The sequence below is a fragment of the Actinoplanes sp. NPDC048967 genome, assembly GCF_040649415.1.
Taxonomy (GTDB): Bacteria; Actinomycetota; Actinomycetes; order Mycobacteriales; family Micromonosporaceae; genus Actinoplanes.
This window is the reverse complement of the sequence record NZ_JBEZFL010000001.1, coordinates 284,456-399,167: the sequence shown is the minus strand read 5'-3', so window position 1 is coordinate 399,167 and position 114,712 is coordinate 284,456. Positions and strand designations below refer to the sequence as shown.

General features: G+C 72.0%; 98 protein-coding genes (1 of these 98 only partly in view). 62 read left to right on the top strand and 36 right to left on the bottom strand.

Translation table 11 applies throughout. The annotated features are described in order from the left end of the window. Nucleotides 1-273, bottom strand: the start of a protein-coding gene (locus AB0C12_RS01890; protein WP_360543098.1) for a DMT family transporter. Its footprint begins 639 nt before the window's first position; 273 of the gene's 912 nt are visible here — the first part of the coding sequence; it begins with the start codon at nt 271-273; its stop codon lies off the left edge, out of view. An 83-nt stretch (nt 274-356) separates the two neighbouring features. Between AB0C12_RS01890 and AB0C12_RS01885 the strand changes: the two genes are divergently transcribed. From AB0C12_RS01885 to AB0C12_RS01870, 4 genes are all read left to right on the top strand, one after another. Next, a complete protein-coding gene (locus AB0C12_RS01885) occupies nt 357-1,253 on the top strand; it encodes a LysR family transcriptional regulator (protein ID WP_360543096.1) in 897 nt (298 codons plus the stop codon). A 104-nt stretch (nt 1,254-1,357) separates the two neighbouring features. Then, the gene (locus AB0C12_RS01880) at nt 1,358-2,344 is read left to right on the top strand and encodes an arabinan endo-1,5-alpha-L-arabinosidase (protein WP_360543094.1); all 987 of its coding nucleotides are present in this window, start codon (nt 1,358-1,360) and stop codon (nt 2,342-2,344) included. Between the two features lie 245 nt (nt 2,345-2,589). Beyond that, nucleotides 2,590-3,594 (top strand): right-handed parallel beta-helix repeat-containing protein, encoded by a 1,005-nt coding sequence (locus AB0C12_RS01875; protein ID WP_360543093.1) that lies wholly within the window; start codon nt 2,590-2,592, stop codon nt 3,592-3,594. A 71-nt stretch (nt 3,595-3,665) separates the two neighbouring features. After that, a complete protein-coding gene (locus AB0C12_RS01870) occupies nt 3,666-4,676 on the top strand; it encodes a pectinesterase family protein (protein ID WP_360543091.1) in 1,011 nt (336 codons plus the stop codon). Nucleotides 4,677-4,966: 290 nt separating this feature from the next. Here the strand turns inward: AB0C12_RS01870 and AB0C12_RS01865 are convergent, their stop codons facing one another. Continuing rightward, nucleotides 4,967-6,046 carry a lytic polysaccharide monooxygenase gene (locus AB0C12_RS01865; RefSeq protein ID WP_360543089.1) on the bottom strand — a complete coding sequence of 360 codons (1,080 nt, stop codon included), beginning with the start codon at nt 6,044-6,046 and terminating at the stop codon, nt 4,967-4,969. A gap of 259 nt (nt 6,047-6,305) precedes the next feature. Here AB0C12_RS01865 and AB0C12_RS01860 point away from each other — a divergent pair, with 259 nt between their 5' ends. From AB0C12_RS01860 to AB0C12_RS01850, 3 genes are read left to right on the top strand one after another with little or no spacing between them, the layout of a single operon-like run. Continuing rightward, nucleotides 6,306-6,989, top strand: a complete 684-nt coding sequence (locus AB0C12_RS01860) for a DUF2064 domain-containing protein (RefSeq protein ID WP_360543087.1) — start codon at nt 6,306-6,308, stop codon at nt 6,987-6,989. Nucleotides 6,990-7,019: 30 nt separating this feature from the next. Then, nucleotides 7,020-7,901: an LLM class F420-dependent oxidoreductase gene (locus tag AB0C12_RS01855; RefSeq protein ID WP_360543085.1), complete on the top strand. Its 882-nt coding sequence runs from the start codon at nt 7,020-7,022 to the stop codon at nt 7,899-7,901. A 49-nt stretch (nt 7,902-7,950) separates the two neighbouring features. Then, entirely contained in the window at nt 7,951-8,220 is a 270-nt protein-coding gene (locus AB0C12_RS01850) for a hypothetical protein (RefSeq protein ID WP_360543083.1), read from the top strand. 12 nt (nt 8,221-8,232) lie between these two features. Here AB0C12_RS01850 and AB0C12_RS01845 read toward each other — a convergent pair whose 3' ends face one another. Then, nucleotides 8,233-9,018, bottom strand: a complete 786-nt coding sequence (locus AB0C12_RS01845; RefSeq protein WP_360543082.1) for an NAD(P)-binding oxidoreductase — start codon at nt 9,016-9,018, stop codon at nt 8,233-8,235. An 83-nt stretch (nt 9,019-9,101) separates the two neighbouring features. On the opposite strand from AB0C12_RS01845, the gene AB0C12_RS01840 reads away from it, so the two are divergent. Then, nucleotides 9,102-10,007: a sigma-70 family RNA polymerase sigma factor gene (locus AB0C12_RS01840; protein ID WP_360543080.1), complete on the top strand. Its 906-nt coding sequence runs from the start codon at nt 9,102-9,104 to the stop codon at nt 10,005-10,007. Next, on the top strand, nt 10,004-10,510 hold the full coding sequence (locus tag AB0C12_RS01835) for a GNAT family N-acetyltransferase (RefSeq protein WP_360543078.1): 507 nt from the start codon (nt 10,004-10,006) through the stop codon (nt 10,508-10,510). The genes AB0C12_RS01840 and AB0C12_RS01835 overlap by 4 nt, the downstream gene beginning before the upstream one ends. Here AB0C12_RS01835 and AB0C12_RS01830 read toward each other — a convergent pair. After that, nucleotides 10,492-11,403 carry an AraC family transcriptional regulator gene (locus AB0C12_RS01830; RefSeq protein ID WP_360543076.1) on the bottom strand — a complete coding sequence of 304 codons (912 nt, stop codon included), beginning with the start codon at nt 11,401-11,403 and terminating at the stop codon, nt 10,492-10,494. The genes AB0C12_RS01835 and AB0C12_RS01830 overlap by 19 nt on opposite strands. 84 nt (nt 11,404-11,487) lie before the next feature. Between AB0C12_RS01830 and AB0C12_RS01825 the strand changes: the two genes are divergently transcribed. After that, on the top strand, nt 11,488-11,997 hold the full coding sequence (locus AB0C12_RS01825; RefSeq protein WP_360543074.1) for a VOC family protein: 510 nt from the start codon (nt 11,488-11,490) through the stop codon (nt 11,995-11,997). A gap of 25 nt (nt 11,998-12,022) precedes the next feature. On the opposite strand, the gene AB0C12_RS01820 is transcribed toward AB0C12_RS01825, so the two are convergent. Continuing rightward, a complete protein-coding gene (locus tag AB0C12_RS01820) occupies nt 12,023-14,419 on the bottom strand; it encodes a glycoside hydrolase family 3 N-terminal domain-containing protein (RefSeq protein WP_360543072.1) in 2,397 nt (798 codons plus the stop codon). Nucleotides 14,420-14,741: 322 nt separating this feature from the next. Between AB0C12_RS01820 and AB0C12_RS01815 the strand changes: the two genes are divergently transcribed. The 3 genes from AB0C12_RS01815 (at nt 14,742) to AB0C12_RS01805 (ending at nt 17,898) form a co-directional block, all read left to right on the top strand. Beyond that, nucleotides 14,742-16,079 carry an extracellular solute-binding protein gene (locus AB0C12_RS01815; RefSeq protein WP_360543070.1) on the top strand — a complete coding sequence of 446 codons (1,338 nt, stop codon included), beginning with the start codon at nt 14,742-14,744 and terminating at the stop codon, nt 16,077-16,079. 71 nt (nt 16,080-16,150) lie between these two features. Next, the gene (locus tag AB0C12_RS01810; RefSeq protein ID WP_360543068.1) at nt 16,151-16,996 is read left to right on the top strand and encodes a sugar ABC transporter permease; all 846 of its coding nucleotides are present in this window, start codon (nt 16,151-16,153) and stop codon (nt 16,994-16,996) included. Beyond that, the gene (locus AB0C12_RS01805; RefSeq protein WP_360543066.1) at nt 16,996-17,898 is read left to right on the top strand and encodes a carbohydrate ABC transporter permease; all 903 of its coding nucleotides are present in this window, start codon (nt 16,996-16,998) and stop codon (nt 17,896-17,898) included. Before AB0C12_RS01810 ends, AB0C12_RS01805 begins: the two co-directional genes overlap by 1 nt. Here the strand turns inward: AB0C12_RS01805 and AB0C12_RS01800 are convergent. Together AB0C12_RS01800 and AB0C12_RS01795 are read right to left on the bottom strand one after the other, a co-directional pair. Further along, on the bottom strand, nt 17,867-18,904 hold the full coding sequence (locus AB0C12_RS01800; protein WP_360543064.1) for a LacI family DNA-binding transcriptional regulator: 1,038 nt from the start codon (nt 18,902-18,904) through the stop codon (nt 17,867-17,869). The two genes, AB0C12_RS01805 and AB0C12_RS01800, sit on opposite strands and share 32 nt — an antisense overlap. Nucleotides 18,905-18,980: 76 nt before the next feature. Then, the gene (locus AB0C12_RS01795; RefSeq protein WP_360543062.1) at nt 18,981-20,042 is read right to left on the bottom strand and encodes an endo-1,4-beta-xylanase; all 1,062 of its coding nucleotides are present in this window, start codon (nt 20,040-20,042) and stop codon (nt 18,981-18,983) included. Nucleotides 20,043-20,312: 270 nt separating this feature from the next. Between AB0C12_RS01795 and AB0C12_RS01790 the strand changes: the two genes are divergently transcribed. The 7 genes from AB0C12_RS01790 (at nt 20,313) to AB0C12_RS01760 (ending at nt 29,971) form a co-directional block, all read left to right on the top strand. Then, the gene (locus AB0C12_RS01790) at nt 20,313-21,011 is read left to right on the top strand and encodes a polysaccharide deacetylase family protein (RefSeq protein ID WP_360543060.1); all 699 of its coding nucleotides are present in this window, start codon (nt 20,313-20,315) and stop codon (nt 21,009-21,011) included. Nucleotides 21,012-21,024: 13 nt separating this feature from the next. After that, on the top strand, nt 21,025-22,299 hold the full coding sequence (locus AB0C12_RS01785; RefSeq protein ID WP_360543058.1) for a GDSL-type esterase/lipase family protein: 1,275 nt from the start codon (nt 21,025-21,027) through the stop codon (nt 22,297-22,299). A 13-nt stretch (nt 22,300-22,312) separates the two neighbouring features. Further along, nucleotides 22,313-25,285, top strand: coding sequence for a glycosyl hydrolase 115 family protein (locus AB0C12_RS01780; protein WP_360543056.1), 2,973 nt, complete (start codon nt 22,313-22,315; stop codon nt 25,283-25,285). Continuing rightward, on the top strand, nt 25,282-26,532 hold the full coding sequence (locus AB0C12_RS01775) for an SGNH/GDSL hydrolase family protein (RefSeq protein WP_360543054.1): 1,251 nt from the start codon (nt 25,282-25,284) through the stop codon (nt 26,530-26,532). Before AB0C12_RS01780 ends, AB0C12_RS01775 begins: the two co-directional genes overlap by 4 nt. Next, on the top strand, nt 26,529-27,056 hold the full coding sequence (locus tag AB0C12_RS01770) for a hypothetical protein (RefSeq protein ID WP_360543052.1): 528 nt from the start codon (nt 26,529-26,531) through the stop codon (nt 27,054-27,056). The genes AB0C12_RS01775 and AB0C12_RS01770 overlap by 4 nt, the downstream gene beginning before the upstream one ends. 142 nt (nt 27,057-27,198) lie before the next feature. After that, nucleotides 27,199-28,569, top strand: coding sequence for an endo-1,4-beta-xylanase (locus tag AB0C12_RS01765; protein ID WP_360544902.1), 1,371 nt, complete (start codon nt 27,199-27,201; stop codon nt 28,567-28,569). Between the two features lie 70 nt (nt 28,570-28,639). Next, nucleotides 28,640-29,971, top strand: a complete 1,332-nt coding sequence (locus AB0C12_RS01760) for a PHB depolymerase family esterase (protein WP_360543050.1) — start codon at nt 28,640-28,642, stop codon at nt 29,969-29,971. A 52-nt stretch (nt 29,972-30,023) separates the two neighbouring features. Here the strand turns inward: AB0C12_RS01760 and AB0C12_RS01755 are convergent, their stop codons facing one another. Continuing rightward, nucleotides 30,024-30,878 carry a DUF4184 family protein gene (locus AB0C12_RS01755; protein WP_360543048.1) on the bottom strand — a complete coding sequence of 285 codons (855 nt, stop codon included), beginning with the start codon at nt 30,876-30,878 and terminating at the stop codon, nt 30,024-30,026. A 74-nt stretch (nt 30,879-30,952) separates the two neighbouring features. Further along, nucleotides 30,953-32,686, bottom strand: coding sequence for a VWA domain-containing protein (locus AB0C12_RS01750; RefSeq protein ID WP_360543046.1), 1,734 nt, complete (start codon nt 32,684-32,686; stop codon nt 30,953-30,955). A 226-nt stretch (nt 32,687-32,912) separates the two neighbouring features. Between AB0C12_RS01750 and ligA the strand changes: the two genes are divergently transcribed. After that, on the top strand, nt 32,913-35,198 hold the full coding sequence (gene ligA / locus AB0C12_RS01745; protein ID WP_360543045.1) for an NAD-dependent DNA ligase LigA: 2,286 nt from the start codon (nt 32,913-32,915) through the stop codon (nt 35,196-35,198). A gap of 22 nt (nt 35,199-35,220) precedes the next feature. Here the strand turns inward: ligA and AB0C12_RS01740 are convergent, their stop codons facing one another. Beyond that, nucleotides 35,221-35,787, bottom strand: coding sequence for a GrpB family protein (locus AB0C12_RS01740; protein WP_360543043.1), 567 nt, complete (start codon nt 35,785-35,787; stop codon nt 35,221-35,223). Nucleotides 35,788-36,935: 1,148 nt separating this feature from the next. Between AB0C12_RS01740 and AB0C12_RS01735 the strand changes: the two genes are divergently transcribed. The 6 genes from AB0C12_RS01735 (at nt 36,936) to AB0C12_RS01710 (ending at nt 42,428) form a co-directional block, all read left to right on the top strand. Then, a complete protein-coding gene (locus AB0C12_RS01735; protein ID WP_360543041.1) occupies nt 36,936-37,352 on the top strand; it encodes a YciI family protein in 417 nt (138 codons plus the stop codon). Nucleotides 37,353-37,383: 31 nt separating this feature from the next. Further along, nucleotides 37,384-38,592, top strand: a complete 1,209-nt coding sequence (locus AB0C12_RS01730; protein WP_360543039.1) for a DUF6596 domain-containing protein — start codon at nt 37,384-37,386, stop codon at nt 38,590-38,592. Between the two features lie 51 nt (nt 38,593-38,643). After that, the gene (locus AB0C12_RS01725; RefSeq protein ID WP_360543037.1) at nt 38,644-39,465 is read left to right on the top strand and encodes a hypothetical protein; all 822 of its coding nucleotides are present in this window, start codon (nt 38,644-38,646) and stop codon (nt 39,463-39,465) included. After that, nucleotides 39,417-39,938: a hypothetical protein gene (locus AB0C12_RS01720; protein ID WP_360543035.1), complete on the top strand. Its 522-nt coding sequence runs from the start codon at nt 39,417-39,419 to the stop codon at nt 39,936-39,938. The genes AB0C12_RS01725 and AB0C12_RS01720 overlap by 49 nt, the downstream gene beginning before the upstream one ends. A gap of 122 nt (nt 39,939-40,060) precedes the next feature. Next, nucleotides 40,061-41,137 (top strand): phosphate ABC transporter substrate-binding protein PstS, encoded by a 1,077-nt coding sequence (gene pstS / locus AB0C12_RS01715; protein WP_360543033.1) that lies wholly within the window; start codon nt 40,061-40,063, stop codon nt 41,135-41,137. A 235-nt stretch (nt 41,138-41,372) separates the two neighbouring features. Continuing rightward, complete coding sequence (locus AB0C12_RS01710; protein WP_360543031.1) at nt 41,373-42,428, top strand: aldo/keto reductase; 1,056 nt, start codon at nt 41,373-41,375, stop codon at nt 42,426-42,428. Between the two features lie 4 nt (nt 42,429-42,432). Here the strand turns inward: AB0C12_RS01710 and AB0C12_RS01705 are convergent, their stop codons facing one another. The 3 genes from AB0C12_RS01705 to AB0C12_RS01695 form a co-directional block, all read right to left on the bottom strand. Continuing rightward, the gene (locus tag AB0C12_RS01705) at nt 42,433-43,347 is read right to left on the bottom strand and encodes a hypothetical protein (RefSeq protein WP_360543029.1); all 915 of its coding nucleotides are present in this window, start codon (nt 43,345-43,347) and stop codon (nt 42,433-42,435) included. Between the two features lie 250 nt (nt 43,348-43,597). Continuing rightward, entirely contained in the window at nt 43,598-45,127 is a 1,530-nt protein-coding gene (locus AB0C12_RS01700; protein WP_360543027.1) for a glycosyl hydrolase 53 family protein, read from the bottom strand. 26 nt (nt 45,128-45,153) lie between these two features. Continuing rightward, a complete protein-coding gene (locus AB0C12_RS01695; RefSeq protein ID WP_360543025.1) occupies nt 45,154-47,148 on the bottom strand; it encodes a beta-galactosidase in 1,995 nt (664 codons plus the stop codon). A gap of 151 nt (nt 47,149-47,299) precedes the next feature. Here AB0C12_RS01695 and AB0C12_RS01690 point away from each other — a divergent pair, with 151 nt between their 5' ends. The 4 genes from AB0C12_RS01690 to AB0C12_RS01675 all read left to right on the top strand — a co-directional run bounded on the left by AB0C12_RS01690 (nt 47,300) and on the right by AB0C12_RS01675 (nt 51,567). Continuing rightward, nucleotides 47,300-48,607 carry an extracellular solute-binding protein gene (locus tag AB0C12_RS01690; RefSeq protein WP_360543023.1) on the top strand — a complete coding sequence of 436 codons (1,308 nt, stop codon included), beginning with the start codon at nt 47,300-47,302 and terminating at the stop codon, nt 48,605-48,607. 11 nt (nt 48,608-48,618) lie between these two features. After that, entirely contained in the window at nt 48,619-49,554 is a 936-nt protein-coding gene (locus AB0C12_RS01685) for a sugar ABC transporter permease (RefSeq protein ID WP_360543021.1), read from the top strand. Next, nucleotides 49,551-50,444 (top strand): carbohydrate ABC transporter permease, encoded by an 894-nt coding sequence (locus AB0C12_RS01680; protein WP_360543019.1) that lies wholly within the window; start codon nt 49,551-49,553, stop codon nt 50,442-50,444. The genes AB0C12_RS01685 and AB0C12_RS01680 overlap by 4 nt, the downstream gene beginning before the upstream one ends. Nucleotides 50,445-50,553: 109 nt before the next feature. Continuing rightward, a complete protein-coding gene (locus AB0C12_RS01675; protein WP_360543017.1) occupies nt 50,554-51,567 on the top strand; it encodes a LacI family DNA-binding transcriptional regulator in 1,014 nt (337 codons plus the stop codon). On the opposite strand, the gene AB0C12_RS01670 is transcribed toward AB0C12_RS01675, so the two are convergent. The 3 genes from AB0C12_RS01670 to AB0C12_RS01660 all read right to left on the bottom strand — a co-directional run bounded on the left by AB0C12_RS01670 (nt 51,548) and on the right by AB0C12_RS01660 (nt 54,022). Continuing rightward, the gene (locus AB0C12_RS01670) at nt 51,548-52,156 is read right to left on the bottom strand and encodes a hypothetical protein (RefSeq protein WP_360543015.1); all 609 of its coding nucleotides are present in this window, start codon (nt 52,154-52,156) and stop codon (nt 51,548-51,550) included. The genes AB0C12_RS01675 and AB0C12_RS01670 overlap by 20 nt on opposite strands. A 127-nt stretch (nt 52,157-52,283) precedes the next feature. Then, entirely contained in the window at nt 52,284-53,516 is a 1,233-nt protein-coding gene (locus AB0C12_RS01665) for a hypothetical protein (protein ID WP_360543013.1), read from the bottom strand. Then, nucleotides 53,513-54,022: a SigE family RNA polymerase sigma factor gene (locus AB0C12_RS01660; RefSeq protein WP_360543011.1), complete on the bottom strand. Its 510-nt coding sequence runs from the start codon at nt 54,020-54,022 to the stop codon at nt 53,513-53,515. The genes AB0C12_RS01665 and AB0C12_RS01660 overlap by 4 nt, the downstream gene beginning before the upstream one ends. A gap of 59 nt (nt 54,023-54,081) precedes the next feature. Between AB0C12_RS01660 and AB0C12_RS01655 the strand changes: the two genes are divergently transcribed. Further along, on the top strand, nt 54,082-54,231 hold the full coding sequence (locus tag AB0C12_RS01655; RefSeq protein WP_360543009.1) for a hypothetical protein: 150 nt from the start codon (nt 54,082-54,084) through the stop codon (nt 54,229-54,231). Here the strand turns inward: AB0C12_RS01655 and AB0C12_RS01650 are convergent. Next, nucleotides 54,203-55,846 carry a protein kinase gene (locus AB0C12_RS01650; RefSeq protein ID WP_360543007.1) on the bottom strand — a complete coding sequence of 548 codons (1,644 nt, stop codon included), beginning with the start codon at nt 55,844-55,846 and terminating at the stop codon, nt 54,203-54,205. The two genes, AB0C12_RS01655 and AB0C12_RS01650, sit on opposite strands and share 29 nt — an antisense overlap. A gap of 179 nt (nt 55,847-56,025) precedes the next feature. Here AB0C12_RS01650 and AB0C12_RS01645 point away from each other — a divergent pair, with 179 nt between their 5' ends. The 7 genes from AB0C12_RS01645 (at nt 56,026) to AB0C12_RS01615 (ending at nt 66,563) form a co-directional block, all read left to right on the top strand. Beyond that, the gene (locus tag AB0C12_RS01645) at nt 56,026-58,251 is read left to right on the top strand and encodes an EAL domain-containing protein (protein ID WP_360543005.1); all 2,226 of its coding nucleotides are present in this window, start codon (nt 56,026-56,028) and stop codon (nt 58,249-58,251) included. 75 nt (nt 58,252-58,326) lie between these two features. Next, the gene (locus AB0C12_RS01640; protein ID WP_360543003.1) at nt 58,327-59,220 is read left to right on the top strand and encodes an alpha/beta hydrolase; all 894 of its coding nucleotides are present in this window, start codon (nt 58,327-58,329) and stop codon (nt 59,218-59,220) included. Between the two features lie 708 nt (nt 59,221-59,928). Then, nucleotides 59,929-61,185: a glycosyltransferase gene (locus AB0C12_RS01635; RefSeq protein WP_360543001.1), complete on the top strand. Its 1,257-nt coding sequence runs from the start codon at nt 59,929-59,931 to the stop codon at nt 61,183-61,185. Then, nucleotides 61,182-62,753, top strand: a complete 1,572-nt coding sequence (locus tag AB0C12_RS01630; RefSeq protein WP_360542999.1) for a phospholipid carrier-dependent glycosyltransferase — start codon at nt 61,182-61,184, stop codon at nt 62,751-62,753. The genes AB0C12_RS01635 and AB0C12_RS01630 overlap by 4 nt, the downstream gene beginning before the upstream one ends. Continuing rightward, nucleotides 62,750-63,940 carry a glycosyltransferase family 2 protein gene (locus tag AB0C12_RS01625; protein WP_360542997.1) on the top strand — a complete coding sequence of 397 codons (1,191 nt, stop codon included), beginning with the start codon at nt 62,750-62,752 and terminating at the stop codon, nt 63,938-63,940. Before AB0C12_RS01630 ends, AB0C12_RS01625 begins: the two co-directional genes overlap by 4 nt. Continuing rightward, the gene (locus AB0C12_RS01620) at nt 63,937-66,030 is read left to right on the top strand and encodes a galactose oxidase early set domain-containing protein (RefSeq protein WP_360542995.1); all 2,094 of its coding nucleotides are present in this window, start codon (nt 63,937-63,939) and stop codon (nt 66,028-66,030) included. Before AB0C12_RS01625 ends, AB0C12_RS01620 begins: the two co-directional genes overlap by 4 nt. Next, nucleotides 66,027-66,563 (top strand): hypothetical protein, encoded by a 537-nt coding sequence (locus AB0C12_RS01615; RefSeq protein ID WP_360542993.1) that lies wholly within the window; start codon nt 66,027-66,029, stop codon nt 66,561-66,563. Before AB0C12_RS01620 ends, AB0C12_RS01615 begins: the two co-directional genes overlap by 4 nt. Nucleotides 66,564-66,709: 146 nt before the next feature. Here the strand turns inward: AB0C12_RS01615 and AB0C12_RS01610 are convergent, their stop codons facing one another. Continuing rightward, nucleotides 66,710-67,465: a hypothetical protein gene (locus AB0C12_RS01610; protein WP_360542991.1), complete on the bottom strand. Its 756-nt coding sequence runs from the start codon at nt 67,463-67,465 to the stop codon at nt 66,710-66,712. A 269-nt stretch (nt 67,466-67,734) separates the two neighbouring features. Here AB0C12_RS01610 and AB0C12_RS01605 point away from each other — a divergent pair, with 269 nt between their 5' ends. Together AB0C12_RS01605 and AB0C12_RS01600 are read left to right on the top strand one after the other, a co-directional pair. Then, the gene (locus AB0C12_RS01605; RefSeq protein WP_360542990.1) at nt 67,735-69,576 is read left to right on the top strand and encodes a Xaa-Pro dipeptidyl-peptidase; all 1,842 of its coding nucleotides are present in this window, start codon (nt 67,735-67,737) and stop codon (nt 69,574-69,576) included. 126 nt (nt 69,577-69,702) lie between these two features. After that, nucleotides 69,703-70,893, top strand: a complete 1,191-nt coding sequence (locus tag AB0C12_RS01600; protein ID WP_360542988.1) for a serine hydrolase — start codon at nt 69,703-69,705, stop codon at nt 70,891-70,893. Here the strand turns inward: AB0C12_RS01600 and AB0C12_RS01595 are convergent. Then, a complete protein-coding gene (locus AB0C12_RS01595; protein WP_360542986.1) occupies nt 70,873-71,904 on the bottom strand; it encodes a DUF6461 domain-containing protein in 1,032 nt (343 codons plus the stop codon). The genes AB0C12_RS01600 and AB0C12_RS01595 overlap by 21 nt on opposite strands. Nucleotides 71,905-71,947: 43 nt before the next feature. Between AB0C12_RS01595 and AB0C12_RS01590 the strand changes: the two genes are divergently transcribed. After that, complete coding sequence (locus tag AB0C12_RS01590; RefSeq protein ID WP_360542984.1) at nt 71,948-72,283, top strand: TraR/DksA C4-type zinc finger protein; 336 nt, start codon at nt 71,948-71,950, stop codon at nt 72,281-72,283. Here the strand turns inward: AB0C12_RS01590 and AB0C12_RS01585 are convergent. From AB0C12_RS01585 to AB0C12_RS01560, 6 genes are all read right to left on the bottom strand, one after another. Then, nucleotides 72,277-73,899: a methyl-accepting chemotaxis protein gene (locus tag AB0C12_RS01585; protein WP_360542982.1), complete on the bottom strand. Its 1,623-nt coding sequence runs from the start codon at nt 73,897-73,899 to the stop codon at nt 72,277-72,279. The two genes, AB0C12_RS01590 and AB0C12_RS01585, sit on opposite strands and share 7 nt — an antisense overlap. 125 nt (nt 73,900-74,024) lie before the next feature. Then, nucleotides 74,025-76,121, bottom strand: a complete 2,097-nt coding sequence (locus tag AB0C12_RS01580; protein ID WP_360542980.1) for a M1 family metallopeptidase — start codon at nt 76,119-76,121, stop codon at nt 74,025-74,027. 92 nt (nt 76,122-76,213) lie between these two features. Continuing rightward, on the bottom strand, nt 76,214-77,470 hold the full coding sequence (locus AB0C12_RS01575) for a saccharopine dehydrogenase NADP-binding domain-containing protein (RefSeq protein ID WP_360542978.1): 1,257 nt from the start codon (nt 77,468-77,470) through the stop codon (nt 76,214-76,216). Between the two features lie 51 nt (nt 77,471-77,521). After that, nucleotides 77,522-78,295, bottom strand: coding sequence for an SDR family NAD(P)-dependent oxidoreductase (locus AB0C12_RS01570; RefSeq protein WP_360542976.1), 774 nt, complete (start codon nt 78,293-78,295; stop codon nt 77,522-77,524). A 35-nt stretch (nt 78,296-78,330) separates the two neighbouring features. Further along, nucleotides 78,331-79,203 (bottom strand): hypothetical protein, encoded by an 873-nt coding sequence (locus tag AB0C12_RS01565; protein ID WP_360542974.1) that lies wholly within the window; start codon nt 79,201-79,203, stop codon nt 78,331-78,333. Further along, complete coding sequence (locus AB0C12_RS01560) at nt 79,200-80,393, bottom strand: acyltransferase family protein (RefSeq protein ID WP_360542972.1); 1,194 nt, start codon at nt 80,391-80,393, stop codon at nt 79,200-79,202. Before AB0C12_RS01560 ends, AB0C12_RS01565 begins: the two co-directional genes overlap by 4 nt. Before the next feature lie 3 nt (nt 80,394-80,396). Here AB0C12_RS01560 and AB0C12_RS01555 point away from each other — a divergent pair, with 3 nt between their 5' ends. Continuing rightward, a complete protein-coding gene (locus tag AB0C12_RS01555; RefSeq protein ID WP_360542970.1) occupies nt 80,397-80,630 on the top strand; it encodes a zinc ribbon domain-containing protein in 234 nt (77 codons plus the stop codon). On the opposite strand, the gene AB0C12_RS01550 is transcribed toward AB0C12_RS01555, so the two are convergent. After that, nucleotides 80,627-81,649, bottom strand: a complete 1,023-nt coding sequence (locus tag AB0C12_RS01550) for a LacI family DNA-binding transcriptional regulator (protein ID WP_360542968.1) — start codon at nt 81,647-81,649, stop codon at nt 80,627-80,629. The genes AB0C12_RS01555 and AB0C12_RS01550 overlap by 4 nt on opposite strands. Nucleotides 81,650-81,751: 102 nt before the next feature. Between AB0C12_RS01550 and AB0C12_RS01545 the strand changes: the two genes are divergently transcribed. The 5 genes from AB0C12_RS01545 (at nt 81,752) to AB0C12_RS01525 (ending at nt 86,722) form a co-directional block, all read left to right on the top strand. Then, the gene (locus AB0C12_RS01545) at nt 81,752-82,906 is read left to right on the top strand and encodes a Gfo/Idh/MocA family oxidoreductase (RefSeq protein WP_360542966.1); all 1,155 of its coding nucleotides are present in this window, start codon (nt 81,752-81,754) and stop codon (nt 82,904-82,906) included. A 29-nt stretch (nt 82,907-82,935) separates the two neighbouring features. Continuing rightward, entirely contained in the window at nt 82,936-84,057 is a 1,122-nt protein-coding gene (locus tag AB0C12_RS01540; RefSeq protein WP_360544900.1) for a dihydrodipicolinate synthase family protein, read from the top strand. Next, on the top strand, nt 84,054-84,857 hold the full coding sequence (locus AB0C12_RS01535) for a sugar phosphate isomerase/epimerase family protein (RefSeq protein WP_360542964.1): 804 nt from the start codon (nt 84,054-84,056) through the stop codon (nt 84,855-84,857). Before AB0C12_RS01540 ends, AB0C12_RS01535 begins: the two co-directional genes overlap by 4 nt. A gap of 95 nt (nt 84,858-84,952) precedes the next feature. Then, on the top strand, nt 84,953-85,354 hold the full coding sequence (locus tag AB0C12_RS01530) for a VOC family protein (protein ID WP_360542962.1): 402 nt from the start codon (nt 84,953-84,955) through the stop codon (nt 85,352-85,354). Nucleotides 85,355-85,420: 66 nt separating this feature from the next. Further along, on the top strand, nt 85,421-86,722 hold the full coding sequence (locus tag AB0C12_RS01525) for a hypothetical protein (RefSeq protein ID WP_360542960.1): 1,302 nt from the start codon (nt 85,421-85,423) through the stop codon (nt 86,720-86,722). Here the strand turns inward: AB0C12_RS01525 and AB0C12_RS01520 are convergent. Beyond that, the gene (locus AB0C12_RS01520; protein ID WP_360542958.1) at nt 86,709-87,215 is read right to left on the bottom strand and encodes a DUF3253 domain-containing protein; all 507 of its coding nucleotides are present in this window, start codon (nt 87,213-87,215) and stop codon (nt 86,709-86,711) included. The two genes, AB0C12_RS01525 and AB0C12_RS01520, sit on opposite strands and share 14 nt — an antisense overlap. 119 nt (nt 87,216-87,334) lie before the next feature. Here AB0C12_RS01520 and AB0C12_RS01515 point away from each other — a divergent pair, with 119 nt between their 5' ends. Further along, nucleotides 87,335-88,309 carry a hypothetical protein gene (locus AB0C12_RS01515; protein ID WP_360542956.1) on the top strand — a complete coding sequence of 325 codons (975 nt, stop codon included), beginning with the start codon at nt 87,335-87,337 and terminating at the stop codon, nt 88,307-88,309. A 25-nt stretch (nt 88,310-88,334) separates the two neighbouring features. Here AB0C12_RS01515 and AB0C12_RS01510 read toward each other — a convergent pair whose 3' ends face one another. Further along, the gene (locus AB0C12_RS01510) at nt 88,335-89,369 is read right to left on the bottom strand and encodes a LacI family DNA-binding transcriptional regulator (RefSeq protein WP_360542954.1); all 1,035 of its coding nucleotides are present in this window, start codon (nt 89,367-89,369) and stop codon (nt 88,335-88,337) included. Nucleotides 89,370-89,519: 150 nt separating this feature from the next. Here AB0C12_RS01510 and AB0C12_RS01505 point away from each other — a divergent pair, with 150 nt between their 5' ends. From AB0C12_RS01505 to AB0C12_RS01470, 8 genes are all read left to right on the top strand, one after another. Next, nucleotides 89,520-90,746: an amino acid ABC transporter substrate-binding protein gene (locus tag AB0C12_RS01505; RefSeq protein WP_360542952.1), complete on the top strand. Its 1,227-nt coding sequence runs from the start codon at nt 89,520-89,522 to the stop codon at nt 90,744-90,746. A 7-nt stretch (nt 90,747-90,753) separates the two neighbouring features. Beyond that, a complete protein-coding gene (locus tag AB0C12_RS01500) occupies nt 90,754-91,641 on the top strand; it encodes a branched-chain amino acid ABC transporter permease (RefSeq protein ID WP_360542950.1) in 888 nt (295 codons plus the stop codon). Beyond that, nucleotides 91,625-92,650, top strand: a complete 1,026-nt coding sequence (locus AB0C12_RS01495; protein WP_360542948.1) for a branched-chain amino acid ABC transporter permease — start codon at nt 91,625-91,627, stop codon at nt 92,648-92,650. Before AB0C12_RS01500 ends, AB0C12_RS01495 begins: the two co-directional genes overlap by 17 nt. Beyond that, nucleotides 92,647-93,375, top strand: coding sequence for an ABC transporter ATP-binding protein (locus AB0C12_RS01490; protein ID WP_360542946.1), 729 nt, complete (start codon nt 92,647-92,649; stop codon nt 93,373-93,375). Before AB0C12_RS01495 ends, AB0C12_RS01490 begins: the two co-directional genes overlap by 4 nt. Continuing rightward, complete coding sequence (locus AB0C12_RS01485) at nt 93,368-94,114, top strand: ABC transporter ATP-binding protein (protein WP_360542944.1); 747 nt, start codon at nt 93,368-93,370, stop codon at nt 94,112-94,114. The genes AB0C12_RS01490 and AB0C12_RS01485 overlap by 8 nt, the downstream gene beginning before the upstream one ends. A gap of 11 nt (nt 94,115-94,125) precedes the next feature. Then, nucleotides 94,126-95,034, top strand: coding sequence for a LamG-like jellyroll fold domain-containing protein (locus tag AB0C12_RS01480; protein WP_360542942.1), 909 nt, complete (start codon nt 94,126-94,128; stop codon nt 95,032-95,034). A gap of 2 nt (nt 95,035-95,036) precedes the next feature. Further along, nucleotides 95,037-97,103 carry a PQQ-dependent sugar dehydrogenase gene (locus AB0C12_RS01475; RefSeq protein WP_360542940.1) on the top strand — a complete coding sequence of 689 codons (2,067 nt, stop codon included), beginning with the start codon at nt 95,037-95,039 and terminating at the stop codon, nt 97,101-97,103. 96 nt (nt 97,104-97,199) lie between these two features. Next, complete coding sequence (locus AB0C12_RS01470; protein ID WP_360542938.1) at nt 97,200-98,141, top strand: S41 family peptidase; 942 nt, start codon at nt 97,200-97,202, stop codon at nt 98,139-98,141. Nucleotides 98,142-98,159: 18 nt separating this feature from the next. Here the strand turns inward: AB0C12_RS01470 and AB0C12_RS01465 are convergent, their stop codons facing one another. From AB0C12_RS01465 to AB0C12_RS01445, 5 genes are read right to left on the bottom strand one after another with little or no spacing between them, the layout of a single operon-like run. Then, nucleotides 98,160-98,621 carry a DUF5709 domain-containing protein gene (locus AB0C12_RS01465; protein WP_360542936.1) on the bottom strand — a complete coding sequence of 154 codons (462 nt, stop codon included), beginning with the start codon at nt 98,619-98,621 and terminating at the stop codon, nt 98,160-98,162. A gap of 41 nt (nt 98,622-98,662) precedes the next feature. Next, the gene (locus AB0C12_RS01460; protein WP_360542934.1) at nt 98,663-100,813 is read right to left on the bottom strand and encodes an alpha-galactosidase; all 2,151 of its coding nucleotides are present in this window, start codon (nt 100,811-100,813) and stop codon (nt 98,663-98,665) included. Between the two features lie 21 nt (nt 100,814-100,834). After that, a complete protein-coding gene (locus AB0C12_RS01455; RefSeq protein WP_360542932.1) occupies nt 100,835-101,956 on the bottom strand; it encodes an aromatic ring-hydroxylating dioxygenase subunit alpha in 1,122 nt (373 codons plus the stop codon). Beyond that, entirely contained in the window at nt 101,953-103,104 is a 1,152-nt protein-coding gene (gene solA / locus AB0C12_RS01450) for an N-methyl-L-tryptophan oxidase (protein WP_360542930.1), read from the bottom strand. The genes AB0C12_RS01455 and solA overlap by 4 nt, the downstream gene beginning before the upstream one ends. A gap of 8 nt (nt 103,105-103,112) precedes the next feature. Next, a complete protein-coding gene (locus tag AB0C12_RS01445) occupies nt 103,113-105,464 on the bottom strand; it encodes an FAD-dependent oxidoreductase (protein WP_360542928.1) in 2,352 nt (783 codons plus the stop codon). 230 nt (nt 105,465-105,694) lie between these two features. Between AB0C12_RS01445 and AB0C12_RS01440 the strand changes: the two genes are divergently transcribed. After that, entirely contained in the window at nt 105,695-106,351 is a 657-nt protein-coding gene (locus AB0C12_RS01440; RefSeq protein WP_360542926.1) for a DedA family protein, read from the top strand. On the opposite strand, the gene AB0C12_RS01435 is transcribed toward AB0C12_RS01440, so the two are convergent. Continuing rightward, entirely contained in the window at nt 106,336-106,980 is a 645-nt protein-coding gene (locus tag AB0C12_RS01435; RefSeq protein WP_360542924.1) for a response regulator transcription factor, read from the bottom strand. The two genes, AB0C12_RS01440 and AB0C12_RS01435, sit on opposite strands and share 16 nt — an antisense overlap. After that, entirely contained in the window at nt 106,971-108,083 is a 1,113-nt protein-coding gene (locus AB0C12_RS01430; protein WP_360542922.1) for a histidine kinase, read from the bottom strand. The genes AB0C12_RS01435 and AB0C12_RS01430 overlap by 10 nt, the downstream gene beginning before the upstream one ends. A gap of 151 nt (nt 108,084-108,234) precedes the next feature. Between AB0C12_RS01430 and AB0C12_RS01425 the strand changes: the two genes are divergently transcribed. From AB0C12_RS01425 to AB0C12_RS01410, 4 genes are read left to right on the top strand one after another with little or no spacing between them, the layout of a single operon-like run. After that, complete coding sequence (locus AB0C12_RS01425; RefSeq protein ID WP_360542920.1) at nt 108,235-109,827, top strand: MFS transporter; 1,593 nt, start codon at nt 108,235-108,237, stop codon at nt 109,825-109,827. 46 nt (nt 109,828-109,873) lie between these two features. After that, nucleotides 109,874-110,488 carry a TetR/AcrR family transcriptional regulator gene (locus AB0C12_RS01420; RefSeq protein WP_360542918.1) on the top strand — a complete coding sequence of 205 codons (615 nt, stop codon included), beginning with the start codon at nt 109,874-109,876 and terminating at the stop codon, nt 110,486-110,488. Next, nucleotides 110,485-111,456, top strand: coding sequence for a pyridoxal-phosphate dependent enzyme (locus AB0C12_RS01415; protein ID WP_360542916.1), 972 nt, complete (start codon nt 110,485-110,487; stop codon nt 111,454-111,456). Before AB0C12_RS01420 ends, AB0C12_RS01415 begins: the two co-directional genes overlap by 4 nt. 60 nt (nt 111,457-111,516) lie before the next feature. Continuing rightward, the gene (locus AB0C12_RS01410; protein ID WP_360542914.1) at nt 111,517-112,419 is read left to right on the top strand and encodes a DUF5995 family protein; all 903 of its coding nucleotides are present in this window, start codon (nt 111,517-111,519) and stop codon (nt 112,417-112,419) included. Here the strand turns inward: AB0C12_RS01410 and AB0C12_RS01405 are convergent. Beyond that, nucleotides 112,406-113,905, bottom strand: coding sequence for a diguanylate cyclase (locus tag AB0C12_RS01405; RefSeq protein ID WP_360542912.1), 1,500 nt, complete (start codon nt 113,903-113,905; stop codon nt 112,406-112,408). The two genes, AB0C12_RS01410 and AB0C12_RS01405, sit on opposite strands and share 14 nt — an antisense overlap. Between the last annotated feature and the right edge of the window lie 807 nt (nt 113,906-114,712).

The window sequence follows — 114,712 nt, the reverse complement described above, 5'->3', positions numbered from 1 at the left end:
GAGGTGGTGTTCCGCCGCGTTCAGCACCACCGCGTACAGGCCGAACCACAGCACGCCGTACCCGATGACCAGCAGCAGCGGACGGCCGTGGGGGAGGCGCCGGGGCCGCATCGCGGCGACCAGGCTCAGTGCCGCGGAGCCGGCGGCGAGCCGGCCCAGCGCCATCGCGCCCGGGGTGTAGTGACCGCCGACGGAACGGATGACGATGAAGGCCGAGGCCCACAGGATCATCGTGACGGCGGTGGCGAGCAGGGGCAGGCTGGGAGTGCGCATGACCCCAATCTGGCCGGGCCACCGGATTAAGCACAAGCAAGTGTTCCTACCGCACCGTTAAGCCCTGCTGTACGGTGACCCCCATGCTGGACCTGCACCGACTGCGCATCTTCCGGGCCGTGGTGGCGAGCGGCTCGGTCAACGCCGCCGCGGCCAATCTCGGCTACACCCCCTCGGCGGTGAGTCAGCACGTCACCGCCCTGCAGCGGGAGACCGGCCTGGTCCTGCTGGCCCGCAGCGGCCGGGGGATCGAGCCCACCTCGGTCGGGCTGGCGCTGGCCGAGCAGATCGACGGGGCGCTGAGCCGGCTCGGCGACGTCGAGGCCTTCGTGGCCGACCTGCGCGACGGGCGCACCGGTTCGCTGTCCATGGCCTACTTCCCGTCGGTCGGCGCCGCGTGGCTGCCCGCCGTGGCCCGTACGCTGCTGCGGCGCTTCCCGGACATCCGGCTCGATCTGGAACTGCGCGACGACTTCACCGCCGGTGCCGCCAAGCGCGTCGACATCCAGCTGCTGGTGGCCCCGCCGGACTTCGCGGGCAGCCGGGACACCCGCGTGCACCACCTGCTGGACGATCCGTACGTGGTGGTCGTGCCGCCCGGACACCCGCTGGCCGCCGCCGGCGCGGTGGAGCTGAGCCGGCTGGCGGGGGAGCGCTGGATCGACAACGACTTCGCCCGGGGCTGGTGCCGGGAGAACCTCGTCGACGCCTGCCGGTCGGCCGGGTTCACCCCGCCGTTCCGGGTGGAGGCGCACGACTATCCGACCGCCCTGGCCTTCGTCGCGGCCGGCATCGGCGTCACGGTGCTGCCGCGGCTCGGCGCCGCGAACCTGCCGGCCGGCCTGGTCGCGGTGCCGGTCACCGCCCCGGCGGTACGGCGCTCGATCCACGCCGTGGTGCAGACGTCGGTCGAGTCGACCCCGCCGGCCCAGTGTGTGCTCGAGGAGTTGCGCCGCTGCGCGCGTTCGGCGGCGGACTGACCTCATCTGCCGGAAACAACCGGGACACCTTGACGACGCGGTTTGTTACCGTTCACACTGCGGCACGACATCGATCGATGTCATTGTCCGATCAGGGAGGTCCCATGCCGGAGAACCGCATGCGCCGCACCGGGCGGCGCGGCCTGCTGGTGGGTGTGCTCACCGGTGCACTGCTGGCGCTGACCGGCGTCGCCACCGCGGAAGCGGCCGACTACCCGAACCCGGGTGTCGTGACCGGCGACATCGGGGCGCACGACCCGTCGATCGTCAAGACACCCGCGGGTGGCTATCTCGCCGCGTACACCGGGGACAACATCCAGCTCAAGACCTCTTCGGACCGGACCGCCTTCCGCAACGCGGGCGCCGTCTTCCCGAACGGGGCGAGCTGGACGACCGCGTACACCGGGGGCAGTCGCAACCTCTGGGCGCCCGACATCTCGTACCGCAACGGCCGGTACTACCTGTACTACTCGGCCTCCACCTTCGGCTCGAACCGTTCGGCGATCTTCCTGGCCACCAGCACCACCGGGGCGTCCGGGTCGTGGGCGAACCAGGGCCTGGTGATCGAGTCGAACAGCGGCAACGACTACAACGCGATCGACCCCAACCTCACTGTGGACACCCAGGGCCGGTGGTGGCTGAGCTTCGGCTCGTTCTGGTCCGGGATCAAGCAGGTCGCCCTGAACGCCTCGACGGGCAAGCGGTCGGACAGCACGATCCGGTCCCTCGCCGGTCGCGGTGGCGGCCCGATCGAGGCGCCGACCCTGGTGCGGCACGGCTCGTACTACTACCTCTGGGTGTCGTTCGACTACTGCTGCCGGGGAGCTTCCAGCACGTACCGGATCATGGTCGGCCGGTCCACCAGCGTCACCGGGCCCTTCGTGGACCGCAACGGCACCGCCATGACCGCCGGCGGCGGCACCCAGATGCTGGCCTCGCACGGCAGCATCCACGGGCCGGGCCACCAGGCCGTCTTCACCGACACCGACAGTGACGTGCTGGTCTATCACTACTACGCGGACAACGGCGCGTCCCGGCTCGGCATCAACCTGATCGGGTACGACTCGGCGGGCTGGCCGTACGTGTACTGAGCCGAATGTCTGCAAACAACCTGCAAACGCCGATGCCTTCACATTGACGTCCGTCTGTGTTGTTGTGGTATAGGTAAGCGCTTGCTTCAGGGCAAAGCGGGCGCGGGAGCCAGTAACAGCTGCAGCAGCGGGCCGCCCCGGCGATCCGGCCGGCGGCCGCTGGTGCCGTTCCGGACGGCACCTCATCCGTTCCTCACCCGCCGCGATCCATCGCGCGGCACCTCACCGAGCGTCAAGGAGAAACCATGCGCAGCAACGTGCGCCAGCTCGTGCTCGGCTCAACCGCCGGCGCAGCCGCTCTCGCCCTCGTCACCGCCGGGATCACCATGACCGGCGCCGCCTCCGCCGCGGAGACCACCGCGGCCGCCGCCCCGCCGAGCACCCTGGCCGCCGTCACCGACCTGGTCGGCTGGGCCACCCAGAACGGCGGGACCACCGGCGGCGGCAGCGCCGCGACCACCACGGTGACCAGCGCCTCGGCGCTGACCACGGCCGTCGGCTCCAGCTCGGCCGCGGTCATCCGCGTCTCCGGGACGATCTCCTGCTCCGGCATGCTGCGGGTGCGGTCCAACAAGACCATCATCGGCAATGCCGGCGCCACGATCGCGGGCTGCGGCCTGAACATCAACGGCGATCGCAACGTGATCATCCGCAACATCACGTTCCGGGACTGGAACGACGACGCGATCAACGTGCAGACCTCGGCCACCAACATCTGGGTCGACCACAACACCTTCACCAACGGCTACGACGGCGCGGTCGACATCAAGCGCGGCTCCGACTTCGTCACGGTGTCCTGGAACCGGGTCTACAACCACAACAAGTCGATGCTGCTGGGCCACAGTGACGACAACGCCTCGCAGGACACCGGCCACCTGCGGGTGACCTACCACCACAACTGGTTCGACGCGTCGACCCAGCGGCACCCGCGGGTGCGCTTCGGCAACCCGGTGCACGTCTACAACAACTACTACCGCAACAACAGCGGCTACGGCGTGGCCTCGACCGAGGGTGCCGGCGTGCTGGTCGAGAACAACTCGTTCGAGGGCGTCTCGGACCCGTTCCACCTGGGAGAGGGCGACTCCGGTCCGGGCACGCTGGTCGCCCGGGGCAACCTGCTCGTCTCCTCGGGCTCCGGCCAGACCGGCGGCAGCGTCAAGGCCATCCCGTACGGCTACACGGCCGACGCCGCCAGCAGTGTGAAGTCCATCGTGACCGGCAACGCCGGCGCGGGTCGCATCTCGCTCTGACCCGGTGCGGGCCCGGCCTCCCGCTCCCGGGGAGGCCGGGCACTCCGGCGTCCACCCCGACAGGAGCTTTCATGATCTCTCGCAAGCTGCTCGCGACCGGCCTGGCCGGGCTGGCCACCCTGACCGGCACCCTGGCCGGCGTCACGAGTGCGCAGGCCGCTCTCGCGATCACCGTGGCGGCCGACGGCTCCGGCACGGTGCGCACCGTGCAGGCCGCCGTCGACCTGGTCCCGGCCGGCAACTCGAGCACCGCCACGATCACCATCAAGAAGGGCACCTACGCCGGCCGGGTGGTGGTGCCGTCGAACAAGCCGAACATCGTCTTCACCGGGGCCACGGGTGTCGCCACCGACGTCGTCATCACGGCCAGCCGGCCGCAGAACACCGACGGGACCGAGGGCAGCGCCACGGTGCTGCTCGGGGCCAAGGACATCGAGATGCGCCACCTGACGGTCCGCAACGACTACAACGAGAGTGCCAACGGTGCCTCGCAGGCGCTCGCACTCTACGTCAAGGCCGACCGGGCGAAGTTCCGCAACCTGCGGCTGATCGGTGATCAGGACACCCTGCTGGTGCACGGCGCGGTACGCGCGTACTTCTACAAGACCTATGTCGAGGGTGACGTCGATTTCATCTACGGCAGCGGCACCTCGGTCCTCGACAACTGCGAGATCTTCTCGTCGACGCGCAATCAGTCGAACAACGGCTATGTGACCGCCTCGGCGACACCGGGTGCGCGTCCCTACGGCATATTGATCGTCAATTCCCGGCTGACGAGTGACGCGGCCGCCGGCACGGTGTATCTCGGCCGGCCCTGGCATCCCGGCGGGGACACCTCGGCCGATCCGCAGGTGCTGATCCGGAATTCGTCGCTGGGCGCGCACATCCGTACGGCCCAGCCGTGGACCGACATGAGCGGCTTCTCGTGGCGGGACGCGCGGCTGTCGGAATACCGCAACACGGGCGCCGGCGCGACGGTGAACAGCAACCGGCCGCAGCTCAGTGACGCGGCCGCGGCCAACTACACGGCCCAGAAGTACCTGGCCGGAAGCGACGGGTGGAACCCGGTGGTCACCGGCTGAGGACTGCGGCCGGACAAGCACGAAGGCCCGCGGCGGAAGGGACGCCGGCGCGGGCCTTCGTCGTGCCGTCAATCAGGAAATCATGGGGACAACGCGAAACGGGGGATGAGGAGGGCGCCTCATCCCCCGTCCAGTTTCGCTTTTCGGACGGTTCTGTTCGGTGCGGGAGCCGGGCCAGTGAATGGTCTTGCCGGGTCACCTCCAGGGGGACGGGAGGATGGGGTTGGGAGCGCTCCCATCGATAACTGTAACTGTCCTCCGGGTTGGGTGGAAGAGCCTTAAGGAATTGCTCAGACTGTGGCGCGACAGGTGGCCGACGGGACGGCACTGGACCCTGAGGCGATGAATCCGAAGGTCGTACTCGCACCGGCCGCCAATGCGCCGTTGTATCCGGCATTCGTGGCGGTCACCGTGCTGCCACTGGCCGAGACGGTGGCATTCCAGCCCTGCTGGATCGTCTGGGCCCCGGGGTACGCCAGCGTGACGGTCCAGCCCTTGACGGCCGCCGTACCGGCGGTCACCTTGACCTCGCCCTGGTAGCCGCCCTGCCACGAGGAGCTCACGGCGTACGTGGCCGAGCAGGCGCCGGTCGCCGGCGGGGCCGGGGTGGTGGGCGACGCTGTGGCCGACGGGGAGACGGGCGGGGTGCTGGCCGGCGGGGTGGTCGGCGGCGGCGTGCTGGTGCCACCGAAGGCCACGTCGCTGCAGAAGTAGTACGACTGGTCCGCGTGGCTCGCCTGCCAGATGGTGTAGACCATGGCCCGCCCGGTGCGCCCGGACAGTGCCACCGGCAGGTCGATCTGCACGCCGCCGGTGACCGCGTTCCACCGGGCCGCCGGAGTGTTGCCGATCTGGCTGACCAGCTCCAGGTCGGACCATTTCAGTGCGGTGGTGACCGGGTTGAAACCGGGCTTGGTGACGTACACCCGGATGTAGTCGGCGCCGTGGCTGGCCCCGTCGAACAGCCGTACGTTGAAATTGTTGCCGACCGAGGTGGGCGTCCAGTCACCGACGACGTCCAGCGAGTTGTAGCGGCCGCCCTGGGTGCGCCCGCCGCTGCACAGCTGACCGTCGGGGATGGCGGCCTGGTGGTTGCCGGCGACGCCCTCGCGGAAGAGGCCGTTCCAGTTCCACATGGTGTTCGGGTCGGCCTGCCAGGCCTGCCAGCACATCGGGTCGGCGGTGGCCATGGCCGGGTCCTGGAACTTGCTGCCCCAGCGTTCGTAGCAGCCGTAGTTGCGGGACGCCGGCCCGGTGACGTTGCCGTGCGCGGCGGCGGGCCCGGCCGGGAGGACGACCGCGGCCAGGGTGGCCACGACGATCCCGACGAGACCGCTGATCAGGATGCGGATTCGTAGCGAAGAGGACATGAGGGCTCAGCACTCCGTGTGAAAAGGGCCCGGGGAAAAGGGCATGGGTCTTGAGGGGTACGGCGGGAACTGCCCACGGCTCCCGCCCGCCACCGGCCCGGTGGGGTGCGGGCCCAGCCTCGCCGACCGATCGGGACGTGTCAATGCATCCGTTCGCTGAAGAAAGTTGGCCGAACGCGGCAACCTTCCCGGCCCGGTCCGCCACTGTGCAGATGGGCGCGGCGTCCGCTGCCGTCCGGGGCTGTCGAATGGATGGGTGATGACTCGACCTAGTGCGCCGTACGCCGGCCGGCCGTCCCGGCGGACCCGGGACACGTCGGTGGTCGGGCGGCGGCCCGTCGGCGGCCGGGTCCACCCGTGCCGGCCGCGCCGGCTCCCGGTGCTGCGGCAGTGCAGCGTGCAGGTGGTCTCCGATCTGTGCGGACCGGCGTCCCGGCTGGACCGGCCCTGGACCCCGGTGCAGGCCGCGATGATCGCCGCCGCGGCCACCGCCGACACGATGCGGGCCGTGCGCGCGATGCCGGGCTGGCCGATCGAGATCGGACCGCTCGCCTACGCCTTCGCGCCCCGGGCCGATCAGCCGGGCACCGGCGCGCTGCTCCTGGCGCCCCAGGTGCCCCAGCTCAGCGCCGCTCTGCTGGCCGACGCCGCCGAGCTGCTGAGCGAGTTCGACGCGGTGCTCGGTCCCACCACCGGGGCCGGCTGGTGGGCGTTCGGGCTGCGCGAGCCCGCCCACGGCGCCACCTTGCGGGCCATGCCCGGCGCCCTGAGCAGCGCGGGCGCTCTGACGGTGGCGGCCCTGCGCCTCGGCCTGCGCGTGGCGATGCTGCCCACCCTGCGCGAGCTGGGCACCGGCGCCGACGTGCCGGTGGTCGCCGGGCACTGCCCGGCCGGCAGCGAGTTCGCCGTGACGGTCGCCCACCTGAGCCGGGGACGCGGCTGAGCCGCCTCCAAGATCCGGTACGTTGCCGGTATGAGCGTGCGTTTCGGAGTGTTCGTCCCGCAGGGCTGGAAGATGGACCTGGTCGAGATCGCCGACCCGGTCGAGCAGTACGAGGCGATGACCGCGGTGGCCAGAGCGGCCGACGCCGGCCCGTGGGACTCGGTGTGGGTCTACGACCACTTCCACACCGTGCCGGAGCCGACCATCAACACGACGTTCGAGTGCTGGACGGTCACCTCGACGCTGGCCCGCGACACCAGCCGGATCAACATCGGCCAGATGGTCGGCTGCAACGGCTACCGCCAGCCCTCGCTCTACGCCAAGATCGCCTCCACCGTGGACGTCGCCAGCCACGGCCGGCTCTACGCCGGGCTCGGCGCCGGCTGGTACGAGCACGAGTGGAAGGCGTACGGCTACCAGTGGCGCGAGGTGCCGCAGCGGATGGGCGAGTTCCGTGAGGCCGTCGAGATCGTGCACAAGATGTGGACCGAGGAGCGGCCCGTCTTCACCGGCCGGCACTACTCGATCGACCAGCCGATCAACGAGCCCAAGGGCGTCCGCAAGCCGCACCCGTCGTTCTGGCTGGGCGGCGGTGGCGAGAAGGTCACCCTCAAGCTGGTCGCGCAGTACGCCGACGCCTGCAACGTGGGCGGCGGCGACCCGGAGCTCATCCGGCACAAGCTCGGCGTGCTGCGCCGGCACTGCGACGACCTGGGCCGCGACTACGACCGGATCATCAAGTCGACCGGCTTCGAGCTCAAGCTCGATGAGCCCGTCGCCGAGACGATCGGCCGCCTGGAACGGATCGCCGAGGCCGGCGCCGACTACGTGATCGTCTACGTACCCCGGGTGGCGTACGACCACGAGCCGATGCTGCGCTTCGCGAGCGAGGTCATCGGTCAGTTCAGCTGAGTACGCGTACGGATTTCCCGGGCGGCCGCACCCGGAAAGACTGACGGGCATGCGAAAGACACTGACGGTCCTGATCCTCGCCACCACCCTGTCGGCCGGCGGCTGCACGTTCGCGGACGCGATCTGCGGCTCCGGCGACTATCCCGTCAAGGCCGTGGGCACGACCACCGGCCAGGACTGTGTGCCCGAGGGTCAGGAGCCCCCGGCGGGCTACGTGCGCTACCCGGAGGGCAAGGTGCCCGAGCACGTCGGCGACAAGTGGGACGAGTACTGGAGCAACGTGGTGGTCGACGAGCGGGGCAACGTCGTGTCCAGCTGACGGCCCGCCCGCTCAGCGCACGGTGTCGGCCAGGAACTGCTCCCACGTACGCAGGCCCACGGCCCGGTCCGGCGCGAGGTTGGCACCGGCCCGGATCGCCCGGTACGCCCCACCGACCGCCGGCACCGCCACGATCCGCCGCCGCCGGCCGGTCGCCCGCAGGTAACCGCGGACCAGGTCGGCCATCGGGTGGATGTGCGGCCCGGCCAGGTCCGGCACCAGCCCGGCCGGCTCGCCCCGGGCCAGCTCGACGAGCCGGGCCGCCACCTCACCGGCGTCCACCGGCTGGAAGCGGACCCCGACCGGCACCGGGACCAGCGGCAGCCGGGCCAGTTGCCGGGCCGCCAGCAGGGTCAGATCGTGGAACTGGGTCGCCCGCAGCGTGGTCCAGGGCAGACCCGAGCCGGCCACGACCTGCTCGGCCGCCCGCTTGGCCGCGAAGTAGCCGAACATCGCCCGGTCGGCCGCGCTGACCACCGGCACCCGGTCGGCTCCGACGACCGAGATGAAGACGAGGTGCGGTGCGCCGGCCTGACGCGCCGCGCGTACCAGGGTCCGGGCCTTCTGCTCGTCGCCCTTGGCGCTGCCCGCGCAGTGCAGGATGGTGGAGACCCCGGCCACGGCGGCGTCGACGCCCGCGCCGGTGGCCAGATCGCCGACAAGGTATTCGGTGTTCTCGCCGGCTTCGCGCCGGTGGCGGCTCAGCACCCGCACGGAGTGGCCGGCCTTGTCCAGCAGCGGTAGGACGAGGCGGCCCAGCGTGCCGGTGCCGCCGGTGAGCAGAATGGGTGCGGACATGGTCTTCTCCCCGATAGTCGGTCACATCTGTCGGCCCTCGCGGGTCTGATGGGATGACACCCGGCGCGGAAGGAATGTGACACGTGGACCAGGGTGCAGCGACGGCCGAGCTGTTCGAGGCCCAGCGGGACAGGCTGCGCGCGGTGGCGTACCGGATGCTCGGGTCCCTCAGTGAGGCCGACGACGCGGTGCAGGACGCCTGGCTGCGCCTCGACCGGACCGGTGCCGAGGAGGTCGACAACCTCGGGGCCTGGCTGACCACCGTCGTCGCCCGGATCTGCCTGAACAAGCTGCGCACCCGGGCCCAGCAGCGCGAGGAACCGCTCGACGGGCACATCCACGTGAGTGACCCGGTCCTGAGCCGGGCCGACATCGCCGACCCCGAGCACCAGGCGCTGCTGGCGGACGCGGTCGGGCTGGCGTTGCAGGTGGTGCTCGACACGCTGGCCCCGGCCGAGCGGCTCGCGTACGTGCTGCACGACATGTTCGCCGTGCCGTTCGAGGACGTGGCCACGATCATCGACCGGTCCCCGGCGGCAACCCGGCAGCTCGCCAGCCGGGCCCGGCGCCGGTTGCGTGGTGAGGCCCCGGCACCGGATCCGGACCTGGCCCGGCAGCGCCGGGTGGTGGACGCGTTCTTCGCCGCCTCCCGGGCCGGCGACTTCGAGGCCCTCGTCGCGGTCCTCGATCCGGACGTGGTGCTGCGCTCCGACGCCGGTCCCACCCGTCCCCGGCTCAACGTGGTGCTGCGCGGCGCCTCGACCGTGGCCGGCCAGGCCTTCACGGCTCGCCGGCTCGCGCCGTTCGTGCGTCCGGCCCTGGTCAACGGCGCGGCCGGGGTGGTGGTCGTGGTGAACGGCCGGCTGTTCTCGGTCATGGCCTTCACCGTGGCGGCCGGCCGGGTGGTGGCGATCGACGTCCTGGGCGACCCCGACCGGCTCGCCAGGCTGGATGTGACCGCCCTCGACCTGCCACCGGAGCCGTCATGAAGCCACCGGACGCCACTGATCGCCTCGAGTTCCACCCGATGACTCCCGGCGACCTCGACGACGTGGCGGCGCTGCTGGGTGACCCGGTCGTCATGCGCTACTACCCGCGGACGCGCGACCGGGCCGGGGCGCGGGACTGGATCAGCTGGAACCAGCGCCTCTACGAGACCGGGGGTTTCGGCCTGTGGGTGGTCCGGCTCCGGGCCACCGGGGAGTTCGTCGGTGACTGCGGCCTGACGCCGCAGGAGATCGACGGCGTGACGGATGTCGAGGTCGGCTACCACGTGCGGGCGGAGCTGCAGGGCCACGGGTACGCGACCGAGGCGGCCGCCGCCTGCCACGCGTACGCCCGTGACGTGCTGGGGGCGCGGCGCCTGATCGCGATCATCCACCCCGACAACGGGCCGTCCCAGCGCGTGGCGGAGAAGATCGGCCTCGCCTTCGAGCGGGACACCCTCTCCCGTGACGGTGATCCGGTCCGGGTCTACGCGACGGCGTTCTGACCCCGGCGGTAGGCGCCCGGAGACATGCCGACCTCCCGTTTGAAGGCGGCGGCGAAAGCCACGTCCGAGCCGTAGCCGACCTGACCGGCGACCGCTGCCACGGTGGCCCGGTCGTCGCGCAGCAACGTGCGGGCCCGTTGCATCCGCAACGCCAGCAGATAGCGCATGGCGGGCCGGCCCACCCGCTCGGTGAACCGGGCCGCGAAGGCCGCGCGGGACAGCCCGGCCGTCGCGGCCAGTGCGGGCAGGGTCCACGGGTGCGCGGGGTCATTGTGGATGGCTTGCAGGGCAGCGGCGACGCACGGGTCCCGCAGCCCGGCCAGCCACCCCTGCTGACCGACGGTGCCGCTGTGGTGCCGCAGGGCCCGGACCAGCAGCGCGTCGGAGAGCCGGGCCATGACCAGCTCGCTGCCCGGACCGCCGTCGAAGGCCTCGGCCCGCAACGCCTCCACGAGCGCGGCGACCCACGCCGGCGGGCGGCCGTCGGTGCCCGGCAGCTGGATGACGGCGGGCAGGCCGCGCAGCGCGGGATGGTCCGGCTCGCCGATCACGAACGCCCCGCAGACCACGACGGTCCGCTCGCCCGTCCCGCCGAGCGTCAACCGTGGCTCGGGGGAGTGGACGGCCGCGTCGTAGCCCGGCACAGCCACGGTGGACGGCGCCGAGCGCAGCAGGTGGGAGTCACCGCGGGGCAGGATCACGACATCGCCGGCGGTCAGCCCCCGGACCGTGCCGTCCCGCAGCACCAGCTCGCACCGGCCCTCGGCGATGATGTGCACGCCGCGCAGGCCGGCCCGGTCGAAGTCCACGCTGAACGGGCTGCCGAGCTCCAGCCACCGGTACGCGGCGCTGGAGAACCGCAGCTCCCGCAGCACCGAACTGAGCAGATCCATCGGCCCGGCCCCTCCAGACGAACACTGTGGTCCGGCGGACTTCCACCCATGGATTGTCCGGCAAGCGGCTCCTAGCGTCGAGCCATGACCACCACCACCGAGCAAGAACCGGCCCTGCGGGGCATCACCGGACTCGACCGGATCACCCAGGTGAAACTGCCGGTCACCGACCTGGCCCGCAGCGTCGCCTGGTACTGCCGGCTGCTCGACCTGCGACTGTTCTCCGAGTTCGTGGAGGACGGCGTGCTGCGCGGCGCCGGGCTGATCGACCCGCGGGAGCGCTTCTGCGTAGCACTGCGGGACCGGACCGTCTGCGCGGGCACACCGAGTCTGGACGGCTTCGACGTGGTCGCGTTCACCCCGGCCTCGCGGTCGGTCCTCGACGAGATCATCGCCCGGTGCGAGCGGCACGGTATCCGCCACGCCGAGCCGTACGACACCCCGGCGGGCACCATCCTGGACGTACCCGACCCGGACGGCACGGTGCTGCGCTTCTACCACTTCACCGCCGGCACCACCGGTTTCACCGGTATCGAGTCCCGCGACGGGGCGATCGTCGGCTCCTACTCCCGGCCCCGCCTGCCGGCCGGCTGACAACCCCCGGCCGCCGTCTCGCCGCCTAGTTCGCGACCGTCAGTTCGGCCTCCTTGGTCGGCATCACGTCGACCGGGGTGACCAGCCGGCGGTCGGGGCCGACCACCCGCAGCGGGCCGGTCAGCCGGACCGTGCCCCGGCACGGCAGGTCCTCGGCGGACGTGCCGACCATGACCTCGATGTCGCCCGGCTCCACGATGCGCCGCAGGTCGCGGCCCGTGAAGGCGGTCCGGTCGGCGTGCACCTGGAAACGGACCAGGGCGTCGGTGTGCGGCTCCAGCGACACCCGGGCGAAGCCGGTGAGCTGCTTGACCGGCCGGGTCACCTGGGCCACCGGGTCGTGCAGGTACAGCTGGACGACCTCCTCGCCGGTGCGCTCGCCGGTGTTGCAGACCCGGACCGTCACGGTGAACTCCCCGTCGGTGGGCACCTCGCTCGCGCTGATCCGCAGAGCGTCCAACTCGAACGTGGTGTACGACGAGCCGTGGCCGAACGGGAACAGCGGCGTCGGGTCGAGGTTGCTGATGTTCGTCTTGTCGGCGCCCAGCGGCGGCTGCAGGTAGGTGCCGGGCTGGCCGCCCGGGTGCCGGGGGATCTGCACCGGCAGCTTGCCGCCGGGCTGGATCCGGCCGCTGAGGATGCCGGCGATGGCCCCGCCCGCCTCCTGGCCCGGCATGAACGCCTGCACCAGGCCGGCGGCGCGACCGTGCACGTCGCCCAGGGCGTACGGGCGGCCGGAGACCACGACCACGACGACCGGCGTACCGGTGTCCAGCAGCTCGGCCAGCAGGTCGGCCTGCACGCCCGGCAGGCGCAGGTCCTCGGCGTCGCAGCCCTCGCCCGACGAGCCGTTGCCGAACAGGCCGGCGAGGTCCCCGACGACGGCCACGCACAGGTCCGAGTCGCGGGCGGTGGCGACGGCGGCGGCGAAGCCGGAGCGGTCGGTGCCCTGCACCTGGCTGCCGCGCTCGTGGACGATCTCGGTGCCGGGCAGTTCGGCGCGCAGCGCGTCCACCACCGTCGGCACGTCGATGCCCAGGCCCAGCTCCGGGTGGCGGGGCAGGACGTGGTTGGGGAAGGCGTAGCACCCCATGAAGGTGCGCGGGTCGTCGGCGCAGGGCCCGACCACGGCGATCCGGGCCGGGGCCGCCCGGTTGCCGTCGAGCAGCGGCAGGGCGGTGCCGGCGTCCAGCAGCACGATCGAGCGCTCGGCCACCTCGCGGGCCAGCGCCCGGTTGGCCGGGGAGTCCAGGTCGGTGCCGGCCGCGCGGGCCACCGAGGCCTCGGGCGTCCAGGCCGGGTCGAGCAGGCCGAGCTCGACCTTGTGGGTCAGCAGGCGCCGAGCGGCCCGGTCCACCAGTTCCTCGGGCACCTCGCCGGCGCGCACCCGCTCGACCAGATCGGCGCCGAAACCGAGGGTGTCGGGCAGTTCGACGTCGATGCCGGCGGTGAGGGCCTGCGCGCCGGCCTCGCCGGTGTCGGCGGCGACTTTGTGCATGGTGGCGAGGAACGGTACGGCCCAGTAGTCGGACACCACCGTGCCGGTGAAGCCCCATTCGTCCCGCAACAGGTCGGTGAGCAGCCAGGAGTCCGCGGCGGCGGGGACGCCGTCGACGTCGGAGTACGAGTTCATCACCGAGCCGGCCCGGCCGACCCGGATGGCCGTCTCGAAGCTGGGCAGGATCACGTCCATCAGCTCGCGCCGGCCCATCGGCACCGGCCCGTGGTTGCGCGCGGCGCGCGCGGCCGAGTAACCGGCGAAGTGCTTGAGGGTGGCGATGATCCCGGCGCTCTGCAGGCCCCGCACGTACCCGGCGCCGAGCATCGAGACCAGGTACGGGTCCTCGCCCATGGTCTCCTCGACCCGGCCCCAGCGGTAGTCGCGGACGACGTCGAGCACCGGGGACAGCCCCTGGTGCACCCCGACCGCGGCCATGTCCCGGCCGATCGCCGCGGCCATCCGCTCCACCAGGTCCGGGTCGAAGGTCGCGCCCCAGGCGATCGCGGCGGGGTAGACCGTCGCGCCGTAGGTGGTGAAGCCGGTGAGGCACTCCTCGTGCACCAGCGCGGGGATGCCCAGGCGGCTGTCCTCGATCACGATGCGCTGCTGCCGGACGACCTCGGCCGCGCCCTCGGTCACGGTCAGCGGGATGCCGCCGTAGACCCGGGTGAGGTGTCCCAGGCCGTGCTTGCTGGCCTCCTGCAGGGAAACGGAGCCGGATGCGGCGAACACGTCCTGCATCGGGGCTACGTTGAGGTTGGTCTCGGTTTCGGCGGCCGGCTCCTCGTCGTGCTCCATGTCGTTGCTGACCCACCGGCTGCCCAGCTGCGCGACCTTCTCCTCGAGGGTCATGTGCGCCAGCAGCGAGGTGACCCGGTCAGCCTCGCTACGGCTCTGGTCGTGCCAGTCGGGTGTCGTCACGATGGTTCTCCTTACGAGCAGGACGGGGGTGCAGGCGTGCCGAAACTTTCGGACTGTCGACGAGACCTGACCGCGACCTTACCGTGACCTTCGACGGGGGGAGATCGGGCCTGACAGTGCTGCAGTGGGTCCACTCTCGCGCCTAAAGCACGAGTCTTTCAAGGGCCTTGACACGCCAATCATGAAATCCTACGTTAACGAAATCTCTCGGTAACTTGCGGTTGTCGATCGAAAGTTCCAGAACCTGGATCTCAGTTCGGCGGCCTCTCCCTCAGATGTTCGACTCGCCGCGAGCCTGCGGCTCACGAGTACGGAGACCAGCGTGGAACGCAGTCCGATATCCCGTCGCACCTTCCTCAGCCTGACCGCCGCTGCCGGCGCCGGCGCGGCCCTGGCCGCCTGCGGCAGTTCCGGTCCGGGCACCAGTGGTTCCGGGAAGAAGGCCGGCTCGGCCAGCTACTGGTTCCTCACCGGCCAGCCCGGCGAGGGCATCCGGCAGGCCGCCGCGGAGCGCTTCAACAAGGCCAACCCGGACACCCAAATCCAGTTCACCGCGTTCGAGAACGACGCCTACAAGCAGAAGATCAAGACGGCCATCGGTGCCGGCCAGGCGCCCACGCTGATCTGGGGCTGGGGCGGTGGCGGCCTGAAGAGCTACGTGGACGCCGGCCAGGTCGAGGACCTGACCCCGTGGTTCGAGCAGAACGCCGCGATCAAGGACAAGCTGTTCCCGTCCTCGTTCGGCCCGGCCACGGTCAACGGCAAGATCTACGCCATGCCCTGCGAGACCGTGGCGCCGATCATCCTGTTCTACAACAAGAAGGTCTTCAACGACGTCGGCGTGCAGCCGCCGAAGACCTGGGACGACGTCATGGCCCTGGTGCCGAAGTTCAACGAGAAGAAGATCGCGCCCTTCTCGCTGGCCGGCAAGTCCCGCTGGACCAACATGATGTGGCTGGAGTTCATGCTCGACCGCATCGGCGGCTCGCAGGTCTTCCAGAACGTCTTCGAGGGCAAGAAGGACGCCTGGTCCGACCCGGCCGTGCTGGACATGCTGACCAAGCTGGTGGACCTGGTCAAGGCCAACGGCTTCAACAAGGGCTTCTCCTCGGTCGACGCCGGCGCCAACGCCGACCAGGCCCTGCTCTACACCGGCAAGGCCGCCATGATGCTGCACGGCGCCTGGACCTACGGCAGCATGAAGAACGACGGCGGTGACTTCGTCTCCAAGGGCAACCTGGGCTGGATCCCCTTCCCGACCTTCACGGGCGGCAAGGGCGACCCGAGCGACACGGTCGGCAACCCGGGTCAGTACCTGGCCATCTCCAGCAAGGCCACCGCCGAGCAGAAGGACATCGCCAAGAAGTTCTTCACCAGCGGCGTGCTCGACGAGGCCGAGACCAAGGCGTGGATCAACGACGGCGGCTCGGTGCCGGTGGTCAAGGGCACGGAGGCCACCCTGGCCGCGTCCCCCGACGCCGAGTTCCTCAAGTACGTCTACGACACCTCGGTCAACGCCAAGGTCTTCGCCCAGTCCTGGGACCAGGCGCTGAGCCCGACCGCGGCCGAGGCCCTGCTGGACAACATCGCCAAGCTGTTCCAGGAGCAGGTCACCCCGCAGCAGTGGGTCACCAACATGAACGGGGTCATCGGTAAATGACCGCTCTTGCTCCGCCCCCGGTGGCGGTACCTTCCTCCAAGACCGGCGGGCGGAGCAGGTCCGTCTCCTGGATGGTGTGGCCGGCGCTGCTGATGTTCACGGCGTTCGGCGTGGTGCCGCTGCTGGGCGTGCTCGCCCTCAGCTTCACCCAGTGGGACGGCATCGGGGCGATCAATCCCGCCGGCCTGGACAGCTGGCGCACGGTGCTGTCCGAGCCCGGCCTGCTGCACTCGATCTGGGTGACGTTCCTCGTGATGGCGCTGTCCTGGGTGTTCCAGACGCCGATAAGCCTGCTGATCGGCGTCTTCCTGGCTGCTCGGAAGCGCTACCGCGGGTTCCTCGCCGTGCTGTACTTCATCCCGTTGCTGCTCAGCTCGGCGGCCATCGCGATCACCTTCAGCGCGCTGCTGAACCCGAACTTCGGGCTCGGCACGGGCCTGGGCGTCGAGTGGCTCAACCAGGACTGGCTGGGCCAGGGCAACCTCGCCCTGGGCGTGCTGGTCTTCGTCGTGTCCTGGCAGTTCATCCCGTTCCACTCGCTGATCTACCAGGGCGCCGTGCGGCAGATCCCGACCGCGATGTACGAGGCGGCCGAGATCGACGGCGCGGGCCGGGTGCGCAAGTTCTTCAGCATCACCCTGCCCCAGCTCAAGTACACGATCATCACCTCGTCGACGCTGATGGTGGTGGGGTCGCTGACGTTCTTCGACCTGATCTTCGTGCTCACCGCCGGCGGTCCCGGCGACGCCACCAACGTGCTCGCGCTCGAGATGTACCAGACCGGCTTCAAGGCCAACCTGATGGGCCCGGCCAGCGTGATCGCCGTGATCCTGGTGCTGTTCGGCCTCGGGCTGGCGCTGCTGCTGCGCAGGCTCGGTGGCGGTAGCGCGACGGACAGCCAATTGGAAGGTGCCTGATGGCCATCTCGACCCGGCAGGCGCCGCCGCGACCAGGTGTGTCGGTGACCTCTCACGGCGGCGGCGCCCGGCGTCGCTCGCCCCTGCGGTTGAACTGGTTCGGCGGCGGCTTCGGCTGGCTCTGGCTGATCGTGGTGATGGTGCCGATCTACTGGATCGTCATCACCAGCTTCAAGACCCGGGCCAACTACTACGCGCAGAACCCGCTGGTGCCGCCGTCGGCGCCGACACTGGACAACTACCGTCTGGTGATCGAGGCCGACTTCACCCGGTACTTCCTGAACAGCGTCATCGTGACGGCGGGGGCGGTACTGCCCGCGACGCTCATCTCGTTCATGGCGGCGTACGCGATCGTCCGCGGCAGCGCGGGCAGCCGCTTCCTGCGCTCGGTCAACGGCCTGTTCCTGATGGGCCTGGCCATCCCGCTGCAGGCGGTGGTGATCCCGATCTATCTGATCATCATCCGGCTGCAGATGTACGACACCCTGCTGGCGATCATCCTGCCGTCGATCGCCTTCGCCATCCCGTTGTCGGTGCTGGTACTGGCCAACTTCATCCGGGACGTGCCCAAGGAGTTGTTCGAGTCGATGCGCCTGGACGGCGCGACGGAGTGGGGCACGCTGTGGCGGCTGGCCTTCCCGCTGGTCCGTCCGGCCCTGGTGACCGTGGTGATCTATCAGGGGCTCGGCGTCTGGAACGGTTTCATCCTGCCGCTGATCCTCACCCAGAGCCCCGATCAGCGGACCCTGCCGCTGGGGCTGTGGAGCTTCCAGGGCCAGTACGGCGTCAACGTGCCGGCCGTGCTCGCCTCGGTCGTGCTGACCACGCTGCCGATCCTGATCTGTTACGCGATCGGCCGGCGGCAGTTGCTCAGCGGTTTGACCGCGGGCTTCGGGAAGTGACGGGGGCGGTGCTGTCCCGCACCTTGAGCTCGGTGGCGAGCTCGACCCGGGGAGCCTGAAGGGCCTCGCCGCGCGCCAGTCGCAGGACTGTGTGCGCGGCGAGCCCGCCCATCTCGGCCAGCGGCTGACGCACGGTGGTCAGCGGCGGTGAGGACCAGCGGGCCTCGGGCAGGTCGTCGAAACCGGTCACGCTCAGGTCGGCGGGCACCCGCAGGCCGCGGCGGCGGGCGGCTTCGTAGACACCCAGCGCCATCTGGTCACTGGTGGCGAACACGGCGGTCGGCGGCTCGGCGAGATCGAGCAGCCGGCCGCCGCCGGTGTATCCGGACTCGTGGCGGAAGTCGCCCTGCACGATCAGGGCCGGATCGGTGCCGATGCCGGCCGCGGCCAGGGCGGCCCGGTAGCCGTCCAGCCGGGCCCGGCTGCACGAGAGCCCGCGCGGGCCCGCGATGAGCCCGATCCGCCGGTGGCCCAGGGAGAGCAGGTGCTCGGTGGCGCTGAGCCCGCCGGCCCAGTTGGTCGCCCCGACCGTGGCCACCTCGGAGGCCGAGCCACCGGCCGGGTCGATGACGACCACCGGGATGTGCAGCCGGCGCAGCTGGATCTGGACCGGCGCGGCGACCTGGGACAGCACGAAGACGACCCCGTCACAGGTGCGCGTGCGCAGGTTGCGCAGCCACTGCCGGGTCGCCGTGTCGTCCTGGTGCACGGCCGAGACGACCGTGCCCGCGCCGGCCGCGTGGGCCACGTCGGCCACCCCGCGGATGAGCTCGACGGCCCACGGGCTGTCGAGCTCGTCGAAGACCACGTCGAGGACCTGCGCGCGACCCGGCGCGCGGGAGTTGCGCCGCCGGTAGCCCCGGTCGCGCAGCAGTTGCTCGACCCGTTCCCGGGTGGCCGCGGAGACGTCCGCGCGGCCGTTGAGCACGCGCGAGACGGTCGGCACGGAAACCCCGGCCGCGTCCGCGATGGCGGAGATGGTCACCCGGCGCTCGTCCGCGCTCATCGCGCTCCTCCTCGCTTGCGGGCCGGTGGCGGCGGGCCCGCCCCTGCCGGAGCGGGCCCGCCGGTGCCGAGCAGGATCAGCGCCCGGCGAGCGCCAGGGTGTCGCGCAGCGCGGCGTACGCCGGCTTGGGGTTCAGGTTCTCGTCGTACGGGGTGGCGGAACCCTCGCCGGCGAAGACGCCGGGCACCCACGAGTAGCGGTCGGTGAAGCCCCACAGGGTGTACGAGACACACTTGTCGGCGAGCAGGCACGCCTGCAACAGGGCGGTGAAGCCCTGCGCCTGGGCCTGCACCTTGATCGGGTCGGCCGGCAGCGGCATCCGCACGTCGACCTCGGTGAACGCGGTCTGCAGGCCGAGCTTCTCGAAGCGGCGCAAGTTGGCCAGGACATCACCGGGTACGCCGTACTGCACCGCGAGGTGGCCCTGGATGCCGTACCCCTGCACCGGCACGCCCTGGGCCTTGAGCTGCTTGACCAGCGCGTAGTAAGCGTCGCTCTTGGCGCTGAGGCCCTCGTTGTTGTAGTCGTTGAGGAACAGCGTGGCCTTGGGGTCGGCCTGGTGCGCCCAGCGGAAGGCGTCGGCGACGTAGCCGGGTCCGAGGTTGCGCAGCCAGATGCTGTCGCGCCAGGTGCCGTCGTCGTTGAAGATCTCGTTGACCACGTCCCAGTGCCACACCTTGCCGCGGAAGTGCGTGACCTCGTCGATGATGTGCTGGCGCAGCACCTCGCGGAGCTGGGCGGGCGTGAAGGCCTGCTCGGTGACCCAGGCCGGGTTCTGGTTGTGCCAGACCAGGGTGTGCCCGCGGACCTTCTGCCGGTGGGCGCGGGCGAAGTCGACCAGCCGGTCGGCCGCGGCCCAGTCGTGCACGCCCTGCTGCGGCTCGGTGGCCTCCCACTTCATCACGTTCTCGGCCGTCACTGTGGAGAACTCGCGGCCCACGGCGGCCCGGTAGGCCTCGTCGTCGGCCAGCGCCGCCATGTCGACGGCGGTGCCGATCCGCAGGTCGGCGCGGTCGGCCAGGGCCCGTAGCCCGGTGGGGGCCGGATGGCCGGGCCGGGCCGGGGAGGCGGTGGCGGGACCGCCGGTCAGGGTGAGGGTCGTCAGGAGAACGACGCCGGCGAGAACGCGAACTCTCATCGTCTGTCCATTCTGTTCCGGCCTTCCGTGGACGGCCGAGAGGTTCCGAGAACTTCCGTTACGTGACCGGAAGATATGCCGATCCTGGTCACCGGTCAACAGGTAACAACGTGGACAGATAGCGGCGAAGATCAATGAGCTGAGCGCGTGATCTGGGGCGCAGCGCCTTCTTGACGCGACTTCGACCGGGTTCTATGTTACGGACGTTCGGCCGCGCGGTTTCCGAAAGTTTCGGAGCAACGGGTCCCCGGAATCGATCGTGAGGATGTCATGTCTCATCGTCCGAAGTGGTGGTGCCGGCTGGCGGTGCCGATGTCCGCCTTGCTGCTGGCCGGAGGCCTGGCCGGCCCCGCCGAGGCCGGCGGCCCGACCGCCGCGGTGGTCGACACGGCCCGCGGGCAGGGCGACGTCGTCAGCTTCACCTTCGACGACGGCCCCAACCCGCCCGACACCCTGCGCCTGCTCGACGTGCTGCGCCGGCGGCACGTGCGCGCGGTGTTCTGCCTGTGGGGCGACCACGTCATCGAGCATCCCGAGGTGGCGCGCCGCATCGCCGCCGCCGGGCACGTGCTGTGCAACCACTCGATGCACCACGACGACGTCGGCCCCTGGACCCCGGAACAGATCAGGGCGGACCTGATCGAGACCAGCGCGGCGATCCGCCGGGCGGTCCCGCACGCCCGCATCCCGTACTTCCGGGCGCCGTACGGCAGCTGGGGGCAGAGCCCGCAGGTCGCGGCCGAGCTGGGCATGCAGCCGCTGGGCTGGCGGATGGACATCGCCGACTGGGAGCCGCCGGGCACCGACGTGCTCGTGCAGCGGCTGCGTGAGCGCATCACCCCCGGCGCGGTGGTGCTCATGCACGACGGCGGCGGCGACCGCAGCCAGACCGTCGCGGCCGTCGACCGGATCATTCCCGAGCTGCGCGCCCAGGGCTGGCGCTTCACCCTGCCGCGGCGTCGTGGCTGACCGGGGAGGATCCGTGTCCACCAGACGTGAACTGCTGGCACTCGCCTCGGGCGCCGCCGTGGCTGCCACCCTGCCCGGCACACCCGCGCAGGCGAGCGGCCCGATCCGGGACACTCCACGCTGGACCGGCACGTGGGCCGCCGCGCCGACCACCGTCCCGCCCACCCCGCCGACCGTGCTGGAGAACCAGACCGTGCGCCACGTCGTGCACGTCAGCACCGGTGGCGACCGGCTGCGGATCCGGCTGACCAACGAGTTCGGCGAGCAGCCGCTGGTCGTCGGCGAGGTGCGCGTCGCCCGGCGGGCCGGGACCGCGGCGAGCACGGCCAACCAGCCCGGCACCGACCGGGCGGTCACCTTCAGCGGGCGTACGGGAGCCACCATCCCGGCGGGCGCCCCCCTGGTCAGCGACCCGGTGCACCTGCGGGTCCCGGCCGGCACCGAGCTGACCGTCAGCGTGTACCTGCCGCGGCGCACGCCGGTCACGACACTGGCCGCTTTCGCGTACCAGGACAACGTGATCGCCGCCGGGAACGTCACGGCGGCCCGTACGGTCACGCCGACCGCCGTGGTCGGGCAGAACCTCTTCCTCTCCGGGGTCAGCGTCGCCTCGGGGGCCGGCGCGATCGTCACCCTCGGCGACTCCATCACCAACGGCGCCAACGCGGCGGCGAACCTCAACCACCGCTGGCCCGACCTGCTGGCCGCCCGGCTGCGGGCCGCGCGCATCGACCGTGGCGTGGTCAACGTCGGCGTGTCCGGCAACCGGCTGCTGCACGACCCCAACCCACCGGCCGGCAGCGACGCGGTGGCGTACGCCGCGTACTTCGCGCAGAGCGCGCTGCGCCGCTTCGACCGTGACGTGGTCGCCCAGCCCGGCGCGGAGTTCTTGATCGTGCTGCTCGGGGTCAACGACCTCGGCCACCCCGGCACCACCGCACCGGCGTCCGAGGTGGTCTCCGCCGACGACCTCATCGCCGGGCACCGCCAGCTCATCGCGCGGGCCCACCAGGCCGGGCTCCGGGCCTACGGCGCCACCGTGCTGCCGTTCAAGGACGACACCCTCGGGTTCTACTCGGCCGGCAACGAGCGCAAGCGGGCCGCGCTGAACCACTGGATCCGCACCGGCGGGGACTACGACGCGGTCATCGACTTCGACGCCGCCGTCCGCGACCGCACCGATCCGCTCCGGCTGGCCCCGGCCTACGACAGCGGCGACCACCTGCACCCCAACGACGCCGGGATGGCCGCGCTCGCCGCCGCCGTACCCCTGCGACTCTTCCGGTAGGGAAGGCGTACCCATGAGGCTCCTGCTCGCTCTCGCGGCCCTGGCCGCGCCCTTCTTCGTCGCCGGGCCGGCGCCGGCCGCGGCGGCATCACGAGACACGCTGGCCACGGGGCAGCGCGACTCGTACGTCTCCGCCCTGCCCGGCCGCGGCCGGTTCCCGCTGGTGGCCGGCGGTCGCGCCGCGCCGCTGGTGGTCAGCGCGGGTGACCACGCCGGGGTGATCCGGGTGGTCGACGACCTGAGCGCGGACATCGCCGCGGTCACCGGGGTGACGCCGGTGGTCGCCCACGACCGGGTGCCCGGCGGGCGCGACCCGGTGCTGGTCGGCACCATCGGCAAGAGCCCGTTGATCGACCGGCTGATCGCCGCGGGCAAGCTCGACGTGCGCGGCATCGCCGGCAAGTGGGAGACCACGGTCGAGCAGATCGTGGAGCACCCGCTGCCGGGCGTCCGGCGCGCGTTCGTGATCGCCGGCAGCGACCAGCGCGGCAGCATCTACGGCGCCTACGACCTGTCCAAGCGCCTCGGCGTCTCGCCCTGGCGCTTCTTCGACGACGTCCCGGTCCGTCACCAGGACGCGGTGTACCTGCTGCCCGGGCGGCACACCCAGGGCACGCCCGCGGTGAAGTACCGCGGCTTCTTCATCAATGACGAGAACCCGGCCACCGGCACCTGGGCGCCGGGCTACTTCGGTCCCGGCAAGGCGCCGGGCTATCCCGGCGGGCTCAACGCGGCGTACTACGCCAAGGTCTTCGAGACGATGCTGCGGTTGAAGGCCAACTACCTGTGGCCGGCCGTCTGGGGGCGCGCGTTCGCCGAGGACGACCCGCAGAACCACGCCACCGCCTCGTTCTACGGCGTCGTGATGGGTACTTCGCACGAGGCGCCGATGATGCGCGGCATCGAGGAGTGGAACCGGCACCCCGCCGGAACCGGCGAGTGGAGTTTCCGTCGCAACCCCGACGCGATCAAGGCGTACTGGCGGGACGGGGCCGAGCGGATGGCCCGCGACAAGATCGAGGGTGTCGTCACTCTCGGCATGCGCGGCAACGGCGACGTCGGCCTGCCCGACGGCGACGGCATCGACCTGATGAGCTCCATCATCGACACCCAGCGGCAGATCCTGCGCGACACGGGCCTGATCGGCGCTCCCCAGGTGCAGACCCTCTACAAGGAGGTGCAGCGCTACTGGGACCGCGGCTACCGGCCGCCGGACGACGTCACCGTGGTCTTCTGCGACGACAACTGGGGCAACATGCGCAAGCTCCCGGACGCCTCGCTGCCGGCCCGCAGCGGCGGCTACGGCATGTACTACCACTTCGACTATGTCGGTGGCGGCCGCAACTACAAGTGGGCCGACACGGTCAACCTGACCAACACCTGGGAGCAGCTCAACCTCTCGTACCGCTCGGGGGTCGACCGGCTCTGGATGGTCAACGTCGGCGACCTGAAGAACGAGGAGCAGCCCACCCAGCTCTTCCTCGACTACGCCTGGAACCCCGACGCGCTGCCGCTGCACAAGCTGGGGGAGTGGGAGCGGCAGTACGCGGCCCAGAACTTCGGCCCGGCCCTGGCCGGTGACATCGCCGAGGTGCTCAGCGACTACGGCCACCTGCAGTCGCGCCGCAAGCCCGAACTGCTCAACCGGCGCATCACCATCGACCCGGTCACCCAGGTGATCACCTACGACGACGAGGGCAACCCGTTCAGCCTCACCGACTACCGGGAGATGGACCGGGTCACCGCCGAGTGGCAGGCGCTCGGCGCCCGGGCCGAACGGATCAAGGCCAGGGTGCCCGCGGCCTGGCAGGACGCCTACTTCCAGCTGGTCTACTACCAGGTCAAGGCCACCGCGAACCTGTACGCGCTGCGCCGGGCCGAGTTCACCAACATCCGGTACGCCGGACAGGGCCGCGCCGCCACCAACGACCTGGCCGACCTCGCCGAGGCCCGGTTCGCCGAGGACCAGGCGCTGAACGCGTACTACAACACCGAGCTGGCCGGCGGGAAGTGGAAGAACTGGCAGCTCCAGCCCAAGATCGGTTACGGCAACGTGGCCCGGTACGGCCCCAACGCCCCCTGGCAGCAGCCGGAGAAGGACAACGTGGCGCTGCCGGACGAGATCTATCCGTACCTCAAGCGCATCGAGGTGCCCGCGGCCGCCGCGATGGGCGTGGACCTCGACGGCGGGGATCCGGTCACGTTGCCCGCGTTCAGCCCGTACCAGGCGCAGCCGCAGCAGTACATCGAGGTCTACAACAAGGGCACGACGCCGTTCGCGTACCGGATCACCCCGGCCGTCCCGTGGGTGCACGTCACGCCGGCCGCCGGCCGGGTCGGTCAGCAGGTCCGGGCCACCGTCCGGGTGGACTGGCGGCGCGCGCCGAAGGGCACCACCACCGTGCCGATCACCGTGACCGGGGCCGGCGCCACCACCGTCGTGCAGGCGCCGATCGACAACCCGGTGCTGCGCCCGCGCGGCTTCGTGGAGGCCAACGGCTACGTCGCGATGGAGGCCGACCACTACACCCGCAAGGTGGGCGACTGGCGGCTGCTGCCGGAGATCGGCAAGACCGGTAACGGCCTGACCCCGCTCGGCGGCACCGGCGCCCGCCTGGAGTACACGACCACCCTGAAGACGACCGGTCCCGTCAAGGTGACCGCCGTGCTGTCGCCGCGCAACAACGTCCTGCCGACCGACGGCCTCAAGTACGCGATCTCGCTGGACGACCAGCCGCCGCAGACGGTCAACATCACCACGGCCACCGGCGCCGACGACACCACCATGAACCGCCAGTGGGAACGCAACACCTCCGACAACGTCAACCGCACCACCACGACGCACACCGTGGCCTCGGCGGGTGTGCACACCCTCAAGTTCTGGATGGTGGATCCGACCGTGATCGTGCAGCGCCTCGAGATCGACACCGGCGGGGTCAAGTACAGCTACCTCGGCCCGCCCGAGAGCAAGCGGGTGACCCGATGAACCGCCGCTCACTGCTGGGCCTCGGCGGCGCCGCGGCGGTCTCCGTGGCCACCGCCGTGCGGACCCGCGGCCACCGCCCCCGCCGGGACTGGCTGCACACCTGGGTGTCGATGCCGCAGCTCACCGAGCCCGGCAACCTGCCGCCGGCCCCGTTCACCGGCACCGACTCGGTGCTCGTGGACACCACCCTGCGCCAGACCGTGCACACGTCGATCGCCGGGAGCTCCGTACGGCTGCGGTTCTCCAACGCCTTCGGCGGCGCGGTCCTGCCGATCACGGCCGTCTCGATCGCCCGGCCCGCCGGGGGCCGGCCCGGCTCGGCCGCGATCGAGCCGGGCACCCTGCGGCCGGTCACCTTCTCCGGGCGGACGTACGCGTCCGTCCCGGTGGGCGCGCAGGTGGTCTCCGATCCGATCGACCTCGACGTGCCGGCCCGTAGCGAGCTCACCGTCACGCTCTACCTGGCCACCGGTCAGGCGAGCACGGCGGTGACCTCGCACCCCGGTTCCCGCACCACCTCGCACCTGCTGCGCGGCGACCACCACGACGCCGCGGACCTGCCCGGCGCCACCCCCGTCGTGCACTGGTACTTCCTGAGCGGGGTCGAGGTGCTCGCACCGGGCGACAGCACGGCGACCGTGGTGCTCGGCGACTCCCTGACCGACGGCCGGGGTTCCACCACCGACGGCAACGACCGGTGGCCGGACCAGCTCTCCGCCCGGCTGCGCGGCGCCCACGCGGTGCTCAACCAGGCGGCCGGCGGCAACCGGGTGCTCCAGGACGGCCTCGGGCCGAGCGCCCTCGCCCGGCTGGACCGCGACGTGCTGGCGGTGGGCGGGGTCGCCTCGCTGATCGTCTTCGAGGGCGTCAACGACATCGGTACGGCGGCAGCCACCCCCGAGGCGCAACAGCGGGTGGGCGACGACCTGCGGGCCGCGTACGACCAGATCGTCACCCGGGCCCACGCCCGCGACATCCAGGTGTACGGGGCCACGATCACGCCGTTCGGCGGCAACGAGGGCTACGACGATCCGGGCGGGTTGCGGGAGCAGACCCGTACCGGGGTCAACGAGTGGATCCGGCGCAGCGGCCGTTTCGACGGGGTTGTCGACTTCGACGCCGTCGTCCGTGACCCGGCCGCCCCGCGCCGGCTGCTGCCCGCCTACGACACCGGTGACCACCTGCACTTCAACCCGGCCGGCTACCGGGCACTGGCCGAGGCTGTCCCCTTGCGGTGGTTGCGATGACCAACATGACCAACGTGGCGGTGCTGCTGCCGCCACCGGAGGCGTTGCCGGCCCGGCTGTCCACGTACCGGGAGGTCTTCGCCGGTCCGGTGTTCGACCTGGCCTTCGCCGCGGCGGGCACCTTCGACCTGCTCGCCTCGGCGGACATCCTGGCCATCGCGCCGCCGGTGCGGCGGGGGCCGGACACGATCACCGCCGAGGAGGCCGCCGCCCTGCGCGAGGCGGTACGCCGCAACTGCCGGATCCTGGCCATCGGTGAGGCCGTCTTCACCGTGGCGGCCGCCGGGCTGCTCGACGGCCGGGCGGTGTCCACCGACCCGGCGCACGCCGAGGAGCTGCGGCGCCGCTATCCACGGGTCCGGCTGGCGCCGGGCGTGCGGTACGTCGACGACGACCCGATCTTCACGGCCGCCGCCGGCGCCCCCGGCGTGGAGTTGTGCCTGCATCTGGTCCGCAAGTACCACGGCGCGGCCACCGCCGCCGGCATCGCCCGTTCCCTGCCGCGGCACCGCGCCGCCGAATAACAATTACGCCGGTCTATTCCCTCGGGAGCCGGACCGGCTCAAGATGGGAGCGCTCCCAAAAGTGTCATCCCCCTCCCCGAACCGGAAGGCCTCCACCGTGTCCGACCGACCCGTCCCCCGCAGACCCCGGCTCCGCACCACTCTGACCCTGCTGGCGGCGAGCGCCCTGGCCGGCGGCGTGGCGCTGGCCGTCGCGCCCTCGGCCGACGCCGCCACCACCCTCGGCGCCTCGGCCGCGGCCACCGGCCGCTACTTCGGCACCGCCGTCGCGGCCAACAAGCTCAGCGACAGCACCTACGTCGGGATCCTGAACCGCGAGTTCAACGTGGTCACGGCCGAGAACGAGATGAAGATCGACGCGACCGAGCCGCAGCAGAACCAGTTCTCCTTCACCAACGCGGACCGGATCGTCAACCACGCCCTGGCCCAGGGCATGAAGGTCCGCGGGCACACTCTGGCCTGGTACTCGCAGCAGCCCGGCTGGATGCAGAGCATGGAGGGCAGCGCGCTGCGCTCGGCCATGATCAACCACATCACCCGGGTGGCCACGTACTACCGCGGCAAGGTCTTCGCCTGGGACGTGGTCAACGAGGCGTTCGCCGACAGCGGCGGCGGCCGGCGCGACTCCAACCTGCAGCGCACCGGCAACGACTGGATCGAGGTCGCCTTCCGGACCGCGCGCGCCGCCGACCCGGACGCCAAGCTCTGCTACAACGACTACAACATCGACAACTGGACCTGGGCCAAGACCCAGGGCGTGTACAACATGGTCCGCGATTTCAAGGCCCGCGGCGTCCCGATCGACTGTGTCGGCCTGCAGTCGCACTTCAACAGCGGTTCGCCGTACGCGAGCAACTACCGCACCACGATGGAGAGCTTCGCCGCGCTGGGCGTGGACGTGCAGGTCACCGAGCTGGACATCGAGGGCTCGGGGCAGACCCAGGCGACCACGTACGCCAACGTCGTCCGCGACTGCCTGGCCGTACCCCGGTGCAACGGCATCACCGTCTGGGGCATCCGGGACAGCGACTCGTGGCGGGCCAGCGGCACCCCGCTGCTCTTCGACGGCAGCGGCAACAAGAAGGCGGCGTACAACTCGACCCTCGAGGCGCTCAACGCCGGCGGGACCACCAACCCGACCACGCCCCCGCCGACCTCGCCCTCCGCCTCGCCGACCGTCTCGCCCACGCCGCCGACCGGCACCACGCCGCCGCCGTCCGGGACGGGCTGCACGGCCGCCTACACCGTGAACGCGTGGACCGGCGGCTTCACCGCCACGGTCAAGGTCAGCGCGGGCTCCGCCGCGGTCACCGGCTGGGCGGCCACGCTCACCCTGCCGTCGGGCTCCGCGGTCACCAACGCCTGGAACGCGCAGGCCACCGGCAGCACCGGCGCGGTCCGCTTCGCCAACGTCTCCTACAACGGCCGGATCGCCGCCGGAGCCAGCACCGAGTTCGGCTTCCAGGGCACCGGCACCCCGCCCACCGGCACCCCCGTCTGCGCCGCGTCCTGATCGCGACGTCCGGCGCGGCGCGGACCACCCTTCCGCGCCGCGCCGGACCCATCCCCCGGAGCGAGGAACCATGAAACGACTGACCCAGGCCCTGCTGGCCATCACCGCCGCGGTGAGCGCGATCGGTGCCTCCGTGCTGCTGCCGGCCGCTCCCGCGGCCGCCGCGACCCTGCAGGAAATCACCGGCTTCGGCACCAACCCGACCAACCTGCGCATGCACCTGTACGTCCCCGACCGGCTCCCGCCGAACCCGGCCCTGCTCGTGGCCGTGCACTACTGCACCGGCTCCGGCCCGGCGTTCTACTCGGGCACCTCGTTCGCCTCCCTGGCCGACCGGTACGGCTACATCGTGATCTACCCGTCGGCGACCCGCTCGGGCAACTGCTTCGACGTGTCCTCACCGGGAGCGCTGCGCCACGACGGCAACAGCGACCCGGCCGGCATCGTCTCGATGGTCCGCTACGTGCAGCAGCGGTACAGCACCGATCCGGCCCGTACGGTCGTCACCGGCGCGTCCTCCGGCGCCATGATGACCAACGTGCTGCTGGGTGACTACCCGGACGTGTTCCGGGCCGGCGCGGCGTTCGCGGGGGTGCCGTTCGGCTGCTTCGCCACCACCGACGGCTCCAGCTGGAACAGCGCCTGCGCCAACGGTCAGGTGACCAAGACCCCGCAGGCCTGGGGTGATCTGGTCCGCAACGCCTACCCTGGATACACCGGCCCACGGCCGCGGATGCAGGTGTGGCACGGCGTCAACGACGACACGTTGCGGTACCCGAACTTCACCGAAGAGATCAAGCAGTGGACCAACGTGCACGGCGTCTCGCAGACCCCGGCGCTGACCGACTCGCCGCAGTCGGGCTGGACCCGTACCCGCTACGGCTCGACCTCCGCGCAGCCGCCGGTCGAGGCGATCAGCGTGGCGAACACCGGGCACAACCTGCCGCAGTCCGGCATGGCCGAGCGCGCGGTGACGTTCCTCGGGCTGGACAGCACCACCGTCCCGCCGACCTCGCCCCCGACCTCGCCCCCTGTCTCGCCCACGCCGCCGACCAGCACCCCGCCGTCCAGCCCGCCTCCGAACACGGGTGGCTGCCGGGTCGGCTACGTGGTCAACGCCTGGAACAGCGGCCTGACCGCGGCGATCTCGATCACCAACTCCGGACCGGCCGTGACCAGCTGGACGCTCGGTTTCACCCTGCCGGCGGGCCAGACCATCACCTCGGGCTGGAACGCGACGTGGACGGGCTCCAGCGGAGCGGTCACCGCCCGCAACGTCTCCTACAACGGCACCCTGGCGACGGGCGCGTCGACCAGCATCGGCCTGCAAGCCACGCACACCGGTGACAGCAGCCGCCCGACAGCGTTCACGCTGAACGGCACCGCCTGCACAGTCGCCTGATGGGACCGCCTGCTGCCCCGGACCGGGTGAGCCGGGGCAGCAGGTGCATCACTCAGCACGAACCGGGCAGAGTCGCCTCGTCTCCCGAGCCGGATCCGGCCGAGCCACGCCGGCCGGTAGCGAAACGGCTCAGCTGCCAGCCGACGGCGTAGATCGCCAGCACGACGCAGACGGCGGCGACACCGTTCACGGCGAACTGCCGCACCGCGAGCTCCGTCATGTCCGCCCCGGTCCACGTCGGCGGAACGACCTGCGGCGGAAGGCCGGAATAGTCCATCTTGTTGGCCGCCATGAGTTGCCGGACACCGCTCACCGCGCCGACAGTGCCCAGCACCAGCGGCGCTGCCACCAGCGTGCCCCAGACCACCGCCCGCAGCCGGAACGGGAGCCGCAGCGCGGACGGGACCGGGTGCGCCGGCGTCGACCGCCACCAGCGCCGCGTCCAGACCAGAAGCAGCGCCGAGCCGACGACGCCGCCGGCCAGATCGACCTTCGTCGACTGATCCGCACCGAATACGCCGTCCAGGCGGTCCCACGCCACGTGGGTCGCTGCCCCGATCGCCAGCGAAAGGGCGATCCAGCCCACCGCGGCTGCCCGGCGCCAGACGAACCGTTCCGTGAATTGCCACACCCGCTCCGCGGCAGCGTGCGGCAAGAGCGCCACCACGGGCCTCTTGAGCAGCGCCTGAAACACCACGAGCAGCACCAGGGCGATCAACGGGTCGAGCCAGAACACCGACGATGCGTGGTGGGTGCGCGTGAGCAGCGTGCCGCTGGGGTCGAGCCACGGCAGGGCCGCGTAGTACGTCAGATCCGGCGCCATCGAGCCCATGACCAGCGCGGACGCGACCAGCGGACGGCGGGACAGCACCACGACCGCCGCCGGGTGAGCAAGCGTGAACGGCACCCGCGGAACCGTAGCAATGCCCGGCGACCCGACCGGCCCGGCCTGGTGTCGTCCACCACCAGGCCGAGCTCGCCCTAGGCTCCGGTACGGGTCGCGATCGCCTGCAGGAAGATCTCGTTGATCTTCGCCGGGTCCTCCGCGATGAAGACGCCGCTGGACGGCCCGCTGGCGTCCGAGATCGCCTTCAGCTCACCCCGGTCGACCTCCGGACCGATCCCGATGATCACCATGCGCACCGGCTTCTGCGGGTTCCGCGCCTTCCGCAGGTCGGCGACCAGCTTGTCGCGGGTCAGGCCGTCGGGATTCTCGTTCACCCCGTCGGTGAAGAGGATGACCGAGTTGACCCGGCCCTGCTGCCACCCCTGCTGCACAGTCTTGTACGCCGCCAGCGCGGTGTCGTACAGCCCGGTGTCGCCCGTCTTCTTCGGTTTCAGGTCGTTGAGGGCGTCGTTGAGCTTGTTGCGCGCCGTGGACAGCGGACTGATCGGCACCTTGGGCTGCCACGCCTGCTTGCCCACCAGCTCCGTGGAGAAGAACCACGTGCCCACGGCCCACCGGTCGTCGAACAGCTGCAGGCCCTGCGCCGCGGCCCGCTTGGTCACCTCGGCCCGGGTCAGGCCGCCCGCGGTGGGCACCTCGGTCAGCATCGAACCGGAGATGTCGAAGACGGCGAGCACCCGGCCCGGCTGCGTGATCGCGGCCCAGCTGCCCAGCACCTGGCTGATGGCCGTGGAGGCCTGGGCCGACGCGGCGGCACCCTGGCTCGCCGTGGCGCCGGGGGCGATCACCGGGGTGGCCACCGGCGGCGCGCCGGTCGGAGCGATGAAGCCCGTCCCCGCCTTGCCGTCGGGCCCACGCAGCCCGGCGGCGGCCAGCGCGTCCCGGAACGTCGTGCCGCGCAGCTCCTCGTGCAGCGCCGCGGCGGCGGCCGCCTTCTGCGGGTCGACCTCCGGCATGACCGCGAACGGGTAGTTCAGCGCGGTCGGCGCCGGATCGAGGTAGAGGGCGGCGAGCTGGATGGGTGGCTTGCCCCCGTTGTACGAGACCACGTCCTCCTCGGAGAGGGGCGCGGCGCTCAGGCCGGTGGTGACCTCCGCGGCCGTACGCGGGAACTTCTCCAGCAGGTCCTGCCGGATGCTGGATGTGTTCCCGGCCAGCTTGCGCAGCGCGGCCACCTTGCGCTGAGCCCCCGCGATGTCGTTGCCGGCGGCCGCGCCCAGGGCGAGCAGGCCGGTGAGGCCGGCCGCGTCGCGGGTCGGATCGACGATCCCGGGCAGCAGGCTCTTGCTGGTGGTCAGCTGACCGAGCAGCTCCTGCCACTTGAGCTTCTTGGCCGGCCAGCCCAGCTTCTGGGCCATCGGCGCGGGCATGGCCAGCACCACGGGGCTCTCGGCGATCGGGGCGTTGTCGGTCGGCACGAAGCCGGGGGCCTCGCCGCCGACCCGCAGCAGCCAGGTCGAGGAGTCCGGGACCCACACGTCCGGCACGACCGGCTTGCCGGGCGCCGCCTTCAGGCCGGAGAGACCGACGCCGTGCTTGGCCGCGATGGTGGCGGCCGCGGTGGCGGGATCAGCGGCCGCGACGGCGACCTTGATGCAGACGCCGCCGACCTGGGCCTTCTCGCCCTGGGCCCACTTGTCCGCGGTGGTCTGGATCGCGCCGGCGATCTCGGCCGCGGCGGTGACCGCGAGCTTCACCTCCCCGGCACAGTCTCCGGCGGAGAGGCGCTGGTAGCCCAGCCAGGATCCGGCACCGATGACGACGAGCGAGGCCGTGGCCGCGCTGACGACGATGCCGGTGAGACTCAAGGTTCTTCGATGGCGTCCGGGCACCGCTCCATGCTCCGCAAGCAAAGATCGGAATGCCATGGACGTTCGGACGGAATTCTCACATCAACTGCAAAATGCGGCCCACATCCACCCCAGCCAACTGCTTTCCGTGTACGGCGTGACGACACTCAGTGAGGTTCAGCGTTTCTGTCGGACCTGTGCGGTATCAAGACATCGTCTCCCGCACACAGGAAGCGAGCACCGCATGTCGAGCACGGGACCGTCCGCCGGCCTCAGCACCGCCGCCCCCGACGTGCCCCCGGTCGTGGCCGCCGCCCCCGACGTGACCTTGGTCGTGGATGCGGACCGCGCCGGTCTCGAGGTGGCCCCGGTCGTGGATGCGGCCCATGCCGGTCTCGGGGTGGCACCGGTCGTGGATGTGGCCCATGCCGGTCACGAGGTGGCTCCGGTCGTGGACGCGGTCCACGCCGCGGCGTTCGGCAGCCGGGAGGAATACCGGGCCGCGATCGAGCGGATGCGCGCCGCCGCGACCGCCTACTACGCGGGCGGCGACCTCGTCATGGACGACGCCACCTACGACGCGCTGCTGGCCCGCACGGCGGCGACCGAGCGGGCCGAGCCGGGCTGGGCCGGGAGCGACTCGCCGACCGTGACGGTGGGTGCCGGCGTGGCGGCCGGCGACGTGGAGCACAGCACCCCGATGCTCAGCCTCGACAACGTCTTCGACGCCGAGGAGCTGCGCGCCTGGGCGGCCCGGCTGGAGCGGGTCCTCGGCCGGCCCGCCCTCGGCTACACGGCCGAGCCCAAGATCGACGGCATGGCGATCGCGGCCCGCTACGTCGACGGCCGGCTGCGCCAGGTCGCCACCCGCGGCGACGGCCGGGCCGGCGAGGACGTCACGACCCAGGCCCGGCTCGTCGCCGGCCTGCCCGCCGAGCTGCGCCGGCCGGTGACGGTCGAGGTCCGCGGCGAGGTCTTCATGACCGACGCCGACTTCGCCCGGGCCAACGAGCTGCGCACGGCCCACGGCGGCCAGGCGTTCGCCAACCCGCGCAGTGCGGCCGCCGGCACCCTGCGCGCCCAGGACCGGGCCTACGACGCGCCGCTGTCCTTCCTGGCGTACGCGGTGCACGACCTGCCCGGCGGCGAGGGCCTGACCCACAGCGCCGCGATGGCCGCCATCGCCGAGCTGGGCGTGGCCACCACGGCCGGCTCGCCGGCCGGCATGCCCCGCTGCGCCACGATCGACGAGGTGTCCGACGCCATCGCCGCGATGGGCGCGGCCCGCGGCACGCTCGGCTTCGACATCGACGGCGCCGTGGTCAAGGCCGACGACCCGGCCGACCGCGACCGGGCCGGCTCGTCGAGCCGCGCGCCCCGCTGGGCGATCGCGCACAAGTTCCCGGCCGACACCCGCACCAGCAGACTCGCCGCGATCGAGGTGCAGGTGGGCCGCACCGGCGTGATCACCCCGGTCGCGGTCCTGGAGCCGGTCCAGGTCGGCGGGGTCGTCGTCACCTCGGCCACCCTGCACAACTTCGGCGACCTGGTCCGCCGCGACGTCCGCGTGGGCGACACGGTCTTCGTCCGCCGCGCCGGCGAGGTGATCCCCGAGATCACCGGGGCCAAGCTCGACGAACGCCCCGCGGACGCCGTGCCCTTCACCCCACCGGAGGTCTGCCCCCGCTGCGGCGGCGAGATCGACCGCACCCAGAAACGCTGGCGCTGCACCCAGGGCCGAGCCTGCGGCGCCGGGGAGTCCCTGTCGTACTTCGCCGCCCGCGACTCGATGGACATCGAAGGCCTGGGCGACAAAGTCATCGCCGGCGTCGTGGCCGCAGGCCTGGTCACCGACCCCGCCGACCTGTACGACCTGACCCCGGAAGCACTCGCCGAGCTGGACCGCCTGGGCCGCACCTCGGCAACAAAGCTGGTCGCGGCGATCCAAGCGTCCAGGGCCCAGCCCCTGTCCCGCGTCCTGACCGGCCTCGGCGTCCGCATGACGGGCCGCTCGATGTCCCGCCGCCTGGCCCGCCACTTCGGCACGATGGAGGCCCTCCGCGCGGCCACGGTGGAGCAACTGCAGGACGTGGAGGCGGTCGGCCCGGAACGCGCGGCCACGATCGCGGCGGAACTGATCGACCTGGGCCCGGTCATCGACAAACTGACGGCCCGTGGCGTGACAATGACCGAGCCGGGCGTTCCGGGCCGCGAAGCGGCTACCGTTCCCGAAGCCGTCACCCTCCCGCTGCGCAAGGAGGACGGCAAGCCGATGACCGTGGTCGTCACGGGCTCGGTCCCCGGCCTGAGCCGCAACGAAGGCAACGAAGCGGTGGAACACCTGGGCGGCAAATCCTCCGGCTCGGTATCGGCGCGGACGGACCTGGTGGTGGTCGGGGCGGGCGCCGGCTCGAAAGCGGCGAAGGCGGAGGAGCTGGGGGTCCGGATCATGCCGGCGGAACGCTTCGCCGAGCTGCTGGCCGCCCACAACGCGGGCGACGAGCCGATCCTCGAGGCCTACCTCGACTGATTCACCGCGACGGTCTGTGACCTCAGGCGTCGCTCGGGCCGGGCGACCAACCGGTCCGCTGCGCCCAGTCGTCCGCCCGGTGCATGATCCGCCAGCAGTGGTCGGCTTTCGCGTCGGTGTAGGCCAGGCCGTCATGCGGATGCTCGCCGGCGAGCCGACGCTTGACCTCCGCGTATTCGGCAGCATCGACCGGATGCACCCGCAGGTAGTCGCGAAACAGCAGCGGGAACTGCTCCGAGAAGCTCCCGGCCCGGCGCACGTGGACATGGGTCCGCGCCGCACCGGGCGGCTCCCGGAAATACCGCTTCGTAAGCTCCGGATCGTCGGCGCGATGGACGAACCCCAGACCCACCAGCGGATCCCGGAACGGACCGAGCGGCTCCAGCCGGGCCACGGAGATCTGGATGTCGACAACCGGCTTCGCCGCCAGCCCGGGCACCGAGGTGGACCCGATGTGATCGATCCGCAGCGCGACGTCCCCCAGCGCGCCCCGCAGCCGCCGCCCCAGACCGGCGAAGCGCACCGCCCAACCGGAATCGTGATCGACGATGCGGATCACCCGCACACCTTGCGCCTTGTCACCATCCATCGCCCGCATCGTAGGCGGCCCCTCCCTGACCGGCTGCCGACGGCGGGCCGGTTCGCAACTCGGCATGCTGAGGGTTCGCCAGGCTCACCGGCTCGCCGGGCCGACGGCTCCCGGGCTCGTCGGGCCGATCGTCCGCCCGGCTCACCGGCTCGCCGGGCCGATCGCCCGCGGACGTCTTCCAGGCTTGCCGGACCGTGACATCCCGGGTCGGGCGGGTTGGGCGGGCTTTCCGGGTTGGGCGGGTTGGGGGGCTGCCCGGGTCCGCCGGGCTTGGCGGGTTGGGCGGGCTTGGCGGGTTGGGCGGGCGTGGCGGGTTTGGCGGGCTACACGGGTCCGCCTGGCTCACCGGCTCGCCGGCCGTCTGGCCCGCCGGCCTTCTGGCCCGCCGGCCGTCTGGCCCGCCGGCCGTCTGGCCCGCCGGCCGTCTGGCCCGCCGGCCTTCTGGCCCGCCGGCCGTCTGGCCCGCCGGCCCGCCGGCCCGCTGGCCTTCTGGCCCGCTGGCCCGCCGGCCGTCTGGCCGCCAGCCCGCCAGCCCGCCGGCCGTCTGGCCGCCAGCCCGCCAGCCCGCCGGCCGTCTGGCCTTCTGGCCCGCTGGCCGTCTGGCCTTCTGGCCCGCTGGCCGTCTGGCCTTCTGGCCCGCTGGCCCGCTGGCCGTCTGGCCTTCTGGCCCGCTGGCCGTCTGGCCTTCTGGCCCGCTGGCCGTCTGGCCTTCTGGCCCGCTGGCCGTCTGGCCGTCTGGCCCGCTGGCCGTCTGGCCGTCTGGCCTTCTGGCCCGCTGGCCCGCTGGCCCGCTGGCCCGCTGGCCCGCTGGGAACGGCAGTCGCTGCCTCGTCAGACCTGCCGATCCGTTGAATCGCCGGATTCGCTTGGTCCGTTCGACCGCCGGGCCTACCCGGCTCCGACGAGGGCCGTCCGCCGTCCATCTTCGCCGGCCGCTCGCCGTCCGTCTTCGCCGGCCGCTCGCCGCTCGCCGTCCGCCGTCCGCCGCCCGCCCAAGCCGAACCCCGGCAAGCCCCCCATCCCCACCGCCGGTAAGTTCGCCGAATTCAGCTCCCGCCAGATCCCCGGCCGATGTCGAGAACCCCCAAAGCAGCTTCGTCCATCGGTGACCGACCCCACCGGGTGCGGCGCGAGGATAGGAATAACGCATGACCAAGTACCTGCTCATCGTTGACTACCAGCCCGGCGTCATCGACAAGCCGATGGACGAGTGGGCGCCCGGCGACATCAAGGCGCACATGGACTACTACGGCGCCTTGCGGGCCGAGCTGTTGGCCGCCGGTGAGCTCGTCTTGCAGGAAGCGCTGACCGGCCCCGAGCTCGCCAAGGTCGTCACCAGCGACGGCGTTGCGGCGCCGGTGGTCACCGATGGGCCGTTCGCCGAGTCGAAGGAGATGCTGGCCGGCTTCCAGCTCGTCGATGTCGAGAGTGAGGAACGGGCTCTCGAGATCGCCGCGCGGATCTCCGCGGTTCCGGGGCCCGGCGGGGTGCCGCAGCAGCAGCCGATCGGCGTACGCCGGGTGCTCGGTCCGTCCGACTTCGCCCTGCTGACGCCCGAGCTGTGACCTCGGCGCCGCTGTGATCGAGGTGCCACCCGTGGAGGACCTGCTGCGTGAGTTCGCGCCGCAGGTCCTCGGCGTCCTTGTGCGCCGCTTCGGGGATTTCGACGCCGCCGAGGATGCCGTGCAGGAGGCTCTGCTCGCCGCCGCGTTGCGGTGGCCCGTCGACGGCGTTCCGGACAATCCGCGTGGCTGGCTGATCCGGACCGGCGCCAACAAGTTCGTTGATCAGATCCGGAACGAGCTGGCCCGCCGGGAGCGGGAGCGGCGGGCCGTGTTCGAGGAGCCGCCGATCGACGTACCGGATCGGGACGACACCCTCACCTTGCTCTTCCTGTGCTGTCACCCGGCGCTGACGCCGGCCTCCGCGATCGCGCTCACCCTGCGCGCGGTCGGCGGCCTGACCACCGCCGAGATCGCGCATGCCTTCCTGGTGCCGGAGGCCACGATGGCGCAGCGGATCAGCCGGGCCAAGCAGCGGATCAAGGCCTCCGCGATCCCGCTCCGGCTGCCGGAGCCGGCCGACCGGCGGACCCGGCTGCGGTCGGTCCTGCACGTGCTCTACCTGATCTTCAATGAGGGGTACGCGGGCAGCGCCGGCCCCGACGTGCACCGCACCGAACTCTCCGCCGAGGCGATCCGGCTGACCCGTACGGTGCACCGGATGCTCCCGGACGACGGTGAGGTCGCCGGCCTGCTCGCGTTGATGCTGCTCACCGACGCCCGCCGCCCGGCTCGGACCGGTGCCGGCGGTGAGCTGATCCCGCTGGAGGAGCAGGACCGCAGCCGCTGGGACGGGCAGCTGATCCAGGAGGGGACCGCGCTGCTCGACGCGGCGATGAGCAGCGGCACCGTCGGCGAGTACCAGTTGCAGGCGGCGATCGCGGCCCTGCACGATCGGGCCGCCCGGGTGCAGGACACCGACTGGCCGCAGATCCTCGCCCTGTACGGCCTGCTCGACCAGCTCACCGGCAATCCCGTGGTCGCGCTGAACCGGGCCGTCGCGGCGTCCATGGTGCACGGTCCGGCCGAAGGGCTGCGCCTGCTCGCCACCCTCGACGAGCGGCTGCCCGGCCACTACCGCCTCGACGCCGTCCGGGCGCACCTGTACGAGCGGTCCGGTGACACCGGGGCCGCTGTCACGCACTATCGGATTGCCGCCGCGCGCACCACCAGCGCCCCGGAACGGCGGTATCTGACCACCCGGGCTGCCCGCCTCAACGAATTGCGGGAAAACAACAAATGAACGGCAGTGGCCGGCCCCCGAAGAATTGCCCGGGTGCATTACCTTGGCGTCGTGTCCGCAGTTGTCAGGGCGACGAGAAAATTGTTCCGGCCCGAAACCCCCGTACGCCTGCGCTTGTGGACGGCCCTGGTGATCGGTGTCGCCGTGGCCCTGCTCGTCGCATCCGGCCTGTTGTTGTCCCAGCTGCGGGGCCAGGTCCGCATCATCGGTGGTGCGGCGGCGCCGCAGGCCGCCACGGCCGCGGATCTGTATTTCGCCCTCAGTGATCTCGATGCCCAGGTCGCCCGAATGGTGCTCGTCGGTGACGCCGCGGAATTGTCCGGCAGTCAGCTCGACGCGCTCGGCACCTATCAGCAACGCAGCCGGCAGATCGACGAGGATCTGCAACGGTCACTGACCACCGTGACGGGGCGGGCCGACCGGGAAATCGTGCTGGAGCTGATGCACGAGCTCGCCGTCTACCGCCGGTGGGTGTGGCAGACCCTCACCGCGCAGTCGCAGGCGCCGCCGCAGCCCCCGGGCCGGTTGCCGCCCGACGCGCTCGGCTACTACACGCAGGCGACCAATGTGCTGCACCTGCGGCTGCTCCCGGCCGCCGACCGGCTGCGCGACGCCGGCGAGTCCCGCCTCGACCGGGCGTACGCCGCCAAGGCCACCACCGAGGCGTGGACGGTCGGACTGGCCGTGCTCCTCGGCGGGGGTCTCGTCCTGCTCCTCCTGATCCTCCAGGCGTTCCTGGCCCGGCGGTTCCGCCGGCTTCTCAATCCGGCCCTGGCTCTCGCCACCGTCCTCACCCTGGGCCTGACCGCGGGATCTGCCTGGTCGTGGTCGGGCAGGGACAGCGGCTCAGCGCCGCGCGCAACGATCACCTGACGCCCTATCTGGCGCTCTCCCGGGCCCGGGCGCTGAGCTACGACGCCGCCGCGGACACCAGCCGCTATCTGCTCAGCGGCAACCTGGCCCTCTACCAGCAGGACTTCACCGGCAAGTCGGCCCAGCTGGCCGAGGTCGCCGGGCAGCTCGACGCCGACGGACAGGTGCGTGAGCGGTGGCTGGGCTATCAGCGGGACCATCAGCGGGTCGTGGCGCTGGCCGGCTCCGGGCGTACCCGGGCGGCGGTCGACGTGGTCACCGGCATCCGCCGCGGCGACGCGGCCTTCGATTTATCCTACTTCGACGCCGCGGTCGGCGCAGCCGCCACGGCCCGCAAGGCCGGCTTCGACGCGGCCCTGCGCGACGGGGACCGGCTGCTGACCGGCTGGCCGCTGATCCCGCTGCCGGCCCTCGGGATCGTCATGCTGCTCGTGCTGCTGGGGATCCGCGCGCGGCTGGCGGAATACCGATGAGGGCCGCCCGGGGTCCGCGCGCGGCTGGCGGAATACCGATGAGGGCCGCTCGGGGTCCGCGCGCGGCTGGCGGAATACCGATGAGGGCCGCTCGGGGTCCGCGCGCGGCTGGCGGAATACCGATGAGGGCGCCGCTGGGTCTCGTCGCCGTGCTGGTGCTGGCGGCCGGGGCCGCGGCGTGTGCTCCAATCGTCCCGGCCCCCGCGGCCGGCGACGCGATCCCGTGCGCGGCCGGATCGTTGCGGGCCCAGGGCTCGTCGGCGCAGACCAACGCGGTCAACACGTGGATCCGGAACTACCAGGTCGCCTGTTCCGGCGCCACGGTCGCGTACGGCAGCACCGGCTCGGGCGCCGGGGTCCGCGCGTTCCTGGCCGGCACCGGTGACTTCGCCGGCTCGGACTCGCCGCTCACCGCCCAGCAGCAGACCGCTGCCGATGCCCGGTGTGCCCGCGGCCCGGCCGTGCACCTGCCCATGGTGATCGGGCCGATCGCGCTGGCCCACAACGTCGCCGGGGTCGGCGACCTGCGGCTGGCCCCGGCCACCGTGGCCCGGATCTTCGCCGGGACGGTGACCACCTGGGACGACCCGGTGATCGCCGCGGACAACCCGGAGGCCGTCCTGCCGTCGACCGTGATCCGCACGGTGCACCGCGCGGACAGCTCCGGCACCACCGCGAACTTCACCGCGTTCCTGGCGGCGACCGCCCCGGCCGACTGGCGGTTCGGCGAGGACAGCGCCTGGGCGGCCCCGGGCGGCAGCGCTCAGCGCGGCAGCAACGGTGTGGCGTCCACGATCGCCCGCACGGACGGCGCCATCGGTTACGTCGAGGGGTCGTACGCGCGGTTCCACAACCTGGCCGTGGCGCGGGTCCGCAACGGGGCGGGGGAGTTCACCGCGCTGACCGACGAGGCTGCCGGGCGTACCGTCGCGGCCGCCGCCGTCACCGGGACCGGCTCCGACCTGCGGCTCGCCGTCGACTACCGGACCACCGCCGCGGGGGCGTACCCGATCGTCCTGGTCACGTACGAGGTGGTCTGCCGGACCGGCACGCCCGCCCGCAGCCTGCCGCTGCTGCGCGGCTTCCTGACCTACACCGCCGGCCCGCAGGGCCAGGCCGCCGCCGCGCGGCTCGGCTACACGCCGCTGCCCGCGGCGCTGCGGGGCAAGGTGCTCGCCGCGGTGGCCGCGCTGAACTGACCGGTCAATCCGGGCGGATGTCGCCCGGAATTCGTCCGAAGGCACGCCAGAACGACCGGTGGAACGTGGCCACGCTGCCGAAACCGGCGGTCGCGGCTGGGGAGAGGTCACCGTGGTGGCCCAGTCGGGCGGCCACGTCCGGGCCCAAGGGGTACGGGTGAGCGCCGTCAACGCGTGCCGCACCGCCGGCCGCAGCCCGCCGGCTGACGGCCGGCGGCGGATCTAGGCTGGCGGGATGGAATATCGCACACTCGGCAAGTCCGGTCTCCGCGTCTCGGTACTGACCATGGGGACGATGACCTTCGGCGGCAAGGGCGGCTTCGCCAGCGTCGGCACGACCGACGTGGCGGAGGCCCGCCGCCAGGTCGACCAGTGCCTCGACGCCGGCGTCAACCTGATCGACACCGCGGACGTCTACTCCGACGGGGTCTCCGAGGAGATCGTCGGTGAGGTGCTCGCCGGCCGCCGCGACGAGGTGCTGGTCGCGACCAAGGTCCGGATGCCGATGGGATCCGGCCCCAACGACGCCGGCCTGTCCCGCCACCACGTCATCGCCGGCTGCGAGGCCAGCCTGCGCCGGCTGCGGACCGACCACATCGACCTCTACCAGGTGCACGAGTGGGACGGCCAGACACCGCTGGAGGAGACCCTCGAGGCGCTGCAGCAGCTGGTCACCTCGGGCAAGGTGCGGTACGTCGGCGCGTCCAACTACACCGGCTGGCAGCTGATGAAGGCGCTGGGCACGGCGGACCGCACCGGGCTGCCGCGCTTCGTCAGCCAGCAGATCTACTACTCGCTGCAGGCCCGCGACGCCGAGTACGAGCTGATCCCGGCCGCCGTCGACCAGGGCCTGGGCGTGCTGGTGTGGAGCCCGCTGGCCGGTGGCCTGCTCTCCGGCAAGTACCGCCGGGGTGTGCAGGCGCCGGCCGGCTCGCGGCAGCTCACCGATTGGAACGAGCCGCCGGTGCACGACCAGGAGAAGCTCTACGACACCGTCGAGGTGCTGGTGCAGATCGGCACGGACCGTGGCGTGTCGGCGGCCCAGGTCGCGCTGGCCTACCTGCTGGGCCGGCCGGCGGTGACGTCGCTGGTGATCGGGGCGCGCACCGCGGCGCAGCTCGCCGACAACCTGGCGGCGGCCGAGCTCGTGCTCAGCGCCGAGGAGCGGGCCCGGCTGGACGCGGTGAGCGCGCCGACGTTGCTGTACCCGTACTGGCATCAGGCGAAGACCGCGAGTGACCGGCTGTCACCGGCGGATCTCACCCTGCTCGGGCCGCACCTGGCGGGCTGAGCCGTCAGCCGCGGGCGCGCCGCACGATGGTCTCCTCGCGCAGCACCAGCGAGCTCACCCAGGCCTCGGCGAAGTGCAGCAGGCCGCGCGCGCCCGCCTGCTCGAAGATGCGCCGCAGCAGCTCGGTGCGGCGCGCCGGCGGCAGGTGCTCACCGCCGGTCGTGCCGCGCACCCGGTTGACCAGCTGCTCGACGGCCAGGAAGAGGAACGGCCCGGCCACCGCGAGGGCGCGCCAGCGGAACTCGGCGCCCTCGTCGACGCCGCGCAGGATCAGCATCGCGGCGAGCTCGTCCGCCTCGTACTCGCGGCGGGAGTTGCGGGGATCGTCGTCCGGCGGGGTGTGGCGGTGGCCGGCGAGCAGGTGGCCGTACTCGTGGCCGAGGGCGAACCGTTCCGCCGACCGGGCCATGAAGAAGCCGAAGGTGTTCTGGGCCTCGGCCGGGGCGTCGGGTGCGTCGAGTTCCCGCTGCAGGTAGGCGGTCACCGCGTCCGCGAACGCCGCGTCGGCCTCCTCGCGCTGCTGACGCTGTTGCAGGGCCGCGGCCGCGTACCGGCCGGCGCCCTGCTCGTCGCGGGCCGGGGTGAGCTGCGACGCGACCAGGGTGGCGGCGACCCGGTCCAGCAGCGGGCGCAGGCCGGTGTCGAGCAGGATCAGCGTGCCGCCCTCCCCGCGGTGCGTCCGGGCGTGCAGGGACCGGTGCGGGAACGCGCCGACGTGGGTGCCGGCCGGCACGTCGATCCGGCTCACCGCGAGGGTACGGCGGATCCCGGCGTCGACCGCGTCGAACGGGTCGGCCAGCTCGTAGCCGCCGTCCCGGATCGCCGCGAGCACGTCCTCGCCGACATGCTCGCGCTCCCGGGGGCCGAGGCCCTCGACGTAGGCGCGGACCGCCGCGCGGGGCAGGGTGCCGTCGGGCATCGCTCGGCCTCCTGTGGTCGTGGTCCGGCATGGTGGGGTAGGACAGGATATGGCCAGGCGTCGATGGTCAACGGCGGCGGGGGGACACGTGCGGCGTTTGTGGACGGTAGGGCCGACGCTCATGATCATGGTGGCGCCGGTGGTGGTGGCGCAACCCGCGGCCGCCGCGCGGGCAGCTTCCAGCAGCGCCTGACACTCCTGCTCGACGCCGACAATTCCGCCCTGGACCGCCGCTACCACCGCTGACTTCTCAGAACCGCTTGAACACCGACAGGGCCGGCAGGGCGCGCCCGCTGTAGTCGAAGAGCGCCTGGTTCTCCCAGCCGTCGCCGGAGGCCGGGTCGGCCGGGTCCCAGCCCGCACCCTCGGCCGCCGTCCACGTCGGCTCCCAGGAGAAGACGCCCAGCGCGTTCGGCACCCCGGCGACCACGGTCAGGATGTCGCGCAGCGCGTCGGACTGGCCGCGGGGCGTCGCCGGATAGCCGCCGGTCTCGGCCAGGGCCGCGGTGAAGATGTTCGTCTCGTGGTCGTTCTCGGCGGTGGTGAAGCCGTACGCGGTCTCGGCCACCATCACCGGCTTGCCGTAGCGGCCCGCCAGGTCCAGGAGGTTGGCCTGCAGCGCGCCGAGCGAGCCGTGCCAGTAGACGTAGTGCGACACCGCGATCACGTCGAACGGCACGTTGCGGGCGGTCGCCTGGTCGAACCACCAGCGGTGTCCGCCGTTGTTGCCGCCCTCGGCCAGGTGCAGCACGACCTTGGTGCCCGGCGACGCCGCCGTGACCGCGGTGCTACCGGCCGTCAGCAGGGCGGCCAGGCCGTCCCAGTTGTCCCAGCGGCCGTCCGGCCACAGCAGGCCGCCGTTGATCTCGTTGCCCACCTGGGCCATGGCCGCCGGGGTGCCCTGCGCGCGCAGGTCGTGCAGCACTTCGTAGGTGTGGTCGTAGACGGCCTGTTCGAGATCGGCGAAGCTGAGCGCCGCCCACGCCGCCGGCTTGTTCTGCTTGCCCGGGTCGGCCCATGCGTCGGAGTAGTGGAAGTCGATCAGCAGCTGCTGTCCGGCCGCGTGCGCCCGGCGGGCCTGGGCCAGCACGTCGTCCTTGTCGTTGTAGCCGTCGGCCGGGTCCACCCAGACCTTCAGCCGGATGTAGTTCACGCCGTTGGCCGCGAGCAGCGGGAACGGGTCGCGGCGCTGGCCCGCGGCGGTGCGGTACACCGCGCCGTGGTCCTCGTTCTTGGTCACGTGCGAGACGTCCGCGCCGGTGATCGCCAGCGGGGTGCCCGGCGCGGAGTCCGACGGCCCGAACGCGATGTCGTCGAAGTTCGTGTACTGCCCGGCGGTGGCGTCGGAGTGCAGCACGATCGTGCAGCGCCCGCCGGTCACCTTGACGGTGACGGCGAGCCGGACCCATTCATTTCCGGTACGGGGAATCGCGGCCCGTTCCTCCGCCGAGCCGCAACTGTTCAGCCCCACGTACGCCGAGGGCTGGTTGCCGCCCGAGCGCACCCGCAGGCTCAGCGTGTACGTGCCGCGCCGGAGCCCGGTGACCGGCTGGCTCGTGGTGACCCGGTAGGCGGTGTCCGCGTAGTGCGTCAACTGATTGCTGCCGGTGTAGCCGCCGGCCTCGACGAAGCCGGCGGCCCGGGAGCCGCTCTCGGACCAGCCGGTGAGGCCGGCCTCGAAGCCCGGATTGCGCACGTCACCGGGAGCAGCGGCGTGGGCGGGAGAGGCCGCGACGACCAGCGCGGTGACTGCGGTCAGGACGAGGGGTGTGCGAAGCATGGGAGCTCCAAGGGGGAGACGGACTGTCATCGGTTGCCGCGCCGCAGGACGCGGAAGCTTCCGGCCGGGACCGGGAGGCCGTCGGCCACCACGTCCCCGGTGAGCAGCTCGACGCCGGCGCCGGGCACGACGACCTCGCTGCTGCCGTGGTTGATCGCGATCAGGTACGCGCCGGTGTCGGAGTGCCGCTCCACAACCTCCAGGGACGGGGGCAGGTCCGGTGCCGGGGCGAGACCGGCCGCCTCGGACACCGAGGCCAGCAGAGCGGCAGTGCCCTCGGAAGTCAACCTGGTCGATACGTAGAACGCCTGGCCTTTCCCGTACGCGTGCCGGGTGATCGCCGGCAGCCCGGCTGCCGGACCGTCGGCGTAGGACGCGAGCGCCGTGGCACCGTGCAGTTCCAGCCGCTCCGCCCACGTGTCGGCGGTGCGGCCGTCGTCGAGCCGGACGCCGCGCCCGGCGGCCAGCGGCTCGAACTCCTCGACCCCCAGGCCCAGCAGGTCGCGCAGGGCACCGGGATAGCCGCCGGGGTGCACGGCGTCGTGCCCGTCGACGATCCCGGAGAAGTACGACACCAGCAACGTCCCGCCACCCGCCACGTAACGCCGCAGGTTGTCGGCCGCGCCCGGGCTGAGCAGATAGCTGCTCGGCGCCACCACCAGCGGGTACGCCTCCAGCGCGCCCTCCGGAGGCGCGAAGTCGACCGTCCGGTGCGCCCGCCACAACGGCTCGTAGAACGCCTCCTGCCGTTCGCGGAAGCTCAGCTCCTGCGACGGGCGCCAGGGCAGCTCGAGCCCCCACCACGACTCCCAGTCCCACAGCAGCGCCACCTCGGCGGTGATCCGGCTGTCGCGCAGCTCGGCCAGCTCGCCCAGCGCCGCGCCCAGCGCGACCACCTCACGCCAGGTCCGGGTGCCGGTGCCGCCGTGCGGCAGCATCGCCGAGTGGAACTTCTCCGCGCCGAACCGCGAGGCGCGCCACTGGAAGAACAGGATGCCGTCGGCGCCGCGGGCCAGGTGCTGCATGCTGTTGCGGCCCAGCTCGCCCGGTGCCTTGGTCAGGTTGCGGGGCTGCCAGTTGACCGCGTTGGTGGAGTGTTCCATCAGCAGCCAGGACCGCCCGTGCGCGACCGAGCGGGTGAGGTCGGCGCACATGGCCAGCTCGATGTGGTTGTCGGCCCGTTCGGCCCGCAGGTAGTGGTCGTTGGCGACCACGTCGACCTCGGTGCCCCACTTCCAGTAGTCGATGTTCTTGCAGTTGGCCAGCATGAAGTTGGTGGTGACCGGGACGCCGGGGGCGAGGCGGTGCAGGATGTCGCGCTCGCGCCGGAAGTTGGCCAGGTGCGCGTCCGAGCTGAACCGGAAGAAGTCCAGCTCCTGCGCCGGGTTGACGGTGGTCGGCGCGACGATCGGCGGCTCGATCTCGGCCCAGTCGCCGAAGCGCTGGCTCCAGAACGTGGTGCCCCAGGCGTCGTTGAGCTTGCCCAGGTCGCCGTAGCGGTCGCGCAGCCAGTTGCGGAAGGCCGCGGCCGAGGTGGGGCAGTAGCAGAACGGGTTGGCGCCGCCGTACTCGTTGTGGGCGTGCCACAGCACCACCGCGGGGTGGCCGGCGTAGCGGCGGGCGAGCTGCTCGGTGATCCCGGCCGACGCCGCGGCGTAGGCCGGTGAGCTCGGGCAGAACGACTGCCGGGCGCCGCCGCCCAGCCGCGTGCCCTCGCGGGTGATCGGGGCGGCGTCGGGGTGGCGGTGCAGGAACCACGGCGGCGGGGCGGCCGTCGGGGTGGCCAGGTCGACCGCGATGCCGGCGTCGTGCAGCAGCTCGAGGCTGCGGTCGAGCCAGCCGAACTCGTACTCGCCGGGGGCCGGCTCCAGCATCGCCCAGGCGAAGATCCCGAGGCTGACCAGGTTGACGCCGGCCTCGCGCATCAGCGCCACGTCGGTGTTCCAGACCTCCTCCGGCCACTGCTCGGGGTTGTAGTCCCCGCCGTAGGCGATCCGGTCCATCCCCGGGACGAGCGGCATGTACGGCTCCGATCTGTGAGCGCTCCCAACCGTGCACAAGCATGATTACACAGCTTTCACCTGCGCAGTTAACGCATCCGCAACTCTTGACACTGTGCGCTGGTGGGTTAAGGCTGTGAGCGCTCACAGCCACCATCCCCGGAGAGGCACGATGATGAGGAAGAAGTTCGGCGCCCTGCTCGCAGTGGTGCTCGCCGCCGGCCTGAGTGCCGCCTGCACCAGCGATTCCGGTGACGCCGACCCGAGCGCGCAGCCCGGCGGCAAGGTCGAGCTCTCGTTCTGGGCCTGGGCGCCGAACATCGACAAGACCGTCGCCGCCTGGAACGCCGCCAACCCCGACATCCACGTGACGCTGAGCAAGCAGGCCGGCGGCGGCGACATCGTCACCAAGCTGCTGACCGCGGCCAAGGCGGGCAACCCGCCGGACCTGGCCCAGGTGGAGTACCAGTCGCTGCCCACGCTGGTCAGCAACGACGTGCTGGCCGACATCGCCGAGGAAGCGGCGACGGTCAAGGACAAGTTCGCCGAGGGCGTCTGGCAGCAGGTCACCCTGGGCACCGACGCGGTGTACGCGATACCGCAGGACTCCGGCCCGATGATGTTCTACTACCGGGCCGACGAGTTCGCCGAGCTGGGCCTGACCGTGCCGAAGACCTGGGACGAGTTCGCGCAGACGGCCCGTACCGTCCGGCAGAAGGCCCCGAAGAAGTACCTGACCACCTTCTCGGCCAACGACCCGGGCTGGTTCACCGGCCTGGCCCAGCAGGCCGGCGCCTCCTGGTGGGGCATCGACGGCGAGACCTGGAAGGTCAGCGTCAACGACGCGGCCACCAGGAAGGTCGCCGACTACTGGGGTGGCCTGGTCGCCGAGGGCGCCATCGACAAGCAGCCGATGTACACCCCGGCCTGGAACAAGGCGCTCAACGACGGCACCCTGATCGCCTGGCCGAGCGCGATCTGGGCCCCCGGCGTGCTGGCCGGCAACGCTCCCGCCACCAAGGGCAAGTGGGCGATGGCGCCGATGCCGCAGTGGAACGCCGGCGAGAACAAGACCGGTAGCTGGGGCGGCTCGTCCACCGGCGTCACCGCGGCCAGCCGGAACAAGGCCGCCGCGGTGAAGTTCGCCGCCTGGATGAACGCCGACCCGGCCGCCACCGAGCTGCTCATCAAGGAGAGCGCCATCTACCCGGCCGCCCGCGACGCGCAGTCCAGCCCGCTGCTGCAGGAGCCGCCCGCCTTCTTCGCCAACCAGAAGGACTTCTACACCTCGGCCAAGGCGATCGCCGAGACCGCGTCCGGCTTCGTCTGGGGGCCGAACGTCAACGTCGCCTACGACACGTACAAGGACGCCTTCGGCAAGGCGATCACCGGTAGGACACCGTTCGCCGGGGCCGTCGACACCATGCAGACGGCCACCGTGTCCGACATGCAGAAGAACGGCTTCAAGGTCGCGAGCTGAGAGGACCCGTCATGTCAACGGCCGTCACCGGCCGGCGGCGGCGAGGTGCGGTATCCCGCGGGGTGCCGTACCTCTTCCTCGCCCCGGCCATCGTGCTCTTCGTCCTCTTCCTGCTCGTCCCGATCGGCTACGCCGTCTACCTGAGCCTGCGCAAGGTCAAGGTCAGCGGCCTGGGCCTGGGTCGCAACGCGCGCACCGAGATCTTCGCCGGGCTGGAGAACTACCGCACCGCGCTGTCGGACTCGGAGCTGTGGGGCAGCGCGGGCCGGGTGCTGGCCTACGGTCTGACCCTGCTGCCCGTCATGCTGGGCCTGGCCCTGCTCTTCGCGCTGCTGCTGGACCGGCCGGGGGTCCGGCTGGCGCGCTTCTCGCGCCTGGCGATCTTCCTGCCGTACGCCGTCCCGGGCCTGATCGCCAGCATGCTCTGGGGCTTTCTCTACCTGCCGGCGGTCAGCCCGTTCACCGACCTGGCCGTGCGGCTGGGGCTGCCCGAGCCGGACCCGCTCACTGGCGGCTCGGTGTTCTTCGCCATCGTCAACATCGCGGTCTGGGGTGGCGTCGGCTTCAACATGATCGTGCTGTTCACCTCGCTGCGGGCCATCCCCTCGGAGATCTACGAGTCCGCCCGCCTCGACGGCTGCACCGAGTTCCAGCTCGCCGTCCGGATCAAGATCCCGCTGCTGATGCCGTCGCTGATCATGACCACGGTCTTCTCGCTGATCGCCACCCTGCAGGTCTTCACCGAGCCGCTGACCGTGCGCTCGCTGACCAACTCCATCTCCTCGACGTGGACCCCGCTCATGAAGATCTACCGCGACGCGTTCGCGCAGACGGACATCTACTCAGCCGCCGCCAGCTCGGTGCTGATCGCCGGGATCACGCTCGTGGTCTCGTTCGGCTTCCTGCGGCTGGTGCAGCGGCAGGCCTTCGGAAGCGAGGAGCGATGACGGCGCTCGCCACCTCCGTACCGGTACGGGACGACCGGGATCCGGCGGCGCCGCGCCGGCGGTCCCGCCGGCCCACCGCCTGGCTGCCGACCGCCGTGCTGCTGATCGGGGCGGTCTACTGCCTGCTGCCGGTGGCCTGGGTGGTCGCCGCGTCGACCAAGAGCGGCTCGTCGCTGTTCACCACCTTCACGTTCGCCCCGGGCGGGGACTTCCTCACCAACCTCGGCGACCTCTCCGAAGGCGGCGTCTACTGGAAGTGGATGCTCAACTCCCTGCTGTACGCCGGGGCCGGTGGTCTGCTGTCGGCGTTCGTGTCCGGGCTGTCCGGCTACACCCTGGCCAAGTACCGGTTCCCCGGGCGCGGTGTCATCTTCAACGTCCTGCTGGCCGGGGTGCTGGTGCCCGGGGTGACGCTGGCCATCCCGCAATACCTGCTGCTGGCCAAGGTGGGGATGACCGACACGTACTGGGCGGTGCTGCTGCCGAACATTCTCAGCCCGTACGGGATCTATCTGGCCCGGATCTACGCCGCCGCGGCCGTGCCGGACACCGTGCTCGAGGCCGCCCGCACCGACGGGGCGTCCGAGGGCCGGATCTTCGGCCGGGTGGCCCTGCCGATGATGCTGCCCGGGCTGGTCACCGTCTTCCTGTTCCAGTTCGTGGCGATCTGGAACAACTTCCTGCTGCCGTTCGTGATGCTCTCCGACGACGACAAGTTCCCGGTGACCGTCGGGCTGTTCACGTTGCTGAACCAGGGTCAGACCGTGCCCGCCCTCTACAGCGTCGTGATCATCGGGGTATTGATCTCCATCGTGCCGTTGATCGCGCTGTTCCTGCTGCTGCAACGCTACTGGCGCCTGGACCTGGTCTCCGGGTCGGTGAAAGGCTAGTGACCTCGTGCGGGACTCCCCGTCCAACCACCCCGCCGCCACCCTTGACCGGACTGAAGACTCCCCGACCCGGCTGCGCGACAGTGCGGCCGGGCGGGAGAATGTGACCGTGACCGAGCCCAGCCGACTCCGCTCCCGCCCGACGATGGACGACGTCGCGGCGGTGGCCGGCGTCTCCCGCGGCACGGTCTCCCGGGTGCTCAACGGCGGTCACAACGTCAGCCGGCAGGCCCTGGCGGCGGTCGAGCGCGCGATCAGCAAAACCGGGTACGTGGTGAACCAGCACGCGCGCAGCCTGGTCACCCAGCGCTCGGGCTCGGTCGCCTTCATCCTCTCCGAGCCGCAGGACAAGCTCTTCGAGGACCCCAATTTCAACAACCTGCTGCGCGGTTGCACCCAGGTCCTGGCCGAGCACGACATCACGCTGCTGCTGACCGTGGCCGCCACCGGCGAGGACCGCCAGCGGATCGGCCGCTGGGTCACCGCCGGGCACGTCGACGGCGCGCTGCTGGTCTCCAACCACCTCGGCAGCCCGCTGATCGCCGAGCTCAAGGAGCGCGGGCTGCCGTTCGTGGTCTGCGGCCGGCCCCTGGGCCAGGAACGCGACGTCACCTACGTGGCCTCCGACGACCGCGACGGTGCCCGGCAGATGACCGAATACCTGCGCTCGGCCGGCCGCCGCCGGATCGCCATCATCACCGGCCCGCTGGACACCCCCGGCGGCGTCGACCGGCTGGCCGGCTACCGCGAGATCGTCGGGCACGGCGACCCCGAGCTGATCGCGACCGGTGACTACACCCAGGCCTCGGGTGAGGCGGCGATGGCCCGCCTGCTGGAGCAGGCCCCGGACCTGGACGCGGTCTTCGTCTGCTCCGACCTGATGGCGGCCGGCGCGATCACCACCCTGCAGCGGGCCGGCAAGCGGGTGCCGCAGGACGTGGCGGTCGGCGGCTTCGACGACAACAAGATCGCCACCACGACCAAGCCGCTGCTGACCACCATCCGGCAGCCGTGGGCCCGGCAGAGCGCGGAGATGGTCCGGCTGCTGCTGGCCCACATCGACGGCGAGGCCCACTCGGCCGTGATCCTGCCGACCGACCTGGTCATCCGCGAGTCGGCCTAGGAGCGCGGCGGCGCGTGGCCGCCGTCACGACCACGCCGGCGCCGAGCATCAGCAGCCCGATCACCCCGCCCGCCGGGCCGGTGGCCGGCAGACTTCCCCGGCCGCCGACGACGCGGACCTTGCTGCGGCCGGTGATCGGGGCCAGTCCCTCGGCGGAGAACGTGATGGTCACCGTCCCGGTGTCGCCGGCCGTCGCGGTCCGGGCAGCCTTCACTTGGACCGGCAGATACTGCTCGATCGTCTCGCCCTCGAACGACAGCACGCGCGGATCCGAGCACACGACCCGGGTCGGTGACGGGGTGGTGCACACGCCACCGCCTTCCCCCGGTGAGAGCCGCACGCCGGTCACCCCGCGCAGGTCGTAGCTGACCCGCGCGCCGGTCAGCTTCGTCGGGCCCGTGGACCAGAGGTTCGGTCCCAGCGCGTCGACGGCGCTGCCGCCCACGGGCACCTCGATGTCCGGGAAAGCGGCCGACACCGGATCGCCGCGGTAGATGTCCCCGGCGCGGGCCGGGGACGCCACGGTGAGCAGGAGAACCGCGGTGGCGGCCGGTACGCCCAGGAGGCGCCGCGCGTCCAGGTGCTGCATCGCCGGTGTTTCCCTTCAACGGTGGGAACTCACCATCCATCACGCTGCGCGGAGATCGCCCGGCGAATCGCTGATGGCGCACCGGGCGGCCGCCACTTTCACGCGGACGTGGAACTTCCCACCCGCCTCACTCCGCGTCCTCGAACAGCATCATCCGGGTGCCCTGACCGGTGTTGCAGTTGACCGGCGGCTTGTCCCCGCCCCAGGCGAAGGTGCGCGGAAGAAGGCCGTAGCCGGCGCAGCTCGGAAACGACGTGGCCCCGCGCCGCGTGCTGCCCCAGTGACCCGTGACCGGGTTCAGAATGATCTGGTCCCCGCGGTCCATCCAGATCAACAGCCGGCCTCCGGTGTCGGTGGCGATCAACTGGGGCACCCCGTAGTCGGAGGTCGTCGGCAGCGCCCGCCGCCCGGACCCGTCCAGCTGCTGGACGAACCAGCCGGAGGCCTTATGGGTCAACGGCTCGGGGACCGTCGTCGTGCCGAGGCAGAAGGTCGGAGCGCACCGCAGCGACACCGTGTCGGGCAGAGCGGTGACCGTGCGCTCCTCCCCGGTGACGAGATTGCGGAGCTTTCGCGACACCGTGCCGCTGCTCCGGCCGGCGGGGCGGCCGGTCGACTCGGCCCACGGGGTGCCGTGGGTGCCGAAGCGCTTCAGTTCCGCCGGGTTCGTCGTGACGCCGTCGGACAACGAGACGCGGGTGACTCCGCCGCTGCGGGCGGACCAGTACACCGCGTCGTCCGTGGCGTACCAGTCCCGGGCGAGCAGGTAGCTGGTCCGTACCGTGGTCACGAGCTGCCGCTCGCCGCCGGTCACCGGCGCGCGGTAGACCGAGAAGAACTCCTCACCGTGATCGCGCACCTGCCAGACCAGCCAGTTCGGCGTGACGAGGACCTCGTTGGCCGGGTCGTTGCCACCGAACCCGGTGACGAGCGTCCGGAACGTCTTGTCGCGCACCTGGTAGGAGTAGAGCGACACCATGTCCTTGACCAGCACGCGGTCGGCGTCCAGGCGCCCCACCACGCGGGCCTTCTGACCGGTCGGGGAGGTGGCCGGCGGCTCGACGACGGCGCCGGGCCACACTGACGCGACCGGGGGCGCGTCGTCGAACGACGCGGGCATCCGGAGTCCCGACTGCTCGACCGTCGGAACGGGGGCGGCGCGCCGCTCCGGCCACGGACCGATCACCGCGCCCACGGCGACCGCCGCGAGGATCAGCACGACCGCCGCGCTCCCGGCCCGGCGGCGGCGACGTCGCCGCCGCCGGTAACCGGCCTCCACCCGCGCCAGCAGATCCGGCGGCGGGGCCGGTGCCGCGGCGGCATACGTCTCGAGCACTTCGCGCACGTCGACATCGCTCATCGCAGGGCCTCCGACAGGTCGCTGAAATCCGCGGCCCGCAGCTTGTCCAGGCCCCGCTTGGCCTGGCTGCGGATGGTGGCGCCGGACACGCCCAGCGTCGTGGCGATCTCCTGGTCGGTCAGTCGCTCGTAGAACCGCAGGACCAGGACGGCCCGCTGGCGGGGCGGCAGCGTCGCGAGGGCGGTCCAGAGCCGCTCGGCGGGCCCGGCCACGTCGACCTGGTCGAGACCCGGATCCGGTACGGCCTCGTCGGGAACGTGGGAGGTGAGCCACTCGCGGCGCCTGCGGCGCCACGCGCTGACATGCAGGCGGGCCATCGTGGTACGGACGTAGCCGGTGGGATCATCGCGTCGCACCACCCGGGCCCAGTGACTCCGCAGCCTGATCAGGGCGTCCTGGACCAGATCGTCGGCATCGTGGTGATTACCGCTGAGGACGTAGCCGTAGCGGTAGAGGGCGGCCGTGCGGAGGCGGACGAAGTCCGCGAATGCTTGGTCCTCAGTCATGCGTCCCCTTTCCCACCCCGGACGCTCGAGCGGGCGAAAGTGTTGCACGACCGATCCCGGTGAGTCAGCTGCCGGCGGCCGCCGCTTCCCTCGGCCGGGGCGTGCAGAAGCGGACGATGCTGCTCGACCTGATGGTCGACGGCGCCCACCTCGACGCCGAGGAGACCTTCGACCACAGCCTCAGAGCGGACCCCGGTCGACGAAGCTGAAGGTGGTGTCCGTCTCGGCGTCGCCCAGGAACTCCAGGTAGACCTGCGGCTTCCTGGTGCGCCACTGCAGTGTGCCGTGCGCGTCGTTGTAGATCGTGTACGTCGGGCGGCCCTTGTCGTCCTTCCGGCCCGTCTCCGAGATGGTGAACAGCGTCGCCTTGGTGGCCGCGCACTCGGTGGCGACCAGCTCGGCGGAGTCGCCCGGGATCACCTTGGCGCCCAGGCAGGGCGGCTCGCCGTCGGTCGGTTTCTGCGACTGGATCAGGTAGTCGACGCCCATCGGGACCAGGGCGAACAGCGAGTCCTTGCCGGTGCCGCCGGAGGTCACGACCTCGTCGGGATAGGGCATGGCGAGGTCCCGGTCGATCTCCACGAAGTGGATCAGCATGCGCCGCTCGCCGGCCAGGATGGTGGCCGGGCCGGCCGGTGTCGGGCTGGGGGAGACCCTCGACGACGACGATCCCGGGCCGGCGGGGGTGGCGCCGGCTCCCGGTGGCTGCACCACCTGGTCGTCCGGCGGCGACGCGGCCAGGTGGGCCAGGAGCAGGCCCCCGCCCGCGAGCACGGCGAACGCCGTCAGGCCGGCGAGCACGGCCCGGCCACGGCGTCGCGGCGGGCGGGTGGCGACGTCTTCGCCGGGCCCGTACGGCTGCGCCGCACCGCCCGGGCCGAACACCGTGCCGGACCGGGCCGGCGTCGCCCCGGCCGGGCCGTGCTCCGGGCCCGGCTCGGCCACGGCCATCGCCGTGACCACGTCGTCGGGAACCGGGCGGGCCGGCAGCGGCACGGCCGGCTGGCCGGTGGCGAGCAGCAGGTCGAGCAGCTCCCGGGCGGTCGGCCGGTCGGCCGGCTCCTTGGCCAGGGTCCGCGCGACGATCCCGCGCAGCGTCGGGGGCAGCCCGGTGAGGTCCGGCTGCTGGGTCAGGATGCGCATCGCGGTGGCCGGGGCCGAGTCGCCCTGGAAGGGCGTGCGGCCGGTGGCCGCGAAGGCGACCACCGCGCCCCAGGCGAAGATGTCGGCGGCCGGGCTCAGCCGCAGGCCGGGATGCTCGTCGAAGCGTTCCGGTGCCATGTAGGCGACGGTGCCGACCATCTGATCGGTACGCGTGTGCTGGCTGGTCGCCTCCAGCGGGCGGGCGATGCCGAAGTCGATCACCTTGAGCCCGCCCAGCGCGAACAGCACGTTGCCCGGCTTGAGGTCGCGGTGGATGACCCCGGCACCGTGAATGGCGGTCAGCGCGGTGGCGATGCCGACCGCGGCGCTGTGCAGGGCGGCCGGGGAGAGCGGGCCGTTCTCGCGGACGACGTCGGTCAGCGCCGGCCCGTCGACGTACTCGACCACCAGGTACGGCGGCTCGCTGTCGAGGTCGGCGCCGAGCACCTCGGCGGTGCAGAACGGCGGCACCTGCCGGGCCCGGTTGACCTCGCTGCGGAACCGTCCGAGGAACTCCTCGTCGCGGATGAACTCCGCGCGCACCACCTTGACGGCGACCAGCCGGCCCTGCGGCGAGCGCCCCAGGAAGACGGTGCCCATGCCGCCGGCGCCGAGGCGGCCGAGCAGCTCGTACTCGCCGAGGTGGGCCGGGTCGCCCGGGCGCAGGGGCTGACTCGACAAAGGTCCCTCTCCCCACGCCTCATGACACGCCGATGGGCACACTATCGCGCGCTCGCCGGCCTGACATCCCCGGCCGGGGCATCGGGGCCGGGCGTGCAGGACTGCTGCCCCGGCGGGCCCCCGGAGGCCGGGAAGGCCGGGAACCTCAGGTCGGGTCCGGGCCGACCGATTGACCGGGAGTGCTGACGGGACGCCTCGACCGCTGGTGGTCGCTCTGGATGGGCGCGGGAACCCTCGTGTGCCTGGCTTATCCGCTGGTGCCCTCCGACGCCGCGCAGGGAGTGATCTCCTGGGTGGTCGGCCTCGCGGCGCTGCTGGTCACCATCGCCGGGATCCGGCGCAACCGGCCCGCCGCCGCCCGCTGCTGGTACGTCGTGCTGGCCAGCCTGGTGCTGTGGGTGCTGGGTGACATCGCGTTCTCGGTGAGCGGCCTGGTGCTGCCCGCGCTGCCGTTCCCGTCGTGGGCCGACGCCTTTTATCTCAGCGCGTACGTGCCGCTCGTCGCCGGTCTCTACGGCCTGGCCCGCAGCCACCGCCAGCGCCCGCTGGCGGGCCTGGTCGACACGCTGATCATCGCGGCCGGCCTGGGCCTGGTCTACTGGATCTTCGTGATCGGCCCGATCCTGGCCGATCCGGCCACGCCGCTGCTCGCCCGGCTCGCCACGGTCGGCTACCCGACCGCCAGCGTGCTGATGATCGCCGTGGTGGCCCGGCTGGCCACCCGGGCCGCCCACCCGACGCCCAGCCACTGGCTGCTGATCATCGGCAGTGTGGCCACGCTGGCCTCCAACGCCATCTTCACGCTGCTCCCGGCGATGGTGCCGGGCGCCGATGATGTGATCTACGTCGGGTTCCTCGTCGCCTACGTCTACTGGGCCGGCGCGGCGCTGCACCCGTCGGTGAGCGCGCCGCCGGTCCGCGAGCTGGCGGAACGTTTCGGCAAGGGCCGGCTCGCGGTGCTCACCTGCGCGACTCTGATCGTCCCGGCGGTGCTCTTCGTGCAGGGCAGCAGCGGGCACCGGCCGGTCAGCTGGCTGGCCATCGGGCTCGGCGCCGTGCTGCTGTTCCTGCTCGTGCTGCTGCGGATGTCGGGCTTCGTGTCCCAGGTGCAGAGCCAGGCCGCGCAGCTCGAGGTGCTGGCCATGCACGACGAGCTGACCGGGCTGGCCAACCGGCGACTGTTCGAGCAGCGGGTCCGCGAGGCCCTGGCGACCGGTTCCCCGCAGGTGGCGATGCTGGACCTGACCGGCTTCAAGGCGGTCAACGATCGTCTCGGCCACACCGTCGGTGACCGGCTGCTGGTCGCCGTGGCCGGCCGGCTGGTGGCCGGTGTGCGCCCGGGCGATCTGGTGGCCCGGATGGGCGGCGACGAGTTCGCCGTGCTGGCGCCGGACGCCACGGACGCCGAGGGCGACGCGCTCGTGGAGCGGGTCTGCGCTGCGCTGCGGGTCCCGGTGCAGGCCGGCGAGCACGAGCTGCTGATCGGCGCCGGGGTCGGCGTCGCGGGCGGGGCCGGCACCGGCGACCCGATGGAGCTGCTGCGCCGCGCCGACGTCGCGATGTACGCGGCCAAGGCCGGCGGTGACCGGCAGCGCCGCTACGCCCCCTGCCTCGACGACGAGGCCGGTGCGGAGGCGCGGCTCGGGGCGGAGATGCGTACGGCGCTGGACACCGGCCAGTTCCGCCTCGTCTACCAGCCCATCGTCTCGCTGCCCGACGCCCGCGTCGTCGCCGTCGAAGCCCTCGTCCGCTGGCACCACCCCGAGCGTGGCCTGGTCAACCCGGCCGACTTCATCCCCGTCGCCGAGCAGAACGGGCTCATCGTCGAACTCGGCGCCTGGATCCTCACCACCGCCTGCGCCCAGGCCGTCACGTGGCAGCACACCCACGGCGCCGTCGCGCCGAGCCGGGTCAGCGTCAACGTCTCGGCCCGCCAGCTGGCCGAGCCCGGCTTCGCCGACTTCGTCGCCCACACGCTGGCCGGCACCGGCCTGCCTGCCCACCACCTCATCGTCGAGGTGACCGAGACCGCCGTCTTCGGCGGCGGGCAGAGCGTGCAGACCGTCAAGGACCTGCACCAGCTCGGCGTACGCATCGCCCTCGACGACTTCGGCACCGGCCACTCCTCCCTCGGCCTGCTGCAGACCGTGCCCGTCGACACCCTCAAAGTCGACAAGAGCTTCGTCGACACCATCACCATGGCCGGCCGGCACGCCGTCATCGCCACCGCCCTCATCCAGGTCGCCGACGGCCTCGGACTCACCGCCGTCGCCGAAGGCGTCGAAACCGCCGAACAGGCCACCGAACTGCACCGCCTCGGCTACCGGCTGGCCCAGGGCTACCACTTCGGCCGGCCCGTGGCCCAGCCCGACTTCGACGGCGTGCGTACCGTGGTGGCCGGGTAGCAGCGGGGTCCCGCTTCATCCATCATCGTCAGGGCCGGGTGCGTCCGCGCCGGGCGGCGACGAGAGGACCCCACCGTGCCCGACGTGCAGGCCAACGGCATCGAGCTCTACCACGAGACCCTCGGCGACCCGGCCGCGCCGCCCCTGCTGCTGGTCATGGGGCTGGGCGCGCAGCTGATCGACTGGCCGCAGGAGTTCTGCGAGCAGCTCGCCGGCCGGGGCTTCTTCGTGGTCCGTTTCGACAACCGCGACTCCGGGTTGTCGGCGACCCGGCCCGAGTGGGGGGTGCCCGACGTGCGGGCGATCGTGGCGGGGGACCGCTCGACGGTGCCGTACCTGCTCGGGGACCTGGCCCGGGACGCGGCCGGGCTGCTGGACGCCCTCGGCCTGCGGCGGGTGCACGTCGTCGGCGCCTCCATGGGCGGAATGATCGCCCAGCAGCTCACGATCGACCATCCGGAACGGGTGGCCAGCCTCTGCTCCATCATGTCCACGACCGGGGAGAGGTCGGTGGGCCGGGCCACGCCGGAGGCCGCGGCGGTCCTGGGCCGGCCGCCGGCACCCGACCGGGCCACCGCGGTGGCCGCCGCCGTGTCGGCGGCCCGGATCATCGGGTCGCCGGGCTTCCCCGCCGCGGAGGAAGAGCTGCTGCGCCGGGCGGAGGCCAAGTACGACCGGTCCTACAACCCGCTGGGCACACTGCGGCAGTACGCCGCGATCATCGCCTCGCCGGACCGGACCGCCGGGCTGCGCGGGGTGACCGTACCCACTGTGGTCGTGCACGGTGCCGACGACCCGCTGATCACCGTCACCGGTGGCGAGGCGACCGCCGCTGCTGTGCCGGGGGCCGAACTGGTCGTCATCGACGGCATGGGGCACGACCTGCCCCGCGCATTGTGGCCCCGCATCATCGACGCGCTCGCGGCCAACGCGCGGCGCGGTGTCATTGACCGTCCGTCGCTCCATTAACGACCGTTGCGGCACGGCGCATTCCGGAATGGCGTCCTGGGCGCACTGTGATCATGCCATTACGCGGTGGCGTCGAACGCGTGGTTCCGGCCGGCGGCACGCGGGAAACATTTGCGTCGTCAATGGTTGGCCCCGGGCGGTCGTACCGACAACGCGAAGGCCTGTCCCGGCCGTGTCCGCCCACCGGTTGCGACCTGGCAGTTCTTGTCCGCGAATGAATATCCGCCCCGGTTCGGAAAGCCATTCCTGACCCCTCGTTCATCCGGCGTTCATCACCGGCGTTCCCACCTGCCGGTCGCCGAGCGGCAGGTGGGAACGCTTCCAACCAAACGAGACGCGGATCTCAGTGGACCCGGAAACGGCCCCGCCCCCGTCGCCCGTTCGGTGGAGAGGTGTAGTACCTTCGTCCTTCCGGCAGCGACGGACGTCTCCGCACGGCTGCTGTCGAGGCCCGATTCGGCTGATACCTCGCGTATCCCGTAATGTCAGATCGGGGCTTGAAATCAGCGCCGTGATCATGCCATTCCCGGGCCATTAATGAAGGCGATGTTTCGCGCGCCCGCCATTTTCGGCAACGATCCGGATGCGGCTGTGAAAAAACTGTCCGGTGACTTGAAATCACCGTGGTGCCGCGGGCTATTGTTTGCCCGCTGGTGGGGGTGGGGCCCACCACATTCCGAAAGGCAACGGGTTTTGGCTGCCGCCGTCATGATTGTGGTTTCGTTGGTGCTCGCGGGCTTCGCCGCGGTGACTCTCTGGTGGACGATGCACGCCTGGCGCACGCCGGAGACGCTCGCCTCGACCCGGTTCGCCGCCCCGGACGGGGAACACCGGCTGACGTTCAGCCTGCTGGTGCCCGCGCGGCACGAGCAGGCCGTGCTGGAGCACACCGTCCAGCGCCTGCTCGAGTCCACACACGAGGGCTTCGAGATCATCGTGATCGTCGGGCACGACGACCCGGAGACCGCCGAGGTGGCCCACCGCGTGGCCGCCACCGCGCCCGGGCGCATCCTCGTGGTGACCGACACCAACGAGCAGAAGAACAAGCCGCGCGCGCTCAACACCGCGCTGCCGTACTGCCGCGGCGACGTGGTCGGGGTCTTCGACGCCGAGGACCAGGTGCACCCGCAGCTGCTGGAGCACGTGGACCACGCGTTCCGGTCCACCGACGCCGACGTGGTCCAGGGCGGCGTGCAGCTGATCAACTTCCACTCCAGCTGGTACAGCCTGCACAACTGCCTGGAGTACTTCTTCTGGTTCCGCAGCCGGCTGCACCTGCACGCGCGCAAGGGCTTCATCCCGCTCGGCGGCAACACCGTCTTCGTGCGTACCGACGTGCTGCGCGCGGCCAACGGCTGGGACGGCACCTGCCTGGCCGAGGACTGCGACCTGGGGGTGCGGCTGTCCAGCCGGGGGGCCAAGGTGGTGGTCGCGTACGACTCGGCGATCGTGACCAAGGAGGAGACCCCGGGCACGCTGACGTCGCTGCTCAAGCAGCGCACCCGGTGGAACCAGGGCTTCCTGCAGGTCTACCGCAAGGGGGAGTGGCGGCGGCTGCCGGAGTTCGGCCAGCGGATGCTCGCCCGCTACACCCTGACCCAGCCGTTCCTGCAGGCCTTCTCGGGCATCGTCATCCCGATCGGCATCGCCATCGCGATCTGGGCCCAGCTGCCGGTCTTCGTCGCGCTGATCACCTTCGTGCCGGTCATCCCGATGGCCGCCAACCTCGTCTTCCAGACGGTCGGCCTGCGCGACTTCGGTCTCCAGTACGGCCTGCGCACCCGCTGGCACCACTACGCCCGGCTGATCCTCGGCGCCTTCCCGTACGCACTGGTGCTGGCGGTGGCGGCGCTGCGGGCGGTCTGGCGTGAGTACACCGGCAAGCGCAACTGGGAACTGACCGCGCACACCGGTGCGCACCTGACCAAGCAGCCCGTCAAGGCCGAGAGTGGGGTCGCCGCATGAGCATCGCCGAAATGCCGACCCAGGTCATCATCCTGCCCGACGTACCCGTGCAGCCGGAGCCCCGGCCCGCGCCCGTCCGGCGCTCGCGCACCGACCTGTACGTGGTCGGCGGGCTGGCGGCCGTGGTCCTGTTCTTCATGGCCTGGAACATCACCGGCTTCCCGACCGCGACCGACGACGAGGGCACCTACCTCGCCCAGGCGTGGGCGGTGCAGAACGGCCAGGGCCTGGCCCACTACACCTACTGGTACGACCACCCGCCGCTGGCCTGGATCCAGCTCGCCGGCCTGGCCTGGCTGCCGGCGATGCTCTTCCCCGATCTGATCGCCGTGGCCGCCGGCCGGATCGCGATGCTGCCGGTCGTCGCGGCCAGCCTGGTCCTGGTCTACGTGATCAGCCGGCGGCTGGAGCTCTCCCGCTGGGCTGCCGCGCTCGCGCTGCTCACCTTCGGGCTGTCCCCGCTGTCCATCACCATGAACCGGCAGATCTACCTGGACAGCTTCGCCGTCGCCTGGATGCTCGCCGCGCTGGCCCTGGCCCTGTCGCCACGCAAGCACCTGTGGCACTACGCGGCCGCCGGGGCCGCGACCGCGGTGTCGGTGCTGTCCAAGGAGACGATGCTGCTCACCGCCCCGGCGGTGCTGGTGGCGATGTGGCAGAACGCCGCGAAGACGTCCACCCGGCCGTGGGCCTTCGGCGGTTACACCAGCGGCATCGTGCTGGTCGGCGTCTTCTACCCGCTCTACGCCCTGCTGCGCGGTGAGCTGTTCCCCGGCGAGGGGCACGTCTCGCTCATCGGCGCCTGGCAGTTCCAGCTCATGTCGCGATCAGGCTCCGGCACGGTCTTCGACGAGGGTTCCGGCTCGCACTCGCTGATCACCTCGTGGCTCTACTACGACACGGTGATCCTGGCCGCCGGGCTCGTGGCCACGGTGATCGCACTGGCCGTGCGGCGGCTGCGGGCGCCCGCGATCGCCGCGACGATCCTGGCGGTGGTCGCCCTGCGCCCCGGCGGCTACCTGCCGGCCATGTACGTGGTGCAGATCCTGCCCTTCTTCGCCATCGTCATCGCCGGCGTGACCGACGAGGGCGTACGGCGGCTCGAGCCGCAACGGTCCTGGTGGCGCTGGGCGATCCTCGGCGTGGCGGCGGCGACGGCCCTGACCCTGGTGCTGCCCCGCTGGTACGTCGGCGACCGCCGCGCCCTGACCACCGACGACAACGCTCAGTACGTGGCCGCGGCGACCTACCTGCGCGACGAGCTGCCGGACCCGGAGCGGGCCACCATCGTGGTCGACGACGTGCTCTGGATCGACTGCGTCGACGCCGGTTTCCAGCGCGAGAAGGTCATCTGGTTCTACAAGCTCGATCTCGACACGGCCGTCGCCAGGACCCTGCCCGACGGCTGGCGCGACGTCGACTACATCGTGTCCACCCCGGCCCTGCGCCAGGACCCCGGCTCCCTGCCCACGGTGACCAAGCTGCTCACGAACTCGACGCCGATCGCGACGTTCGGTCCCGAGGACGGACGCATCGAGATCCGCCGGATCGACAAGGAGAAGCCATGACACTCACCGCTGGAGGACGTGCGTCGGGCCGGGTCCGGATGATGCCGGGCGCGATCGGCGAGGTGCAGGTGGCGACGGCGCTGCGGCAGACCGTCGTCATCCCCACCTTCAACGAGCGGGAGAACATCGCCGCCCTGCTGGAACGGCTCGTCGCGGTGCTGCCGGAGAGCGACACCGAGATCGTGTTCGTGGACGACAGCACCGACGACACCCCCGACGTGATCCGGGCCGCCGCCCGGACCTGCCCGATCCCGGTCCTCGTGCACCACCGCGAGCACAGCACCGGCGGCCTCGGCGGGGCCGTCGTCGAGGGCATGCGGCTGGCCCGGGGCGCCTGGATCGTGGTCATGGACGCCGACCTGCAGCACCCGCCGGAGATCGTGCCGGACCTGATCGCGGCGGGCCTGCGCGACGGCGCCGACCTGGTGATCGGCACCCGGTACGCGGGCGGCGGCACCACCGACGGCCTGTCCGACGGCTACCGCAAGCTCATCTCCGGTGGCTCCACGCTGGCCACCAAGATGATCTTCCGCAACTCACTGCTCCAGGTCAGCGACCCGATGAGCGGGCTGTTCGCGGTGCGCACCAGCTCGTTGCAGGTCGACGAGCTGCGCCCGCTGGGCTACAAGGTGCTGCTGGAGCTGGTGGTCCGCAACCGGCCCGGCCGCATCGTCGAGGTGCCGTACACGTTCCAGCAGCGGCACGCGGGCGAGTCCAAGTCGACGGTGGCCGAGGGCGTGCGCTTCCTCAAGCACCTGGCCATCCTGCGCTTCGGCGCGGAACGCACCCGGATGCTGGCCTTCGCCCTGATCGGGGTGTCCGGCCTGCTGCCCAACCAGCTCGCCCTGTGGCTGCTGGCCCACGTGGCCGGAGTGCACTACCTGGCGGCTGCCGTGCTGGCCAACATGATCGCGGTCGGCTGGAACTTCGCCCTGACCGACACCCTGCTCTACCGCAACCGCCGGCACCGCAGCCTGGCCGGCCGGCTCACCCGCTTCTTCGCCATGGGCAACGCCGACCTGCTGCTGCGGATCCCGCTGCTGGCCCTGCTCGTCGACGGCCTGCACGTCGGGGTGCTCGTGGCCAACCTGATGACGCTCGTGACGTCCTTCGTCGTGCGCTTCCTCATCCTCGACAAGGTCATCTACCGGGCCAAGCCCAGGGCCACCGCTTTGGAGAACGCATGAACCGTCGTCCCCTGCCCCTGCTGAGCCGGCGTGACCGGGTCCGGATCGCCCAGGTCGTCATCGTCACGCTGGTGCTCGTCCTGGCCGTGCCCGGCAAGTCCTTCGCCGGGGCCAACCTGCTGAGCAACCCCGGCCTCGAGGTCGTCGACTCCACCGGCTTCCCGGTCTGCTGGGAGCAGTCCGGCTGGGGCGACAGCACCCACAAGTACGAGGTGACCCACACCGCGCCGCACAGCGGCGCGAACGCCATGAAGGTCACCGTCTCGGCCATCACCAGCGGCGACCGCAAGGCGCTGATGCTGGAGAACCCGTCCTGCGCGCCGAACGTCACGCCGGGCCACCAGTACGACGTCTCGACCTGGTACAAGACCACCACGCCGAACACGGTCATGACGATGTTCCGGCACGACGTGGCCCAGGGCTGGGTCTACTGGACCGATCTGGCCACGCTGACCACCACCACCGCCTGGAAGCAGAAGACGGTCCGCACCCCGCCGGTGCCGGCCAACACCGACCAGATCGTCTGGGGCGTCACCATCTACGGCGTCGGGGTGCTGCAGACCGACGACTACGCGATGGTGGACGCCACCCAGGCCGCGCCCGGCACCTCGTGCAGCGCGGGCCCCGCCTGCACGGCCGGCGCCTGGCAGGTCATGCCGTTCAACTCCCCGGTGCGCGGCATCCACGCCGTGGTGCTCAAGAACGGCAACGTGCTGCTGGTGGCCGGCTCCGGCAACGACCCGGCCGCCTTCGCCGCCGGCACCTTCAAGACCGCGGTCTACAACCCGCGCAACGGTACGTTCGCCGACGTGCCGACTCCGGCCGACCTGTTCTGTTCCGGCCACGTCCAGCTGGCCGACGGCCGGGTGCTGATCATGGGCGGCAACAAGGACTACCCGGCCGCCGACGGCAGCCACGGCTACAAGGGCCTGAAGGACTCGTACATCTTCGACCCGGACACCATGGCGTACACCAAGGTCAACGACATGACCGCCGGGTCCTGGTACCCGTCGGCCACGGTCCTGGGCAACGGCGACGTCATCTCGCTCGGCGGCCTCGGCGAGGACTCCGGCGGCACCGTGGCGACGCAGTACTTCAAGAACAGCGAGCAGCGCTGGCTCGGGCTCAACGAGGCCAACCAGACCTGGAGCTTCTGGGGCCTGTACCCGTCGATGGTGCTGATGCAGGACGGGCGGCTGTTCTACACCGGCAGCCACGTCTTCGGCAACGGCCTGCCCGGCACCGGCTCCTCGATCTACGACTACACCGCCAACACCATCACCCCCGTCACCGGCCTGCAGCGCAAGGACGAGCGGGACCAGTCGATGAGCGTGCTGCTGCCCCCGGCCCAGGACCAGCGGGTGCTGACCATCGGTGGCGGCAACATCGACAGCAACCCGGACGCCAACCGGCTCACCGACCTGATCGACCTCAAGCAGGCCACCCCGGTCTACAAGCCCGGGCCGCTGCTGCCCAGCGGCAAGATGACCGGCGGGGTCGCGCAAACGGCGGCGCAGGGCAAGATGTACGTCTCGGCGGTGCTGCTGCCCGACGGCAAGGTCTTCGAGACCGGCGGCGCGCTGCACAACCGGGCCGACCCGGTGTACGAGGCGTCCATGTTCAACCCGGCCACCAACACGTTCACGCCGGGCATGGCCACCGACCCGGTGCCGCGCGGCTACCACTCGTCGGCGTTCCTGCTGCCGGACGGGCGCGTCATGTCCGTCGGCGACAACCCCGGCGACGGTACGTTCGACATGCGCGTCTCGGTCTACTCCCCGCCGTACCTGTTCAAGGGCGGGCGGCCGCAGATCCTCAGCATGGCCGGGGCGCAGTGGCCGTACGGCACCACCAAGCAGATCACCGTGGACGGTCCGATCCTCAAGGCCTCGCTGATCCGCCCGGAGGCCGTGACCCACTCCAGCGACCCCAACCAGCGCTACGTCGACCTGCCGATGACCGTCACCGGCAACACGATCGGCCTCAACCTGACGAGCAACCCCAACCTGGCCCCGCCCGGCTGGTACATGCTCTACGTGGTCGGCACCAACGGCGTCCCGTCGGTCGCCCAGTGGGTGCAGGTCAAGTGACGCGCGTCCGCCGCAGCGTGCTGGCGCTGGCCGTACTCGGGGTGCTCGGCGTCGTGGCCGCCGGGATCTGGCTGGTCGCGGCGCCGGGGAAGCAGGACGCTGCCCCGGTGGCCGCGCCGGCCCCCCGGCCGACCGACAGCAGCTGGCCCGGCCTCGCCGCCGGACCGTCCGTCGCGGCGTCGGTGCCGCCGGCCGCGGACACTCCCGCGGTGCCGTCGTCACCGGACGCGCCGGCCGGCGGCCCGGCCGAGCCGGTGGCCGAGCCGTTCGTGCAGAACTACGCCGGCCAGCCGGGGGTGAAACCGCTCAAGCCGCTGCCGTCCCCGACCAAGAAGCATTACGTACGGCCGAACGTGGACGGCTGCGACCACAACTACGGCGAGGTCACCCAGTGCGTCCCGTGGACGTTCCCGCCGGGCACCACGGACAAGTGCGCCTGGCTGGCCGAGCATGGCTTCAAGAAGCTGAAGGTGGCCGCCGCGGACCGGCAGAAGCTGGACACCGACGGCAACAAGATCGCGTGCGACAACTGACCGGCCGCCATCCGGTCAGCCCGCCATCACCCGGCGGTGCACGGCGGTGACGGCAGCACGGGCCGAGACGAACGACCCGTGCTGCCGAGCCACCTCGTGACGGACCCGGTCCCCGGCGAAGCACACCCGCCCGGTCGCAGCAGATGTCACTGACCTCTGTCGATGCCAGGCCCGGCCGATAGCGGCGGAGATTCGAAGAGCGTCAGTTCGAGCAGATCCGGCTCGACGGCCAGCCGGTGCGCGGTCTGGTGCATCCAGTGCAGATACACGGCATAGCGGTACGGACTCCAGGCGCGGGACCGGCCCTTGGCGGTGACCAGGTACGGCATCTTCGTCAGCCGGTGCACGGCGGTGGCCAGCCGGTGATCCAGGATCAGGGCGCCCGGCGTGGTGAAGTAGAGGAACTTGGTGAAGAACGCCGGGCCGTACCCGCCGAGCCGGCCCCACGCCGCATCGCCGGTCGGGGCGCGCTGCTTGGGGTCGTGACCGCCGTACAGGATCGCGTAGGCGGCGATCGGGTCCTGCGCCGAGGCCGCGCGCCCCAGTGACCGTTCGAGGTCGGTCCCGGCCAGCTCGAGGATGGTGCGGCAGCGGGTGGGGCCGTACCCGCGCTTGCCGCTGCCCCAGACGAAGCTCGCGGTGAAGACATCGACCACCGATCCCCGGGCCGCGATGTCGAAGACCTCGCCGCGGGAAATCCTCCCCGCACGGGTGACGGTCATGCCGTCGATCAGCTCGGCCCACTTCGCGGGAGCGAACGAGATCGACTGGCCGCGCCAACCGTGTTGGCCGAGCCTTGTCCTTTCGGCGGCGACCTGAGCAGCCAGCTGCCGCAGATCGGCTTCGCTCAGAGCGTGGTCGGCGGCCTCGCGGCGAGCTTCCTGATCGTGTTCGTAGGTCACCTGAGGAACTCTGGCATCCCGGCATGCGCTTCGGCACGAGGCGGTTCGGCCAGAAGATCGTGGCGGTTCACCACCGTGTCCGACCGATACGCCGGGCGATGAGCCGGTTCTGTGCTCGCCGTTCCCGCCGGTGTGTTCCAGAGCTTCCGCGTCGCGTTTTCTCCTCGAACTGGCGACGCGTCCGGAACGGGTCGTGCTTCCCCCACGCATCGATCAAAGACGATAGGGTCGGGCCGGTATCTGGTTCCGAGTGCCGGAGGCGTGCGTCGATGCGTTCCGTTCGATTCCTGGTGCGTGCCCTGGCCGCCGGCACCGCCCTGCTCACAGTGGTCGCCGGGGCGTCGGCCGCGCAGGCTGCTCCCGTGACCGGCACCGAGCCGACCTACGACTACACCCAGGCTGTGCGTGAGCGGGTGTGGGTGCAGACCACCGTGGACAGTGACGCCGACGGGCAGCCCGACCGGGTCGCCGTACGGATCATCCGGCCGCGGACCGAGCGCCGGGTGCCCGTCATCTTCCAGGCCAGTCCGTACTACGCCGGGCTCAACGACGTACCGAATCATGACGACATCGACCAAGACGGCGCCGGCGCGCGCCGCAGTGGGCTGACCGGCGCCGACCGGGCGGCCGAGACCGTGACCTTCGCCGGCTACCTGGACAACTATTTCGTGCCCCGCGGTTACGCCGTCGTCTTCGCCGACAGTCTCGGCAGCGGCGGGTCGGACGGGTGTCCCACCTCCGGCGGGCGCAACGAGACGCTCGGCATGAAAGCCGTCGTCGACTGGCTCAACGGGCGGGCCGCCGCGTTCGACGAGGCCGGCGCGCCCGTACGGGCCGGGTGGTCGACCGGGCGCACCGGCATGATCGGAGTGTCCTACAACGGCACGCTGCCCAACGCCGTCGCCGCCACCGGGGTGCGGGGGCTGGAGACGATCGTGCCCATCGCCGCCATCTCCAGCTGGTACGACTACTACCGGGCCAACGGTGGGGTCGTGGCTCCGGGCGGGTTCCAGGGTGAGGACACCGACGTGCTCGCCAGGGCGGTGCTCACCCGTGCGCATCCCGAGGTCTGCGCCGACGTCATGGCCGCGATCGAACGTGACCAGGACCGGATCACCGGCGACTACAACCGTTTCTGGGCCGAGCGGGACTACCTGCGCGACGTCGACAAGGTACGCGCCAGCGTGCTGCTCGTGCACGGGCTGCACGACGACAACGTGCGGACGTCGCAGGCCGGGCAGTGGTGGGACGCGCTCGCCAGGCGGCACGTGCCGCGCAAGATCTGGCTGCACCAGGCCGCGCACACCGACCCGTTCAACGTCCGGCGCGCCGAGTGGCTCAGCACGCTGCACCGCTGGTTCGACTACTGGCTCTACCGGATCGACACCGGCGTCATGCGCGAGCCGATGGCCGACGTCGAGGTCGCGCCGACCGTCTGGCGTACCGCCCGGTCCTGGCCCGTGCCGGGCACCCGGCCGACCGCCATGTTCCCGGGCGCGGGCGGCACGCTGAGCCGCGCGCCGTCCGGCCTCGGCACCCGGGAGTCGTTCGTCGACGATCCGGCGCGGACCGCCGAGCAGCTGGCCGACGACGAGCTCGCCGCCGACCCGAACAGGCTGGCCTACCTGTCCGAGCCGCTGACCCGCGAGACCCGGCTCTCCGGCACGCCGAAGGTCACCGTCCGCGCCGACGTGGACGGCCCGTCGCCCTATCTCACCGCGCTGCTGGTCGACTACGGTCCGGCCGACCGCTTCGCCGGGCTGCGGTCGCTGCCCGTGCAGGACTGCGTCGGCCCCGGCATCCCGGAGGATCCGGGCTGCTTCAACCGCCGGGAGTACGTGACCACGCGCACCGACTCGGAGATCGTCACCCGGGGCTGGCTCGACGTGCGCAACCGGCTCTCCGCCGCGCGCAGCACGCCGGTGCGCGCCGGCCGGACCTACACCTTCAGCTGGAACCTGCAGACCCAGGACCACGTGTTCGCGGCCGGGCACCGGATCGGCCTCGTGCTCATCTCCACCGAACGCGACCACACGCTGCGCTACCCGGCCGGCACCGAGGTCGGCGTCCGGCTCGGCGTGTCCCGGGTGATGCTCCCGCTGTCCCGCTGATCCGCCCCCGGAGAGGCCGGGAAAAAGTCATCCGATCGGGCCGAACGATTCGCCGATCCACTCCGTAGTCATGTCCGAGGCGTTACGTAACGCGTACGCACCGTCGATCGGACAGCGGGGGCTGTTATGACCAGTGTCATCGACCAGCATCACCTTCAGCCGAGTTCGTCCTGGTGGGAGCGCCAGGGCGACCTGATCATGCGGCGGCCGTTCAACGAGTGGACCTTCACCCACATGAACTGGTTGCTGCCGACCGAGCGGGTGGCCCGGGGCCCGGTGCACCGGCAGCTGCCGGGCCGGTCCCGCCCGCTCGACGTGACGTACACCTTCGGCGGCGCCGAGCTGAGCCTGGCCGACCTGCACCGCCGGACCTTCACCACCGCCTTCGTCGTGCTGCACCGCGGCGAGCTCGTGCACGAGTCGTACCCCGGTGCCTTCGCCGGCCCGCGGGCCCGCTTCCAGCTCTTCTCCCTGTCCAAGTCGCTGACCTCGATGCTGGTCGGCATCGCCCGGGCCGACGGCGCGATCGGCGCCCTGACCGACCGGGTGATCGACTACCGGCCCGACTTCGCCGGTACGGCCTACGAGTCCGCCACCCTCGCCGACCTGCTGGCGATGAGCAGCGGCGTCGGCGACATCGAGCAGTGGGACGTGCCCGGCACGGACATCAAGCGCTTCGAGGAGGCCTGCCTGGGCCGCGGCAGCGTCGAGGACGTGCTGCGGTCGGCCCGGCGCACCGGGGCGCCGGGGGAGCGGTTCAACTACTCCACCCTCGACGCGCAGCTCATCGGCTGGGTGCTCGAGGCCGCCACCGGCCGGTCCCTGGCCCGGTACGCCGCCGACCGCCTGTGGAGCCGGATCGGCGCCGACCGCGACGCCTACTACTGGCTCTCCCGGTCCCGCCCGCGTACGGCGATCGGCGGCGGCTCGTTCAACGCGACCGCGCGGGACGTGGCCCGGCTCGGGCTGCTGATGGCCCACGACGGCGTCCTGGACGGCGAGCAGATCGTCCCCCGCGACTGGGTGGCCCGCACCGGGGTCCGCGACGTTCCGCATCTGGCGATCGGGGCGCTCGGCCCGAGCGGCTACGACCACTACGGCTACGCCAACCAGTGGTGGACGCTGGACGGTGGCGCGTTCACCGGGCTGGGCGTGCACGGGCAGTACCTGTTCGTCGACCCGGCGGCCGACGTGGTGATCGTCAAGTGCAGCGCCTGGCCGACCGAGGACGACGCGGAGCGGGACGCGGAGACCGTCGCCGCGCTGCGCGCGATCACCGCCCGGCTGAGCGGGCGGTCACCGAGCCTGGTCGGCTAGGGCGGCGAGGACCGCGGTGCGGGCCTGCTCATCCGCGAGACCGGGCAGGCCCGACGTGTACGGCTTCAGCGCGGCGAGCAGGGCCACGCGGGGGTCCGCGTCCCGTACGCCCCGCAGGGCGGTGAGGAACCAGGGGAACGCGGAGTCACGCCCTGCCCGTCGGCCGGCGGCCAGCCACTCGCGCACCTGCCTGCCCAGCGGGGAGTCCGGTGTCACGGGGCCGGTGGAGGCGATGGCCGGCAGGAGGCCGGGGGTGTCCGCGAGGCCCAGGACCGTTGCCTGCCGGCGTACCTCCGCGACCGCGACGGACCGCTGCAGCTGCGGCGCCGCGGCCTCCGCGGCGGCGACCAGCTCGGCGGCGTACGGGAGCCGCCGGCCGGCGCGCAGCAGGTCTCCGGCGGTGACCGGGGTGACGAACCAGGGTTCCAGCTCGGCCGAGATCCGCGCGGCCGACAGGGGCTGGTCCGGGAGCCGGGCGCCGGTGATCCGCTGGGCCAGCACGATCGCCCGGGCCTCGGCGTCCGGCCAGGTGGGCTCGTACTCGTCGGTCGGCGCGCGCAGGCCCAGCGCGTCCATCAGGTGGCGCAGCATGCCGGGGTCGGCCCCCCAGACCGTCTCCTCGGCCGGGTAGCCGGGGTCGAAGCCGATGATCGTGGTGCCGTCGACCGCGTAGCCGAAGTGCGCGGCGGCGTCGTCGTGGCGCAGCACCGAGACCGCCGCGCTGCCCCGCGAGGCCGCCTCCAGCAGGCCGTGGTCGGCGCCCAGAACCCCGCCGGGCTCGATCACCACCGACCAGGCGCCGAGCTCCAGGGCTACGGCGACCCCGGGGGATCCGGCCGCGGCGGACTGCTGCCGCCCGGTCACCTCCGCGGGCGCGCGTTCGCGGAGAGTGTCCGGGGATCCGCCCAGCCGGCGCAGGGCCGTCGCGGCGTCGGCGTCCTTGACGTAGGTCAGGCAGAACGTCGGCCCGAGCTGGTCGCGGAGCACCCGGGCGTGCGCGAGGTCATCCACAGCAGTGCAGCCTAGGCCCGGTCAGGGAACGTATCGTCGGGGGATGGACCGCGACGACACCCTGCGACACCTGCGGGCCGAGGCCCGGACCCAGGTGGAGCGGCTCGACCAGGAGCTGCGCGAGCTCTTCGCGGCCTCGGAGAGCTCGAACGCCGACGACGAGCACGACCCCGAGGGCAGCACCATCGCGTTCGAGCGGGCGCAGCTCACCGCCCTGCTCGCCGCCGGCCGGCGGCGCATCGCCGATCTCGACGACGCCCTGGACCGCTCGGCGGCCGGCACCTACGGCGGCTGTGAACGCTGCGGCCGGCCGATCCCGGCCGAGCGGCTCGCCGCCCGGCCGTTCGCCACCACCTGCGTGACCTGCGCGGCTCAGTAGCGGAAGGTGGCGACCAGGCCGCTCAGCTCGGTCGACATCCGGGCCAGGTCCGCCGTCGCCTGCTGGGTCTCCGTGACGCCCTGACTGGTGAGCCGCGCGGCTTCGGCGACGCCGGTGATGTTCTGGGCGATCTCGCCGCTGCCGGTGGCCGCCTCGGCCACACTGCGGTTCATCTCCGCGGTCGTGGCCGTCTGCTCCTCCACGGCCGAGGCGATGGTGGTCTGGAAGTCACTGATCCGCGAGATCACCGCGCTGATCTCCTCGATCGCCAGCACCGCCCCGCTGGTGTCGGCCTGGATGGCCTGCACCCGCCGGGAGATGTCCTCGGTCGCGCGGGCGGTCTCCTGGGCGAGGTCCTTGACCTCGGAGGCGACCACGGCGAAGCCCTTGCCCATCTCGCCGGCCCGGGCCGCCTCGATGGTCGCGTTCAGAGCCAGCAGGTTGGTCTGCTCGGCGATCGAGGTGATGACCTTGATGACGTTGCCGATCTCGGCCGAGGACTCGCCGAGCTTGCCCATGGTGGCCGAGGTCGCCGCGGTGACGCTGACGGCCTCTTCGGCGACGCGGGCGGCCTCGGTGGCGTTCTGCGAGATCTCCCGGATCGACGCACCCATTTCCTCGCTACCGGCCGACACTGTGTCGACACTGCGTGAGATCTGCTCGGCGGCGGCCGACACCGCCTGCGCCTGGGACGAGGCCTCCTCGGCCGACGCGGCGATCTGCATCGTCGTGCCGGTCATCTGCTCCGACGCGCTGGCCAGAGAGGCCGCCGACCCGTCGATCGTGGTCACCGTCTGACGCAGCCGGTCGACGGCGGAGTCGAGCGCCCGGCCCATCTGGCCCGGCTCGTCGCGGGAGGTGAGGCCGCTGGTGCGGGTCAGGTCGCCGGCCGCGAGCGCCTCGCACACCTCCTTGACCCGGCCCAGGGCCTGGACGATGCGGCGGGCCACCAGCGCACCGAGGGCCAGCGCCAGCAGCACCCCGACGACCAGGATGATGATGGCGGTGAGCCGGCTGGTCTCATAGCCCGACTTGGCCGAGGCGGCGTTCTTGGCCGCGTCGGCCGTCTCCGAGTTGTCGAGCGTCTGCAGATCCGCGTAGAGCGGGGTGAGCAGCGGCGTGGTCTTGGCGTCGCGCAGTTTGTTCCAGGTGACCAGGTCCTTCTTCGCTCCGGTCGGGAGCATCTCTTCCCGCGCGATCTTGACGTATGTCGCGAAGGCCGACTCCACCTTGGCGACGAGGGCCGGATCTCCGGCCGGCCCGCTCGCCCGGTAGGCCGCGAGCGCGGCGGCGAAGGTGTCGGCGTCCTTGTTGTAGGCATCGCCGAACTTGGCGGTCGTGGCGGGATCGAGCGCGAGCGCCTGGTTGGCCAGGTTGGCCCGGGCCCGCCAAGCCGCGGTCTGCATGTCGCCCAGGGAGCCGACGCTCGCCACGTTGCTCTGATAAATCCGCTGAGCCGAGGCGCTGGCGTCGCTCAGCGACAGGATGCCGTTGATCCCGACCACCACGGCCACCAGGGCCGCGACGGCGACGGCCGAGAGCACCTTGAGGTTGACACTGAGGTCGGCGAACGACGGCCGGCCGCGCGAGGCAGCCGGAGCGGTAGGCGTGGTCATGACCTCACTATCGCCATCGCGCCCGGCGCGCGGGCCGACTTCGCGAATTTTCGGGCACCGGACGCCGCGTCCAGCGCCGCTCGGGCCGGTCCCGCCCCCGGTGCTGCGGGGGCGGGACCGGCGGGTCAGCGGCGCAGGTGCCGGGGGATCGAAGGGGGAACGGACGCGGTCCGGGCCGAGCTCGCCGGGGGCGTCGCCAGCTCGGGCCGGGTCGGGCTGAACAGCCAGGCCTGGAACAGCGCGTCCAGGGACCGGCCGGAGATCCGCTCGGCCAGGGTGATGAACTCCGGTGTGGTGACGCTGTCACCGCGCCGGGTCGAGGCCCAGGTGCGCAGGATCCTGAAGAAGGCCTGGTCGCCGACCTCCATGCGCAGCGCGTGCAGGGTCATGGCGCCGCGCAGGTACACCGGGTAGTCGAACAGGTGCTCCGGGCCGGGATCGCCGATCGGCAGCGTCCAGAACTCCGGGAAGAGGCCCTCGTAGTTGATGTCGAAGATCTCCTGCTCGGTGCCGTGCTTCTCGCGCGCGCTCCACAACCACTCGGCGTACGTCGCGAAGCCCTCGTTGAGCCAGATGTCCTGCCATCTCGCCACCGCCAGGCTGTCGCCGTACCACTGGTGGGCCAGCTCGTGGACCACCACGGCGTCGCCGGACTCGGGGCTGCTGAAGAAGACCTGGGCGTAGACCGGGCGGGTCTGGTTCTCCAGCGCGAAGCCGAACCGGTCCGAGCTGTCGACGATGCCGCCGGCGGCCGAGAACGGGTACGGCCCGAAGTTCTCGGCCAGGAAGGAGATGATCTCCGGCTCGCGGGCCAGCGACCCCGCGGCCCGGTCACCGACGGTCGGCGGGAACTGGTCCACCGAGCCGGCGATCCAGGTGTTCGGGTTGGCCGGGCTGCCGGGCGGGGGACCGCCGGGGACCCAGCCGTCCAGGGTGTCACCGTCGGCCTCGAAGGACGTCGTGCCCTGGCCGGTGGAGACCACCACGTCGTCGACGAACGCGCCCGCCTCCGTGACGGCCTGATCGTTCACCGAGCTCAGGGACACCTCGATCTGCTTGCCCGCGTAGCCGGACAGGTCGATCGACCACGCCTCGTAGCCGTCGCTCTTGCCGGTCGCCGCGTGCCAGGTGCCGGTGGTGCCCGGCGCCGCGCAGGTGTCGTCCGGGCCGGGCGTCAGGTAGTGGGTCAGGAACGGGTAGGTCTGCGGTCCGTAGAAGCAGAGCGCCGAGGCCTCCGAGCTGGTGTGCCCGTTGGCGTCCGGCAGGGTGGTCCAGTCGTCCGCCCCGGCGGTGTGCGCCTCGACGAAGAAGTAGTCCCACTCCGGCTCGGTGTCGCGGGTGACGTGGAAGTTCAGCGTCGCCCCGCCGGCGGGCACGTCGACGGTGTGGGTGAGCCGCTTGTACGCCGGCTCGCCGTCCTGCGTGAACGCCACCTGCGTGCCGGTGCGCGGTGCCGCGGCCGGCTTGAACAGCTTCGGATCCAGCGCGTCCAGGTACTCCACCCCGGCCTTCTTGTATTTCTTGACCTGATACTCGCCGACCGTGGCGGTGGCCAGGTACGGCGCCATCGGCTCGCTGGCCTGCCAGGTGGTGGTGGTCCAGCCGTGCCGGGTGCTGGTGCCGACCAGCACCCCGTTCGAGATGGACCGCAGGCCCCGCGGCGCGGTGATCCGGGTGGTGAAGGAGGCCTTGTCCAGGGGATGGTCGTTGACCGGGAACCAGGTCGAGGCGACCTCGGGCTGCCCGACGATGACCATGCCGTCGTCGGTGGTGAAGACCCCGGACGAGCCCAGGTTGGGGTCGTCGATGAGCTGCGGGACGCCGTCGTAGCGGGCCACCACGGTGAACGTGCGGCCCTTGCGCAGCCCACGCTGCGGCGTGACGGTGAGCTCGCCGTTGGCCCGCTGCCAGGCCGCCGGGCGACCGTCCACGGTCAGCGACCGCAGGGTCAGGCCGTCGAAATCGAGGTTGAACGCGGACAGGTGCTGGGTGGCGCGGGCGGTGATCGTGGCCGTGCCGGCCAGCACGTCGGTGGCCGGCGTGTATCTGATGTCCAGGCCGTAATGGCGTACGTCGTAACCGCCGTTGCCGGCCAGCGGGAAGTAGGGGTCACCGATGCCCGGCGCACCGGGCCGGAACGGGGTGGGTTGCGCGCCGGCGGGCGCGACCGCCGCCAGCACCAGAGCGATGACGACGGTTGAGATGAGGGCGACTCTGCGCATCCAGGACCTCCACGCGGCATTGCGGGCGATCCCCGGACGCTAGCCCCGGCCCGGCCGGCCGGGCGACCCCGAGTACCTAAATCGGACAGTACTCAGTCGCCGAGCCGCCGCGCGGTGATCTCCATACCCGTGGCCCGCAGCCGCTGGACCAGAGCGTCACCGATCCCGGTGGCCGGCGTCAGCACCCCGCCCGCGGTCTCCGGCAGCTCCGCGCGGTCCAGGGCCAGGGCCAGCGCCGACTCGCCGAGCATGACCGCGGTGGCCTGGTAGCCGGGGTCACCCTTGGCCCGGAACCGGGCCGTGTAGCGGGCGCCCGTGCTGGTCGTGGTGAACAGGTCCATGGTGAAGTGGCCGCGCTGGCGGGCCCGCTCGTCCGGCCCGTCGCCGGGCTTGGGCAGGATCCGGTCCAGCAGGAACCGGGTCGGCGGCAGGGAAAGACCGACGACCAGGGCGCCGAGCCCGGCCTTGGTGCCCGCGGCGAGCACCGGCGACAGCGGCGAGGTGCCGGTGCTCATCGCCTCGCGGTAACGGAACGCCCGCCCGTACGCGTGGCCCCGCAGGGCGTTGCTGCGCCGCACCACCCGCGAGTTGTAGGACGCCATCACGAACGGTCCCAGGCTGCCGCGCAGCGACGGGTCCACCTCCGAGCCCCGCAGCAGCACCATGTCCTCCTGCCGGCCCAGGTCGGGCTCGTCGGCCGGGTCCGGGCTCAGCGAGTACGGGCTCGCGACCAGCCGCCGCAGCGCCTTGTCCCGGCGGACCACGTCGAGCTGGTGGCGCATGGAATCGATGGTGCCGCCGCTGACCCCGCCACGGAGGCTGGTGACCACGAGAGTGGTGTCGGTCAGCTCGCCGGCGCCGTCGGCCTGAACCTGCTGCCACAGCACGTGCACCCCGAGGTCCGACGGGATGGAGTCGAAGCCGCAGGAATGCACGATCCGGGCGCCGGTCGAGCGGGCCGGCTCGTGGTTCTCGTCGGCGCTGGCCCGGGCGAAGATGACCTCCCCGGTCAGGTCGACGTAGTCGGTGCCGGCAGCGGCGCAGGCGTGCGCGAGGGCGCGGCCGTATTTCGCGTACGGGCCGACGGTGGTGATCACGACGTGCGCGGCGGCGGCCAGCCGCTCGACCGCGGCGACGTCGGCGGAGTCGGCCACCAGCAGCGGCCAGTCCACCCCGAGCCGGGACCGGACCGCCTCGAGCCGCTCGGCGGACCGCCCGGCCAGGGCGATCCGGGTGCCGGCGGGCGCGTGCCCGGCCAGGTGTGCGGCCGTCAGCTGCCCGACGAAGCCGGTGGCCCCGTAGACGACGATGTCGAGGTCGCGGACCCGGGCGGCGGCTTGATCACTCATGGTCGATCATTGTCCGGCACCCCGCCCGGGCCCGCTCGTCCGGGCGCCCGCTCAGTCCGGCAGCTTGACCCCGGACAGCTCGGCGCAGGCCGCCAGCAGCTCCTCCTGCAGCTCCTCGCGGTACGCCGCCGGGTTGGCCCGCAGGTCACGGCGGCGCTTGAAGTAGTGGCCGGTGACCAGGGCTGCCGGGTCGTCGCTGGTGGCCAGCCAGAGCTGCGTCTCGGCCCCGGCCGGCAGCTCGTCGGTCGCGCCGGCCCCGCCCATCCGGGTCTTGATCCAGCCCGGGTCGACCGCGTTGCTCAGCACCTCCGGCCGGCGCCGGGCCACCGCGAAGGCCAGCATCACGTCGTAGAGCTTGGAGTCGCTGTACGCCTGCATGCCGTCCCAGTCGCGGCCCTGCCACTGCAGGTCGTCGAGGCGGGGGACACCGCCGGACTCCAGCCCGGAGGTCAGGTAGACCAGCCGGGCCGGCCAGGGGATCAGGGCGGTCAACACGTACGGCGCCAGCACGTTGACCTGGAAGATGCGTTCCAGGCCGTCACCGGTGCGCACGGGCGCGTCCTGGCCCCCGCCCACCCCGGCGTTGTGGATCACCACGTCGTACGGGCCGACCGCCGCCGCCTGCTCGGCCAGCGCCCGGGTCTCGGCCAGGGAGGTCAGGTCGCCTTGCACCACCGCGGCCGCCTGCGGCACCGCCGCCAGGGCCTGCGCGGCGCGTTCCTCGTTGCGGGCGTGCAGGACCACCCGGTGCCCGTCGGCCGCGAGCGAGCTCGCCGTCTGCCGTCCGATGCCGTCGCTGGATCCGGTCACCAATATCGTTGCCATGTCTGTCTGCTTCCCTCGTTGCGGTGCGCTGAACATCACCAGGTGACCCGGAGGTCGAGGCGGCTGGAGGCGGCCAGCGGGTCGTCGGCGTCGACGACCGCGATCAGCGCGGCCTCGTGCGGCCCGGCGGCGCGCACGGCGAGGCCCTCGATCTTGTACGGCCCGCCGGGCACCGCGGCCACCGCCAGCACCCGTTCGTCGTCCAGCAGGGCGATCGCGGCACCGACCACCGGACCGTCGTCGACCGGGTTGGGGGTGTCCTCCGCGGCGGCGGACACCAGCAGCCGGCCGTCCGGCAGGGCCACCGCGTCGGTGATCGCCGGCGCCACCCCGCCGACCGTGCCCAGGTCGTAGCGGCGGGGCCGGCTCACCTCGAGCGGCTCCCCGGCGAGCAGGGCGGACAGGTCGACGTCGACTGCCGCGGACGGCACGCCCGCCGCCGAGTTGCCCCGCTGGAACCAGCGCAGCCGGTCGCCGATCCGGGCCGCGCCCTCCAGGTTGAGCTGGTCCGGCGTGAGTCCGAGCGCCGCGGCGACCCGGTGGTACGCCGGGGCCAGGTCGACGGTGCGGAAGGCCCCCGGCCCGGTCACCAGGCAGGCGCGCATCCGGGCCGCGGTGGAGCCGGAGCCGAGCAGCAGCACGCCGCCGTCGACGGCCACCGCCGCCTCGAAGTCCGGCTTCAGGTGTTTGGTCCCCTCGGCCGAGCTGAAGGTCTCGTGGCCGTCGACCGCCGCGATCACCCGGATCGCGGTGACCCCGTCCGGCCGCAACCAGGCGGCGTGCGTGGCGTCGTCCTGGGCCACGAGCCAGCCGTCACCGAACGCGGCGATGGCCGAGGCAGCCCGCACCGGCACCCCGGGACCGAACCACAGCCGGGTCTCACTCTCGATCTCGACGCGCATCGTCATGTCCTCTCCGGGCGCATGCCGAACAAGAACCGGGTGATCCGGGTCCGCCGGACCAGCAGGTCGTACGCCCCGAACGTCAGGATGAACGAGATCGCCACGACGACGGCGTACTCGGCGATGATCGGGGCCCGCCACGGGACCACGAGACAGGCCACCACCACCACGACCGGCTGGTGCAGGACGTAGAACGGCAGGGCCGCCTCGGCCAGATAGCCGCGGGCGGAAGAGCCTTCCCGGGCCGGGCCGGCGGCAGCCGGTCGGGGCCGGTCGAGCAGTCCCAGCAGGGCGACCAGGGAGCACCAGCCGGACACGCTGAACAGCACCCGGGAGGCGACCGCCAGCGGCGACATGCCGGTGAACAGGTCCGTGCCCTCGCTGATGAAGCCGGGTGCGCTCGCCCCGAACGCGACGACGGCGAGGACCGCGGCGACCCGGGCGTGGCGGCGTAACGCGGCGGCGAACCGCTCGTCGGTGGCGAGCACGAAGCCGTACAGGAAGAAGAGCAGATAGGCCCACCGGCTCCAGGCCCCCAGGTCTTCCTCCAGGCCGAGCACCGCACTGACCAGGGCGATCGGGATCGCGGGCAGCAGCACGACGCCGGGCCGGCCGGCCGCGCGGGCGGCCCCGTCGACCGCGCGCCGCCGCGCGGTCGCCGGCACCCGGGCGACCGCCGCCACGAGCAGCAGCGAGAAGGCCAGCAGCAGCACCACGAACCACAGATGTCCGGTCTCGAACTCGTCTCCCCGCAGGACGAACGGGAAGTCGGCCGGCGCGAACCGCACATCGAGGAACCGGAGCAGGAACGACCAGTAGCTCTCGTCGTGGCCGGGCTCGGCCCTGAGCCGCAGCCACGGCGGCACCGGGACGATGGTCAGCGTGGCGAAGACCAGCGGCACACCCAGGCGCAGCAGCCGCTCGACGGCGAAGCCACCCGCCCCGCGCCGGCGCATCGAGTGCCGGGTGCCGATGCCCGCGACCAGGAAGAGCAGCGGCATCGCCCACACCACGGCCAGCCCGGCCAGCACGGTGGTGGCGCCGGTGGTCTGCTCGTTCTTGATGTAGTAGTCGTCGCTCGCGTCGAAGACCAGCGCCGCGTGGAAGAACACCAGGCCGTACACGACGACGATGCGCAGGGTGTCCAGCGCCGGGCGCCGTCCGGGTGTGGGCGGGCGGTGGCTGGGTACCGTCAACGCGTGTTCCTCATCTTCGGATTCAAGTCCTCGGACCGCCGGATCGCGGCCCCCACCCTGCTGCACGCCTACTGCGGTGCCACGGTGGCGCAGGTGCTGATCAAGCGCACCACCAAGTTCAGCCTCTTCTTCATCCCGCTGTTCCCGGTGCGCCCGGCCCGCTACTACATGCAGTGCACCAACTGCGGCGTCACCGAGGCGGTCGACGCGCAGCACGTGGCTCAGCTGACGGCCTAGGGGCGGGGCGGGGCGGCGGTGCTGCCGCGCAGCACAAGCTTCGCCGCCGCGTGCTCCACGAGCGGGCCGTCCCGGTCACCGTCGCGCAGCGCCAGCGACATCGCGCGGATGCCGATCTCCTCCAGCGGCAACCGTACGGTGCTCAGCGGCGGCGTCACGTCGACCGAGATGGGCATGTCGTCGAAGCCGATCAGGCTCACCTGCCCGGGCACGTCGATGCCGCGTTCGCGCAGGCAGGCCAGGGCGCCCACGGCCATGGAGTCGTTCAGCGCCGCGATGGCGGTCAGTGCCGGATTCTGCTCCAGCAGCGTCGCGGCCGCCGCGGCACCGCCGTTGCGGTCGAAGTCGGCGTAGATCACCTGCTTGGCGCCCAGCCGGTGTCCGTGCTCCTTGGCCGCGCGGCGCAGGCCGGCGAGGCGGTCGGTGGTCGTGGTCAGGTGCCGCGGCCCGGCGATGACCCCGATGGCGGTGTGGCCGAGCCGGTAGAGCGCGTCCCCGGCGAGGTAGCCGCCCGGCTCGTTCTCCGGCACCACGGCGTCACCGGCGTGCTCGTGCCGGCCGATCACCGAGACCCGGCCGCCGGTGCTCTGGTAGAGGCGCAGCTTGCCGTCCAATCGGGCCGTGATCGGCGCGTCGACGTAACCCGAGCCGGCCAGCACGATCGCGGCGGTCTGGTGGGCGTGCAGCAGGTCCACGTAGGCGAGCTCGCGCTCCGGGTCGCGGTAGCTGTTGCAGATGATGACCAGCCGGCCGTGGTCGGTGGCGACCCGCTGCAGGCCCCGGGTGATCTCGGCGAAGTACGGGTCCGAGACGTCGTGCACGATCACGCCGACGGCGGTGCGGTCGGCCCGGGCCAGCTGCTGCGCGTTGGCGTTCGGGACGAACTGCAGCTCGGCGACGGCCGCGAGGACGCGCTCGCGCAGCGCCTCGGCGACCGGCTTGGGGCTGTTGTTGATGATGCGGGACACGGTCGCGGTCGAGACCCCCGCCCGCCGCGCGACGTCCGCGAGAGTCGCCACGGAAGAGAACACTAGTCCATCAGCGGCGCGGAGCAACCGCTTGCCTGGAGTGTCCGCGCGCCGGTAACCTGCCGGGAAAGCGCTTACCTAGGGGGTCGGCCCATGTCCGCTCGCGTCCCGATCGGGATCGTCATGAACGGTGTCACCGGAAGGATGGGCTATCGCCAGCACCTGGTCCGTTCCCTGTTGGCCATTCGCGAGAGCGGCGGGCTGCCGCTGCGCGACGGCTCCGTGCTGTGGCCGGAGCTGCTGCTCGTCGGCCGCAGTGAGGCCAAGCTGCGGGACGTCGCCACCCGCCACGGCCTGACCGAGTGGACCACCGATCTCGGCGCGGCCCTGGCCCGCCCCGACATGCAGATCTACTTCGACGCCCAGGTGACCAGCGAGCGGGAGAAGGCCATCGGGCTGGCCATCGAGGCCGGCAAGCACATCTACACCGAGAAGCCGCTGGCGACCACGCTGCACGGCGCGATCGAGCTGGCCCGCTCGGCCGACGCGGCCGGGGTCAAGCACGGCGTGGTGCAGGACAAGCTGTTCCTGCCCGGCCTGCGCAAGCTGGAACGGCTGATCACGGGCGGCTTCTTCGGCCGGATCCTGTCGATCCGCGGCGAGTTCGGTTACTGGGTGTTCGAGGGGGACTGGCAGGCCGCCCAGCGCCCGAGCTGGAACTACCGGGCGGCGGACGGCGGCGGCATCGTGGTGGACATGTTCCCGCACTGGCACTACGTGCTGGAGCAGCTCTTCGCCCCGGTACGCGCGGTCACCGCCCACGTCACCACGCACATCCCCGAGCGCTGGGACGAGCGCGGCGAGCCGTACGAGGCCACCGCCGACGACTCCGCGTACGGGATCTTCGAGCTCGACGGGGGTGTGGTGGCGCAGATCAACTCCTCCTGGGCCGTCCGGGTCAACCGCGACGAGCTGGTCGAGTTCCAGGTGGACGGCACCGAGGGCAGCGCCGTGGCGGGCCTGCGCAACTGCCGGATCCAGCACCGGGCCACCACGCCCAAGCCGGTGTGGAACCCGGACCTGCCGCTGACCCACTCCTTCCGCGACCAGTGGCAGGAAGTGCCGGACAACGAGGACTTCGACAACGGTTTCAAGGCGCAGTGGGAGATGTTCCTGCGCCACGTCACCGAGGACACCCCGTACACGTGGGATCTGTGGGCCGGGGCGCGCGGGGTGCAGCTGGCCGAGCTCGGCCTGCAGTCGGCCCGCGAGGGCCGCCGCATCGAGATCCCGGAGCTGGAGCAGTGAGCCGGAGGCTGCGGCTGCCGGACGGGCCGCTGACCCTCTCCGGGGCCGGTGCCGAGTGGGCCGTGCCCGGGGCGCCGTTCACCAGCCGGGTCGCCTATGCCGCGGCTCACGTCGTGGCGGATCCCGCCGCCGAGAACGTACCGGGCGCGCCGCCCGCGGTGGACTGGGACGCGACGCTGGCCTTCCGGCGCCACCTGTGGGCGCACGGCTTCGGCGTGGCCGAGGCGATGGACACCGCCCAGCGCGGCATGGGCCTGGACTATCCGGCGGCCCGCGAGCTGATCCGCCGCTCGGCCCGCGAGGCGGCGGCGATGGGCGGCACGATCGTCGCCGGCGTCGCCACCGACCAGCTCCCGCCCGGCCCGGCGACCCTGGACGAGATCCGCAAGGCGTACGGCGAACAGCTGGCCGACGTGCAGGAAGCCGGCGCCGTCCCGGTGCTGATGTGCAGCCGTCACCTGGCCGCCGCGGCCCGCACGGCCCAGGACTATCTGGACGTGTACGGCCGGCTGATCGACGACTCCGACCAGCCGGTGGTGCTGCACTGGCTCGGCCCGGCCTTCGACCCCCTGCTCGCCGGCTACTGGGGAGCCGGCGAGCAGGGCCGGGCCGCCGACACGGTGGCCGAGCTCATCGCCGCGCACCCCGGCCGGGTCGACGGGATCAAGCTGTCGCTGCTGGACGAGGACTTCGAGGTGGCGATGCGGCGCCGGCTCCCGGCCGGGGTACGGCTCTACACCGGCGACGACTTCAACTACCCGGTGCTGATCCGCGGCGACGAGCAGGGCCACTCCGAGGCGCTGCTGGGCATCTTCGCGGCGATCGCACCCCCGGCCGCGGCGGCGCTGCGGGCCCTGGACGCGGGCGACCTCGAGGCGTACGACCGCATCCTGGCCCCGACCGTGACCCTGTCCCGGCACCTGTTCGAGACACCGACCTGGTACTACAAGACGGGCATCGTGTTCCTGTCCTGGCTGGCCGGTCACCAGGACCACTTCACGATGGTCGGTGGCGTGCAGAGCGGCCGCTCCCCGCGGCACCTGGCGCAGCTGCTGCGGCTGGCCGACGCCGCCGGGCTGCTGCCCGACGCGGACCTCGCCGCTCACCGCGCCCGGGCCTGGCTGACGACCGTGGGGGTGGCGCAGCCGTGAAGCGCTTCTCCCTGAACCAGGCGACCACCAAGCACTGGCCCCTGCCCGACCTGGTCGCCGGCTGCGTCGAGGCCGGCGTGACCGGCGTCGGCCTGTGGCGCGAGGACGTCCAGGCGTACGGCGTCGAGAAGTCCGCGGCGCTGGTCCGCGACGCGGGACTGGCCGTCACCTCGCTGTGCCGGGGCGGTTTCTTCCAGCAGGACGGCTGGGCGGACGAGAACAAACGCGCGATCGACGAGGCGGCGACCCTGGGCGCCCCGGCGCTGGTGCTGGTCTCCGGTGGTCTGCCCGAGGGCAGCCGGGACATCGACGAGGCCCGGGCCCACGTGGGGGAGGCGATCGGCACGCTGGTGCCGTACGCGCTGGACGCGGGCGTGCAGCTGGCGATCGAGCCGCTGCACCCGATGTACGCCTCCGACCGCTGCGTCGTGTCCACCCTCGGGCAGGCGTTGGACCTGGCGGCGCCGTACCCGGCTGAGGCGGTCGGGGTGGTGATCGACACGTACCACCTGTGGTGGGACGACAGGGTCTGGGAGCTGATCGCCCGCGCCGGTCGGGAGCAGCGGATCGCCTGCTTCCAGGTGGCCGACTGGGTGACGCCGCTGCCGGCCGGGGTGCTGCTGGGCCGGGGTCTGCCCGGTACGGGCTGCGTGGAGCTGCGCCGCTTCCGGGAGGCGGTGGACGCGGCGGGGTACGTCGGACCGGTCGAGGTGGAGGTCTTCGCCGAGGACGTCTGGTCCCGTCCGGGCCGCGAGGTCCTGACCGAGACCATGGACCGCTACCGGGAGCACGTCGAGTAGGTGGTGACGGGGCAGCCGGGACGTCCTGTTTCCACTACTGTCCGGCCTGTGCGGCAGGCGTCGCGCGATCGAGCGGGGAGAGAAGGAACCGGCGCGTGATCAAGGGACTGAGCAGGATCGAGGTCATCACGGTGTTCGCCGAGGACCTCGCGGCCACGCGGGCGTTCTACGAGAACGTCTTCGGGCTCGAGGTCGTCTACGCGGACGACGACTCGGCCGTGGTCCGGCTGGACAATCTGATGATCAATGTCCTCCGCGCCGAGCGGGCCGGAATGCTGATCGAGCCGCAGCCGGTGGGCCCGCCGGAGAACGGCGCCCGCCTGTTGATCACCATCCAGGTCGAGGATGCCGACGCCGTGTGCGAGGAGCTCAAGCAGCACGGCGTCACCATCCTCAACGGCCCGGTCGACCGCCCGTGGGGCCGCCGCACCGCCGCGTTCGCCGACCCGGCGGGAAACATGTGGGAGATCGCGCAGCACCTGCCGCAAGACTCCTGACCCGCGATGCCGGGTGAGCTGTCCGCGGCGGAGCAGCAGCTGTGGGACGCGTTTCCGTACGGACGGGTGGCACAGCCATCGAGCGGCGCGCGTACCGTCCGCGCCGCGGTGATCCGGTCGTTGCTGCTCGGCGCCCAGCCGGCGGAGCCGGGCCAGCAGCCGGCGTTGCGACTGCACGGCGCCGAGGTGGCCGGGGTCCTCGACCTCCGCCACGCTGAGGTCGACGTCGCCGTGGAGTTCGTCGGCTGCACCTTCGACTCGGTGCCGTCGCTGTCGTTCGCCCGGTTGCGTGGCGTGTCCTTCGAGGGCAGCACCCTTCCCGGCCTCGACGCCTTCGCGGCGACCGTCGCGGGCACCCTCAGCTTCGTCAAGTGCACCCTGACCGGCGCCGTCGTCAGCTACGGCGTCCAGGTCAGCGGCGACCTGGACTTCGACTGGGCCCACCTGAGCGGCGACGGCCGCGCCGAGGAGCTCTTCGGCGACCGGGTGGCGGCGGTGTTCGGCGATTCGATGCAGGTGGGCCGGCACGTGTACCTGCAGGGCACGACCGCGAGCGGCAACGTCGAGCTGTCCGGCATCCGGGTCGGCGGCGCGGTCCACGCCCACCGCGGGCTGCGGGTCGAAGGCATGCTGCGGCTTCGCGGGGCCGATGTCACCGGCGAGGTCAACCTGACCGACGCGGTGCTGCTCAACCCCGGCGGCACGGCGCTGGACGCTCAAGGCCTGCGCGCTGCGGAGCTGAGCCTGCGGCCGGAACGCGTCGACGGCACGGCCGACCTGCGCCACATCCAGGTCCAGGTGCTCCGCGACGATCCGGCGAGCTCACCGGCCCGGCTACGGCTGGACGGAGCCCGGTACACCGCCCTGGACCCGGCCGGTGTCGCCGGCAGCCGCCTGCCGTGGCTGCAGCGGGACCCGACGGGATACCGGCCGCAGCCGTACGAGCAGCTGGCCACGCACTACCGCCAGATCGGGCACGAGGCTGACGCCCGTACCGTCCTGCTGGCCAAGCAACGCCGGCGCCGCCGGCAGCTGTCCCCGCCCGCAGTGGCCTGGGGTCTCCTGCAGGACCTGCTGGTCGGCTACGGCTACCGGCCCGGGCGCGCCGCCCTGTGGCTGCTCGGCCTGACCGCCCTGGGCTCTGTCATGTTCCACTTCCACCCGCCCACCGCCGGGCGCGGGGGCGTCGCGTTCCATCCGCTGATCTACACGCTCGACGTGCTCGTCCCGATCGTCAACTTCGGCCAGGAGACCGCCTTCGGCTTCACCGGGAACGCACGGTGGCTGGCCTATCTGCTGGCGATTCTCGGCTGGCTCCTGTTCACGGCCGTAGCGGCCGCCCTGACCCGGACCTTCAACCGGTCGTAGCGTCCCGCCAGCCGGTGCCACGAGCGAGGCGGACAGGTCCGACCGCGGCAGCCAGATCGACGTCTTTGCCGTGCTGGCGAACGGCGATGATTCCCTCGTCGGCCAGCTCGCCGGCCACCTCCCGGGCTGTGCCCATCAGGTCCCGCCACGCCGCGCCGCCGACGATCCGGGCGGCGTCGCTGGGGCAGATGGTGGCGTCGGGACGGCGGTGCCACAGCAGGGCCCGCATCGCGGCGGCCAGACGCTCGCGTTGGCCGGCGGGCGTCGGTTCCCACCAGGGATCGCCTCGTTCGGCCAGCGCCACCTCGGCATCCCGGATGCGGGACCGGGCCGCGCCGGGGTCGTCGCGGCCGAGTCGACGGGCCGCCGTCAGCTCGGCCACCAGCTCCCGGCGCAGTGAGTCCGGGACGGCGGGGTCGGCGGCCTGCCGGCGGCGGCCGGACCCGATGATGTACCGGCCGTCCGCCGTCGTTCCGTCCTCGGTGCGGTTCACAGAGCCATTGTCCTCGGTCCGGCCCGGCTCATGCCGGCTTCACCCGCGGCCGGTCGGTGCTGAAAGCCGGCTGAGAACCGCTCAGCCGGTCCACAGCCGGCCCGTCACAGGATCGGCGCATGTCGCTACGTCGTGCTCTCACGGTGGCCTGCGCGGTGTTCGTCGCCGGTGAGGTGGTGCTCCGGCTGTCCTGGATCGCCGGTGGTCGCTGGGGATACACCGCCTGCGACCGGACCGACCTCGGGGATCATCCGGCCGGCGGGTGTGGCGCCGACCAGATTGCCACGGTGCCGTTCCTGCGCGGGTGGGGCGCGCTCGGCCTGTGCGTCGTCCTGGGGGTGCTCATCGCGTGCGCGCATCGGTGGAAGCCGGCCGTGACCTGGGTCGCGGCCGCCGTTCTCCTGGTCGGAGCCTTTCCGCTGCACCTGCTGTTCGAGATTCCGGCGGGGGTCGCCGGGCAGCCCACGGACTGGCGGGACATCGGTGGCCGGGTCGCGTTGCTGGCCGGTGGCCTCGCCTTCGCCGGGCTGGCGAGCGTGGTGGGGCCACCGCGCGGGCCGGCGCCGGCCGAGGTCCAGCCGGTGCCGGGGTGGGCGCGACGCTGGGCCTACGTGGCGGTGGCGCTGCCGATCGTGGGCTGGGCCGTCCCGCACGGGCTCTGGGTGCTCGGTGTGCCGTTCGGGATCTCCGAGGAGGAGCTGCGCGGCGCCGACGGGGGACTGTCGACGGCGACCGGGGTGGCGATCACCGTGGTGCCGCCGCTGGCCGGGCTGCTCGTGCTCGGGCTGGTGCAGCGGTGGGGGCAGCAGTTCCCCCGGTGGGTGCCGGGGCTGGGCGGCCGGCGGGTTCCTCGGCTGCTGGCGGTGCTGCCCGCCGGGACCGTGGCGGCGGCGCTGGTGACCTACGGCGTGTTGAGCTTCGCGGTGTTCGCCGAGCAGGTGCTGGACGGGCAGCGGAGCTGGGCGCAGGTTCTTCAGAGCTGGGCGACGGTCGCCACGCTGCTGGTCTTCCTCGGCTGGGGCGTGGCCGTCGGCGTGACCACCGCCGGATACGTCGTGGCGACCAGCGGGTCACCCGACAGAGCCGGGCATTGAGGAAGCCGCCCTCGCGAAAGGGCGGTCAGCGAGCCGGGGCCGGACCGGTCGAGTCGCGGACGACGAGCTGGTGGCCGGTCGGGCGCCGTCGGGGCCGGGCCGACCGAGGCTTGAGGGCCAGATCCAGCGCCATCCGCCCCATGTCGGTCATCGGCAGCCGGACCGTGGTCAGGCTCGGGGCCAGATCCGCCGCCACCGACACGTCGTCGAAGCCGACCACCGACATCCGGTCCGGTACCGCGATCCGGCGGGTGCGCAGCGCCGACAGCACCCCCATCGCCATCGCGTCGTTGAGGGCCACGATCGCCGTGGTGTCCGGGTGTTCGTCGATGATGCGGTCGGCCGCGGCCCGGCCGCCGTCGCGGGTGAAGTCGGTGTGCACGACCGGGAGGTCGTCCAGCGACAGGCCGTGCGCGCGCAGGCTCGCCGCCACTCCGGCGAGCCGGTCGGCCACTGTGGTCAGGCCCGGGGTGCCCGCGGCGACCGCGATCCGGCGGTGGCCGAGCTCGACCAGGTGGTCGCCGAGGGCGCGGCCGCCGGCCTCGTTGTCGGGCAGCACGGCGTCGACGCCCAGGGAGTGCCGGCCGATGACCGCGACCCGGCCGCCGAGGCTCTGGAACGCTGACAGGTCCGCCTTGGCCTCCGCCTCGATGCGGGGGTCGTCGTAGCCCGAGCCGGCCACGATGATGATGCCGACCCGCTGGGCGATCAGGTTGCGGATCTGGCGCAGTTCGTGGTCGGGGTCGCGGCCGGAGTGGCAGATCTGCACCAGCAGGCTCTGCTCGTCGGCGACCTGGATCACCCCGCCGGCGATCTCGGAGAAGTACGGGTCGTCCACCTGGTGCACGACCAGGCCCACGGTGGAGCTGGCACCGCCGGCCAGGGTCCGCGCGTACGGGTTGGCCACGTAGCCCAGGTCGCGGGAGATCTGCCGGATCCGGTTGGCCACCTCCTCGCTGACCCCGTCGCGGCCGGCGAGGGCGCGGGAGGCGGTGGCCAGCGAGACACCGGCACGTTCGGCGACGTCGACGAGGCGCAGCCTCGGACCGGGCTTGGGCATCCGTCCACTCTCCACGGAAACGATCACACGCAGTTGATCACCGACGGTGAAGCTGGTGTCACGCCGCTATTGCCAGTGACGTGACACACACCCTAGGCTACGTAAGCGCTTTCGCAAGCGCTTACGTCCGGGGCAAAGGAGCTTCCGAGGATGCGTTCATCACTACGGCGTACACGTTGGGCCACGGCCCTTGGCGCGACCACGATCCTCGCCCTCGGCGCGTGCAGCGGCGACGGCGACGGCGGTTCCACCGCCACCGACGACCCGATCCTGGTCGGCATCTCGCTTCCGCTGACCGGGGACTTCTCCGAGCCCGGCAAGGGCGTGCAGCAGGGCTACGAGGCCTGGGCCAAGATCACCAACGACCAGGGCGGCCTGCTCGGGCGGCAGATCCAGCTGAAGATTCTCGACGACCAGTCCAACGCGGACCGGGTCGTCGCCGACTACGAGCAGCTGATCGGCAGCGACGAGGCCGACCTGGTCGTGGGCCCGTTCTCCACCCGGCTCGTGGTGCCCGCGGCCCGCGTCGCGGAGGAGTACGGGATGCTCTTCGTCGAGCCGGCCGGCGCGGCCAAGGAGGTCTTCTCCCAGGGGTTCAAGAACCTCTTCTACGCGGCCCCGGCGGTGGCCGACGACCACTACAACCATCTGGCCGAATACCTGCTGGCGCTGCCGGCCGACAAGCGGCCGAAGACGGTGGCCTACGCGGCCATGGACGACCCGTTCGCGCAGGGCACGGCGTACGGCCTCAAGGACAGGCTGGAGGCGGCCGGGATCAGGACGGTCGTCAACGAGGTCTACCCGCCGAACACCACCGACTTCAGCAGCATCGCCGCGAAGATCGCCTCGTCCAGGGCGGACATGCTGGTGGGCGGCTCGCAGTACCAGGACGGCGTCAACCTCATCGTCGCCCTGCAACAGCTGAACTACCAGCCCAAGCTCGCGGCCTTCTCCGGCGCGCCGACCAACCCCGAGTTCGCCAAGGCGATCGGCAACAAGACCGAGGGGGTGCTCTCGCCGACCGGCTACAGCCCGGACGCGCCGTACCCGAGCAACAAGGAGTTCGTCGAGAAGTTCACCGCGCAGTTCGGCAAGGCGCCCGACGAGGACCAGGCCAACGCGTACACGACCGGGCAGGTTGTCGCGGCCGCGGTGACCGCGGTGGGCTGCGCCGAGCAGGGTGATTGTCAGCAGAAGCTGGTCGACTGGGTCCACGGCAACCAGGTGGAGACCGTGGTCGGGCCGCTGAGCTGGGACCGGACCGGCAAGCCGCAGGGTGCGCACATGATCCAGCAGTGGGTCGGCGGGAAGATCAAGATCGTGCTGCCGGCGGCCGTCAAAGAGGCCGACTTCGTCTATCCCAAGCCGGCCTGGTGAGGCCCGCATGCCCTCCGGTGCACTGCTGTTCCAGAGCGTGATCCTCGGTCTGCTGCTGGGCGGGCTCTACGCCCTGCTGGCGGCCGGGCTCACCCTCTACTTCGGCATCATGCGGGTCGTCATGATCGCGCACTCCGCGTTCCTGATCCTGGCGGCGTACCTGGCCTGGTGGACGCACACCCGGCTGGGCGTCGACCCGCTGCTCTCGCTGATCGTCACCGTGCCGCTGTTCTTCGGCGCCGGGGTGCTGCTGCAGCGGGGGCTGCTGTCCCGGCTGCGGGCGCTCACGCTGACCATGATGTCGGTCCTGCTGACCTTCGCCGTCGCGCTGATCATCGAGGGGCTGCTCGGGTACGCGTTCACCGGCACCCAGCGGCGCATCCAGCTCGGCTACGGCTCGGCGAGCCTGCAGGTCCTCGGCGCGCGGATCGCCGTGGTCAAGCTCATCGCCTTCGGGCTGGCCGTGCTCGCGCTCGCGGCGCTGTACCTGCTGATGAAGAAGACCACCTTCGGCTGGGCGCTGCGGGCCACGATCCAGCACCGCGACGCGGCCCGGCTGGTGGGCATCGACACCGAGAAGGTGGCCGGCTACGGCTTCGGCCTGGGGCTGGCCACGGCCGCGATCGGCGGCACCGCGTTGTCGCTGGACACCACCATCTACCCGTCGCTGCACTGGCACTGGATCGGCCCGCTGATGGCCATCATCGTGGTCGGCGGCCTGGGCAGCGTGCCCGGCGCGGCCGCCGCGGCGATGCTGCTCGGGCTGATCCAGAGCCTGCTGCAGATCCCGCTGGGCACCACCTGGGCGCAGACGATCTTCTACCTCGCGCTCTTCGCCACGCTGGCGTTCCGGCCGCAGGGATTCTTCGGAGGTCGTCTTGCGCAGCGTTTCTAAGGGACTCGGGCTGGTGCTGCTCGCCGCCGCCATCCTGTCCTTCCCCAGCCTGGCCCCCAACCCGTACATCCTGTCGGCGGGCATCGTGGTGCTCAACTACGCGGTCCTCTCCACCTCGTGGAACTTCGTCGGCGGCTTCACCGGTTACATCTCGCTCGGGCACGGCGCGCTGGCCGGCCTGGGCGGCTACGGCACCGCGCTGCTGGTCACCGAGGCGGGCCTGCCGAGCTTCGTGGCCCTGGCGGTGGCCGCGCTGGCGGTCGCGGCCCTGGCGGTGCCGATCGGGCTGGCCGCGTTACGGGTACGCGGCGCGTCGTTCGTCATCGTCTCGATCGCCCTGGTGCTGATCCTGCTGCTGGTGTTCCAGAGCTGGGCCTCGGTGACCGGTGGCTCGCGCGGGCTCGTGGTGCCGCGGCCCGTCCCGGACCTGCGGCGCCCGGAACACCACCGGGTCTTCTTCTTCCTGTTCGCCGGACTGCTGGCGCTGGCCCTGCTGGCCTGGTGGCTGATCGACCGGTCCCGCTTCGGGCTGGGCCTCAAGGCGATCCGCGAGGACGAGGACAAGGCCGAGGCGCTGGGCACCCCGACGTTCGCGTACAAGCTGATCGTCTTCGTGGTGTCGGCCGGTTTCACCGCACTGGCCGGTGGCCTGTACGCGTTGTGGTTCGGCGACCTCGACCCGGTCTTCCAGTTCTCCATCCTCACCGGCTCCTACCTGGTGCTGATGGCATTGCTCGGCGGCGTGCGCAACCTGTTCGGCCCGCTGGCCGGCGCGCTGATCGTCGGCACCGCGCTGGAGTACTTCAAGGGTCAGTTCGGCAACACCCCGCTGCACCTGGTCGCCACCGGCGTGCTGCTGGGCCTGGTGGTCATGTTCATGCCCGACGGCGTGCTGCCCGCGGTCACCGGCCTGTGGCAGCGCCTGCGCAAGTCGCCGCAGAGCTCGATCCGCGAGGTCAGCGCGGCCGACCTGCAGACCGAACGGCAACGGGCGGAGGTGGCCAGATGAGCCTCGCGACGGTGGAGCTGCGCAAGACGTTCGGGGGAGTGGTGGCGCTCGACGGTGCCACGGTGACCTTCCGCGAAGGCCAGGTCAACGCGCTCATCGGGCCCAACGGTTCCGGCAAGACGACCTTCTTCAACTGCGTCACCGGCATGATCCGGGCCGACAGCGGCACCGTCACGTACGCCGGCACCGACATCACCCGCAAGGCGCCGCACCTGATCGCCCGGGCCGGGGTGGGCCGCACGTTCCAGCTCTGCCGGGTGTTCCCCCGGATGACCGCGCTGGACAACGTGCTGGCCGCCGTACGCCCGGGCGGGGTGACCGGCGGGCTGCGCGGCGCGCGGCACCGCGCCGAGGTCGACCGGGCCCGCGGCTGGCTGACCCGGCTGGGCATCGAGCACCTGGCCGACATCGAGGCCCGCACCATGTCCTGGGGCCAGCAGAAGCTGCTGGAGCTGGCCGGGGTGCTGATGGGCGAGCCGGCCACCGTGCTGCTCGACGAGCCGGCCGGCGGCGTCAACCCGGCGCTGCTCGACCGGATCGGCACCCTGGTCCGCGAGCTCAACGCCGAGGGCCGCACGTTCGTGATCGTCGAGCACAACATGGACCTGGTGATGAGCATCAGCGACCACATCGTGGTCTTCGACCGCGGCCGCCCGATCGCCGAGGGCCCGCCGTCGCTGATCCGCACCGACGAGCGCGTGTTGGGGGCCTACCTTGGTGTCTGAGATCGAACTCGTCGACGTCCAGGCCGGCTACGGCCGGGCCGCGCCGGTGCTGCGCGGCTTCAGCGTCGCGGTCCCCGCCGGCTCGGTGGTCTGCCTGGTCGGGCCGAACGGCGCCGGCAAGTCCACCGTGCTCAAGGTGGCCAGTGGGCTGCTCAAGCCCCGGTCCGGGCGGATCCTGGTCGGCGGCCAGGAGGTCACCGGCATCGGCCCGCAGCGGATGCTGGCCGCCGGCGTCGCCCTGGTGCTGCAGGGCCACAGCGTCTTCCGGGAGATGACCGTCGAGGAGAACGTCCTGCTCGGCGGCTACACCCTGAAGGACAAGGCGAAGGCCGCCGAGCGGGCCGCCTTCGTCAAGGAGCTCTTCCCGGTGGTCGCCGAGCGCTGGGGATCGCTCGCCGGTCTGCTCTCCGGCGGCCAGCAGAAACAGGTCGAGTTCGCCCGCTCGCTCATGGTCGACCCGAAGGTGGTGCTGCTCGACGAGCCGTCGATGGGGCTCGACCCGAAGGCCACCAGCACCATCTTCGAGCAGGTCGTGCGGATGCGCGACGCCGGCACGGCCGTGCTGCTGGTCGAACAGAACGCGCGGCGGGCGCTGGAGACCGCCGACATCGGCTGCGTGCTCGACCTCGGCCGGGTGCACATCTCCGGCCCGGCCGACCAGCTGCTGGCCGATCCCCAGCTCGGTGAGCTCTACCTCGGCGGCCGTCCCGCCGAGCCGAAAGTCACTCCGAAGAGCTGAGAGGTGAACCGATGAGGCGCGCACTCCTCGCCACCGCCGTGGTCGTCGCGGTCGGCGCCGCCGCGGTCCCGGCGCAGGCGGGCTTTGCCGGCCCGCGTGACGTCCATCCGTCCCTGCGATCGAGCCTGGTCGCCTTCTACGACTTCGACCACCCGATGCCCTCCGATCCCGCGCTGGAGGCCGACCAGGGCCGCTCCGGGACCGAGATCGAGCTGGTCAACGGGGGAGCGGCCATGCGGGTGCCGGATCGCGCCTATCCCGGCGGCCGCAAGGTCCTGCAGACCCGGGCGGTCGCCGCCGGCACCACCGACGACTGGAAGGCCGGCATCTGGTCGGCCAGCGGCGTCCGCACGCTGCGCGCGTTCAACGCGGCCGAGGGCACCACGGTGATGGGCTGGTTCAAGCGCTCGATGGACGGCCCGGCCGCCGGCTTCAACGCGATCGGCCTGACCGGGGTGCTGACCGGCGACTCCGACGGGCACGCCGTACGCGCGCTGCTCGAACTGATCGACGTCAGCGGCACGCTGCGGCTGGTCGCGCTCGGCCGGCGCATCGACGGCGGCAACTCGCAGACGTTCGCGGCGAACGAGGACTGGCGCACCCTGCTGCCCAAGGACCAGTGGGTGCACCTGACCGCCACGTTCGACTTCACCACGGGCACCATGGCGCTCTACCGCAACGGCCGGGAGGTCGAGGGCTTCTACACCCGTACCGACGACCCGTGGCTGATCAACGGGCCCGGACCGCACGTCACCACGGCCACCGATCCGCGCGGCATCAAGATCGGCGGCAGCTTCCCCTGGCCGGGCTCGCCGGACCGCAATCCGTGCGACTGCCGGATGGACGCGCTCATGCTCCTCGACCGCTCGCTGCCGGCCCGCGAGGTCGCGAGCCAGTACCGCTTCATGACCCGGGGGTAACGATGTTCCGAAGGATCCTGCCCGTCGCCGTCCTCCTGCTGTCCACCCTGGTCGGTCTGCCGGGCGCGGCCCGAGCCGCGGACGGCGCCGTCTATGACCCGGTACCCACCGAACCCGTGACCTCCCGGCTCGGGCTCGTGCTGTCCGAGTACGCGAGTTTCCCGCAGTCGGTCACCGACCCGCCGCTGATCGACCAGCGACTCAACCGGGTCGCCCGGATCAACACCATCATGGAGGTGCCGGACGGCTCGGGCCGGCGCGCGGTGCCCGACCTGAACGGCAACCTGTACTTCGTGGAGAACGGCGTGCCGCACGTCTACCTCGACGTGGCCGCGACCTTCCAACCGGAGTTCTTCTCCGGCCGCGGCCTCGGCCAGGGCTTCGGGTACGTCGCTTTCCACCCCGACTTCCGGCGCAACGGCCTGTTCTACACGATCCACACCGAGGAAGGGGCGATCACCAGCGACGTCCCGGACTACCGGCAGACCAACGTGCTGTTCCATGGCGTCATCAACGAGTGGAAGGCCACCGACCCGGCGGCCGGCACGTTCTCCGGCACCCACCGTGAGGTGTTGCGGATCGGCTTCGGCGGCCAGATCCACGGCATTCAGGAGATCAACTTCAACCCGGCCGCCCGGCCCGGCGACACCGACTACGGGCTGCTCTACCTCGCCGTCGGCGACGGGGGCCAGGGCGCGAACAACACCGACCCGCAGAACCTGGCGCTGCCGCACGGCAAGCTGCTGCGCATCGACCCGCGCGGCACGAACGCACCGAACGGCAGGTACGGCATCCCGGCGTCGAACCCGTACGCCGGGCAGACCGGGCGGCTGGGCGAGATCTACGCGTACGGCATGCGCGACCCGCACCGGTTCAGCTGGGATCGCGCCACCGGCCGGCTCTACCTGGGCCACATCGGTGAGCACGCGGTCGAGGCCATCTACGAGGTGCGCGCCGGGGACAACCTGGGCTGGAGCGAGCGCGAAGGCAGGTACGTCTACGACAAGACCGCCACGAACCCGTGTGACCGGCTGCTGCCGTTGCCGGCCGACGACGCGGGTTACACGTACCCGGTGGCCGCGTACGACCACAACCCGCCGCCGGACTGGAACTGCACCTCCGACGTCGGGGTGGCCGTGGCCGGCGGCTTCGTCTACCGCGGCCGCGACGTGCCCGCCCTGCGCGGCAAGTACGTCTTCGGCGACCTGGTCGACGGCCGGGTGCTCTACACCGAGGCGAGCGAGATGCGCCGCGGCCGTACCCCGGCCACCATCCACCGGCTCAACCTGTTCGACGCGGCCGGCACGCCGGTGCGCATGCAGGACCTGTCGGCGCCCGGCGCGCCCGGCGACCCCAACCGAGTCGACCTGCGGTTCGGCACCGACGCCCGGGGCGAGCTCTACCTGCTGGCCAAGGCCAACGGCAAGGTCTGGAAGGTGACCGGCACCCGTACCTTCGCGGCCGGGCCGGTCGGCCACACCCGGGTGCGCCGCACGATGGACCCGGCGAGCTGGGCGCCGGTCACCCCGGCGAAGTGGCGCCTCACCGGTGACGAGGTGATCCTCGCGGAGGCGGGCGTGCAACGCCCGGGCCCGCGGCGCCCGTTCGAGTACGCGGTCCTGACGGCGGGCCCGGCCCTGTCGTCGGTCGAGATCAAGGCGACGGTACGCCTCGACGAACCGGTCGAGATCACCAACCGCGACGTGATCATCGTCTTCGGCTACCGCTCGGACACGGAGTTCTACTACGCCCACCTGTCCACGGACAACACGATCTACCCGCACAACGGCATCTTCAAGGTCGACAACGCCGACCGGGAACGCATCGATTACCAATGGAACGGCCGCTCCCGCGGCGCGAACCCGGCGGTGGTCGACCGCCGCTGGCACGACGTGGTGGTCCGGCACCTGCCGGCGACCGGCGAGATCGCGGTCTACGTGGACGGATCCCGGGACCCGCTGATGACGGCCCGCGACACGACGTTCGGCTCGGGGCGGGTCGGTTTCGGCTCGTTCGACAACATCGGCCGGCTCGGCGCCCTGAAGGTCACCGGCACCCCGGCGGCCTGAGACACCGCGCCGAGGAGCCGGCACGGGGACAGCGTTCCCGGTGCCGGCTCCTCGACGGGACACCAGGACCGGGCCGGGCCGGATAGGTTGGCCGCCATGTCGCCGCACATCATCGACGAAGCGCTGGACCTGCTCTGCACCAACTACATCTTCCCGGACAAGGCCGCCACCGCGGCCGCCGCGATCCGGGAGCGCCGTGCGGCCGGGGAGTACGACGGGCTGGACGAGGAGACCCTCGCGGCGCGGCTCACCGCGGACCTGGCCGAGGTCGTCGCCGACAAGCACCTGCGGGTCCGGACCCGGGAGGCGGCGCTGCACGACGTGCTGACCCACGAGGACATGATCGTGGCCTACCGGGAGGGCCTGCGGCACGCCAACTACGGCATCGCCCGCGTGGAGCGGCTCGACGGCAACGTCGGCTACCTCGACCTGCGGCAGATCGCCGAGGCGTCGGTGGGCGGCCGGGCGATCGCGGCGGCGATGGAACTGATCGTGCACACCGAGGCCCTGATCATCGACCTGCGCAAGAACCGCGGCGGCGCGCCGGACGGCGTCACGTTCTGGCTCAGTTACCTGTTCCGCGACGACGAGACGCATCTGAACGACATCTACGACGGCCCGTCCGGGCGTACCCGGCAGTTCTGGACCCTGGCCCACCTGCCCGGCGAGCGGTACCCGGACCGGCCGGTCTTCGTGCTGACCAGCGACGCGACGTTCTCGGCGGGCGAGGAGTTCTGCTACAACCTGCAGGCGCTGGGCCGCGCGACGCTGATCGGGGAAACCACGCGCGGCGGCGCGCACCCCACCGGAGTCTTCCCGATCACCCCCACTGTGGAGATCACCGTGCCGACGGCCCGGTCGGTCAACCCGGTGACCGGCGGCAACTGGGAGGGTACGGGCGTGGTGCCGGACCTCGCGGTGCCGGCCGCGGCGGCGTTCGAACTCGCGTACCGCAAGGCGCTGGAACACGTGCTCACAACCTCGGCCCCGGCGTCGGTGCTGGCCGAGGCGAAGGCAGCCCTGGCGGAGGCTGCCTGAGCCGGCCGCGGAGAGCGGTCAGAGCCGCGGACCCTCGCCGGGCCCGTTGGGGTCATCCGTGACGTGGATCGCGGCCTCCTCGGCGCTCGCCGCGCCGGAGTCGATGCCGGCGTCGAAGGCCACCGCGTCGCGCTCCTCGTCCGGGCCGAGGCCCTCGTCCTCGGCGAACAGCCGGCCCGAGCGCGGGTCCTGCTCCTCCCCGCGGCGGGCGATGTCGTCCTCGTCGGCGTCCGGGTCCGGATCCGCGTACGGGTCGACGTCCGGCTCCTCCTCGGCCAGCAGCTGGTCGAGCGACTCGCCCTGCCGCTGCTCGGCCGCGGTGGTGCCGAACCGGTCGGCGCCGGACCACCGGTCGGCGGCCTGGTAGCCGACGTCCAGGGGGTCACCGGCCGGGTCACCGTCGAGGGTGTCCGAGTTGTCCAGCACGCCGTCGTCCTCGACCGCGTCCCACTGGTCGTCGCTGCCGTCAGCTTGGGTCATCGTCTCTCCCGGGGTGATCTCGTACAGGCACTGCCGCGAGGCTAGACCCTGCTCGCTTCGTAGAGCACCACCTGGTCCGGGTGCGTCCGGGGACTGGCCACGCCGGCCAGCTCCAGGGCCGCGCCCGTCAGGATGCGGCCCGAGCGGTCGGCGCCCCACCACTCGGGCGCGATCAGGCGGGGTTCCGGGCCGATCAGCAGCGGGCGGATCCGGTACCGGGCCTCGGGGTCCAGGCCGCGCAGGCGCAGCCGGGGACCCGGGTCCGGGGTGATGCTGTCGGTGATCGCCATCGCGAACAGTGCGCGGGACCGGTCGGGGGCGACGACGCCGTGCACCAGGACGCGGTCGTCGTAGCCGTCCAGCCGGACGATGTCGCCGCCCAGCAGCAGGTCGCGCTCGCGCTGGAAGAACGCCACCCATGCGCGCAGCTCCGCCGCCTCCGCCTCGGTCGCCTCGGCCAGGTCCCACTCGATGCCCAAATGGCCGAAGATCGCCGTGCCGGCCCGGAAGGCGAGGTCGTGGCGGCGGCCGGTGACGTGCGAGTGGCCCGAGGCGATGTGGGAGCCGAGGTATTCCGGCGGGACCAGCTGGGCGGTCCAGCGCATCATCCGCTGCCGGTCGTGCGGGTCGATGTTGTCCGAGACCCACACCCGATCGGTACGCTCCAGCACCGCCAGGTCGACCCGGGCCCCGCCGGAGGAGCAGGACTCGATCTCCAGCCCCGGGTGCGCCGCGCGGATGTCGTCCAGCAGCCGGTAGAACGCCAGGGTCTGCGCGTGCACGCCGGGCCGTCCGCGGTGCGTCTGGTCGCCGGCCTCGACCAGGTCGCGGTTGTGGTCCCACTTGACGTAACCGATGTCGTACTCCCGCAGCACCGCCAGGATCTGGGTCCTGACGTGCTCGTACGCTTCCGGGATGCCCAGGTTGAGCACCTGCTGGGTGCGGGCCTCGATCGGCCAGGCGGCGCGGGCGGCCATGATCCATTCCGGGTGGGCCCGGGCCACGTCCGAGTCCGGGCTGACCATCTCCGGCTCGAACCAGAGGCCGAACTGCATGCCCAGCTCCCGGACCCGGTCCACCAGCGGGTGCAGCCCCCGGGGCCAGACGTCCGGCGAGACCACCCAGTCGCCGAGCCCGGACGTGTCGTCGCGGCGGGAGCCGAACCAGCCGTCGTCCAGCACGTACCGCTCGACGCCGGCGGCGGCCGCGCGCTCGGCCAGGTCGATCAGGCGGTTGGTGTCGTGGTCGAAGTAGACGGCCTCCCAGACGTTGAGGGTCACCGGGCGCTGGGCGGACACCTTCGGCTCGCGGGCCCGCAGGTGCCGGTGGAAGCGCCGGGCGATCTCGTCCAGGCCGTCGCCGTACGCGGCGTACAGCCACGGGCTCTGGTAACTCTCGCCGGTGGCCAGCCGGATCTCCCCGGGCAGCAGCAGTTCGCCGCCGCCGAGCAGCCGTTCACCGGAGTGCACCTGCTCGGCGTAGTGCGTGTGGTTGCCGCTCCACGCGGTGTGCACCGCCCAGATCCGGCCGGCGGCGAAGCCGAACCCGGCCGTGCCGGCGTGCAGCAGGTACGCGCTGTCCGCCCCGGTCCGGCCCTTGCGGTTCTCCCGCAGGTGCGTGCCGACCGGGAACGGCGTGCGCACCGGCACCCGTTCCTGGTTGTGCCGCCCGGTGAAGTCGAGCAGCTCGGTGGCCTCGGCCGGCACCGGCAGGGCCAGCACCAGGTCGTCCAGGGCGTACGGCTCGCCGGCGAGGTTGCGCACCGCCGCCCGGCACCGCAGCAGCCCGGCCGGCAGCAGCTCGAGGGTCAGCCGCAGCTCCAGCCGGTCGGCGTCGTCCACGGCCCGGACCTCGACGCGGCCGGCGCCACCGGCGTGGAAGGCGCCCACCGGGTCGCCGTCGACGGTGACCTCGGTGATCAGGAAGGCGGGGGACCAGCCGGCGCCGGCGAACGAGCCGCGCAGGCCGGGCCGGCCGGTCCAGCCGGTCTCGGGCCCGGGCAGCACCGCGACCCGCGGCCGGACGTCCGGATCGTTCGATCCGGTCACCGGCTGGGCCGCGGCGACGAGCGATGCGGCCTGTTCGGCGTCCAGCCCGGGCAGGGCCGGCCCCCAGTAGGCGACGGCGGGCAGCCGCCCGGCGGTGGCGTCGATCAGCACGGTGACGCCGGCCGCGGTCAGAGCGATGAGCATCTGCTCACCCTAACGACGCGTTCAGGCGGCGAGGCGGGTACGCAACCAGTCGTGGAAACCGGCGATGTGGTGCTCGCTGGGCACCAGCACCCCGCCGCCGGCGTACGCGCGCGACGCCATCCCCGGCTGGCAGCGCTCGCAGGCGTCGAAGTCCTGCCGGTTGACCCGGTCGAAGAGCTCCACCGAGCGCGACAGGTCCCGGCCCTCGGCGACCACCTCGCTGAGGTAGAGCCAGTCGCACTCGACCACCGTGCGGTCGGCCGCCAGCGGGTACATCCGGTGCAGGATCACGTGGTCCGGCACCAGGTTGAGGAACACCTGCGGTTTGATGGTCACCGCGAAGTAGCGCCGGTCCTGGCTCTCGTCGATGCCGGCGATCGGGGTCACCCCGGCGCTGCCGTCGACGGTGAAGCCCTCGACGCCCGGCCCGAACTCGGCACCGTGCCCGACGTAGTACTGCGCCGCGTAGCCGCCCGCGAACTCCGGCAGCACGTGCACCAGCTCCGGGTGGATCGTCGCGCAGTGGTAGCACTCCATGAAGTTCTCGATGATGAGTTTCCAGTTGGCCCGGACGTCGTACCGGATGCGCCGGCCGACCGTGAGGTCGTCGATGCCGTAGCGTTCCACCGCGGCCAGGTCGCCCAGCCGCTCCTCGCAGGCGCTCTGCACGGTCCCGGCGAACGACGGCGGGGTCGCGGCCAGGCACACCCAGACGTAGCCGAGCCACTCGCGCACGTGCACCGCGTTCAGGCCGTACTCGACCCGGTCGATGTCGGGCATCTTGACCAGGTTGGGTGCGGCCACCAGCTTGCCGTCCAGGTCGTACGCCCACGCGTGGTACGTGCACCGGAACGTCCGCTTGACCGACCCGCTGTCCTCGGCGCACAGCTGCGCACCGCGGTGCCGGCAGATGTTGAGGAACGCGCGCGCCTCCCCGGCCGCGTTCCGGGTCACCAGCACACTCTCCCGGCCCACCCGGACCGTACGGAACGCGCCCGGCGCGCCGACGTCCGAGCCGCGCACCGCGCAGAACCACATCTGCTCGAAGATCCGCTCCTGCTCGGCGGCGAAGATCGCGGGATCGGTGTAGTAGGTACCCGGCAGGGTCCGCAACAGGCTGGCGGGCAGCTCGGTCATGGTCATGTGGTCACCCCTGTGAGGCGGCGTGGGTGGAACAGATCGATCGGGTGCGCCGTCGCGCCCGTGGTGGCCAGATCGGCCAGGATCTCGCCGACCACGGGCACGAACTTGAAACCGTGGCCGGAGAACCCGCACGCGACGGTGACCGCCTCGTGCGCCGGGTGCCGGGCGATCACGAAGTGCTCGTCCGGGGTGTTGCTGTACAGGCAGGTCTTGGCGCGCAGGAACGTGCCGGGCAGGTCGGGCAGGTTGCGCCGGGTCCGGTCGGCCATCGCCCGGATCTCGTCGGGGTGCACCTCGCGGTCGATGGTCTCGGGGGTGGTGACGACGCCGCGCCGGAAGAACGCCACCTTGGCGCCGCCGTCCGGCCCGTCGATGGCCGGGAAGCCGTAGATCTGGCTGCCGGCGGGGTCCTCCCAGATGTAGATCGGATGCCGCTCGGGCGTGAACGGCGCCACCCCGCCGGCCGGCTGGAACCAGTACTGCACCTGGCGTTCGATGGTGAACGGCACCCCCAGGTCGGCGAGCAGCTGCGGCGCCCACGGTCCGGGGGTGATGACCAGCTGCCCGGCCGTGTACGAGCCGGAGCCGGTCTCCACCCGTACGCCGCCGCCCGCCGCGGGCCCCCAGCTGGTCATCGGCTCGTCGAAGTGCAGCTCGGCGCCGGCCCGCGCGGCCAGCGTGAGCTGCGCCGACACGGTCGCCTCGGGGCGTACGAAGCCGGCCTTGGCCTCGTAGAGCGCCACCTCGTCCGGGCGCGGGCTCAGCGTGGGGAAGCGCCGGCGCAGCGCCTCGGCGTCCAGCATCTCGTGGTCGAGCCCCCAGCGTTCGGCGCTGAGCCGGCTGCCCGACACGGTGAGGCTCTCCGGCTGCCCGACCATCACCCCGCCGGTGAGCGTGATGACGTCGGTGCTGGAGTCGCGGGCCAGCGCGTCGTACAGCTCGTAGGCGCGCAGCAGCAGCGGCACGTAGTCGGGGCTCTCGAAATAGGACTGCCGGGTGATGCGCGAGCCGCCGTGGCTGGCTCCCCGGTCGTGCGCCGGCCCGAACTTCTCCAGGCCCAGTACCCGGACCCCGCGCGCGGCGAGCTGGTGGACGGCCGCGCTGCCCATTCCACCGAGCCCGACAACGATGACGTCAAATGCGGCCACGCCGGCTCCTATCGCCGAATCCGTTCATGCTTCGGGTCGAACAGCGGCTCGGCGGCCACGCGGGCGCGCAGCAGCCGGTCGAAAAAGCCGATCTGGACGGCCGTGCCGGGCACGGCGACCTCGGCGGGCAGCCAGGCGTACGCGATCGCGGCGCCCACGGTGTGCCCGTACGCCGCGCTGGTCACGAATCCGGCCGGCTTGCCGTCGGCGTACACCGGTTCCCGGCCCATCGGCACGCAGCCCTCGTCCTCCAGCACCAGGCAGGTGAGCAGGCGCGCGGGTGCACGCCGGTCCAGCAGCGCGGCCCGCCCGACGAAGTCACCGCGGTCCAGCCGCACGGCGAAGCCCAGCCCCGCCTCGTACGGGTCGTCCTCGGCGGTCATGTCGGTGCCCCAGGCCCGGTAGCCCTTCTCCAGCCGCAGGCTGTTGAACGCCGCCCGGCCGCCCGCGACCACCCCGAGCGCGGCACCGGCCTCCCACAGCGTGTCCCACAACCGCAGCCCCAGTTCGGCGGTGGTGTAGACCTCCCAGCCCAGCTCGCCCACATAGGACAGCCGCAGCATGGTGACCGGCACCTGACCCAGATGGGCCCGCCGCGCCTTGAAGTAGCCGAACGCGGTGTGCGAGACGTCGATGTCGGCCAGCGGCGCGATCAGCTCCCGGGCGAGCGGCCCCCACACGCCGACGCAGCAGGTGGCGCCGGTGATGTCCCGGATCACCACCCCGGCCGGGGCCCGCCGCAGCAGCCAGTCCAGGTCCAGCGGACCGTTGACGCCGACCTGGAACCGGTCCTCGGCGAGGCGGGCCACGGTCACGTCGCTGCGGATGCCGCCGCCGGTGTCGAGCAGCAGCGTGTAGACCACCGTGCCGACCGGCCGGTCGAGGTCGTTGCTGCTCAGCCCCTGCAGGAAGGACAGCGGGCCGGTCACTTCGAGGCGGGTCAGCGGGGTCATGTCGTACAGGGCGACGCGCTCCCGGGTGGCCCGGGCCTCGGCCGCCGCGATCGGCGACCAGTGCCGGGCCGACCACTCGTCGCGCGGGGCGTCGGTACGGGGCAGATCGGCGTTGGCCTCGTACCAGAGCGGCCGCTCCCAGCCGGCGGCCTCGCCGAACACCGCACCGAGCTCGCGCTGCCGGGTGTGGAACGGGCTCACCCGCAGGTCCCGGACCGAGGGCGGGTCCAGCGGATGGATGATGTCGTACACCTCGACGAAGCTGCGCACCGAGCGTTCCCGCACGTACGCCGGGGACAGCTGGGACACGTCGAAGCGGTTCAGGTCGCACTCGTGCAGGTCGACGCCCGGCCGCCCGTCGATCAGCCACTCGGCCATCGCCCGGGCCACCCCGGCGGAGTGCGTCACCCAGACCGCCTCGGCCGTCCAGAAGCCCCGCACCTCGCGGGACTCGCCGAGCAGCGGGAAGCCGTCCGCGGTGAACGAGAAGACGCCGTTGAAGCCCTCGGCGACCGCGCCGCCGGCCAGCGCGGGCAGCAGCTCGGTGGCGGCGGTCCACGACTCGGCGAAGTCATCGGGGGTGTAGGCCAGCATGGACGGCTGCGGGCCCTCGGCCAGCTCGGTCAGCTCGACCGGCATCGGCCGGTGCAGGTAGGAGCCGATACCGAGCCGGTCGCCGTGCGAGCGGAAGTACAGGTCGCGGTCCTGGTGGCGCAGGATCGGGGTGGGCAGCGGGCCGGGCAGTGTCGTGGTCCGGGCGTACTGGTGGGCCATCGGCAGCAGCGGCACCGGCACTCCGGCGAGGGCGCCGACCGCGGGGCCCCAGAAGCCGGCGCAGCTGACCACGATGTCGGCCGGATAGGTGGCGTCGTCCGTGCGTACCCCGGTGACCCGGCCGCCGGTCCGCTCGATGGCCACGACCCGCTGGTGCGGCCGGAAGCGGGCGCCGCGGGCGATGGCCCGGCGGGCCTGCGCCTCGCCGGCGTCGACCGCGCGGGCCAGTCCGTCGCTCGGCACGTGCAGCCCGCCCAGCACCTCGCCGAGCAGCGGATAGAGCCCGCGGCAGGCGTCCGGCCCGAGCACCTCCGCAGCGATGCCCCACGCGGTCGCGAAGCCGTGTCGCCGGTGCAGCTCGCGCAGCCGTTCCGGGGTGGTCGCCACCTCCAGGCTGCCCACCGCGTCGAAGCACCCGAGCTCGGTCAGTTTCTCCACGGTGTAGCGGGCCAGCCGGGCCATCGTCCGCGACGGGTTGGTCTGGAACACCAGGCCGGGCGCGTGCGAGCTGGATCCGCCCGTGCTGAACAGCGGACCCTGCTCCAGCACCGTCACATCGGTGCGGCCGCGCAGGGTGAGCTCGTCCGCCAGGGCGCACCCGACGATCCCCGCTCCGATGATGACGATCGCCATGCCCCACGTCCCTTCGCCGAACGAACGTGCCGTACCTAGGAGCGGGCCGTGTCTCCGTCGTCACAGAATCGACAGCGGCGGTGGCGCCGGTCAATGGGCGATCGAGACTTTTACCGCGACGCAACAAACCGCACCTGTGGTTTTCCGCAGGGTCCGGCTGCGGTGGCCCGCAGGCAGATCTGCGGTCTGGCTCATGGTGCCCGCCGGGCCCGCTTCCTAGCGTCGACGTCATGACTTCCACCTGGGTTTCCGCAGCTGAAACGACGTCCGCCGACGGGGGCGTCACCGGTTTCGTGACCGGTCTGGTCGAGCGGCTCGGCGGCCCGGGCGCCGGCCTCGCCGTCGCCCTGGAGAACCTCTTCCCGCCGATCCCGAGCGAGGTGATTCTCCCGCTGGCGGGGTTCGCCGCCGCCCGCGGCGACTTCAGCCTGGTGGGCGCGATCGCCTGGACCACGCTGGGTTCGGTGGTGGGCGCGATCGCCCTGTACGCCGTGGGGGTGGTGCTCGGCCGGGACCGGATCCGCGCCGTCGTCGCCCGGCTGCCGCTGGTCAGACAGGCCGACGTGGACCGCACCGAGGCCTGGTTCGCCCGGCACGGGGTCAAGGCGGTGTTCCTGGGCCGGATGATCCCGATCTTCCGGAGCCTGATCTCGATCCCGGCCGGGCTGGAACGCATGACGCTGGGCACTTTCCTGCTCTGCACCACGCTGGGCAGCCTGATCTGGAACACGGTCTTCATCCTGGCCGGCTACGGGCTGGGGGAGAACTGGCCGGCGATCCAGGAGTGGGTGGGCGCGTACCAGAACGGGGTGATCGCCCTCTGTGCTCTGGCCCTGCTCTGGTTCGTCGCGGCGCGGGTGCGGCGGTCCCGTCAGGAGCTCAGGTAACGCAGGACGGCCAGGACCCGGCGGCTGTAGCCGGCCGCCCGGTTCAGGTCCAGCTTGTCGAAGATCGCGTTCACGTGCTTCTCGACCGCGCTCTGCGACACGTGCAGCTTCGCGGCCACGGCGGCGTTGGTGTGCCCCTGCGCCATCTGCTCCAGGACCGCCCGTTCGCGCTCGGTGAGCCGGGCCAGCGGGTCCACGTGCGAGGTCCGGGCGAGCAGCCGGCGCACCACCTCGGGGTCGATCGCCGCGCCGCCGGTGCCGACCCGGTCCAGCGAGGCGAGGAACTCGTCCACCCGCGACACCCGGTCCTTGAGCAGATAGCCGACGCCGGCCGAGTCGGCGCCCAGCAGCTGGGTCGCGTACGTCTTCTCGACGTGCTGGGACAGGACCAGGACCCCGACGGCCGGCCACCGGCGCCGGACCTCCAGCGCCGCCCGCAGTCCCTCGTCGGTGTGGGTGGGCGGCATCCGGACGTCCACCACGATCACGTCGGGCCGGTGCCGCTCGACTTCCCGCAGCAGCGCGTCGCCGTCGCCGACCGCCGCCAGCACGTCGTGCCCCTCCTCGGCGAGCAGGCGTACCAGGCCCTCGCGCAGCAGGGTCGAGTCCTCGGCCAGGATCAGTCGCACGGGATCTCCACCTTGATCTCGGTCGGCCCGCCGGCCGGGCTGTGCACGGCCAGGACGCCGTCGAGCGCGGCGACCCGCAGGCCCAGGCCGGACAGGCCGCTGCCGCCCGGGTCGGCACCACCGGCACCGTCGTCGCTCACCAGCACGGACACCCCGGCGTCGTGCCGGGTGACCGCGACGTCGATCCGGGCCGCGCCCGAGTGTTTCACGGCGTTGGTGACGGCCTCGGAGACCACGAAGTAGGCCGCGGTCTCCACCGGTAGCGGCAACGGCCGGGGCAGCCGCAGCTCCAGGTGCACCGGGATCCCGGAGCGTTCCGCCACCGCGGCCAGCGCCTCGGCGAGCCCGAGGTCGTCCAGCACCGTCGGGTACGCCCGCCACGCCACCTCGCGCAGCTCGACCAGCAAGTCCTCGGACTCCTGGTGGGCCTGGGCCAGCAGCCGGGCCGCCGCCTCCGGGTCACGCCGGCGCCGGGCCCGCCCGAGCAGGACGGCCAGCGCGACCAGCCGTTGCTGCACGCCGTCGTGCAGGTCGCGCTCGATGCGCCGGCGTTCCCGGTCCACCGCCTGCACGATCCCGGCCCGGCTCTCGGACAGCTCGGCGATCCGGCGCCGCAGCTGCTCGTGCTCGGGGGGTCCGAGGTACCGGCGGGCCAGCCGCGTGTCGAGCCGGGCCAGGGCCACCACGCCCTGCAGGTCGAGGAAGAGCAGCACGCCGCCGAGCAGCAGCTGGCCGAGCAGGTCCCAGCCGCCCAGCGAACCGCGCACCAGCCCGCGTACGACCAGGACGGCCAGCACCAGACCCACCGCGAGCAGGCCCAGCACGATGCCGGAGAGCAGGCCGGTGCCCACGCGGGCGAGCAGGTAGGGCAGCGGTTGCCGGGCGGGTGGCCATTGCTCACCGAAGAACAGGGAGCGGCGGCGTCGTTCGACGGCGACGAGCCGGTCGGCCCCGGCCAGGGCCCAGCGCCGGGCGGCGGGCCGCCGGCGGGGCACCAGGACCGCCGGGAGCAGCGCGATCCCGCCGATGACCAGGCAGATCAGGGCCAGGACGGCGGTCAGGACCCCGGCGAGGAAGCCGGTGGCCGGCCGTACGGCGTGCACAGGCAACGACTCTAGCGAGGTGATCGACAGTGACGACGCCCACAATACGATACGAGTCTGTTCCGTATCGAGCGAGACGGGTCTACGGTCGGCCAGAGATACGGAACTGTTCCGTATCGGATCAGCCTCCACAGCTCAGGAGTGGCACCACATGGACGTTCCCGCCGCAGAGAACACCGGGCATCCCCGGCGCTGGGCCATTCTCGCCGTACTCGTCATCAGCCTGCTGGTGGTCGTGCTGGACAACACCGTCCTGAACGTCGCCCTGCGGACCATCGCCGACCCGGACGAGGGGCTGGGCGCCAGCCAGGGCCAGCTCGAATGGGCCATCAACTCGTACACCCTGGTCTTCGCCGGCCTGCTCTTCACCGCCGGCATCCTGGCCGACCGGCTCGGCCGCCGGATCACCCTGACCGTGGGGCTGGCCCTGTTCGGCATCGCCTCGCTGGTCTCCGCCTACGCCCAGACCGCCGACCAGCTCATCTGGGCCCGCGCGCTGATGGGCCTCGGCGCCGCCGCGATCATGCCGTCGACCCTGTCGATCATCTCCAACGTCTTCGACCCGCGTGAGCGCGGCCGGGCGATCGGCGTCTGGGCCGGCGCCGTCGGCCTCGGCGTCGCGATCGGCCCGATCGTCGGCGGCCTGCTGCTCGAGCACTTCTGGTGGGGCTCGGTCTTCCTGATCAACGTGCCGGTCGTCGTCGCCGGTGTGGTGCTGGTCAGCGTGCTGGTCCCCGAGTCGCGCGACCCGCGCCCGGGCCGCATCGACATCGTCGGCGTGCTGCTCAGCATCGTCGGGCTCACCCTGCTGACCTACGGCGTCATCGAGGGCGGCGAGAAGGGCTTCGGCCGGCCCGAGGCCTGGGGCACGCTGGTCGCCGCGGTCGCGGTCCTGACCGGCTTCATCCTGTACGAGCGCCGCATCGCGTTCCCCTCGCTGGACGTCAAGCTCTTCGCCATCCCGCAGTTCTCCGCCTCGGTCGGCGCCATCGGCCTGGTCTTCTTCGCGGCCATGGGCGCGATGTTCTTCAGCGCCTTCTACCTGCAGCTGGTCCGCGGCTACGGCCCACTGGCCTCCGGCGCGCTGTTCGTGCCGTTCGCCGCGGCCCAGATGGTCTTCGCACCGCGCAGCGCCGCGATGGTCAAGCGGTTCGGGCCGAAGCTGGTCAGCACCGTGGGCCTGCTCCTGGTGGCGGCCGGGCTGGCCGGCTGGATGATCGTCGGCGAGACCACGCCGATCTGGGTCGTGGGAGCGCTGTTCTTCCTGATGGGTGTCGGCATGGCCAACGTGATGCCGCCGGCCACCGAGGCGATCATGTCGGTGCTGCCCCGCGAGAAGGCCGGCGTCGGCTCAGCGGTCAGCAACACCATCCGGCAGATCGGTGGCGCCCTGGGCGTGGCCGCGCTGGGTGCGGTCGTCTCCTCCTCGTACCGCGACGACGTCACGACGGCCACGGCCGGCCTGCCCGACGCCGCCCGCGAGGTGGCCCAGGAATCCATCTCCGGCGCGTACGGGGTGGCGGCCCAGGCCGGACCGGGCGGGGCCGCGCTGATCAGCTCGGCCAACGACGCCTTCATCACCGCGATGCACTACGCGTCCATCGGCAGCACGATCTTCGCGCTGCTGGGCGCCCTGGTGGCGGCCGTCTGGCTGCCGGGCAAGCCGCCGGCCGGCGGCCCCGCCCCGACGACAGCCGAAGGGCTGGCCGAGGAGCAGGGCGTCGCACTGGTCGACGCGTCATGACGGGGGCAGGTGGCCACGACATGAAGGCTCGGTAACAATGGAGCCCATGACGACGGTCAGCGTGGACGAACCGGCCGGCCAGGACCGCAAGGCTCCTGGCCGGCCGCGCAACGCGCAGGCCGACCAGGCCATCATCCAGGCGGTCTTCGACCTGCTCAGCTCCGGCCAGAGCGCCGACGCCGTCTCCATCGAGGCGGTGGCGGCCAGGGCGGGCGTGGGCAAGGCGACGATCTACCGCCGTTGGCCCAACAAAGAGGCGCTGCTCGTCGACGCGGTGGCCACCATGAAGGGCCCGCTGCCGGAGCCGGTGGGCGAGTCGGTGCGCGACGACCTCATCATGCTGATCTCGGCCATGCGCAACAAGCGGATGGAGCACTACGGCAAGGTCACCATGTGCCTGCTGCCGGAGATCGCCAAGAGCCCCGAGATGCGGCGGATCTACCAGGGCGTCATCGAGCCGCGGCGTGACGTGATGCGCGGCGTGCTGCGCCGGGGCATCACGAGCGGCGAGCTGCGCGCCGACCTGGACGTGGAGCTGACCCTGCTGATGCTCTCCGGCCCGACCGCGATGCAGAACATGATGCACTGGAACCCGCAGGTCCCCGACGACAACTTCGCCGAGCGCCTGGTGGACGCCATCCTCCGCGGTGCCGGCGCGTGAGCGTCACGCTCGGCGATGTCTACGAGGCCGCAGCTCGGATCCAGGGTGTCGCGCACCGCACGCCCGTGCTGCGCTCCCGCACCCTGGACCGGCTGGCCGGCACCGAGGTGCACCTCAAGGCCGAGAATTTCCAGCGGATCGGCGCCTTCAAGTTCCGCGGCGCCTACCACGCCGTCTCCCGGCTCGACCCCGAGCAGCGGGCCCGGGGCATCACCGCGTACTCGTCGGGCAACCACGCGCAGGCGGTCGCGCTGGCCGCCCGGGAGTTCGGCACCACCGCGGTCATCCTGATGCCCGCGGACACCCCCGCGTCCAAGCAGGAGGCCACCGCGGGCTACGGCGCCGAGATCGTCACCTACGACCGCTACACCGGGGACCGGGTCGCTCTCGGTGCCGCGCTGGCGGCCGAGCGGGGGCTGGCGCTGATCCCGCCGTACGAGCACCCGCACGTGATCGCCGGACAGGGCACCGCCGCGCTGGAGCTGCTCGACCAGGCCGGTGAGCTGGACGCCCTGCTGACGCCGGTGGGCGGCGGCGGGCTGATGGCCGGCAGCGCCACGGCGGCCAAGGGGCTGTATCCGGCGATCCGGACGATCGGCGTGGAGCCGGAGGCCGGCGACGACACCCGGCGGTCACTGGCGGCGGGGGAGCGGGTGGCCGTGCCGGTGCCGCGCACGATCGCCGACGGCCAGGCCGCGGACATCCCCGGCGAGCTGACCTTCTCGATCAACCGCCGGCTGCTCGACGAGGTGGTCCTGGTCAGCGACGACGAGATCCGCGACGCCATGCGGTTCGCCTTCGAGCGGCTGCGCATCGTGCTGGAGCCCAGCGGCGCCACCGGCCTCGCCGCGCTGCTCGCCGGGCGGGTCCGGCCACTGCCGCGCCGCACCGGGGTCATTCTGTCCGGCGGCAACGTCGACGCCGTACGCTTCGCAGAGCTGGTCAATCCGGCATCTACTGTCGGGTAGCCGCCGGGACCCTGGTCAGCCGGGACCGTGTTCTCCATGGTGTACGGCGTGGAGGAATCGATGACAGTCACCTTCGACCGTGACGACGCCCAGCGCAGCGCCGGCGTGCTGCGCGACGAGCGCCTGCAGCTCACGCCCGCCGTGCCGCGGGGGCGCGGTTGGGCCCCCGCGCACATCGAGGTCGCGGACCTCTGCGGCGCCGAGTGCCCCGACATCGGCACGGTGCTCAAACACCTGACCACCGCGCAGCAGATCTTCGACCGTCTGCCCCCGCCGGCGGAGAACCGGGTCGCCGCGTTCAACTCGCTCTACTTCACCATCACCGACCGGGTGGCCCAGGCCCTGCGCACCGCCGACGTGCGCAACAAGGACTTCCTGGAGCTGCTCGACGTCGAGTTCGCCAAGCGCTACTTCTCCGCGCTGCGGCTGTGGGGCGACGACGACGCCGCCACCCCGGACGCGTGGGAGGTGCTCTTCCGCCGGGCCCAGGACGACCGCGTCACCCCGCTGGCCGCCGCCATGCTCGGCGTCAACGCGCACATCAACCACGACCTGGCGCTCGCCCTGGTCAGCACGTGGGAGCAGCTGGGCCCGCCGGACCCGGACGAGATCCACCCCGACTACCTGCTGGTCAACAAGATCTTCTTCGAGGAGATCCCCGGGCTGCGCCGGCGCTACTCGACCCCGTTCCAGCTCAAGATCGACCGCCTGGTCGGCAACCTGGACGACTGGAGCCAGCGGGTGCTGGTCTCGGTGACCCGGGCCCACGCCTGGGAGCAGGCCGAACGGCTGTGGTCGTTGCGCGACGACCAGGAGGACCTGGACCGGGCGCTGCTGGTGATGGACCGGGCCTCGGCCTACGTCGGCGAGCTCCTGCTGGTCGGCGACGACCTGGTCAACCTCGGCGGCAAGCTGCTGCGCGGACGGCGCCCGGGCCGCGGCGACGACGTCAGGGACCGCTGACCACCCGGTCCCGGCCCGCCCGCTTGGCGGCGTACAGGTGCTCGTCGGCCCGCCGGACGACCGAGTGGACGTCGTCGTCCGGGCGGAGCGAGGTCAGCCCGATGCTGGTGGTCACCCGCAGACCGGGGGCGACGGCCTCCCAGTCGTACGCGGCGACGGCTGCCCGGGCCGCCTCGCAGGTCGCCGCCGCGTCCGCCGGCGCGGCGTCCAGCACGAGGATGAACTCCTCCCCGCCGTGCCGGCCGGCGTGGCCGCCCAGCGACCGCAGGATGTCGGCGACCCGGCACAGGACGACGTCCCCGACAGCATGGGTCCAGGTGTCGTTGATCAGCTTGAAGTGATCGAGGTCGAGCAGGGCCACGCCGGCCGGGCGCCCGGCGGCGAGCCCGGCGGCAAGCCGCGCGTCCGACCGGCGCCGGTTCCACAGCCCGGTGAGCGCGTCCCGCTCGGCCATCTCCCGGAACAGCTCGGTGTTGCGGTGCGCCTCGTCGACGGCGTACTGCGCGTGCGCGACCCGGGCCATGACCTCACTCTGCTCGCTGCGGCGCACGGTCCAGGCCTCATGAAAATCGACCATCTCCCGGTACGCGGCCTGGAAGTCACCGAGCTCGGCATGGCAACCGGCCAGCATCCGTAACGCCAGCGCGTCGATGTCGGGCAACCGGTCCCGCTCGGCGATGTCCCGGCACCTCGCCAAGGTCTGCATGGCAGTGCCGACATTGCCGTCCCGCCGCTGAATGTCGGCCAACGTGATGAGCGCGGCCGGAATCGCATCCGAATCGGTCGGCGCGGCGCTCGCAATGGCCTCCTCGATGACGAGAGTGGCCTCCCGCGGCCGCCCCGTCTCCAACAAGATCCGGGCGACGGTGTCGGCACAGGAAGCATTCAACGGCTCCCCGGCCCGCTCGCTGTGCGCCCGCATCCGTCCCACCAGTGCCGAAGCACTGTCAAGATCACCATGGGTGTACGAACACCAGGCCCAGTTGTTCAAGTTGGCCAGTATCAGCGCCGGCCGGCCACAGGCATCGGCGAGCTGCTGCGCGGCCTCGAACTCCCCGTGCGAGATCCCGCCGATCCGCTGATCATTGACCTGCAACGCCAGAATGATCGCGTGATCCACCCGGAGGGTGAGCGGATCACCGTCCTCGAGCATCCGGTGGGCCGGATACGCATGCCGCACCGCCTCGGCGTTGTCCCCCGCGCGCCACAACCCGCCGGCGACAACCGCATGGGCGTGGGCGAGCACCACCCGGTCCGCACTGCTGGTGAGCAGCTCCCGCGCCTGCCGAACCCCGTCAGCGACCCGCCCACCACGATTGTCGAGCTCGGCCAGCACCAGCCGCCCCAGATCGGCATGCCGCTGATCACCGTCGGCGGTGGCCTGCCGAACGAGCTCCCGGGCCCGCCCGGCCAGCCCGTCATGACGCACATAGACATCCGCGATCAACGACTCGAACGCGGCGGCAACCGCGGGACGTACCTGCACGCCCGGCCCTATCGGCTCGCCACGGCAACACCTGAGCGGTCCACACCCGCACCGGACGCGGGCGCGCCGGGGTGGATCGCGGGGCGGAGCTCGACCGGGCTCATCACCCCGACCCTAGCCCTGCCTCCGGACGCTCCGGAACCGAACCGCGCGCCGGCCTGTCGGGCGGGGGTGCCGGTCGCCCTTGCTGCTCCCGGCAGAAAGTGGTGCGGGTCTACCTGCGGCCGGCGGGCGTTTCGCCCGCCGGCCTGTGATCACGTGCGTGGCGGTCTTGGAGCACTGGCAGGCCTGGTGGTGCGGGCGCAGCGCTCGATGGTCTCTTCGTGGTCGGGCCTACCCGGTGGTGGGCGTATCGCCCGCCTGCGCGGGTGTCGTGCGTGGCGTGAACCGCTGCCGGGCGCATCGCCCGCCAGCGTCATTGCGCTGTATGCCTGGTCTTGCGGGCGCAGCGCTCGCTGGTCTCTTCGTGGTCGGACCTACCCGGTGGTGGGCGCATCGCCCGCCCGCGCGGGTGTCGGGCATGGCCGGTAGGAGCCACTCGCGGGCGCATCGCCCACGAGCATCGTCTGACGCTTTTGCGGCGCATCGCCGCTGGTCATCCCCGCGTTCGGCGCTTTCCCACGGCGGGCGTATCGCCTGCTCGGCTTCCCGTGGTCGGCGCTTTCCGCGTCGGGCGTATCGCCTGCTCGGCTTCCCGTGGTCGGCGCTTTCCCGCGTCGGGCGTATCGCCTGCTCGGCTTCCCGTGGTCGGCGCTTTCCCGCGTCGGGCGTATCGCCCGCTCGGCTTCCCGTGGTCGGCGCTTTCCC

What these genes read in the sequence shown, in the direction of transcription:
- AB0C12_RS01885 (WP_360543096.1), top strand. Translation starts at nt 357, where the DNA reads ATGCTGGACCTGCACCGACTGCGCATCTTCCGGGCCGTGGTGGCGAGC.
- AB0C12_RS01880 (WP_360543094.1), top strand. Translation starts at nt 1,358, where the DNA reads ATGCCGGAGAACCGCATGCGCCGCACCGGGCGGCGCGGCCTGCTGGTG.
- AB0C12_RS01875 (WP_360543093.1), top strand. Translation starts at nt 2,590, where the DNA reads ATGCGCAGCAACGTGCGCCAGCTCGTGCTCGGCTCAACCGCCGGCGCA.
- AB0C12_RS01870 (WP_360543091.1), top strand. Translation starts at nt 3,666, where the DNA reads ATGATCTCTCGCAAGCTGCTCGCGACCGGCCTGGCCGGGCTGGCCACC.
- AB0C12_RS01865 (WP_360543089.1), bottom strand. Translation starts at nt 6,046, where the DNA reads ATGTCCTCTTCGCTACGAATCCGCATCCTGATCAGCGGTCTCGTCGGG.
- AB0C12_RS01860 (WP_360543087.1), top strand. Translation starts at nt 6,306, where the DNA reads ATGACTCGACCTAGTGCGCCGTACGCCGGCCGGCCGTCCCGGCGGACC.
- AB0C12_RS01855 (WP_360543085.1), top strand. Translation starts at nt 7,020, where the DNA reads ATGAGCGTGCGTTTCGGAGTGTTCGTCCCGCAGGGCTGGAAGATGGAC.
- AB0C12_RS01850 (WP_360543083.1), top strand. Translation starts at nt 7,951, where the DNA reads ATGCGAAAGACACTGACGGTCCTGATCCTCGCCACCACCCTGTCGGCC.
- AB0C12_RS01845 (WP_360543082.1), bottom strand. Translation starts at nt 9,018, where the DNA reads ATGTCCGCACCCATTCTGCTCACCGGCGGCACCGGCACGCTGGGCCGC.
- AB0C12_RS01835 (WP_360543078.1), top strand. Translation starts at nt 10,004, where the DNA reads ATGAAGCCACCGGACGCCACTGATCGCCTCGAGTTCCACCCGATGACT.
- AB0C12_RS01830 (WP_360543076.1), bottom strand. Translation starts at nt 11,403, where the DNA reads ATGGATCTGCTCAGTTCGGTGCTGCGGGAGCTGCGGTTCTCCAGCGCC.
- AB0C12_RS01825 (WP_360543074.1), top strand. Translation starts at nt 11,488, where the DNA reads ATGACCACCACCACCGAGCAAGAACCGGCCCTGCGGGGCATCACCGGA.
- AB0C12_RS01810 (WP_360543068.1), top strand. Translation starts at nt 16,151, where the DNA reads ATGGTGTGGCCGGCGCTGCTGATGTTCACGGCGTTCGGCGTGGTGCCG.
- AB0C12_RS01805 (WP_360543066.1), top strand. Translation starts at nt 16,996, where the DNA reads ATGGCCATCTCGACCCGGCAGGCGCCGCCGCGACCAGGTGTGTCGGTG.
- AB0C12_RS01800 (WP_360543064.1), bottom strand. Translation starts at nt 18,904, where the DNA reads ATGAGCGCGGACGAGCGCCGGGTGACCATCTCCGCCATCGCGGACGCG.
- AB0C12_RS01795 (WP_360543062.1), bottom strand. Translation starts at nt 20,042, where the DNA reads ATGAGAGTTCGCGTTCTCGCCGGCGTCGTTCTCCTGACGACCCTCACC.
- AB0C12_RS01790 (WP_360543060.1), top strand. Translation starts at nt 20,313, where the DNA reads ATGTCTCATCGTCCGAAGTGGTGGTGCCGGCTGGCGGTGCCGATGTCC.
- AB0C12_RS01780 (WP_360543056.1), top strand. Translation starts at nt 22,313, where the DNA reads ATGAGGCTCCTGCTCGCTCTCGCGGCCCTGGCCGCGCCCTTCTTCGTC.
- AB0C12_RS01775 (WP_360543054.1), top strand. Translation starts at nt 25,282, where the DNA reads ATGAACCGCCGCTCACTGCTGGGCCTCGGCGGCGCCGCGGCGGTCTCC.
- AB0C12_RS01770 (WP_360543052.1), top strand. Translation starts at nt 26,529, where the DNA reads ATGACCAACATGACCAACGTGGCGGTGCTGCTGCCGCCACCGGAGGCG.
- AB0C12_RS01760 (WP_360543050.1), top strand. Translation starts at nt 28,640, where the DNA reads ATGAAACGACTGACCCAGGCCCTGCTGGCCATCACCGCCGCGGTGAGC.
- ligA (WP_360543045.1), top strand. Translation starts at nt 32,913, where the DNA reads ATGTCGAGCACGGGACCGTCCGCCGGCCTCAGCACCGCCGCCCCCGAC.
- AB0C12_RS01740 (WP_360543043.1), bottom strand. Translation starts at nt 35,787, where the DNA reads ATGGATGGTGACAAGGCGCAAGGTGTGCGGGTGATCCGCATCGTCGAT.
- AB0C12_RS01735 (WP_360543041.1), top strand. Translation starts at nt 36,936, where the DNA reads ATGACCAAGTACCTGCTCATCGTTGACTACCAGCCCGGCGTCATCGAC.
- pstS (WP_360543033.1), top strand. Translation starts at nt 40,061, where the DNA reads ATGAGGGCGCCGCTGGGTCTCGTCGCCGTGCTGGTGCTGGCGGCCGGG.
- AB0C12_RS01710 (WP_360543031.1), top strand. Translation starts at nt 41,373, where the DNA reads ATGGAATATCGCACACTCGGCAAGTCCGGTCTCCGCGTCTCGGTACTG.
- AB0C12_RS01705 (WP_360543029.1), bottom strand. Translation starts at nt 43,347, where the DNA reads ATGCCCGACGGCACCCTGCCCCGCGCGGCGGTCCGCGCCTACGTCGAG.
- AB0C12_RS01700 (WP_360543027.1), bottom strand. Translation starts at nt 45,127, where the DNA reads ATGCTTCGCACACCCCTCGTCCTGACCGCAGTCACCGCGCTGGTCGTC.
- AB0C12_RS01695 (WP_360543025.1), bottom strand. Translation starts at nt 47,148, where the DNA reads ATGCCGCTCGTCCCGGGGATGGACCGGATCGCCTACGGCGGGGACTAC.
- AB0C12_RS01690 (WP_360543023.1), top strand. Translation starts at nt 47,300, where the DNA reads ATGATGAGGAAGAAGTTCGGCGCCCTGCTCGCAGTGGTGCTCGCCGCC.
- AB0C12_RS01685 (WP_360543021.1), top strand. Translation starts at nt 48,619, where the DNA reads ATGTCAACGGCCGTCACCGGCCGGCGGCGGCGAGGTGCGGTATCCCGC.
- AB0C12_RS01680 (WP_360543019.1), top strand. Translation starts at nt 49,551, where the DNA reads ATGACGGCGCTCGCCACCTCCGTACCGGTACGGGACGACCGGGATCCG.
- AB0C12_RS01670 (WP_360543015.1), bottom strand. Translation starts at nt 52,156, where the DNA reads ATGCAGCACCTGGACGCGCGGCGCCTCCTGGGCGTACCGGCCGCCACC.
- AB0C12_RS01665 (WP_360543013.1), bottom strand. Translation starts at nt 53,516, where the DNA reads ATGAGCGATGTCGACGTGCGCGAAGTGCTCGAGACGTATGCCGCCGCG.
- AB0C12_RS01660 (WP_360543011.1), bottom strand. Translation starts at nt 54,022, where the DNA reads ATGACTGAGGACCAAGCATTCGCGGACTTCGTCCGCCTCCGCACGGCC.
- AB0C12_RS01635 (WP_360543001.1), top strand. Translation starts at nt 59,929, where the DNA reads ATGATTGTGGTTTCGTTGGTGCTCGCGGGCTTCGCCGCGGTGACTCTC.
- AB0C12_RS01630 (WP_360542999.1), top strand. Translation starts at nt 61,182, where the DNA reads ATGAGCATCGCCGAAATGCCGACCCAGGTCATCATCCTGCCCGACGTA.
- AB0C12_RS01625 (WP_360542997.1), top strand. Translation starts at nt 62,750, where the DNA reads ATGACACTCACCGCTGGAGGACGTGCGTCGGGCCGGGTCCGGATGATG.
- AB0C12_RS01620 (WP_360542995.1), top strand. Translation starts at nt 63,937, where the DNA reads ATGAACCGTCGTCCCCTGCCCCTGCTGAGCCGGCGTGACCGGGTCCGG.
- AB0C12_RS01605 (WP_360542990.1), top strand. Translation starts at nt 67,735, where the DNA reads ATGCGTTCCGTTCGATTCCTGGTGCGTGCCCTGGCCGCCGGCACCGCC.
- AB0C12_RS01600 (WP_360542988.1), top strand. Translation starts at nt 69,703, where the DNA reads ATGACCAGTGTCATCGACCAGCATCACCTTCAGCCGAGTTCGTCCTGG.
- AB0C12_RS01590 (WP_360542984.1), top strand. Translation starts at nt 71,948, where the DNA reads ATGGACCGCGACGACACCCTGCGACACCTGCGGGCCGAGGCCCGGACC.
- AB0C12_RS01585 (WP_360542982.1), bottom strand. Translation starts at nt 73,899, where the DNA reads ATGACCACGCCTACCGCTCCGGCTGCCTCGCGCGGCCGGCCGTCGTTC.
- AB0C12_RS01580 (WP_360542980.1), bottom strand. Translation starts at nt 76,121, where the DNA reads ATGCGCAGAGTCGCCCTCATCTCAACCGTCGTCATCGCTCTGGTGCTG.
- AB0C12_RS01575 (WP_360542978.1), bottom strand. Translation starts at nt 77,470, where the DNA reads ATGAGTGATCAAGCCGCCGCCCGGGTCCGCGACCTCGACATCGTCGTC.
- AB0C12_RS01570 (WP_360542976.1), bottom strand. Translation starts at nt 78,295, where the DNA reads ATGGCAACGATATTGGTGACCGGATCCAGCGACGGCATCGGACGGCAG.
- AB0C12_RS01565 (WP_360542974.1), bottom strand. Translation starts at nt 79,203, where the DNA reads ATGACGATGCGCGTCGAGATCGAGAGTGAGACCCGGCTGTGGTTCGGT.
- AB0C12_RS01545 (WP_360542966.1), top strand. Translation starts at nt 81,752, where the DNA reads ATGTCCGCTCGCGTCCCGATCGGGATCGTCATGAACGGTGTCACCGGA.
- AB0C12_RS01515 (WP_360542956.1), top strand. Translation starts at nt 87,335, where the DNA reads ATGTCGCTACGTCGTGCTCTCACGGTGGCCTGCGCGGTGTTCGTCGCC.
- AB0C12_RS01510 (WP_360542954.1), bottom strand. Translation starts at nt 89,369, where the DNA reads ATGCCCAAGCCCGGTCCGAGGCTGCGCCTCGTCGACGTCGCCGAACGT.
- AB0C12_RS01505 (WP_360542952.1), top strand. Translation starts at nt 89,520, where the DNA reads ATGCGTTCATCACTACGGCGTACACGTTGGGCCACGGCCCTTGGCGCG.
- AB0C12_RS01500 (WP_360542950.1), top strand. Translation starts at nt 90,754, where the DNA reads ATGCCCTCCGGTGCACTGCTGTTCCAGAGCGTGATCCTCGGTCTGCTG.
- AB0C12_RS01490 (WP_360542946.1), top strand. Translation starts at nt 92,647, where the DNA reads ATGAGCCTCGCGACGGTGGAGCTGCGCAAGACGTTCGGGGGAGTGGTG.
- AB0C12_RS01480 (WP_360542942.1), top strand. Translation starts at nt 94,126, where the DNA reads ATGAGGCGCGCACTCCTCGCCACCGCCGTGGTCGTCGCGGTCGGCGCC.
- AB0C12_RS01475 (WP_360542940.1), top strand. Translation starts at nt 95,037, where the DNA reads ATGTTCCGAAGGATCCTGCCCGTCGCCGTCCTCCTGCTGTCCACCCTG.
- AB0C12_RS01470 (WP_360542938.1), top strand. Translation starts at nt 97,200, where the DNA reads ATGTCGCCGCACATCATCGACGAAGCGCTGGACCTGCTCTGCACCAAC.
- AB0C12_RS01465 (WP_360542936.1), bottom strand. Translation starts at nt 98,621, where the DNA reads ATGACCCAAGCTGACGGCAGCGACGACCAGTGGGACGCGGTCGAGGAC.
- AB0C12_RS01460 (WP_360542934.1), bottom strand. Translation starts at nt 100,813, where the DNA reads ATGCTCATCGCTCTGACCGCGGCCGGCGTCACCGTGCTGATCGACGCC.
- AB0C12_RS01455 (WP_360542932.1), bottom strand. Translation starts at nt 101,956, where the DNA reads ATGACCATGACCGAGCTGCCCGCCAGCCTGTTGCGGACCCTGCCGGGT.
- AB0C12_RS01445 (WP_360542928.1), bottom strand. Translation starts at nt 105,464, where the DNA reads ATGGCGATCGTCATCATCGGAGCGGGGATCGTCGGGTGCGCCCTGGCG.
- AB0C12_RS01440 (WP_360542926.1), top strand. Translation starts at nt 105,695, where the DNA reads ATGACTTCCACCTGGGTTTCCGCAGCTGAAACGACGTCCGCCGACGGG.
- AB0C12_RS01425 (WP_360542920.1), top strand. Translation starts at nt 108,235, where the DNA reads ATGGACGTTCCCGCCGCAGAGAACACCGGGCATCCCCGGCGCTGGGCC.
- AB0C12_RS01420 (WP_360542918.1), top strand. Translation starts at nt 109,874, where the DNA reads ATGACGACGGTCAGCGTGGACGAACCGGCCGGCCAGGACCGCAAGGCT.
- AB0C12_RS01410 (WP_360542914.1), top strand. Translation starts at nt 111,517, where the DNA reads ATGACAGTCACCTTCGACCGTGACGACGCCCAGCGCAGCGCCGGCGTG.